At 72.5% G+C, this 110777-nt stretch carries 101 protein-coding genes, 1 tRNA gene, 1 pseudogene and 1 riboswitch (2 of these 104 running past the window's edge); of the genes and pseudogenes, 45 read left to right on the top strand and 58 right to left on the bottom strand.

The window, feature by feature from the left end; genetic code table 11:
* Both ACFC0Z_RS20360 and ACFC0Z_RS20355 read right to left on the bottom strand, forming a co-directional pair.
* Positions 1–452, bottom strand: partial view of an FHA domain-containing protein gene (locus ACFC0Z_RS20360; RefSeq protein WP_376439673.1) — the 5' portion only. It extends 76 nt beyond the left edge of the window; 452 of the gene's 528 nt are visible here — the first part of the coding sequence; its start codon is at positions 450–452; the stop codon falls past the left edge of the window.
* A 10-nt stretch (positions 453–462) separates the two neighbouring features.
* A complete protein-coding gene (locus tag ACFC0Z_RS20355) occupies positions 463–1308 on the bottom strand; it encodes an FhaA domain-containing protein (RefSeq protein ID WP_376439670.1) in 846 nt (281 codons plus the stop codon).
* Positions 1309–1665: 357 nt separating this feature from the next.
* On the opposite strand from ACFC0Z_RS20355, the gene ACFC0Z_RS20350 reads away from it, so the two are divergent.
* From ACFC0Z_RS20350 to ACFC0Z_RS20340, 3 genes are all read left to right on the top strand, one after another.
* A tRNA-Leu gene (locus ACFC0Z_RS20350) sits at positions 1666–1752 on the top strand.
* Between the two features lie 192 nt (positions 1753–1944).
* Positions 1945–3738 carry a sensor histidine kinase gene (locus tag ACFC0Z_RS20345; protein WP_376440316.1) on the top strand — a complete coding sequence of 598 codons (1794 nt, stop codon included), beginning with the start codon at positions 1945–1947 and terminating at the stop codon, positions 3736–3738.
* Between the two features lie 41 nt (positions 3739–3779).
* The gene (locus ACFC0Z_RS20340) at positions 3780–4439 is read left to right on the top strand and encodes a response regulator (RefSeq protein ID WP_376439667.1); all 660 of its coding nucleotides are present in this window, start codon (positions 3780–3782) and stop codon (positions 4437–4439) included.
* A gap of 108 nt (positions 4440–4547) precedes the next feature.
* Here the strand turns inward: ACFC0Z_RS20340 and ACFC0Z_RS20335 are convergent, their stop codons facing one another.
* Complete coding sequence (locus ACFC0Z_RS20335; RefSeq protein ID WP_376439665.1) at positions 4548–5015, bottom strand: MarR family winged helix-turn-helix transcriptional regulator; 468 nt, start codon at positions 5013–5015, stop codon at positions 4548–4550.
* Positions 5016–5096: 81 nt separating this feature from the next.
* Between ACFC0Z_RS20335 and ACFC0Z_RS20330 the strand changes: the two genes are divergently transcribed.
* The 4 genes from ACFC0Z_RS20330 to ACFC0Z_RS20315 all read left to right on the top strand — a co-directional run bounded on the left by ACFC0Z_RS20330 (position 5097) and on the right by ACFC0Z_RS20315 (position 9278).
* Positions 5097–6185, top strand: coding sequence for a hypothetical protein (locus tag ACFC0Z_RS20330; protein ID WP_376439662.1), 1089 nt, complete (start codon positions 5097–5099; stop codon positions 6183–6185).
* A gap of 134 nt (positions 6186–6319) precedes the next feature.
* Positions 6320–7783: a DUF2252 domain-containing protein gene (locus tag ACFC0Z_RS20325; protein WP_376439659.1), complete on the top strand. Its 1464-nt coding sequence runs from the start codon at positions 6320–6322 to the stop codon at positions 7781–7783.
* A 350-nt stretch (positions 7784–8133) separates the two neighbouring features.
* Complete coding sequence (locus tag ACFC0Z_RS20320) at positions 8134–8877, top strand: hypothetical protein (RefSeq protein WP_376440314.1); 744 nt, start codon at positions 8134–8136, stop codon at positions 8875–8877.
* Between the two features lie 56 nt (positions 8878–8933).
* Positions 8934–9278 carry a rhodanese-like domain-containing protein gene (locus ACFC0Z_RS20315; protein ID WP_376439656.1) on the top strand — a complete coding sequence of 115 codons (345 nt, stop codon included), beginning with the start codon at positions 8934–8936 and terminating at the stop codon, positions 9276–9278.
* A 27-nt stretch (positions 9279–9305) separates the two neighbouring features.
* Here the strand turns inward: ACFC0Z_RS20315 and ACFC0Z_RS20310 are convergent, their stop codons facing one another.
* The 6 genes from ACFC0Z_RS20310 to paaA all read right to left on the bottom strand — a co-directional run bounded on the left by ACFC0Z_RS20310 (position 9306) and on the right by paaA (position 14217).
* A complete protein-coding gene (locus ACFC0Z_RS20310; protein WP_376439653.1) occupies positions 9306–10439 on the bottom strand; it encodes an acyl-CoA dehydrogenase family protein in 1134 nt (377 codons plus the stop codon).
* A gap of 139 nt (positions 10440–10578) precedes the next feature.
* On the bottom strand, positions 10579–11667 hold the full coding sequence (locus ACFC0Z_RS20305) for a 2Fe-2S iron-sulfur cluster-binding protein (RefSeq protein ID WP_376439651.1): 1089 nt from the start codon (positions 11665–11667) through the stop codon (positions 10579–10581).
* The gene (gene paaD, locus ACFC0Z_RS20300; RefSeq protein ID WP_376439649.1) at positions 11668–12165 is read right to left on the bottom strand and encodes a 1,2-phenylacetyl-CoA epoxidase subunit PaaD; all 498 of its coding nucleotides are present in this window, start codon (positions 12163–12165) and stop codon (positions 11668–11670) included. It abuts the gene before it with no gap.
* Complete coding sequence (paaC, locus tag ACFC0Z_RS20295) at positions 12159–12902, bottom strand: 1,2-phenylacetyl-CoA epoxidase subunit PaaC (RefSeq protein WP_376439646.1); 744 nt, start codon at positions 12900–12902, stop codon at positions 12159–12161. Before paaC ends, paaD begins: the two co-directional genes overlap by 7 nt.
* Positions 12899–13186, bottom strand: coding sequence for a 1,2-phenylacetyl-CoA epoxidase subunit PaaB (gene paaB, locus ACFC0Z_RS20290; protein ID WP_376439643.1), 288 nt, complete (start codon positions 13184–13186; stop codon positions 12899–12901). Before paaB ends, paaC begins: the two co-directional genes overlap by 4 nt.
* Entirely contained in the window at positions 13183–14217 is a 1035-nt protein-coding gene (paaA, locus tag ACFC0Z_RS20285) for a 1,2-phenylacetyl-CoA epoxidase subunit PaaA (RefSeq protein WP_376439639.1), read from the bottom strand. The genes paaB and paaA overlap by 4 nt, the downstream gene beginning before the upstream one ends.
* Before the next feature lie 112 nt (positions 14218–14329).
* Between paaA and ACFC0Z_RS20280 the strand changes: the two genes are divergently transcribed.
* Genes ACFC0Z_RS20280 through ACFC0Z_RS20270 form a run of 3 tightly spaced genes read left to right on the top strand, consistent with a single transcriptional unit; the run spans position 14330 to position 17030 of the window.
* Positions 14330–15088, top strand: coding sequence for a DUF5819 family protein (locus ACFC0Z_RS20280; protein ID WP_376439636.1), 759 nt, complete (start codon positions 14330–14332; stop codon positions 15086–15088).
* Positions 15085–16371, top strand: a complete 1287-nt coding sequence (locus tag ACFC0Z_RS20275) for an HTTM domain-containing protein (RefSeq protein ID WP_376439633.1) — start codon at positions 15085–15087, stop codon at positions 16369–16371. Before ACFC0Z_RS20280 ends, ACFC0Z_RS20275 begins: the two co-directional genes overlap by 4 nt.
* Positions 16372–16376: 5 nt before the next feature.
* The gene (locus ACFC0Z_RS20270; RefSeq protein WP_376440312.1) at positions 16377–17030 is read left to right on the top strand and encodes a TrmH family RNA methyltransferase; all 654 of its coding nucleotides are present in this window, start codon (positions 16377–16379) and stop codon (positions 17028–17030) included.
* An 81-nt stretch (positions 17031–17111) separates the two neighbouring features.
* Here the strand turns inward: ACFC0Z_RS20270 and paaN are convergent, their stop codons facing one another.
* Positions 17112–18818, bottom strand: a complete 1707-nt coding sequence (gene paaN / locus ACFC0Z_RS20265; RefSeq protein WP_376439630.1) for a phenylacetic acid degradation protein PaaN — start codon at positions 18816–18818, stop codon at positions 17112–17114.
* A 124-nt stretch (positions 18819–18942) separates the two neighbouring features.
* On the opposite strand from paaN, the gene ACFC0Z_RS20260 reads away from it, so the two are divergent.
* A complete protein-coding gene (locus ACFC0Z_RS20260) occupies positions 18943–20520 on the top strand; it encodes a 3-hydroxyacyl-CoA dehydrogenase (protein ID WP_376439628.1) in 1578 nt (525 codons plus the stop codon).
* Positions 20517–21110: a TetR/AcrR family transcriptional regulator gene (locus tag ACFC0Z_RS20255; RefSeq protein WP_376439626.1), complete on the top strand. Its 594-nt coding sequence runs from the start codon at positions 20517–20519 to the stop codon at positions 21108–21110. Before ACFC0Z_RS20260 ends, ACFC0Z_RS20255 begins: the two co-directional genes overlap by 4 nt.
* Before the next feature lie 64 nt (positions 21111–21174).
* Here ACFC0Z_RS20255 and ACFC0Z_RS20250 read toward each other — a convergent pair whose 3' ends face one another.
* Positions 21175–21699 carry an Lrp/AsnC family transcriptional regulator gene (locus ACFC0Z_RS20250; protein WP_376439623.1) on the bottom strand — a complete coding sequence of 175 codons (525 nt, stop codon included), beginning with the start codon at positions 21697–21699 and terminating at the stop codon, positions 21175–21177.
* Between the two features lie 177 nt (positions 21700–21876).
* Between ACFC0Z_RS20250 and pdhA (ACFC0Z_RS20245) the strand changes: the two genes are divergently transcribed.
* From pdhA (ACFC0Z_RS20245) to ACFC0Z_RS20215, 7 genes are all read left to right on the top strand, one after another.
* Positions 21877–23037 (top strand): pyruvate dehydrogenase (acetyl-transferring) E1 component subunit alpha, encoded by a 1161-nt coding sequence (pdhA, locus tag ACFC0Z_RS20245; protein WP_376439620.1) that lies wholly within the window; start codon positions 21877–21879, stop codon positions 23035–23037.
* The gene (locus ACFC0Z_RS20240) at positions 23037–24104 is read left to right on the top strand and encodes an alpha-ketoacid dehydrogenase subunit beta (RefSeq protein ID WP_376439617.1); all 1068 of its coding nucleotides are present in this window, start codon (positions 23037–23039) and stop codon (positions 24102–24104) included. The genes pdhA (ACFC0Z_RS20245) and ACFC0Z_RS20240 overlap by 1 nt, the downstream gene beginning before the upstream one ends.
* The gene (locus tag ACFC0Z_RS20235) at positions 24104–25507 is read left to right on the top strand and encodes a dihydrolipoamide acetyltransferase family protein (RefSeq protein WP_376439614.1); all 1404 of its coding nucleotides are present in this window, start codon (positions 24104–24106) and stop codon (positions 25505–25507) included. The genes ACFC0Z_RS20240 and ACFC0Z_RS20235 overlap by 1 nt, the downstream gene beginning before the upstream one ends.
* Before the next feature lie 160 nt (positions 25508–25667).
* Positions 25668–26528, top strand: coding sequence for an NTP transferase domain-containing protein (locus ACFC0Z_RS20230; RefSeq protein WP_376440310.1), 861 nt, complete (start codon positions 25668–25670; stop codon positions 26526–26528).
* Positions 26414–27877, top strand: coding sequence for a molybdopterin molybdotransferase MoeA (locus ACFC0Z_RS20225; protein WP_376440308.1), 1464 nt, complete (start codon positions 26414–26416; stop codon positions 27875–27877). Before ACFC0Z_RS20230 ends, ACFC0Z_RS20225 begins: the two co-directional genes overlap by 115 nt.
* 20 nt (positions 27878–27897) lie before the next feature.
* Positions 27898–28959 (top strand): potassium channel family protein, encoded by a 1062-nt coding sequence (locus ACFC0Z_RS20220; RefSeq protein WP_376440307.1) that lies wholly within the window; start codon positions 27898–27900, stop codon positions 28957–28959.
* Between the two features lie 33 nt (positions 28960–28992).
* Positions 28993–29979: an NAD(P)H-quinone oxidoreductase gene (locus ACFC0Z_RS20215; RefSeq protein WP_376439611.1), complete on the top strand. Its 987-nt coding sequence runs from the start codon at positions 28993–28995 to the stop codon at positions 29977–29979.
* 90 nt (positions 29980–30069) lie between these two features.
* Here ACFC0Z_RS20215 and ACFC0Z_RS20210 read toward each other — a convergent pair whose 3' ends face one another.
* From ACFC0Z_RS20210 to ACFC0Z_RS20185, 6 genes are all read right to left on the bottom strand, one after another.
* Positions 30070–30618 (bottom strand): bacterial proteasome activator family protein, encoded by a 549-nt coding sequence (locus ACFC0Z_RS20210; protein ID WP_376439609.1) that lies wholly within the window; start codon positions 30616–30618, stop codon positions 30070–30072.
* A gap of 112 nt (positions 30619–30730) precedes the next feature.
* Positions 30731–33598 (bottom strand): FtsX-like permease family protein, encoded by a 2868-nt coding sequence (locus ACFC0Z_RS20205; protein WP_376439606.1) that lies wholly within the window; start codon positions 33596–33598, stop codon positions 30731–30733.
* Positions 33595–34329: an ABC transporter ATP-binding protein gene (locus ACFC0Z_RS20200; RefSeq protein ID WP_376439603.1), complete on the bottom strand. Its 735-nt coding sequence runs from the start codon at positions 34327–34329 to the stop codon at positions 33595–33597. Before ACFC0Z_RS20200 ends, ACFC0Z_RS20205 begins: the two co-directional genes overlap by 4 nt.
* A 79-nt stretch (positions 34330–34408) precedes the next feature.
* Entirely contained in the window at positions 34409–35035 is a 627-nt protein-coding gene (locus ACFC0Z_RS20195; RefSeq protein ID WP_376439600.1) for a PadR family transcriptional regulator, read from the bottom strand.
* Between the two features lie 95 nt (positions 35036–35130).
* Positions 35131–36024: a hypothetical protein gene (locus ACFC0Z_RS20190; protein ID WP_376439597.1), complete on the bottom strand. Its 894-nt coding sequence runs from the start codon at positions 36022–36024 to the stop codon at positions 35131–35133.
* Positions 36025–36124: 100 nt separating this feature from the next.
* Entirely contained in the window at positions 36125–37840 is a 1716-nt protein-coding gene (locus ACFC0Z_RS20185; RefSeq protein ID WP_376439595.1) for a protein kinase, read from the bottom strand.
* Between the two features lie 277 nt (positions 37841–38117).
* Here ACFC0Z_RS20185 and ACFC0Z_RS20180 point away from each other — a divergent pair, with 277 nt between their 5' ends.
* Positions 38118–39761: a protein kinase gene (locus ACFC0Z_RS20180; RefSeq protein WP_376439592.1), complete on the top strand. Its 1644-nt coding sequence runs from the start codon at positions 38118–38120 to the stop codon at positions 39759–39761.
* Positions 39762–39789: 28 nt separating this feature from the next.
* On the opposite strand, the gene ACFC0Z_RS20175 is transcribed toward ACFC0Z_RS20180, so the two are convergent.
* From ACFC0Z_RS20175 to ACFC0Z_RS20165, 3 genes are all read right to left on the bottom strand, one after another.
* A complete protein-coding gene (locus tag ACFC0Z_RS20175; RefSeq protein ID WP_376439589.1) occupies positions 39790–40806 on the bottom strand; it encodes a phosphotransferase in 1017 nt (338 codons plus the stop codon).
* A 15-nt stretch (positions 40807–40821) separates the two neighbouring features.
* Positions 40822–41328: a pyridoxamine 5'-phosphate oxidase family protein gene (locus ACFC0Z_RS20170; protein WP_376439587.1), complete on the bottom strand. Its 507-nt coding sequence runs from the start codon at positions 41326–41328 to the stop codon at positions 40822–40824.
* Between the two features lie 178 nt (positions 41329–41506).
* On the bottom strand, positions 41507–42166 hold the full coding sequence (locus ACFC0Z_RS20165) for a response regulator transcription factor (RefSeq protein ID WP_360798424.1): 660 nt from the start codon (positions 42164–42166) through the stop codon (positions 41507–41509).
* Between the two features lie 341 nt (positions 42167–42507).
* On the opposite strand from ACFC0Z_RS20165, the gene pdhA (ACFC0Z_RS20160) reads away from it, so the two are divergent.
* The 5 genes from pdhA (ACFC0Z_RS20160) (at position 42508) to ACFC0Z_RS20140 (ending at position 48250) form a co-directional block, all read left to right on the top strand.
* Positions 42508–43704, top strand: a complete 1197-nt coding sequence (pdhA, locus tag ACFC0Z_RS20160; protein WP_376439585.1) for a pyruvate dehydrogenase (acetyl-transferring) E1 component subunit alpha — start codon at positions 42508–42510, stop codon at positions 43702–43704.
* Positions 43705–43706: 2 nt separating this feature from the next.
* Positions 43707–44687: an alpha-ketoacid dehydrogenase subunit beta gene (locus ACFC0Z_RS20155; protein WP_376439584.1), complete on the top strand. Its 981-nt coding sequence runs from the start codon at positions 43707–43709 to the stop codon at positions 44685–44687.
* Positions 44688–44718: 31 nt separating this feature from the next.
* The gene (locus ACFC0Z_RS20150; protein WP_376440304.1) at positions 44719–46149 is read left to right on the top strand and encodes a dihydrolipoamide acetyltransferase family protein; all 1431 of its coding nucleotides are present in this window, start codon (positions 44719–44721) and stop codon (positions 46147–46149) included.
* 137 nt (positions 46150–46286) lie between these two features.
* Entirely contained in the window at positions 46287–46943 is a 657-nt protein-coding gene (locus ACFC0Z_RS20145) for a GntR family transcriptional regulator (protein WP_376439581.1), read from the top strand.
* A complete protein-coding gene (locus ACFC0Z_RS20140) occupies positions 46940–48250 on the top strand; it encodes a nitrate/nitrite transporter (protein ID WP_376439578.1) in 1311 nt (436 codons plus the stop codon). Before ACFC0Z_RS20145 ends, ACFC0Z_RS20140 begins: the two co-directional genes overlap by 4 nt.
* 27 nt (positions 48251–48277) lie before the next feature.
* Here the strand turns inward: ACFC0Z_RS20140 and ACFC0Z_RS20135 are convergent, their stop codons facing one another.
* Positions 48278–49102 (bottom strand): maleylpyruvate isomerase family mycothiol-dependent enzyme, encoded by an 825-nt coding sequence (locus tag ACFC0Z_RS20135; RefSeq protein ID WP_376439576.1) that lies wholly within the window; start codon positions 49100–49102, stop codon positions 48278–48280.
* A 173-nt stretch (positions 49103–49275) separates the two neighbouring features.
* On the opposite strand from ACFC0Z_RS20135, the gene ACFC0Z_RS20130 reads away from it, so the two are divergent.
* Positions 49276–50079: a carbon-nitrogen family hydrolase gene (locus ACFC0Z_RS20130; RefSeq protein ID WP_376439573.1), complete on the top strand. Its 804-nt coding sequence runs from the start codon at positions 49276–49278 to the stop codon at positions 50077–50079.
* A 35-nt stretch (positions 50080–50114) separates the two neighbouring features.
* Here ACFC0Z_RS20130 and ACFC0Z_RS20125 read toward each other — a convergent pair whose 3' ends face one another.
* Positions 50115–50723, bottom strand: coding sequence for a hypothetical protein (locus ACFC0Z_RS20125; protein WP_376439571.1), 609 nt, complete (start codon positions 50721–50723; stop codon positions 50115–50117).
* 58 nt (positions 50724–50781) lie between these two features.
* On the opposite strand from ACFC0Z_RS20125, the gene ACFC0Z_RS20120 reads away from it, so the two are divergent.
* Positions 50782–51966, top strand: a complete 1185-nt coding sequence (locus ACFC0Z_RS20120; protein WP_376439568.1) for a trans-sulfuration enzyme family protein — start codon at positions 50782–50784, stop codon at positions 51964–51966.
* A 7-nt stretch (positions 51967–51973) separates the two neighbouring features.
* Here ACFC0Z_RS20120 and ACFC0Z_RS20115 read toward each other — a convergent pair whose 3' ends face one another.
* From ACFC0Z_RS20115 to ACFC0Z_RS20105, 3 genes are read right to left on the bottom strand one after another with little or no spacing between them, the layout of a single operon-like run.
* On the bottom strand, positions 51974–52459 hold the full coding sequence (locus tag ACFC0Z_RS20115; RefSeq protein WP_376439565.1) for an LURP-one-related/scramblase family protein: 486 nt from the start codon (positions 52457–52459) through the stop codon (positions 51974–51976).
* Between the two features lie 42 nt (positions 52460–52501).
* The gene (locus ACFC0Z_RS20110; RefSeq protein WP_376439563.1) at positions 52502–53251 is read right to left on the bottom strand and encodes a hypothetical protein; all 750 of its coding nucleotides are present in this window, start codon (positions 53249–53251) and stop codon (positions 52502–52504) included.
* A gap of 2 nt (positions 53252–53253) precedes the next feature.
* Entirely contained in the window at positions 53254–54597 is a 1344-nt protein-coding gene (locus tag ACFC0Z_RS20105) for a hypothetical protein (protein ID WP_376439560.1), read from the bottom strand.
* A gap of 140 nt (positions 54598–54737) precedes the next feature.
* On the opposite strand from ACFC0Z_RS20105, the gene ACFC0Z_RS20100 reads away from it, so the two are divergent.
* A complete protein-coding gene (locus tag ACFC0Z_RS20100; protein WP_376439558.1) occupies positions 54738–56537 on the top strand; it encodes an NHL domain-containing thioredoxin family protein in 1800 nt (599 codons plus the stop codon).
* Positions 56538–56573: 36 nt separating this feature from the next.
* Here ACFC0Z_RS20100 and ACFC0Z_RS20095 read toward each other — a convergent pair whose 3' ends face one another.
* Both ACFC0Z_RS20095 and ACFC0Z_RS20090 read right to left on the bottom strand, forming a co-directional pair.
* Positions 56574–57881 carry a M18 family aminopeptidase gene (locus tag ACFC0Z_RS20095; RefSeq protein ID WP_376439555.1) on the bottom strand — a complete coding sequence of 436 codons (1308 nt, stop codon included), beginning with the start codon at positions 57879–57881 and terminating at the stop codon, positions 56574–56576.
* Positions 57882–58005: 124 nt separating this feature from the next.
* Positions 58006–59835: an acyl-CoA dehydrogenase gene (locus tag ACFC0Z_RS20090; protein WP_376439552.1), complete on the bottom strand. Its 1830-nt coding sequence runs from the start codon at positions 59833–59835 to the stop codon at positions 58006–58008.
* Between the two features lie 155 nt (positions 59836–59990).
* Here ACFC0Z_RS20090 and ACFC0Z_RS20085 point away from each other — a divergent pair, with 155 nt between their 5' ends.
* From ACFC0Z_RS20085 to ACFC0Z_RS20075, 3 genes are all read left to right on the top strand, one after another.
* Positions 59991–60518 carry an SseB family protein gene (locus ACFC0Z_RS20085; protein WP_376439550.1) on the top strand — a complete coding sequence of 176 codons (528 nt, stop codon included), beginning with the start codon at positions 59991–59993 and terminating at the stop codon, positions 60516–60518.
* Between the two features lie 149 nt (positions 60519–60667).
* Positions 60668–61630, top strand: a complete 963-nt coding sequence (locus ACFC0Z_RS20080) for a pirin family protein (RefSeq protein WP_376439547.1) — start codon at positions 60668–60670, stop codon at positions 61628–61630.
* Positions 61631–61794: 164 nt separating this feature from the next.
* Positions 61795–62838, top strand: coding sequence for an AI-2E family transporter (locus ACFC0Z_RS20075; protein ID WP_376440302.1), 1044 nt, complete (start codon positions 61795–61797; stop codon positions 62836–62838).
* Between the two features lie 15 nt (positions 62839–62853).
* Here the strand turns inward: ACFC0Z_RS20075 and ACFC0Z_RS20070 are convergent, their stop codons facing one another.
* Together ACFC0Z_RS20070 and ACFC0Z_RS20065 are read right to left on the bottom strand one after the other, a co-directional pair.
* Positions 62854–63672 carry an MBL fold metallo-hydrolase gene (locus ACFC0Z_RS20070; protein WP_376440299.1) on the bottom strand — a complete coding sequence of 273 codons (819 nt, stop codon included), beginning with the start codon at positions 63670–63672 and terminating at the stop codon, positions 62854–62856.
* A gap of 91 nt (positions 63673–63763) precedes the next feature.
* Positions 63764–65875 (bottom strand): SpoIIE family protein phosphatase, encoded by a 2112-nt coding sequence (locus ACFC0Z_RS20065; protein ID WP_376439544.1) that lies wholly within the window; start codon positions 65873–65875, stop codon positions 63764–63766.
* Positions 65876–66045: 170 nt separating this feature from the next.
* Between ACFC0Z_RS20065 and aspS the strand changes: the two genes are divergently transcribed.
* Positions 66046–67866, top strand: coding sequence for an aspartate--tRNA ligase (aspS, locus tag ACFC0Z_RS20060; RefSeq protein WP_376439541.1), 1821 nt, complete (start codon positions 66046–66048; stop codon positions 67864–67866).
* Between the two features lie 61 nt (positions 67867–67927).
* On the opposite strand, the gene ACFC0Z_RS20055 is transcribed toward aspS, so the two are convergent.
* The 8 genes from ACFC0Z_RS20055 to ACFC0Z_RS20020 form a co-directional block, all read right to left on the bottom strand.
* Positions 67928–68215 (bottom strand): hypothetical protein, encoded by a 288-nt coding sequence (locus tag ACFC0Z_RS20055; RefSeq protein WP_376439540.1) that lies wholly within the window; start codon positions 68213–68215, stop codon positions 67928–67930.
* 49 nt (positions 68216–68264) lie between these two features.
* Entirely contained in the window at positions 68265–72956 is a 4692-nt protein-coding gene (locus tag ACFC0Z_RS20050) for a putative T7SS-secreted protein (protein WP_376439537.1), read from the bottom strand.
* A complete protein-coding gene (locus ACFC0Z_RS20045; protein ID WP_376439534.1) occupies positions 72956–73603 on the bottom strand; it encodes a hypothetical protein in 648 nt (215 codons plus the stop codon). The genes ACFC0Z_RS20050 and ACFC0Z_RS20045 overlap by 1 nt, the downstream gene beginning before the upstream one ends.
* Positions 73600–74091, bottom strand: a complete 492-nt coding sequence (locus tag ACFC0Z_RS20040) for an SseB family protein (protein ID WP_376439532.1) — start codon at positions 74089–74091, stop codon at positions 73600–73602. Before ACFC0Z_RS20040 ends, ACFC0Z_RS20045 begins: the two co-directional genes overlap by 4 nt.
* Before the next feature lie 55 nt (positions 74092–74146).
* On the bottom strand, positions 74147–74770 hold the full coding sequence (locus tag ACFC0Z_RS20035; RefSeq protein ID WP_376439529.1) for a pyridoxamine 5'-phosphate oxidase family protein: 624 nt from the start codon (positions 74768–74770) through the stop codon (positions 74147–74149).
* A 60-nt stretch (positions 74771–74830) separates the two neighbouring features.
* Complete coding sequence (locus ACFC0Z_RS20030) at positions 74831–75145, bottom strand: hypothetical protein (RefSeq protein WP_376439526.1); 315 nt, start codon at positions 75143–75145, stop codon at positions 74831–74833.
* Positions 75146–75191: 46 nt separating this feature from the next.
* On the bottom strand, positions 75192–76850 hold the full coding sequence (locus ACFC0Z_RS20025) for a hypothetical protein (RefSeq protein WP_376439523.1): 1659 nt from the start codon (positions 76848–76850) through the stop codon (positions 75192–75194).
* A 241-nt stretch (positions 76851–77091) separates the two neighbouring features.
* Positions 77092–77526, bottom strand: coding sequence for an ATP-binding protein (locus tag ACFC0Z_RS20020; RefSeq protein ID WP_376439521.1), 435 nt, complete (start codon positions 77524–77526; stop codon positions 77092–77094).
* A gap of 155 nt (positions 77527–77681) precedes the next feature.
* Between ACFC0Z_RS20020 and ACFC0Z_RS20015 the strand changes: the two genes are divergently transcribed.
* Positions 77682–78557: a helix-turn-helix domain-containing protein gene (locus ACFC0Z_RS20015; RefSeq protein WP_376439518.1), complete on the top strand. Its 876-nt coding sequence runs from the start codon at positions 77682–77684 to the stop codon at positions 78555–78557.
* Positions 78554–78820, top strand: coding sequence for a DUF397 domain-containing protein (locus ACFC0Z_RS20010; RefSeq protein WP_376439515.1), 267 nt, complete (start codon positions 78554–78556; stop codon positions 78818–78820). The genes ACFC0Z_RS20015 and ACFC0Z_RS20010 overlap by 4 nt, the downstream gene beginning before the upstream one ends.
* On the opposite strand, the gene ACFC0Z_RS20005 is transcribed toward ACFC0Z_RS20010, so the two are convergent.
* Positions 78810–79121 carry a hypothetical protein gene (locus ACFC0Z_RS20005; protein WP_376439513.1) on the bottom strand — a complete coding sequence of 104 codons (312 nt, stop codon included), beginning with the start codon at positions 79119–79121 and terminating at the stop codon, positions 78810–78812. The two genes, ACFC0Z_RS20010 and ACFC0Z_RS20005, sit on opposite strands and share 11 nt — an antisense overlap.
* A gap of 71 nt (positions 79122–79192) precedes the next feature.
* Here ACFC0Z_RS20005 and ACFC0Z_RS20000 point away from each other — a divergent pair, with 71 nt between their 5' ends.
* Positions 79193–79558 carry a DoxX family protein gene (locus ACFC0Z_RS20000; protein WP_376439510.1) on the top strand — a complete coding sequence of 122 codons (366 nt, stop codon included), beginning with the start codon at positions 79193–79195 and terminating at the stop codon, positions 79556–79558.
* Positions 79559–79629: 71 nt separating this feature from the next.
* Here the strand turns inward: ACFC0Z_RS20000 and metG are convergent, their stop codons facing one another.
* Together metG and ACFC0Z_RS19990 are read right to left on the bottom strand one after the other, a co-directional pair.
* Entirely contained in the window at positions 79630–81237 is a 1608-nt protein-coding gene (metG, locus tag ACFC0Z_RS19995) for a methionine--tRNA ligase (protein WP_376439508.1), read from the bottom strand.
* 85 nt (positions 81238–81322) lie between these two features.
* Positions 81323–82870, bottom strand: a complete 1548-nt coding sequence (locus ACFC0Z_RS19990; protein WP_376439506.1) for a VWA domain-containing protein — start codon at positions 82868–82870, stop codon at positions 81323–81325.
* 287 nt (positions 82871–83157) lie between these two features.
* Here ACFC0Z_RS19990 and ACFC0Z_RS19985 point away from each other — a divergent pair, with 287 nt between their 5' ends.
* Positions 83158–85221 carry a PhoX family phosphatase gene (locus ACFC0Z_RS19985; protein WP_376439504.1) on the top strand — a complete coding sequence of 688 codons (2064 nt, stop codon included), beginning with the start codon at positions 83158–83160 and terminating at the stop codon, positions 85219–85221.
* Between the two features lie 55 nt (positions 85222–85276).
* Here ACFC0Z_RS19985 and ACFC0Z_RS19980 read toward each other — a convergent pair whose 3' ends face one another.
* From ACFC0Z_RS19980 to ACFC0Z_RS19950, 7 genes are all read right to left on the bottom strand, one after another.
* On the bottom strand, positions 85277–86266 hold the full coding sequence (locus tag ACFC0Z_RS19980) for a hypothetical protein (RefSeq protein WP_376439502.1): 990 nt from the start codon (positions 86264–86266) through the stop codon (positions 85277–85279).
* Positions 86267–86414: 148 nt separating this feature from the next.
* The gene (locus ACFC0Z_RS19975) at positions 86415–87890 is read right to left on the bottom strand and encodes an APC family permease (protein WP_376439500.1); all 1476 of its coding nucleotides are present in this window, start codon (positions 87888–87890) and stop codon (positions 86415–86417) included.
* 232 nt (positions 87891–88122) lie between these two features.
* On the bottom strand, positions 88123–90087 hold the full coding sequence (locus ACFC0Z_RS19970) for an FUSC family protein (RefSeq protein WP_376439497.1): 1965 nt from the start codon (positions 90085–90087) through the stop codon (positions 88123–88125).
* A 74-nt stretch (positions 90088–90161) separates the two neighbouring features.
* Positions 90162–90404: a DUF2630 family protein gene (locus ACFC0Z_RS19965; RefSeq protein WP_376439494.1), complete on the bottom strand. Its 243-nt coding sequence runs from the start codon at positions 90402–90404 to the stop codon at positions 90162–90164.
* 134 nt (positions 90405–90538) lie between these two features.
* A complete protein-coding gene (locus tag ACFC0Z_RS19960) occupies positions 90539–90979 on the bottom strand; it encodes a hypothetical protein (RefSeq protein WP_376439492.1) in 441 nt (146 codons plus the stop codon).
* 11 nt (positions 90980–90990) lie between these two features.
* Positions 90991–91416 (bottom strand): hypothetical protein, encoded by a 426-nt coding sequence (locus ACFC0Z_RS19955; RefSeq protein WP_376439489.1) that lies wholly within the window; start codon positions 91414–91416, stop codon positions 90991–90993.
* Positions 91417–91454: 38 nt separating this feature from the next.
* Complete coding sequence (locus tag ACFC0Z_RS19950) at positions 91455–92252, bottom strand: alpha/beta fold hydrolase (protein ID WP_376439487.1); 798 nt, start codon at positions 92250–92252, stop codon at positions 91455–91457.
* A 124-nt stretch (positions 92253–92376) separates the two neighbouring features.
* Here ACFC0Z_RS19950 and ACFC0Z_RS19945 point away from each other — a divergent pair, with 124 nt between their 5' ends.
* Positions 92377–93705: a PLP-dependent aminotransferase family protein gene (locus ACFC0Z_RS19945; RefSeq protein WP_376439484.1), complete on the top strand. Its 1329-nt coding sequence runs from the start codon at positions 92377–92379 to the stop codon at positions 93703–93705.
* Between the two features lie 128 nt (positions 93706–93833).
* Complete coding sequence (locus ACFC0Z_RS19940) at positions 93834–94250, top strand: hypothetical protein (protein WP_376439481.1); 417 nt, start codon at positions 93834–93836, stop codon at positions 94248–94250.
* On the opposite strand, the gene ACFC0Z_RS19935 is transcribed toward ACFC0Z_RS19940, so the two are convergent.
* From ACFC0Z_RS19935 to ACFC0Z_RS19920, 4 genes are all read right to left on the bottom strand, one after another.
* On the bottom strand, positions 94208–94765 hold the full coding sequence (locus tag ACFC0Z_RS19935; RefSeq protein WP_376439479.1) for a hypothetical protein: 558 nt from the start codon (positions 94763–94765) through the stop codon (positions 94208–94210). The genes ACFC0Z_RS19940 and ACFC0Z_RS19935 overlap by 43 nt on opposite strands.
* A gap of 96 nt (positions 94766–94861) precedes the next feature.
* Positions 94862–95338, bottom strand: coding sequence for a universal stress protein (locus tag ACFC0Z_RS19930; protein ID WP_376439476.1), 477 nt, complete (start codon positions 95336–95338; stop codon positions 94862–94864).
* 59 nt (positions 95339–95397) lie between these two features.
* Positions 95398–96021, bottom strand: coding sequence for an FMN reductase (locus ACFC0Z_RS19925; protein ID WP_376439473.1), 624 nt, complete (start codon positions 96019–96021; stop codon positions 95398–95400).
* A gap of 5 nt (positions 96022–96026) precedes the next feature.
* Positions 96027–97112, bottom strand: a complete 1086-nt coding sequence (locus tag ACFC0Z_RS19920) for an LLM class flavin-dependent oxidoreductase (protein ID WP_376440296.1) — start codon at positions 97110–97112, stop codon at positions 96027–96029.
* A 103-nt stretch (positions 97113–97215) separates the two neighbouring features.
* Here ACFC0Z_RS19920 and ACFC0Z_RS19915 point away from each other — a divergent pair, with 103 nt between their 5' ends.
* The 3 genes from ACFC0Z_RS19915 to cobM are packed head-to-tail and all read left to right on the top strand — an operon-like array spanning position 97216 to position 99404.
* The gene (locus ACFC0Z_RS19915; RefSeq protein WP_376439470.1) at positions 97216–97359 is read left to right on the top strand and encodes a DUF6126 family protein; all 144 of its coding nucleotides are present in this window, start codon (positions 97216–97218) and stop codon (positions 97357–97359) included.
* Positions 97360–97391: 32 nt separating this feature from the next.
* Complete coding sequence (gene cbiE, locus ACFC0Z_RS19910) at positions 97392–98618, top strand: precorrin-6y C5,15-methyltransferase (decarboxylating) subunit CbiE (protein WP_376439467.1); 1227 nt, start codon at positions 97392–97394, stop codon at positions 98616–98618.
* A gap of 36 nt (positions 98619–98654) precedes the next feature.
* Positions 98655–99404, top strand: a complete 750-nt coding sequence (gene cobM / locus ACFC0Z_RS19905) for a precorrin-4 C(11)-methyltransferase (RefSeq protein ID WP_376439465.1) — start codon at positions 98655–98657, stop codon at positions 99402–99404.
* A 77-nt stretch (positions 99405–99481) separates the two neighbouring features.
* Here the strand turns inward: cobM and ACFC0Z_RS19900 are convergent, their stop codons facing one another.
* Positions 99482–99556: a 50S ribosomal protein bL37 gene (locus ACFC0Z_RS19900; RefSeq protein WP_099895366.1), complete on the bottom strand. Its 75-nt coding sequence runs from the start codon at positions 99554–99556 to the stop codon at positions 99482–99484.
* A gap of 95 nt (positions 99557–99651) precedes the next feature.
* On the opposite strand from ACFC0Z_RS19900, the gene ACFC0Z_RS19895 reads away from it, so the two are divergent.
* Positions 99652–100329 (top strand): hypothetical protein, encoded by a 678-nt coding sequence (locus ACFC0Z_RS19895; RefSeq protein WP_376439462.1) that lies wholly within the window; start codon positions 99652–99654, stop codon positions 100327–100329.
* A 3-nt stretch (positions 100330–100332) separates the two neighbouring features.
* Here the strand turns inward: ACFC0Z_RS19895 and ACFC0Z_RS19890 are convergent.
* Positions 100333–100893, bottom strand: a pseudogene (locus ACFC0Z_RS19890) (GNAT family N-acetyltransferase); the annotation flags it as partial.
* 41 nt (positions 100894–100934) lie between these two features.
* The gene (locus ACFC0Z_RS19885; protein WP_376440292.1) at positions 100935–102092 is read right to left on the bottom strand and encodes a cobalt-precorrin-5B (C(1))-methyltransferase; all 1158 of its coding nucleotides are present in this window, start codon (positions 102090–102092) and stop codon (positions 100935–100937) included.
* A gap of 15 nt (positions 102093–102107) precedes the next feature.
* Between ACFC0Z_RS19885 and ACFC0Z_RS19880 the strand changes: the two genes are divergently transcribed.
* Complete coding sequence (locus tag ACFC0Z_RS19880) at positions 102108–102866, top strand: cobalt-precorrin-6A reductase (protein WP_376440289.1); 759 nt, start codon at positions 102108–102110, stop codon at positions 102864–102866.
* Here the strand turns inward: ACFC0Z_RS19880 and ACFC0Z_RS19875 are convergent.
* Positions 102829–104259, bottom strand: coding sequence for a fibronectin type III domain-containing protein (locus ACFC0Z_RS19875; protein WP_376439459.1), 1431 nt, complete (start codon positions 104257–104259; stop codon positions 102829–102831). The two genes, ACFC0Z_RS19880 and ACFC0Z_RS19875, sit on opposite strands and share 38 nt — an antisense overlap.
* A 185-nt stretch (positions 104260–104444) precedes the next feature.
* Between ACFC0Z_RS19875 and ACFC0Z_RS19870 the strand changes: the two genes are divergently transcribed.
* Complete coding sequence (locus ACFC0Z_RS19870; protein ID WP_376439457.1) at positions 104445–105992, top strand: serine hydrolase; 1548 nt, start codon at positions 104445–104447, stop codon at positions 105990–105992.
* On the opposite strand, the gene ACFC0Z_RS19865 is transcribed toward ACFC0Z_RS19870, so the two are convergent.
* The 3 genes from ACFC0Z_RS19865 to ACFC0Z_RS19855 are packed head-to-tail and all read right to left on the bottom strand — an operon-like array spanning position 105964 to position 109386.
* Positions 105964–107469, bottom strand: coding sequence for a precorrin-2 C(20)-methyltransferase (locus ACFC0Z_RS19865; protein ID WP_376439454.1), 1506 nt, complete (start codon positions 107467–107469; stop codon positions 105964–105966). The genes ACFC0Z_RS19870 and ACFC0Z_RS19865 overlap by 29 nt on opposite strands.
* Positions 107466–108119: a precorrin-8X methylmutase gene (locus ACFC0Z_RS19860; RefSeq protein WP_376439451.1), complete on the bottom strand. Its 654-nt coding sequence runs from the start codon at positions 108117–108119 to the stop codon at positions 107466–107468. The genes ACFC0Z_RS19865 and ACFC0Z_RS19860 overlap by 4 nt, the downstream gene beginning before the upstream one ends.
* 4 nt (positions 108120–108123) lie before the next feature.
* Positions 108124–109386 (bottom strand): cobalamin biosynthesis protein CobG, encoded by a 1263-nt coding sequence (locus ACFC0Z_RS19855; RefSeq protein WP_376440287.1) that lies wholly within the window; start codon positions 109384–109386, stop codon positions 108124–108126.
* A 237-nt stretch (positions 109387–109623) separates the two neighbouring features.
* A riboswitch (cobalamin riboswitch) is annotated at positions 109624–109760 on the top strand.
* A 39-nt stretch (positions 109761–109799) separates the two neighbouring features.
* On the opposite strand from ACFC0Z_RS19855, the gene cobN reads away from it, so the two are divergent.
* Positions 109800–110777, top strand: the beginning of a protein-coding gene (gene cobN / locus ACFC0Z_RS19850) for a cobaltochelatase subunit CobN (protein ID WP_376439448.1). 2658 nt of this gene lie beyond the right edge of the window; 978 of the gene's 3636 nt are visible here — the first part of the coding sequence; its start codon is at positions 109800–109802; its stop codon lies off the right edge, out of view.

Below are 110777 nucleotides of genomic sequence, written 5' to 3'. Positions count from 1 at the left end.
CGGGTCCGGTCGAGGTAGGTGCCGTTCGTGGACCCGAGATCCTCGACGATCCACTGGCCGTCCCGGTCCGGGAAGATCCTGGCGTGCCGGCTCGACGCGTAGTCGTCGTCGAGCACGATGGTGGAGTCGTGCGCCCGGCCCAGCGTGATCGTCTGGCCCTGGAGGGCGACGGTGGTGCCGGTGAGGGTGCCTTCGGAGACGACCAGCTTCGTCGGGGCGCCGCGGCGCTGCCGCCCACCGCCCGTCGGCTGCTGCTGGCCGCGCTGCTGCGGGGGCGCGGAGGCCGCCTGGCGCGCGTTCTGCTGCGGCCGGGCGTCCTGGCGCCGCGAACCGCGCTGCGTCACCCGTGTTCCGAACAGGTCGCTGCGAATGACCTGGACGGCCACGATGACGAACAGCCACAGAACGGCCAGGAAACCCAACCGCATGACCGTCAGGGTCAGCTCTGACATTGCCCCCGCTTCACCCTTCGGCTTGCCGGTAAACGATGGTGGTGCTGCCCACGACGATCCGCGAGCCGTCGCGGAGCGTAGCGCGGGTGGTGTGCTGCCCGTCCACCACGATGCCGTTGGTGGATCCGAGATCCTGGATCGTCGAGGGCGTGCCGGTCCGGATCTCGCAGTGCCGGCGGGAGACGCCGGGATCGTCGATCCTCACGTCCGCGTCGGTGCTGCGGCCGAGGACCAGGGTCGGGCGCGAGATCTGGTGGCGGGTGCCGTTGATCTCGATCCAGCGGCGGACCTGGGAGCCCTGTCCGGCGGCGGGCACGCCGACGGGACCGCCCGCGGGCGCCGTCGGCCGGTGGCCGGGCGGCGGGGACGCGGGCATGGGCGGGGCGCCGGCCGGGGGGTACCCGTAACCGCCGCGGCCCTGGGGCTGCTGCGGCTGGTGCTGCTGCTGGTGCGAGGCGGCGGGCGGCTGCGGCTGTGACGTACTCGACGCGAGGGTGCGGCTGCGCACCCGGTACAGACCGGTGTCGAGGTCGTCGGCCTTCTCCAGGTGGACCTTGATCGGTCCCATGAAGGTGTACCGCTGCTGCTTGGCGTAGTCCCTGACCAGGCCGGCGAGCTCGTCGCCGAGCTGGCCCGAGTAGGGGCTGAGACGCTCGTAGTCCGGCGTGCTCAGCTCCACGATGAAGTCGTTGGGGACGACGGTCCGCTCGCGGTTCCAGATCTGCGCGTTGTTGTCGCACTCGCGCTGGAGAGCGCCGGCGATCTCGACAGGCTGGACCTCGGACTTGAAGACCTTGGCGAAGGTGCCGTTGACCAGACCTTCGAGGCGCTGCTCGAATCGCTTCAGGACTCCCATGGGGCACCTCCTCCGTCGTTGTCGTCCTGGTACTGCTTACTGATCGTATCCACGCGTCGGGAAATCGGCTGGTTCCCCTTCTCTGCCCTGTGGACGAGTGTCACCTCTCACAGGCCGTTCCCCCGGATCGTAGAGGCGGCCTGTGGACAGTGTCCCGCACGCGGCGGCGGGACCGAAGGCTCGGTACCAAGAGGAAGGGTGCGGTCCGTCACCTTCCTCCCTCTTCTCCTCTCTCTCCTTGTTCTCCGGGAGCCGGGGCGAAACAACGGATGTGAATCCACGGCCTGCGACGTGCTAATCTTCAGATGTCGCCAGGCGCTCGCACCGAAAGGTGAGAGGGGCTGGAGGTCACCTAATGCGCGGGTGGCGGAATAGGCAGACGCGCTGGATTCAGGTTCCAGTGCCCGAAAGGGCGTGGGGGTTCAACTCCCCCCTCGCGCACCAGTCGAAACGGTCGGCATCGTCTTCACGATGCCGACCGTTTCGCGTTTCCCGCCGTTGCCAGCACTGGCCCTGCTAGACGGCGCGGGACGGCGCGGGCGGCGGTTTCGCGGCGCGACTTTCGTCGAGGGAGGGCGAGACGAAAGGCGGAAGCCGACGGGGGTGGGCGCTGCCTAGGGTGCGAGCGTGGACGTCATGTCGAAGTCGGGGGCCGGGGGCGCGAGCCTGACCGGGGTGAAGAGCAGGCTCGCCGCCTGGTGGGAGTGGTTCGTGGTGCCGGGGCAGTGGTCCCGCAGCCGGACCGTCGGCGAGCTCGCGCTGACCGTGGTCGTCGCCCTGCTCGCCGCGGGCACCGAAGAGCTCCTCGGCGGCGAGGGATGGCGGCTCGCCGGGGTCGCCGCCGGCGCCGGCGTGCTGTCGCTGCTCCGGCGCCGTCTGCCCGCGAGCACCCTTGTCGTCTCCGCCGCGCTCGCCCCCTTCCTCCCCGGCTTCGGTCCCCTGCTCGTCGTCGTCAGCTGGTCCGCCGGCCGGTACATCGCCGGGGCGGGGCAGGCGCTGGCCGCGTTCCTCGTCGCGTTCGCCCTGACCATCGGGGGGACCCTCCTGGAGACCTGGGAGCAGCAGCGGCTCCTCACCATGGCCTTCCTCGCCACGCTCTACTACCTGGGCACCACCCTCGCGCCCGCGCTCGGCCACCGGTACTGGACCCAGCGGCGGACCCTGCTGCACGCCCTCCAGGAGCGCAACGCCCAACTGCTCTGGGAGCGGAGCATGGTGGCCTGGCAGGCGCGGCTGCGTGAGCGGCAGCGGATCGCGCAGGACATGCACGACAGCCTCGGCCACCAGCTGGCGCTGATCGCCGTGCACACGGGCGCCCTCGAAGTGGACCGGGAACTGACCGAGCGCCAGCGCGAGGCCGTCGGTGTCCTGCGGAACGCCTCGGTGACCGCCATGCGCGAGCTGCGGGAGGTCGTCGGCATACTGCGCGACGGCGTCGAGGCGACGGCCGGAACGGCTTCCGCGCCCGCGCCGGCGGGAGACGAGACGGGGCGGGCGGCGCGGGGGACCGCCGGCATCGAGGGGCTGGTGACGGCGGCCCGAGCGGCCGGCACCACGGTCGACCTGCGACGGGTCGGCAAGGAACGCGCACTGGAACCGGCCGCCGACCACGCCGCGTACAGGATCGTGCAGGAGGCCCTCACGAACGCCTACAAGTACGCGCCGGGGGCGGCGATCGAGGTCGAGCTGCGGTACGAGCCGGACACCTTCGTCGTGGAGGTCACCAACGCGACGCCGGTGGCCGGGCCGGCGAAGGACGTGGTGAGCGGCGGACAGGGGCTCACCGGGCTCGTCGAGCGGGCCCGGCTGGTCGGCGGCATGTGCCACGCGGGCCCGGCCGACGGCGGTGGGTTCCGCGTGGCGGGGATGCTGCCGTACGGGGCCGCGCCCGTCGCCCAGGCCGCGCCTTTGGTCGATGCGGCCGACGACTTCCGGCAGCAGTCGACGAAGCGCCCGGTGCGCGATGGTCGTTCGGTCGGGGTCGGACCGACCGACTGGACGATCGCGGAACGGGAGCTGGCGATGACGCTGAGCGGGGGCGCGGGCACGGGTGCGCGCAGGAGCAGGGGCAGCGGGATCGCCCTGGGCTGCGGCATCGCGTTCGCCGTGGTCGTCCTGCTGGTGGTGGCGGCGGGCTTCGGCGTCTACTTCCTGGTGGGGACGCTCCAGGAAGGGATGATCGAGCCCCGGCAGTACGACGCGGTGAAGGTCGGCACGAGTGAGCGGAAGGTCCGGGACGCGCTGCCTTCCGGGGACACGATGGCCACCATCGGCCTGGACGTCGGAGGCCCCCCGAGACCCGAGGGGGCCGAGTGCCTGGTGCTGCTGTCCACGGAGACGGGTGACAACTTCGACGAGGAGCCCGTTTTCCGGTTCTGTTTCAAGGACGGCAAGCTGATCGAGAAGAAGTCGTACGTGGTCGAGCGGTAGGAGCGCTGCTCCGGCCCTACCGGAGTCATGGGGGAGTAGCTGTGGCAGGTCAACCCATCAGGGTCGTGATCGCCGACGACGAGCCGCTGATCCGGGCCGGGATCCGGATGATCCTCACCTCGGACCAGGACATCCTGGTGGTCGGGGAGGCGGCCGACGGCCGGGCGGCGGTCGAGGCGGCGCGTGCGCACGCCGCGGACGTCGTGCTGCTCGACATCCAGATGCCGGTCCTCGACGGGCTCTCGGCGCTGCCGGAGCTGCGCCGGGCCGCGCCCGCGGCCCGGGTGATCGTCCTGACGACCTTCGGGGAGCGGGAGAACGTGCTGCGGGCCCTGGAGCACGGGGGCGTCGGGTTCCTGCTCAAGGACACGGCCCCGGCCGAGCTGATCCTCGCGGTACGGGCTGCCGCCGCCGGGGACGCGTATCTGTCGCCCGCGGCCACCCGGCACGTGGTCGAGAGGCTCGCCGCGGGCCGGGAGGCGGAGCGGTCCGAGCAGGCGCGGGCGCGGGTGGCGGCGCTGAGCGAGAAGGAGCGCGAGGTGCTGTCGGTCCTGGGGGAGGGGCTGTCCAACGCGGACGCGGGGAGACGGCTGCACATGAGCGAGGCCACGGTGAAGACCTATGTGAGCCGGATCCTCGCCAAGTTGGACTGCGAGAACCGCGTGCAGGCGGCGCTGCTGGCCCGCGACGCCGGGATCTGACGCGACGCCGGGATGTGACCCGATGCCGGGGTTGACCCGACGCGACGCCGGGATCCGACCCGACGTGGTGGCCGCGGCCGGGACCGGGCCGTCTCGACCGGTGGTGGGTCAGCGGCCGGGGGACTCGGGCAGGCCGGTCGTGCTCGCGGAGTTGTAGCGGAGCAGGTAGTCGGCGAACCGGGCGAGGTCGTCGGCCGACCAGTCCTTGAGGCGCTCCTGATAGGCGGCGAGGCGGCTCGTCTGGGCCGAGGCGAGCAGCTTCGCTCCGGCCTCCGTGGGGTGCAGGACCTGCACGCGGTGGTCGTCGGGGGCCGGCCGGCGCTCGACGAGGCCGAGCTTCTCCAGGCTCGCCACCTGGCGGCTGACCGTGGACTTGTCCAGCAGGTAGTGGGACGCGAGGTCGGTGGCGCGGCAGCCCCGCTGCTCCTCGATGTGGGCGAGGAGCGTGTAGGAGACGAGCGGGAGCTCGGGGTGGACCCGGGCCGCGGCGGCGCGGGCCCGCCGGGCGAAGGCCGTCAGCTCGCGCTGGATGACGTCCACGGACGCCTCGCGCGGTACCTCTGCGGCGCCGGTCATGCGCATTCCCCTGTCCGTACGGTTTGCCGATCGACCTTTCAGTTGTATAGTACAACGGTTGTTTAGTTGTAAAAGCCAACCATGGAGGTCTCGGTGTCCGCCTCGGTGTCCGCAGGACCGAATACCCGCGTCGCGTTGCGGCATGTCCTCGGACATCTGCTCACCCCCCTGCTGATGTGCCTCGGCATGGGCCTCGCCTACCTCGGCGCCTTCCACGCCCCCGAGCCCCACGACCTGCGCGTCGACATCGTCGGCTCCGGCCCCAGCGCCCAGGTCCTCGCCCAGTCGCTCCAGAACAAGGGCGCCGGCGCCCTGGACGTCCGTACCGTCGCCGACCGGGACGCCGCCGTCACCTCCCTCCGCGAACAGGGCAGCTTCGGGGCCTACGTACCCGGCGAGAAGCCCGAACTGCTCGTCGCCTCCGCCTCCTCCGACACCAGCGCCATGGCCGTCGAGAAGGTCTTCACCAAGGTCGCCGCGGCGGAGGGCGCCCCGCTCAAGGTCACCGACGTCGCCCCCGTCGCCTCCGGCGACCCCACCGGCCAGGGCGTCTTCTTCCTCCTCGTCGCCCTCAGCATCGGCGCCTACGCCTCGGTCGCCGTCATCGGCGCCGCCGGAGCCGTCCTCCCCATGCGGATCAGGGCCCTCCTCGCCCTCGGGATGTCGCTGGTCGTCAGCCTCGTCGGCACCCTCTTCGCCGGCCCCGTCTTCCACCTCGTCGACCAGGGCCTCGCCGGAGTCTGGGCGATGTCCTGGCTGTACGCGGCGGGCATCCTCCTCGTCGGCGTCGGACTCCACACCTTCCTGCGCCGCTGGACCACGCTCGGCGTGATGGTCCTCTTCGTCATGCTCAACTTCACGAGCTCCGGCGGCATCTACCGCCCCGAGCTCCAGCCCGGCTTCTTCGGCTCCCTGCACGCCTTCTGGAACGGCGCGGGCTTCGTCGAGGGACTCCGCAGCCACGTCTACTTCGACGGCCACGCGCTCGGCGGGCACATCCTCGTCCTCACCCTGTGGTTCCTCGCCGGAGCCGCCCTCGTCGTGGCCGCCGGGACCTTCGAGTCGAGGAAGGCGAAGGCCGGGCTCGCGCCCGCGCCGAAGACGGCGGCACCCGCGAACACCCAGGAGGTGGAAGCGGAGGAGGAGATGGAGGAAGCCGTCGCGGTCTGACACCTCCGCCACCGCGAAACAACCTCCTCCGATGTTGTCCACAGGCGTTGTCCACAGGGGGAGACGGCCCGTCGGATGCGGCGGTACGGTCGGCACCGGATGATGTTGGACATCGCATCGGGGGAGGACGTCCCATGGACGAGATCCGGGCCGTGGTGCCGGGACAGCGCGGTACGGACGGAGCGGCGGACGCCGAGCGCGTCCCGCACGTGACGGGCTTCGCGCGCCGCGCGGCCGTCGGCGGCACGGGCATCTCGCCCAGGGCCGTCGGCAAGGACCTGCGCGTCCGGGTGCCGCGTATCGTCCACGAGATGCCCGCCCTCGCAGCCGACCGGCCGGACGCCGTCCGGGCCGTCGAGGAGTCGAGCAAGGGGCGCGTTCCCGAGCTCACACCGATACGGGTCGGCCGTATGGCCGCGAGCCCCTTCGCCTTCCTGCGCGGATCCGCCGGACTCATGGCCCAGGACCTCGCCACCACCCCCGTCACCGGGATAGCGGCCCAGCTGTGCGGCGACGCCCACGCCGCCAACTTCGGCCTCTACGGCGACGCCCGCGGCCGGCTCGTCATGGACCTCAACGACTTCGACGAGACGATCGTCGGCCCCTGGGAGTGGGACCTCAAACGACTCGCCACCTCCCTGGTGCTCGCCGGGCGCGAGGTCGGCGCGAGCGAGGACGAGTGCCGGGCGGCGGCGTTCGACACGGTCGGCGCCTACCGGCGCACGATGCGCCTCCTCGCCCGCCTCCCCGCGCTCGACGCCTGGAACGCCATCGCCGACGAGGAGCTGGTCTCGCACACCGACGCCCGCGACCTGCTCGGCACCCTGGAACGGGTCTCGGCCAAGGCCCGTAACAACACGAGCGCCCGGTTCGCCGCCCGATCCACCGAGGCGGTGGCGGACGCCGAGGGCGGCGGCCGCAGGTTCGTGGACGCGCCCCCGGTACTGCGGAGAGTCCCCGACACCGAGGCTGCGGCCGTCGCGGCCTCCCTCGGCCCCTACCTGGACACCGTCTCCGAGGACCGGCTGCCGCTCCTCGCGCGGTACGCCGTCCACGACGTGGCGTTCCGGGTCGTCGGCACCGGCAGCGTCGGCACCCGCTCCTACGTCGTGCTGCTCCTCGACCACCGGGGCGAGCCGCTCGTCCTCCAGGTCAAGGAGGCCAGACCCTCGGCCCTCCTGCCGTACCTGCCGGCCGCCGGCTTCACCGTGCCCGACCTCGGCCACGAGGGCAGGCGCGTGGTGCTCGGGCAGAAGAGGATGCAGGTCGTCAGCGACATCCTGCTCGGCTGGACCACGGTCGACGGGCGCCCCTTCCAGGTGCGCCAGTTCCGCAACCGCAAGGGCAGCGTCGACCCCGCCGCGCTCACCGTCGCGCAGGTCGACGACTACGGCCGCATGACCGGCGCCCTGCTGGCCCGCGCCCACGCCCACAGCGCGGACCCGCGTCTCATAGCCGGCTACTGCGGCAAGAACGAGGAACTGGACGAGGCCGTCGCGTCCTTCGCCGTCAGCTATGCCGACCGCACCACCGCGGACCACGCCGACCTGCTCGCGGCCGTCCGCGCGGGCCGCATAGCGGCGGAACTGGGCGTCTGACCGCACCTGAGCACGGCGCTGAATACGGCGTTGAACACGGAGCTGAGCACGGCGCTGGGCAGGGTGCTGAGCACGGCGACGGCAGGGGCCAGGTGTGGTGCTCGGCGTGCGGTCCGGCTTCGAGGCCGGGTGGGGTGGGGCAGGGAGGGGTGGGGTGGGGAGGGAGGGGGGAGGGGCCCCCTCCCTGGACCGTAGGCTTGGTGGGAACAGCCGGAACGAGGACGTGGGCGGTCGTGGACGTGAGCGTGGACCAGGGTGCGAACGAGGAGCCCGCGGGTACGGAGCCTCGGAGCGAGCGGGTTGGCGGCGCCGCGGACGAGGAGCGGCCCGAGGCGCGGCTTGAGCGGGCCGTGCGGGCTGCCGAGCAGGCGTTGATCGAGTTCGAGATCGCCGTCGAGACCTTCCGCGTCGAGGTGGAGAACTTCTCCCGGCTGCACCACCAGAAGCTCGGCCCCATGTACACGCGGCTCGACGAGCTGGAGGCACAGATCGCCGAGGCTCGGGCCGCGCGCAGCGGTGACCCCGAGGATCTGCGGCGGGCCCAGGAAGCGCGCGCGGCGGTCATGCCCATGCCCGGGGTGGAGGAGCTGTTCCACGACTGGCTCGACACCGACGGTCTCTCCCCGGAGGCCTCGGCGATGCTCACCGAGCGTCCGGTGCGGGCGCCGAAGCGGGTTCGCCCCAGCGAGGAGGCGCGCAGGCTCTACCGCGAGCTGGCCCGCAAGGCCCACCCCGACCTGGCCCGCGAGGAGGCCGAGCTCCGGCGGCGCGAGGAGTTCATCACGCGGGTGAACGCGGCCTACGCCCTCGGGGACGAGGAGCGGCTGCGCGAGCTGGCGGCGGAGTGGGAGGCCGGTCCCGTGCCGGCCGAGGAGCGGCTCAGCGAGAGCGAGGAGCTGTACGCGCGCCTGGAGTGGCTGGCGGAGCGCAAGGACATGCTGTCCGGTGTCGCGCGCGAGCTGGAGGAGTCGGCGATCGGCGCGATGCTGCGGATGGCCCCGGAGGATCCGGACCGGCTCCTGGAGGAGATCGCGGAGCAGCTGCTCGCCCAGGTGTCCGAGCGGGAGAGCGAGCTCGCCGGGCTCGTGCAGTAGTTTTTCGGTGCGCCCGAACCCGTCGGGCGCTTCTTCGACGAGAGAAGGCCTGCCCCATGAATTTCTCCCCTCTGCCCTCGGTGGACGCGGCGTCCGTGCCGGCCGATGCCCTGGTGCTGGACGTCAGGGAGGACGACGAGTGGGAGGCGGGCCACGTCGAGGGCGCGCTGCACGTGCCCATGAGCGGGTTCATGGCGCGCTTCGGTGAGGTGACGGAGGCGGTGGCCGAGCACGGTCGCGCCTACGTGATGTGCCGGGTGGGCGGCCGTTCGGCGCAGGTCACGCAGTACCTCGTGCAGCAGGGCTTCGACGCGGTGAACATCGAGGGCGGCATGCTCGCCTGGGACGGTGCCGGGCGTCCGATGGTGACGGGGAACGGGAGCCCGGCGTTCGTCCTGTGAGTCGGGGCTGACGTGATCCCCTCGCCGTCAGGCGAGGGGGTGGGTGGCCAGGAGGTCGCCCAGGGCGTCCTCGTGGGCCGAGGCGGGGCCGAGGGACAGTTCGAGCTGCTTGGCCCAGGCGTGGTAGCGGTGCAGGGGGTAGTCGGTGTCCGCGCCGAATCCGCCGTGCAGGTGTTGGGCGGTCTGGACGACGCGGCGTACGCCCTCGGAGGCCCAGATCTTCGCGACGGCGATGTCGCCGGCGGCGGGGAGTGCCCCGGCGGCGCCGGTGGAGACGCGCCAGGCGGCCTGCCAGAGGGTGGCTTCCATGGCGCGGAGGTCGATGTAGCGGTCGGCGGTCTGGACGGCGACGGCCTGGAACGTGGCCACGGGATGGCCGAACTGTTCGCGTTTTCCGGTGTACTGGCTGGTCATGGCGAGGACGGCTTCGCCGAGGCCGAGGGCGAGCGCGCAGGTGCCGGTGGTGAGGAGCTCGCGGAGGGTGTCCCAGGCGCCTTCGGCTTCGATGACCTGGTCGGCGTCGAGGCGTACGGCGTCGAGGCGGAGTTCGGCGAGGAGTTCGCCGCTGGTGGAGTACTGCTCGGCGAGGGTGACGCCTGGGTGGGTGCGGGGGACCAGGGCGAGGACGGTGCGGCCTTCGGCGGTGCGGGCGGGTACGGCGACGAGGTCGGCGGCGTACGCCCAGGGGACGGCGGTCTGGGTGCCGTCGAGGCGCCAGCTGGTGTCGTCGCTGTGGGCGGTGACGGCCTGGTCGGCGGGGTCGTGGCCGGTGCGTCCCTGGGAGGCGGCGGTGAGGACGAGTTCGCCGCGGGTGACCCGGGGGAGCAGCGCGGCGGCGGTGGCCGGGTCCGCGTACCGGTCGATGGTGGTGGCGACGGCGCCGGTTTCCAGGAGGGGTACGCGGGCGAGGACGCGGGCGGATTCGCGCAGGACGAGGCAGAGGGCGACGGGGTCGAGTCCGGCGCCTCCGTGCTCGGGGGAGAGGGTGAGTCCGAGCAGGTCGGAGGTGGCGAGGCGGGCCCAGAGGGGGCGGTCGAGGTCGTCGGCGACGGCGCCCGGGGTGAGGGCGGGGCTCGGTACGGCGTCGGGTGCCACGTCCGCGAAGACCGTCCTGGCCGCCTCGACGGCGGCTTGCTGTTCCTCGGTGAAGGTGAAGTCCACGGTCCTGCCCTCCCGTTGTCGCTCCTGGTCTCTCTGCCCTGACGAGCCGTCAAGATAGAACAGGTTCTAGCGGAAGGGAATGGCGAGGGAAGGGGGAGACCCGCCCTCTGGGGGAGGGCGGGACCCGTGGGGTGTTCGGTCAGCGGTCGAAGTCGAGTTCCACGTCCGGGGTGACGGGGTGGGACTGGCAGGCCAGGACGTATCCCGCCTCGGTCTCGTCCGGTTCCAGGGCGAAGTTGCGGTCCATCCGGACCTCTCCGCCGACGAGGAAGGCGCGGCAGGTGCCGCAGACGCCGCCCTTGCAGGCGTACGGGGCGTCCGCGCGGGCGCGGAGCACCGTGTCGAGGAGCGTTTCGCCGCGGTCGACGGGCCAGGTGCCGGAGCGGCCGTGGAGGGTCGCGGTCAGGGTGGCGTGCGCGGGGGTGTCGGCGGGGGCGACGGGCGCGGGGGCGGAGCCGTCGTCGACGTGGAAGATCTCCTGGTGGATGCTCGCGCGCCGTACGCCGAGGTCGCGCAGGGCCTGCTCCGCGCCCTGGACGAGGCCGAAGGGGCCGCAGAGGAACCAGCCGTCGATTTTGTCGACCGGCAGGAGCGCGGGCAGGAGCGCGGTGAGCCGCTCGCGGTCGAGGCGGCCGGAGGGGAGTCCGGCCTGCTGTTCCTCGCGGGAGAGGACGGTGACCAGCTGGAAGCGGTCGGGGTAGCGGTCCTTCAGGTCGGCGACCTCGTCGAGGAACATCGTGGACGCGGCGGTGCGGTCACTGCGGACGAGGCAGAACGTGGCGTCCGGTTCGCGGGCGAGAAGGGTGGCCGCGATCGACAGGACCGGGGTGATGCCGCTGCCGCCGACGACGGCGGCGAAGCGGCCGGGCCGGGGGGTGAGGGTGAAGCGGCCGGTGGGCTCCATGACCTCGACGAGGTCGCCTTCGGCCAGCTCCTTGAGCGCGTACGTGGAGAAGGCGCCGCCGTCGACGAGGCGGATGCCGACCCGCAGGACGGGGGTTTCGCCGGCGGGGGCGGCGGGCGCGCAGATCGAGTACGTGCGCCGGATCTCCTCGCCCTGTTCGGTGCTGCGGCGCAGCGCGAGGTGCTGGCCGGGGAGGTGGCGGTACGCCTCGTGGAGTTCGGGCGGTACGGCGAAGGTGACGGCGACGGAGTCGTCCGTGAGCCGTTCGATCGCGCTCACCCGGAGCGGATGGAACCCGGCCCGTCCGGAGCCTGCGGTCGTCATCTACAACTCCTTGAAGTGGTCGAACGGTTCGCGGCAGGCGATGCAGCGGCGCAGGGCCTTGCACGCGGTGGAGGAGAACCGGCTGAGGAGCTCGGTCTCGATGGAGCCGCAGTGGGGGCAGCGGATCGCGAGGTTCAGCGGGACGGGGCCGTCGGAGCCGGCCCCGTGGCGGGGCGGGGCGATGCCGAACTCGGCGAGTTTGCGGCGGCCTTCGGCGCTGATGTCGTCGGTGGACCAGGCGGGGGTGAGGACGGTGACGACGGAGACGTCCGGCATGCCGTGGGCGTGGAGGGCGCGCTCGATGTCCTCGGACATGGCCTCGATGGCGGGGCAGCCGGTGTAGGTCGGGGTGAGGGAGACCTCGACGCGGCCGCCTTCGGTGACGTGGACGCCGCGCATGACGCCGAGTTCTTCCAGGGTGAGGACGGGCAGCTCCGGGTCGGGAACGGCGCCGGCGACCCGGCTCAGTTCCTCCTCCAGGGCCGTCATGGTCACCATGTCGCGCCCGGGTGGCTGCGGTGCAGGTGCTGCATCTCGGCGATCATCCGGCCGAAGGACTCGGTGTGGAGGCCCTGGCGGCCGGCGCCCGCGCTCCAGGCGCCGGTGCGCGGTCCGGTGGGGACGGTGAGCGTGGCGCGGCCGAGGACGTCGGTGACCGAGGCGAGCCAGGCGCTTTCCATGGCGGCGTGGTCGACGTCGAGTCCGTCGACGGGCTGGAACAGTTCGCCGGTGTGACGCCAGAGGGCGTCGCAGGCGCGCTGCATGCGCAGGTGGCTCTCGGGGGTGCCGTCGCCGAGGCGGAGGGTCCAGTGCTCGGCGTGGTCCTGGTGGTAGGCGACTTCCTTGACGGCCTTCGCGGCCAGGCCGGTGAAGGGGCCGTCGCCGGTGGCCAGCTGCCCGTACAGCAGGCGCTGGTAGGTGGAGAAGTACAGCTGGCGGGCGATGGTGTGGGCGAAGTCGCCGTTGGGCTGCTCGACGAGCTGGGTGTTGCGGAAGGAGCGCTCCTCGCGGAGGTACGCCAGTTCGTCCTCGTCGCCGACGAGGGAGAGCAGCACGCGGGCCTGGCCGAGGAGGTCGAGGGCGATGTTGGCCAGGGCGACCTCCTCCTCCAGGACGGGGGCGGAGCCGGCCCATTCGCCGAGGCGGTGGGAGAGGACGAGGGCGTCGTCGCCGAGGGCGAGGGCGGCGGCCGTGGGCACGGCGGCCTCGGGTGCGGTGGTCTGCCGGGTGCTCACAGGTGCTTCACCCCCTCCGGGATCTCGTAGAACGTCGGGTGACGGTAGGGCTTGTCGGCGGCGGGCTCGAAGAAGGGGTCCTTCTCGTCGGGCGAGGAGGCGGTGATGGCCGTGGAGGGGACGACCCACAGGGAGACGCCTTCGCTCCTGCGGGTGTACAGGTCGCGGGCGTTGCGCAGGGCCATCTCCGCGTCGGGGGCGTGGAGGCTTCCCGCGTGGGTGTGGGACAGTCCGCGGCGGGAGCGCACGAACACCTCCCACAGCGGCCAGCTGTCGCTCGTCATGCCTGTGCCCCTTCGTGCTCTCCGTGCGTGCCGGGCTTTCCGGTGTGCTTCTCCGCGTAGGCCGCGGCGGCCTCGCGGACCCAGGCGCCGTCCTCGTGGGCCTGGCGGCGCTTGGTGATCCGCTGGTCGTTGCAGGGGCCGTTGCCCTTGAGGACGTCCCAGAACTCGGTCCAGTCGATCGCGCCGAAGTCGTAGTGCCCGCGCTCCTCGTTCCACCGGATGTCGGGGTCGGGGAGGGTGAGGCCGAGGGCCTCGGCCTGGGGCACGGCGATGTCGACGAAGCGCTGGCGCAGTTCGTCGTTGGAGTGGCGCTTGATCTTCCAGGCCATCGCCTGGGCGGTGTGGGTCGACTCGTCGTCGGGCGGGCCGAACATCATCAGCGAGGGCCACCACCAGCGGTCCACGGCGTCCTGGGCCATGGCGTGCTGGGCGTCGGTGCCCTTCGACAGGGCGAGGAGGGCCTCGTACCCCTGGCGCTGGTGGAAGGACTCCTCCTTGCAGACGCGGACCATCGCGCGGGCGTACGGCCCGTAGGAGCAGCGGCAGAGGGGGACCTGGTTGGTGATCGCCGCGCCGTCGACGAGCCAGCCGATGGCGCCGACGTCGGCCCAGGTCAGGGTGGGGTAGTTGAAGATCGAGGAGTACTTCTGGCGGCCGGAGTGGAGCTTGTCGAGGAGCTCGTCGCGGCTGGTGCCGAGGGTCTCCGCGGCGCTGTAGAGGTAGAGGCCGTGGCCGGCCTCGTCCTGGACCTTGGCCATGAGGATCGCCTTGCGGCGCAGCGAGGGCGCGCGGGTGATCCAGTTGGCTTCGGGCTGCATGCCGATGATCTCGGAGTGGGCGTGCTGCGCGATCTGCCGGACGAGTGAGGCGCGGTACGCCTCGGGCATCCAGTCGCGCGGCTCGATCCGCTCGTCGGCGGCCACGGCGGCGTCGAACACGGCCTCGAAGGCGGCCTGTGCGGCCGCCGCGCCCGCGTCCGACACGCCGGGCGCGTCCGTGGTTCCTGCCGTCCCTGCCGTCACTGCGGTCATCGGACTCCCTACCGACCGATCGTTCGGTTGAATGACTTCAATGGTGAGTCGAGGGCCCGTATGGTGTCAACCCTGTGGATAACCGAGGTGGGCTGATCGGGATCGGGGCGGGATGAGCGCGGACGTCGAACAGCACGCGGACGAGGTGGCGGACGACCCCCCGGCCCCGCCCCCGCCGGCCCCGCGGACGACCCCGTCCGGGACCGGGATCATGGCGCTTTCCCTGCCGTACCAGGTCGCCGCCGCCGTGGCGCTCGCCGTGGTCGCGGTCTTCGTCTGCGTCCACCTCGCGATGGTGTTCCTGCACGTCGCGCCCTCGAACACGGTCACCAAGCGGCACGGCCAGGCTGTGGACGACTGGGTCTATCCCGAGTTCGAACAGAACTGGAAGCTCTTCGCGCCCAACCCGCTCCAGCAGAACGTGTCCGTCGAGGCGCGGGCCGAGATCGTCCCGGAGGACGGCGGTGGCGTGTCCACCACCGGCTGGATCGACCTCACCGCCCAGGACGCCGCCGCGATCCGCCACAACCCGATGCCCAGCCACACCCAGCAGAACGAGCTCCGCAGGGCCGTGGACTTCTACCTCAACTCGCACGCCGACGACGACACCCCCCACGGGATGCGCGGCCGGCTCTCGGAGGAGTACATGCGCCGGATCGCCGTGCTCCGCCTCGACGGACTCCCCTCGCTCGACGGGTACGACCTGCGGCGCGTCCGGCTCCGTACCGTCACCCGGCCCGTGCCCGCCCCGCGCTGGAGCACCGAGAAGAACGAGACCGCGCCCTCGTACCGCGAGCTGCCCTGGTGGAAGGTGACCGGCGCCGACCTGCCGGACGCCGCCGCCCGGAGCCGTACGGAGGTCGGCCGATGAGCGGAACAGCCACCACCGCGCGCGTACGCGAGCCGTTCGACCAGCGGATCGCCCGCGCCGTCCAGGCGGTCACCGGCCGCGCCCTCGGCCCGTACCAGACCGCGATCGTGCGGATCGGGTTCTCGCTGACCTGGCTCGCCTTCCTGCTGCGCGAGCTGCCCCACCGGCACGAGATGTACGGCCCCGACGGCCCCTGGTCCTGGGAGATGGCGCGCCGCCTCGTCGCCGACAACCGGGCCTTCACGGTGCTGTTGTGGTCGGACGGACGGCTGTGGTTCGAGCTCGTCTACGGGCTCGCGGTGCTCTCCGCCCTGCTGCTCCTCCTCGGCTGGCACACCCGGGCCGTGTCGGTCGTCTTCATGGTCGGCGTCCTGTCCCTGCAGAACCGCTCCGTCTTCCTGGGCGACGGCGGCGACAACGTCCTCCACCTCGCCGCGATCTACCTCGCCCTGACCCGCTGCGGCCAGGTGTGGTCCCTCGACGCCCGCAAGGCCGCGCGTGAGGCCCGAGAGGAAGCCCGGGGAGAGGCCCAGGAAGCCCGTGAGGAAGCTGGTGGCGCGCGTGAGGGGCGGCGGGAGCTCGCCGGGCCGTTGCTGTGGATCGTGGGCGGTGGTTTCCTGCTCGCCACGACCTGGTTCGGTGACGTCACCGGCGAGTGGTGGGTCTCGGTGCTGCTCTGGGTGCTGTGGCTCGGCCACGGTCTCTGGTGGCTGGTCTGCCGGTACGCGCCCGGCGAGCCGCGCACCCTGCTCGACGTGCTCGCCAACCTCGCGCACAACGCCGCCCTCGTCGTGATCATGGCCGAGGTCTGTCTGATCTACGCCACCGCGGGCTGGTACAAGATCCAGGGCTCGCGCTGGCAGGAGGGCACGGCGCTGTACTACCCGCTCCACCTGGACTACTTCTCGCCCTGGCCCGCCCTCTCCGAGCTCCTCGGCTCCAGCGGGATCATGGTGCTGCTGCTGAGCTACGGCACGGTGATCGTGCAGGTCGCGTTCCCGTTCACGCTCTTCAACCGCAAGGTCAAGAACGTCCTGCTCGTCGCGATGATGCTGGAGCACGCCGGGATCGCGGTGCTCCTCGGCCTTCCCGTCTTCTCGCTCGCGATGATCTCCGCCGACGCGGTCTTCCTCCCGACGGTCTTCCTCGTGGCCCTCGGCGCGCGGGTCGCCCGGGGCCGGGACCGGCTGCTCGACCGGCTGCCCGGGCGGGCCGCGGCGGGGACACTGCCCGAGCAGCGCCGGACGGCCGAGGAACAGGGGCCCCGTACCCTCGTCGGGTGAGTGCCATGGAAGAACAGTCCGAGCCGGTCCAGTACGACGAGGGTTTCGGCCCCGAGATCGGTGTCGGGCCGCACCCGGAGCCGTGGCCGGAGGGCGAGCGGTACGACCCCGAGCTGCTCGCCGGGGGCGACCGGCGCAACGTCGTGGACCAGTACCGGTACTGGACGCGGGAGGCGATCGTCGAGGACCTCGACACCCGGCGGCACGACTTCCACGTGGCCGTCGAGAACTGGGGCCACGACTTCAACATCGGCTCGGTCGTACGGACCGCGAACGCCTTCCTCGCGAAGGAGGTCCACATCGTGGGCCGGCGGCGCTGGAACCGGCGCGGTGCCATGGTGACCGACCGCTACCAGCACGTCCGTCATCACCCGGACACCGCGTCGCTGACCTCGTGGGCGGCGGCCGAGGGCATTCCCGTCATCGGCATCGACAACCTGCCGGGCGCCGTGCCGCTGGAGCGGACCGTGCTGCCCCGCCGCTGTGTGCTGCTCTTCGGGCAGGAGGGCCCGGGCCTCACCGAGGAGGCCCGCGCCCACGTGGAGATGGTCTGCTCGATCGCCCAGTTCGGATCGACCCGGTCGATCAACGCGGGCGCGGCCGCCGCGATCGCGATGCACGCGTGGGTGCAGCGGTACGCGGAGATCGACACCCCGTAGACCATCGACACCCGTCAGACCGGTGTGTGGGGGGTCGTGGAGGCCCCGTGGGGAGGACCTCCACGACGGTCGTGACAGGGGTCAGGCCTGGCGGCGGACCTCCACCACCCGGAAGCGGTTGGAGACGAAGGCGCCGTCGCACAGCGCCGCGTTCGCCGCCGGGTTGCCGCCGGAGCCGTGGAAGTCGGAGAACGCCGCGGTCTGGTTGACGTACACCCCGCCCGTGAGGTTCAGCGAGAGCTGCGCCGACTCGTCGAGGCAGACCTCCTCCACCGCCCGCTCGGTCTCGGCCGAGGTCGTGTACGCGCCGACGGTCATCGCGCCCTTCTCGCGGACCGTGCGCCGCAGCAGCTCCAGGGCGTCGGCGGTGGAGTCCACCGAGACGGCGAAGGAGACCGGGCCGAAGCACTCGGAGAGGTACGCGGCCTCCGCGTCGGGCTTGGAACCGTCGAGCTTCACGATGACCGGCGTACGGACCACGGCGTCGGGGAAGTCCGGGTTGGTCACCTCACGGGAGGCGAGCGCCACCTCGCCGAGGCCGGCCGCGGCTTCGAGGCGCGCCTTCACGTCCGGGTTGACCAGGGCGCCGAGCAGGCCGTTGGCCCGGGCGTCGTCGCCGAGCAGGCCGCCGACGGAGGCCGCGAGGTCGGCGACGACCTCGTCGTACGTCTTCGGACCCTGGTCGGTGCCGATGCCGTCGCGGGGGATCAGCAGGTTCTGCGGGGTGGTGCACATCTGGCCGCTGTAGAGCGACAGGGAGAACGCCAGGTTGGCGAGCATGCCCTTGTAGTCGTCGGTGGAGTCGACCACGACCGTGTTGACGCCGGCCTTCTCGGTGTAGACCTGCGCCTGGCGGGCGTGGGTCTCCAGCCAGTCGCCGAACTCGGTGGAGCCGGTGTAGTCGATGATCCGGATCTCGGGGCGGACGGCGAGCGTCTTGGCGATGCCCTCGCCGGGCCGCTCGACGGCGAGCGCCACCAGGTTCGGGTCGAAGCCGTTCTCGGCGAGCACCTCGCGGGCGATGCGGACGGTGAGCGCCAGCGGCAGGACGGCGCGCGGGTGCGGCTTGACCAGCACGGGGTTGCCGGTGGCCAGGGAGGCGAACAGGCCCGGGTAGCCGTTCCACGTGGGGAAGGTGTTGCAGCCGATCATCAGGGCGATGCCGCGGCCGACCGGGGTGAACTCCTTCGAGAGCTCCAGGGGGTCGCGCTTGCCCTGGGGCTTGGACCAGGCGGCGCGGCCGGCGGGGGTGCGGGTCTGCTCCTCGTACGCGTACGCCACGGCTTCCAGGCCGCGGTCCTGGGCGTGCGGGCCGCCGGCCTGGAACGCCATCATGAACGCCTGTCCGCTGGTGTGCATGACGGCGTGGGCGAGCTCGTGGGTCCGGGCCGAGATCCGGGACAGGATCTCCAGGCAGACGAGGGCGCGGGTCTCGGCTCCGGCGTCGCGCCAGGCGGGCATGGCGGCGCGCATCGCGGGGAGCAGGACGTCCATGTCCGCGTGCGGGTACTCGATGCCGAGCGCGGGGCCGTACGGCGAGATCTCGCCACCGGTCCAGCCGTCCGTGCCGGGCTGGTCGAGCTCGAAGCGCGTGTTCAGCAGGGCCTGGTAGGCGGCGAGGCCGGCCGCCGCGTCGAGCGAGCCGTCCTCCCCGTACGCCTTGGGGTGCTCGGGGTGGGGCGACCAGTAGGCGCGGGTGCGGATCGTGGCGAGGGCCTGGTCGAGCGTGGACCGGTGCTTCTCGGCGAGACGGTCCGGACGGTCGGTGGTCGGCTGAGCGGTGGCCATGGATGGACCAACTCCTCGTCGAGCTGGGCAGGGAGACGCGTACGGAGTTAGAGTAACCGAACGATCGGTCGGGACAAGGGGGTCCATCGATCCTGTGGAAAACCCATCGGGGAGGATCACTCCTATGAGCGCCGACCCAAGCGCCACCGTGACCGTCAGGGGGAGCGACGACGTGACCGCCGCCAGTGAGACCGCCGCCGTGGGACAGGACCGCACCGTCGCCGTCGTCGGCACCGGGACCATGGGCCAGGGCATCGCCCAGGTCGCCCTGGTCGCCGGCCACCCCGTCCGCCTCTACGACAGCGCCCCCGGCCGGGCGAAGGAGGCCGTCGCCGCGCTCACCGCCCGCCTGGACCGGCTCGTCGAGAAGGGCCGCCTGGACGCCTCCGCGCGCGAGGCGGCCGTCGGCCGGCTGCACGCGACCGAGGAGCTCGCCGAGCTCGCCGACGCGGCCCTCGTCATCGAGGCGATCGTCGAACTCCTCCCGGTGAAGCAGCAGCTCTTCGCCGACCTGGAGAAGACCGTCGGCGACGACGCCGTCCTCGCCACCAACACCTCCTCCCTGTCCGTCACCGCCATCGCGGGCGGCCTGCGCCTGCCCGGCCGGTTCGTCGGACTCCACTTCTTCAACCCGGCGCCGCTGCTCCCGCTCGTCGAGGTCGTCAGCGGCTTCGCCACCGACGCGGACGTCGCCACGCGCGCGTACGAGACGATGAAGGCCTGGGGCAAGACGCCCGTGCGCTGCGCGGACACCCCCGGCTTCATCGTGAACCGGGTCGCCCGCCCCTTCTACGCCGAGGCGCTGCGGGTGTACGAGGAGGGCGCCGCCGACCCCGCGACCATCGACGCGGCGCTGCGCGAGTGCGGCGGCTTCCGGATGGGCCCCTTCGAGCTCACCGACCTCATCGGCCAGGACGTGAACGAGGCCGTGACCCGCTCGGTCTGGGACTCCTTCTACCAGGACCCCAAGTTCACCCCCTCGCTCGCGCAGCGCCGGCTCGTCGAGTCCGGGCGCCTCGGCCGCAAGTCGGGCCAGGGCTGGTTCTCGTACGCGGACGGGGCCGAGCGCCCCGAGCCGCACACGGCGCCGCCGGCGGAGGCCCCCGCGAAGATCGTCGTCCGGGGCGACCTGGGACCGGCGGAGCCGCTGGTGGCGCTCTTCGAGGAGGCCGGGATCAAGGTCCGGCGCAAGAGCGGGGAGGGGTTCATCGAGCTGCCCGGGGGCGGCCGGATGGGCCTCGCGGACGGCGAGAGCTCCTTCGAGTACGCCCCCGAGGAGATCGTCTACTTCGACCTCGCCCTCGACTACGCGCGCGCGAGCCGCATGGTGCTGTCCACGGGACGGCACACCCCGCCCGAGACCCTCGCCGAGGCCGTCGGCCTCTTCCAGGCGCTCGGCAAGAAGGTCTCCGTGATCGGCGACGTGCCCGGCATGATCGTGGCCCGCACGGTCGCCATGCTGGCGGACCTCGCGGCCGACGCCGTCGACCGTGGGGTCGCGACCGCCGAGGACGTGGACACGGCGATGCGGCTCGGGGTCAACTACCCGGCAGGCCCCCTGGAGTGGGCGGAGAAGCTGGGCCCCAAGCGCGTCTGTGACCTGCTCAGCGCCCTGCACGAGCGGTACCCGACGGGCAGGTACGGGCCGAGCCAGGCCACCGCCCGCCGGTGCGCCGAGGCCGAAGAGGAGGACTCCGCATGACCACGGCCAAGCGCGACACGTACACCCCCGAGACCCTGCTCTCGGTCGCCGTACGCGTCTTCAACGAGCGTGGTTACGACGGCACCTCGATGGAGCACCTGTCGAAGGCGGCGGGGATCTCCAAGTCCTCGATCTACCACCACGTCTCCGGCAAGGAGGAGCTGCTGCGGCGGGCGGTCAGCCGGGCGCTCGACGGGCTCTTCGCGGTGCTCGACGAGCCGGACGCGCAGCGCGGCAGGGCGGTCGAGCGGGTCGAGTACGTCACCCGGCGCACGGTGGAGGTGCTGATCGGGGAGCTGCCGTACGTGACGCTGCTGCTGCGCGTGCGGGGCAACACCGCGACCGAGCGGTGGGCGATGGAGCGGCGGCGCGAGTTCGACCACCAGGTGGCCGAGCTCCTGAAGGCGGCCGTCGCCGAGGGCGACCTGCGGGCGGACGTGGACATCCGGCTGGCGACCCGGCTCCTCTTCGGCATGATCAACTCGCTGGTCGAGTGGTACCGGCCGCATCCGGACGCGGTGGCGGAGCGCGAGCAGCTCGCCGAGACCGTCGCGCACCTCGCCTTCGACGGGCTGCGCACGGCTCGCTGACGGGCGGCTTCTGGACGGACGGCCCGGGCCCCAAGGGGTCCGGGCCGTCGTCCTTCCGGGCCCCTCAGAGGCCCGGGTCCAGGTCCGTTTCCTCGAAGACCAGCAGGGTCCGGGTGGAGAGCACCTCCGGGATCGACTGGAGCTTGGTGAGCACGAGCTCGCGCAGGGTCCTGTTGTCGGGGGTGTGGACGAGCAGCAGGACGTCGAAATCGCCGCTGACCAGCGCGATGTGTGTGGCGCCCGGCAGTGCCCCGAGCTGCTCGCGGACCGTGCGCCAGGAATTCTGGACGATCTTGAGCGTGATGTAGGCGGAGGCGCCCTGGCCCGCGCGCTCGTGGTTCACGCGCGCGCTGAAGCCGCGGATCACCCCGTCGTCGATGAGCCGGTTGATCCGTGCGTACGCGTTGGCCCGGGAGACGTGCACCCGCTCGGCCACCGAGCGGACCGAGGCCCGGCCGTCCTTCTGGAGTATCCGCAGGATGTCCCGGTCGACGGGGTCGAGGGGACGTGCGGGAACGCCCGGGACGGGCGGTGTCTGCGCTGGTGTGACGACCTGGTCCCAGTCCTCGGCCATTTGTTCATCCGCCATGTGCCCCCGCCTCTCTCCGGTGGACGACCTGCTTCTATCCCAGGCCGTGGAGAACCGTTTGTCCACAGGCTGGTGGCGCCTGTAGCCAAAATGCCTCCACGACCGAACAATCGGTAGGTGAGGCGCGACACACTCGCGCTGCCCGCCTGAGGGTCTTATGCCCGCCCCCACGAGGAGGTGGACTCGTTGCAACAGCGCAGTTCGACAGTCCAAGAGCCGCCCGCTGCCGCTGCCGCCTACCGGCCCACCCCGCCGCCGGCCTGGCAGCCCCGTACCGACCCCGCCCCGCTGCTGCCCGACGCCGAGCCGCTGCGCGTGCTCGGCACGGACGCCGTGGCCGACACCGACCCCGCGCTGCTGCTGCGGCTGTACGCGGAGCTGATCCGCGGCCGCCGGTACAACGCGCAGGCCACCGCCCTCACCAAGCAGGGCCGCCTCGCCGTGTACCCGTCCACCACCGGCCAGGAGGCGTGCGAGATCGGCGCCGCCCTCGCCCTGGAGGAGCGTGACTGGCTCTTCCCCTCGTACCGCGACACCCTGGCCGCCGTCGCCCGCGGCCTCGACCCCGTCCAGGCGCTGACGCTGCTGCGCGGCGACTGGCACACCGGGTACGACCCGCACGAGCACCGCATCGCGCCGCTCTGCACCCCGCTCGCCACCCAGCTTCCGCACGCCGTGGGCCTCGCCCACGCGGCCCGCCTCAAGGGCGACGACGTCGTCGCCCTCGCCATGATCGGCGACGGCGGCACCAGCGAGGGCGACTTCCACGAGGCGCTGAACTTCGCCGCCGTCTGGCAGGCCCCCGTGGTCTTCTTCGTGCAGAACAACGGCTTCGCGATCTCCGTCCCGCTCGCCAAGCAGACCGCCGCCCCCTCCCTCGCCCACAAGGCCGTCGGATACGGGATGCCGGGCCGGCTCGTCGACGGGAACGACGCGGTCGCCGTCCACCAGGTGCTGACCGAGGCCGTGGCCCGCGCGCGGCGCGGTGGCGGCCCGACCCTCGTCGAGGCCATCACCTACCGGATCGACGCCCACACCAACGCCGACGACGCCACCCGCTACCGCGCGGCAGGCGAGGTCGAGGCCTGGCGGGCGCACGACCCGATCCTGCTGCTCGAACGGGAACTGACGGAGCGTGGCCTGCTCGACGAGGACGGCAGGCGCGCCGCGGCCGAGGCCGCCGAGACGATGGCGGCCCAGTTGCGCGAGCGGATGAACGCCGACCCGGTGCTCGACCCGATGGACCTGTTCTCCCACGTGTACGCGGAGCAGACCGCACAGCTGCGCGAGCAGGCGGCGCAGCTGCGCGCCGAGCTCGACGCCGAGGGTGAGGCGTGATGACGACCGCGACGACCGGAAACCCGGCGACCACCACCGAGCCCGCCGCGGCGAAGGCCGCCGGCGGCACCGGCAGGACCAAGCCCGCGACGATGGCCCAGGCGCTCCAGCGCGCCATGCGCGACGCGATGGCCGAGGACCCGACCGTCCACGTGATGGGCGAGGACGTCGGCACCCTCGGCGGCGTCTTCCGCGTCACCGACGGGCTCGCCAAGGAGTTCGGCGAGGAACGCTGCACCGACACCCCGCTGGCCGAGGCGGGCATCCTCGGCGCGGCCGTCGGCATGGCGATGTACGGCCTGCGGCCGGTCGTCGAGATGCAGTTCGACGCCTTCGCCTACCCGGCGTTCGAGCAGCTGATCTCGCACGTGGCGAAGATGCGGAACCGCACGCGCGGGGCGATGCCGATGCCGATGGTGATCCGTGTGCCGTACGGCGGCGGGATCGGCGGAGTCGAGCACCACAGCGACTCCTCCGAGGCCTACTACATGGCCACCCCCGGCCTGCACGTCGTCACCCCGGCGACCGTCGAGGACGCCTACGGGCTGCTGCGCGCGGCCATCGCCTCCGACGACCCGGTGGTCTTCCTGGAGCCCAAGCGGCTCTACTGGTCCAAGGCCGACTGGTCCCCCGAGGCGCCCGCGCCCGTCGAGCCGATCGGCAAGGCGGTCGTACGGCGACGGGGCACCGGCGCCACCCTCATCACCTACGGTCCGTCCGTCCCGGTCTGCCTGGAGGCCGCGGAGGCCGCCCAGGCGGAGGGCTGGGACCTGGAGGTCGTCGACCTGCGCTCGCTCGTGCCGTTCGACGACGAGACCGTCTGCGCGTCGGTGCGGCGCACCGGCCGCGCGATCGTGGTCCACGAGTCGACCCGCTTCGCGGGACCGGGTGCGGAGATCGTCGCGCGCGTGACCGAGCGCTGCTTCCACCACCTGGAGGCGCCGGTGCTGCGGGTCGCGGGCTTCGACCTGCCGTACCCGCCGCCGATGCTGGAGCGGCACCACCTGCCCGGCGTGGACCGGGTCCTGGACGCGGTGGCGCGCCTGCAGTGGGAGGCGCAGAGCTGATGGCCCAGGTCCTCGAATTCAAGCTGCCCGACCTCGGTGAGGGGCTCACCGAGGCCGAGATCGTCCGCTGGCTCGTCGCCGTCGGCGACGTCGTCGCCATCGACCAGCCGGTCGTGGAGGTCGAGACGGCCAAGGCGATGGTCGAGGTGCCCTGTCCGTACGGCGGTGTCGTCACCGCGCGGTACGGCGAGGAGGGCACCGAACTGCCCGTCGGAGCGCCGCTCCTGACGGTCGCCGTCGGTGGCACGGGCGCGCCGGAGGAGCTCACCCAGGCGGCTCCCGAGGCGGCGCGGACGACCGCGGGCGACGCGGTCTCCTCGGAGTACTCGGGCAACGTCCTCGTCGGCTACGGCACGGCGGGCCCGGCGGCCCGGCGCCGTCGGGTGCGGCACGAGAACCCGGCGGCGGCCGCACCGGCACCGGTCGCGGCTCCCGCTCCCGCTCCTGCTCCTGCCCCTGCCCCTGCTCCCGCTCCCGTGGTCGCCGCGGCGTCCGTGGTGGCCGCGGTGGCCGAAGGGCCCGTGCCGGTCATCTCGCCGCTCGTGCGGAAGCTGGCCCGGGACCGGGGTCTCGACCTGCGGGAGGTCCGCGGGTCGGGTCCCGAGGGCCTGATCCTGCGCGGGGACGTGGAGCGGGCGCTCGCGGCCCTGGAGCGCCCGGTCGCCACCCCCGCGCCCGTCGCTGTTCCGGCGGCGGCTCCCGCCGCCGTACCGGCGGGCGAGCGGGTTCCGCTGCGCGGTCTGCGCGGCGCGGTGGCCGACAAGCTGTCCCGCAGCCGTACGGAGATCCCGGACGCGACCTGCTGGGTCGACGCCGACGCGACCGAACTGATGGCGGCCCGCGCGGCGATGAACGCGGCGGGCGGCCCGAAGATCTCGCTCCTCGCGCTGCTCGCCCGGATCTGCTCCCACGCCCTGGCCCGGTTCCCCGAGCTCAACTCCACGGTGGACACGGCGGCCCGGGAGATCGTCCGGCTGCCGGCCGTGCACCTCGGCTTCGCCGCCCAGACGCCGCGCGGTCTGGTCGTCCCGGTGGTCCGCGACGCGGGCACGAGGACGGCCGAGTCGCTCACCGAGGAGTTCGCCCGGCTCACCGAGTCCGCCCGGCAGGGCGCGCTCACGCCGGCCGACCTCACGGGCGGCACGTTCACCCTCAACAACTACGGGGTGTTCGGGGTCGACGGCTCCACGCCGATCATCAACCACCCCGAGGCCGCGATGCTCGGCGTCGGCCGGATCATCCCGAAACCCTGGGTCCACCAGGGCGAACTGGCCGTCCGTCAGGTGGTGCAGCTCTCGCTCACCTTCGACCACCGGGTCTGCGACGGCGGCACCGCGGGCGGCTTCCTGCGGTACGTCGCCGACTGCGTCGAACAGCCGGCGGTCCTGCTCCGTACGGTCTGACGCCGGTCTGACGCCCCGTCCGCCCCGTCCGCCCCGTCCGGCCCGTCTCGCCCAAGGAGACGGGTCGGACATCCGTGCGCCCCCGGCGGCCCATACTGCTGGGGTGACCACCGCAGACGAGCCCGCAGACGAGCCGGTAGCCGCGACTGTGCACGACGGTGTGGACGACGAGGCCGTGTACGACGTCGTCGTGCTCGCCGGGGGCGCCGCCAGGCGGCTCGGCGGCTCCGACAAGCCGGGAGTACGGATCGGGGGCCGCACCCTCCTCGACCGGGTCCTCGCCGCCTGCCCCGACGCCGGCCGGACCGTCGTCGTCGGCGATCCCCGCCCGACCGCCCGCCCCGTCCGCTGGACCCGGGAGGACCCGCCCGGTCAGGGCCCGGTGGCCGCCCTCGCCGCCGGCGCACGCGAGACCGGAGCGCCCGTCCTCCTCGTCCTCTCCGCCGACCTGCCCTTTCTCGACCGGGACACCGTCCGGCGGCTGCTCGCCGCGCTCGCGGAGACCCCCGACGCCGAGGCCGCCCTCCTCACCGACGCCGAGGGCCGGGACCAGCCGCTCGTCGCCGCGTACCGGACGCGGCCGCTGGAGCGCGAGCTGTCCGCGCTCACGCACGCCCACCGCGGCCTCGCCCACCTGCCGCTGCGGTACGTCACCGACGGCCTGCGTCTCACCCGGGTCGCCGCCGGGCCGCTCGCCTCCTTCGACTGCGACACCTGGGAGGACATCGCCGCGGCCCGGGCCCGCATCAGGGAGCATGGGGCTGTGCTGGACGAATGGATCACCGCAGTCAAGGACGAACTGGGCATCGAGCTGGACGTCGACACCGGCGTGCTGCTCGACCTCGCCCGCGACGCCGCCCACGGAGTGGCCCGGCCCGCCGCGCCCCTGACCACCTTCCTGGTCGGATACGCGGCGGCGCGCGCGGGCGCCGCGGGGGGCCCGGAGGCGGTCGCCGAGGCGGCCCGGAAGGCCTCGGAGCTCGCCAAGCGCTGGGCCGCCGAGCAGGACGAGGCCGGATGACCCTCCAGGAGACCGCCCCCGTGGCCCCCGACACCGCCCCCCGCTCGGGGCCCGTAGAGCCGCCGCACCGCGCCACCGCCTGGCCCGAGGCGCGCTCCCGCGCCGCCCGGGCCGGGGCCGAGGCCCACGCCGCACGGAAGGGCCGCGAGCCGCTGGGCCTGCCGCTCGGCGCCGCGCTCGGCCGGGTCCTCGCCGGGCCGCTCACGGCCCTCACCGACCTGCCCTCGTTCGACACCTCCGCCATGGACGGCTGGGCCGTCGCGGGGGAGGGGCCCTGGACGGTACGGGAGGAGGGCGCCGTCCTCGCGGGCCACGCGCCCGCCGCCGCCCTGACCGAGGGCGAGGCCGTACGGATCGCCACGGGCGCCCGGGTCCCCCCGGGGGCCACCGCCGTCGTCCGTACGGAACACTCCAGGACCGAACTCTCCCCGGCACCGCCGCTGCTGCACGCCCTGCGCGAGGTGCGGCACCGGCAGGACATCCGTCCCCGGGGCCAGGAGTGCCGTGCCGGGGACGCGCTGCTCCCCGCCGGAACCTCCGTCACCCCCGCCGTCCTCGGCCTCGCCGCCGCCGCCGGATACGACACGCTCCCCGTCCGGCCGCGCCCCCGCGTGGAGGTCCTCGTCCTCGGTGACGAGCTGCTCGCGGCCGGGCTGCCCCACGAGGGCCTCATCCGTGACGCGCTCGGCCCGATGCTCGGCCCCTGGTGCGAGGCGCTCGGCACCGAGCCCGTCACCACCCGCCGGATCGGTGACGACGCCGAGGAGCTGTACGCGGCCGTCGCCGGCTCCACCGCCGACCTGCTGATCACGACCGGCGGGACCGCGGCCGGGCCCGTGGACCACCTGCACCGCGTGCTCGACGCGGCGGGCGCCACCCTCCTCGTCGACGGCGTGAAGGTCCGCCCCGGCCACCCGATGCTCCTCGCCCGCCTCACGGGACCGGACGGCGCCGTCCGCCACCTCGTCGGGCTCCCCGGCAACCCGCTCGCGGCGGTCTCCGGGCTCCTCACGCTCGCCGAGCCGCTGCTCGCGGCCCTCCGGGGGACCCGTCACGCAACCGACGTAACCGGCGAGGCCCGTCACGTACCCGCCGGGGACGAGATCCAGGGGCACCCCCACGACACCCGGCTCGTCCCGGTCGTCCTCCGCGCCGGACAGGCCGTCCCGCTGCACTACAACGGACCCGCCATGCTCCGGGGCATCGCCGCCGCGGACGGCCTCGCCGTCGTCCCGCCGCACGGCGCCCGCACGGGCCGGCCACTGGAGATCCTCGGTCTCCCCTGGACGACCGCACGGACGACCACACGGCCAACCGGTCCGGCTGCCCAAGGAGCGTGTTTCACGTGAAACTTCCCAGTCGTGACGTCATGGCCCGCCAGGCCGACGAGAAGGTCGTGGGTCCCCAGATCCGGCTGCCCCGCCGCGTCATCGAGAAGCCGCTGCGCCAGGTCGGCAAGCGGCTGCTCATGGCGATGGGTGTGCTGATCCTGACGGTGCTCATCGTCTACGCCGACCGCGCGGGCTATCACGACAACGCCAACGAGACGCTCGACTTCCTCGACTGCGTCTACTACGCGACCGTGACGCTCTCCACCACCGGGTACGGCGACATCGTCCCGTACAGCGACTCGGCGCGGCTCGCCAACGTCCTGCTGGTCACGCCCCTGCGCGTGCTGTTCCTGATCATCCTGGTCGGCACCACTCTCGAGGTCCTCACGGAGCGGACCCGGGAGGAGTTCCGGCTGAACCGCTGGAGGTCCACCTTGCGCGACCACACCGTCATCGTCGGCTTCGGTACGAAGGGCCGGTCCGCGATCCAGACGCTCTGCGCGACCGGTCTCCGCAAGGACCAGATCGTCGTCGTCGACCCTTCCGGCAAGGTCATCGAGAGCGCGAACGCGAACGGCTTCGTCGGGGTCATCGGCGACGCCACCCGCAGCGACGTCCTGCTCCGCGCCGAGGTCCAGAGGGCCCGTCAGATCGTCATCGCCACCCAGCGCGACGACACGGCCGTCCTGGTCACCCTGACGGCCCGCCAGCTCAACCGGGGCGCGAAGATCGTTGCCGCGGTCCGCGAGGAGGAGAACGCGCCGCTGCTGCGCCAGTCCGGCGCGGACGCGGTCATCACCAGCGCCAGCGCCGCCGGCCGGCTCCTCGGCCTCTCCGTCCTGAGTCCCAGCGCGGGCACGGTGATGGAGGACCTCATCCAGCAGGGCTCCGGGCTCGACCTCGTCGAGCGCCCGGTGATCAAGAGCGAGGTCGGCAAGAGCGTGCGGGAGACCGAGGACCTGGTGGTGAGCGTGCTGCGCGGCCACCGGCTGCTCGGTTACGACGATCCGGGCGTCGGCCCGCTCCAGCCCACCGACCGGGTGATCACCATCGTGCGCGCCGCGCCGGTGGCGCCGCTCTCCGCACCGCAGGAAGACTGAGCGAACGGCGGTCACCGGAGTAGCCTCGCGGCCATGTACGCGATCACGATTCCGGAACCCGGTGGCCCCGAGTCGCTCGTGTGGACCGAGGTCCCCGAGCCCGTGCCCGGCGAGGGCGAGGTGCTCGTCGAGGTGGTGGCGAGTGCCGTCAACCGCGCCGACCTGCTCCAGCGCCAGGGCTTCTACGACCCGCCGCCGGGCACGTCCCCGTATCCCGGCCTCGAATGCTCCGGGCGGATCGCCGCCCTCGGCCCCGGGGTGTCGGGCTGGTCCGTCGGCGACGAGGTGTGCGCGCTGCTCGTCGGCGGCGGTTACGCCGAGAAGGTCGTCGTCCCGGTCGGCCAGCTCCTGCCGGTGCCGGAGGGCGTCGACCTGGTGACGGCCGCCGGGCTCCCCGAGGTGGCCTGCACCGTCTGGTCCAACATCTTCATGATCGCCCACCTGCGGCCCGGCGAGACACTGCTCGTGCACGGCGGGTCGAGCGGGATCGGCACGATGGCGATCCAGCTGGCGAAGGCGGTCGGGGCCCGGGTCGTGGTCACGGCCGGCAGCCCCGCGAAGCTCGCCCGCTGCGCGGAGCTGGGCGCGGACGTCCTCATCGACTACCGCGAGCAGGACTTCGTCGCCGAGCTGCACAAGGCGACCGACGGGGCCGGGGCGGACGTCATCCTCGACATCGTCGGCGCCAAGTACCTGGAGCGGAACATCGAGGCGCTGGCCGTCAACGGCCGCCTGGTGATCATCGGCCTCCAGGGCGGGGTGAAGGCGGAGGTGAACCTCCGGACGCTGCTCGCCAAGCGGGCCGCGGTGATGGCGACGACCCTGCGCACCCGCCCGGAGCACGAGAAGGCGGCGATCGTCGCCGCCGTACGGGAACACGTCTGGCCGCTGATCGGCGCGGGCACGGTCCGCCCGGTCGTCGACCGGACCGTGCCGATGCCGGACGCCGCCGAGGCCCACAGGGCCCTGGAGTCCGGCGACCACGTCGGCAAGGTGCTGCTGCGCGCGCCCGGCGCCTGACCCGTACCCGTACCCGTACCCGTACACAGGCAAGCGAAGGGCCCGGCACAGGAGTTGTGCCGGGCCCTTCCCCGTACCGCCGAGCGGGACCTACAGGTACGGCCCCGAGCGGACCGCGTGGCCGTGGCCGCGGTCGTCGTCGTCATCGTCGTGCGAGGCGCCGGGCGGGAGCGCGCGGCGCATCTGCTCCAACTGGGCGCGGGCCGCCATCTGCTGGGCGAACAGCGCCGTCTGGATCCCGTGGAAGAGGCCTTCGAGCCACCCCACCAACTGGGCCTGGGCGATCCGCAGTTCCGCCTCGGAGGGGATCGCCTCGTCCGTGAACGGCAGGGAGAGCCGCTCCAGTTCCTCGACGAGCTCGGGAGCGAGCCCGTCCTCCAGCTCCTTCACGGAGCTGGCGTGAATGTCCTTGAGCCGGACGCGGCTGGCCTCGTCGAGAGGCGCCGCCCTCACTTCCTCCAGGAGCTGCTTGATCATGCTGCCGATCCGCATGACCTTCGCGGGCTGTTCGACCATTTCCGTCACCGGGACCTCGCGGGGTTCGTCGCCACCCTGAGCGCCGCCGAGCGCCGTTCCGTCCTGTCCCACGATGAGGACCTGGGGGCTCTCCTGCGACCTGTCATTCCTCGGCATCTCCATGCCGCCATTCTCTCGCACACATGCCTCAACAGACGGTGTGCCCCTGTACGAGGATGATCCACCCTCGTACAGGGGCACGGGAAAACAACGAACCGCGCGGGTTCCGGATCCGTCAGGTCGCCTCGCGCCGGGAGAGCGCCCCGCGCGAGCGGGTGACGAGGGCGGCGAGGAGCGCGGCGCCCAGCGGGACGGCGATCAGGAGGCCGCCCAGGGTCTCCCAGGGGATGACGATCGGCGTGTCCGGCGGGCCCGACAGGCCGTTGTCCCAGCCCTGGGCGAGTGCCTGCTCGTAGTAGGCGAGGCGCTCGCGCCCCTCGGTGAGGCGGAGGCCGATCGCGGGGAGGACGCCGGCCGCCGCGCCGAGGACCACGCCCATCGCGGCGACCACACCGCACTGGAAGCCGCTGAGCGTCCGGCGGACCCGGGGCGGGGCACCGACCGCGGCGAGCGTCTTCAGGTCGGCCTCGGCGTCGGCCTGGGCGAGGCCCGTGGCGATACCGGCGGCGCCGATGGTGACGAGCCCGGCGAAGACGGCCAGGGCGATCAGGAAGAGGCCCTTGTCGTTGACGAAGCCCTCCTCCAGGTACAGGTCGACACCGCTGCCGAGCTTGGCGATCTCGGCGTCGAGCTTCTGGCGCTGCTCGCTGTCCGGCATCTGCTCGGTGCTGACGTACGAGCCGAGCGGCGCGGTCCCGAAACCGGCGGCCTTGGCCGTGGCCGGGGTCATCAGCAGCTCGACGCCGTAGGACTTCGGGTCGTCGCCGGGCACCAGGTAGGCCGGGACCGGGGTGACCTTCCCGGGCACGGGCTTGCCCTCCTCGGAGGCCTTCTCGACGGCCGCCATGTCGGTGACCTTCTTGATCCCGACCGTGCCGTCCTTCGCGAGCGGGGACCGCGAGAAGCTGACGACCTTCCCCTCGGCGAGGGCCTTCACGGCACCCGGGTCCTCGATACCGAGGGCCTGGAGGACCTTCGCGTCGCCGACGACGAGGCCGCCGTCGGTGACCTGCCAGCCCTCCGAGGAGTTCCGGCACCGCCAGTCCTCGGCGAGGAGCTTGCGGCGCTGCTCGGGCGAGAACTTCTCCGCGGGGTCGCTGCCGTCGGCCTGGAAGGCGTACAGCGGGCACTCGTTCGCCCGGGGGATCACGACCTCGTACCGGCCGCAGCCCGCCGCGCTGCTCCACGGCTCGCAGCCGGGCTTGCCGACCGCGATCCGCTCGACGTCGGCGCGGACGTCGACCGGGAAGGTGCGCTGGATCGCCTCGCGGACGGCGGGGACGTCCCGGCCGCCCTCCTCCGTGACGAAGGCGGAGACCACCCCGTACGGCAGCCGGGGCGTGTACTCGGCCCGCTGCTGGGCCTCCTCGCTGGCCATGAAGGTGGAGACGGCGACCGTGCCCGCGACGGCGGCGAGGACGGCGGCGACGGCCGGTGCCGTACGTCCCCGGTTGCGGACGGCGTCCCGCAGCGCGAGCCGCGGCGAGAGGGGCAGCCAGCGCCCGGTCCGGCCGAAGAGGCCGACCAGGGCCGGGGTCATCGCCACGATGCCCAGCTCGGCGAGGGCGGAGCCCGCCGCCACGAGCAGGAACTGCTCCGTGACGAGCGAGCCGAAGAGCGCGACGGCGGCGCCCCCGAGGACGGCCACGAGACCGATCACCGGCAGGACCCGGCTGCTGCGGCGGATGCCGCGCCGGCCCGTGAGGGAGGCGAGGACGGTCTGCCGGGAGGCGGTGATCGCCGGGACGATCGCGGCGAGCAGACCGGTCAGGACGGCGAGGAACGCGATGCCGAGGAGTTCGAGCGGCCGGATGTCGAAGGCGCCGAACCGCTGGTTCATCACGTCTTCGAGGACCGGCTGGAGCAGCAGGGTGAGGACCACGGCGAGAACCGTGCCGATGACGGCCGCGGCGACGCCGATGACGAGACCGCCGCTGAGCACGATGGCCCGGATGTGGCTGCGGGTACCGCCGTTGGCCCCGACCAGGCCCAGCTGGCGGCGCGAGCGGCGGGCGCCGACCGCGAACGCGGGACCGGCGAGCAGGCAGATCTCCAGCATCGCCAGGCCGACGACGGTTCCGATGACGGCGAGGGCGTAGGCGTCGGCACCCGAGCTGGTGTCCCAGCTGCCGTAGCTCTCTTTCGCGTACAGCGGGACCTCGGACTTGGCCGGCGGGTCGAGGAGGACGGCCCGCGAGGTCACCGAGACGCCCTTGGTGTTGATCTCCTGGACGTTGTTCCACGTGAAACCACCGGGCTTCTTCACCAGCCACACGGTGGAGAAGCCGGGTGACGGCATGCCCGCCTTCTCGACGGCCTTCGCGTACGGGGCGAGGAAGGCACCCGGCAGCGCGTTGACCTGGTCGGCGGCGAGCGTATCGGGAAGTTCGTAGGAGCCGACGATCCGATACGTACGGTCGAAGTTGCGGGCGGAAAGGGTCGAGCCGACCGACAGACCGCTGCTCTCCAGGAAGTGCGAGGTCGCCATGACCTCGTCGTCCTTCTCCGGGAAACGCCCGTCGAGGAGGGTCGTGATGCCCCGGGCCACCGGGTCGGAGGCCTTCAGCTCACGGACGTCGGCGGTGAGCAGACCGTGCACCGTCGTCAGCTTGGCCGAGCCGGAGCGGTCGGTGAGAACCGTGGAACCCGCCGGGATGGTCTTGGTGACGTCGGTCGGGCCGCTCGGCCACGGCTCGTCCTCGTAGTCCTTCGCCGGGATGTTCATCTCGCCCGGCGGGTCCTGGAAGATCGGGACGCCCTCGACGTCCGCGTCCCGGAAGATCGCGTCGGCCGTGCCCATCGACCGCTCCACCCGCTCGGCGGGGGACAGCTGGGAGCTGCGGTAGGTCAGGTCCAGGCCGCTGACGCCGAGGATGGGCAGGGCGATCATCGCGAGGACGAGCGCGCTGCGGCCCTTGGAACGCCAGGCGTCACGGCGGGCGATGCGGATCGCGGCCCGCCAGGAGTGGAGCCAGGTCTTCACGCCTCCGCCACCTGGCCCGTCAGGAGGGAGTCGGCCTCGCTGCGCACGGTCTGGTCGACGATCGCGCCGTCCCGCAGGAAGACGACCCGGTCCGCCCAGGCGGCGAACCGCGGCTCGTGGGTGACGAGGACACCGGCGGCTCCGGCGTCGCAGCGGGAGCGGAGCAGGGCGAGCACGGACTCGCCGGTCTCGGAGTCGAGGGCGCCGGTCGGCTCGTCGGCGAGCACGAGCCGGCGCTCGCCGACGAGCGCGCGGGCGACGGCCACGCGCTGCTGCTGGCCGCCGGACATCTCGTCGGGGAAGCGGTCGGCGAGGTGGCCGAGCCCCATCTCCTCCAGGGCGGCCAGGGCCTCGCCGCGCGCCTTGCGGGTGGAGACGCCGTCCAGCTCGCGGGGGAGGGCCACGTTCTCGGCGGCGGTGAGCGCCGGGATGAGGTTGTAGTCCTGGAAGACGTACCCGATGCTGCGGCGGCGCAGCGCGGCGAGCTGCTTGACGGTCGCGGTGGTGATGTCGGTGTCCTCGACGATCACCCGGCCCGAGCTCGGGGTGTCCAGACCGCCCGCGATGGTGAGCAGCGTGGACTTGCCGGAGCCGGACGGGCCCATGACGGCGACGAGCTCGCCGGGGTACACGGCGAGGTCGATCCCGCGCAGGGCGTGGACCTCGGTGGCGCCGGAGCCGTGGACACGGGTCAGGTTCTGGAGTTGCAGCACGGGCTGCTGTGCGGACATGAGGGGTCCCCCTTGGGCGTACGCGGCGGGTCGGCCGGTACGGATCGAGCGGTCGGAGCGGTCGAGTGTGTGGGTGCGATCAGCGCGCCGCACGGCTGCCGGTGGTCTCGGGAGTCACCGGGGCCGGGGCCGACGTCGGCGCGGCCGGGCCGTTCGGCGCCGTCGTCGACAGGCGGATCAGCCGGGACTCGCAGTGGTCGAGCCACCGCGCCTCGGCCTCCGTCTGGAAGATCAGCTGTTCCAGGACGAGCAGCCAGGCCACGTCGTCGCGTTCCCGCGAACCCCCGCCCTCGACGGCGGCGAGCGCCTGGGCCTTGAGGCGGGTGTAGTCCTGCATGGCCTTGACGGTGTGCCGCCGCTGGGACTGGATGACGTCGCGGATGTCGACGCAGGGCGCGCCCACGGCCATGGCGAGCTTGATGGCCAGCTCGTCTCGGGCCGGGCTGGTGCGGTCCACCGGTTTCTCGAACCAGCTCCTGAGCTCGGCGAGACCGGCGTCGGTGATCGTGTAGAGCGCGTGCCCGGCCTCGTCCTGGCCGCCCTGGGCGACCATCCCGTCGCGCTCCAGACGGTTCAGGGTCGTGTAGACCTGCCCGACGTTGAGCGGCCAGGTGGAGCCGGTGCGGGACTCGAACTCCGTACGGAGCTGGGAGCCGTACCGAGGCCCGCGTTCGAGGAGGGCGAGAAGCCCGTGACGGATCGACATACTCAGTATGTATACCGAGTATGCCGACGCGGACAACCGTCCTGAGTCGGAAGGGGAAGGTCCGTCTCAAGGGGGACGGAGCCGGGCCGGACGGCTCAGCGGCGGCGCATGCGGAGCCCGAGGAAGCCGATGCCGAGGCCCATCAGGGCCAGCCCCACACCCAGGGTGAGGACGGGAATCCGCTGGTCGGCGAAGGTGGGCGCGGCCTCGGCGGCCATGCCGGGGGCGGCGGCGGGCGGGCTCGGGGGCAGGGTCGAGGGCGCTGCACCGTCGAGGGCGGCGTCCTCCTCACGTACCGCCTCGGCCTCCTCCAGGATCCCGTGCGGCCGGGATTCTGTTGCCGTCCTGGTACGTGCGGACGCGGGCGACGGGGTGGTGTCGCCCGGTGTCGCGGCGGGCGTCTCGGGCCGCCCGGGGCGCGGCCGGCCCTCCGCGGCGGGGCGGCCGGCGAGGGAGGCGGAGCCGCTGGGAGTGGGGGCGTCGGTGGGCGGGACGGTGCTCGGCACGGCGGAGGAGGGGGACGGGGAGGCGGAGCCGGAGCCGGAGGGCGAGCCGCTGCCGCTGGGCGCGGGGGCGCCGGTCGTCGTGCCCTTGGGGCGGCCGGGTGTGGCCGAGGCCGGGGGAGCGGTGGTGGCGGGCGGCGTCGTGGCGGGGGCCGGGGGCGTCGTCGCGGGCGGTGGCGTGGTCCCCGGGGGGCGGGTGGACGGACGCGTGGACCCGGTGGGCCGCGGGGAGGGCTTGTCCGGCTTCGGGGGAGCGGTCGTGGCGGGCGGCGGGGCCGGAGGCGCGGACGGCTGGGCGGGCGGCTGCACGGCCGCGAGGGTGGTCGGCGCGTTCGCGTGCGTACCGGCCGCGGCGGCCGAGGGCGACTGTGCGGTGGCCGCCGCGCTCGCGGCGGGTGCGGCCCCGAGGGCGGCCGCGCAGGCGAACGTGCAGGCGAGCGCGGGGCCGAGAGTCCGCGCCCGTGCCCTTCGCAGTGCTGGAGTCACCGGGGGACCCCCTCCCGTGCCGAGCCGCCGAGGTGTCGACTCAGCGTCACATGTCGGGACAATTCCGGCATCCGGGCGGGAGGGGGAAGCCCGGGTCGGTCTACTGCGGCGGGTTGCCCGTCGAGATCTTGAGGGTGAACTCGGCGTCCGCGTCGGTGATGTCCTGACCGGCCGGCGGGTACTGCTCCAGGACCGTGCCGTCGCCGTACGTCGACTCGTCCACCGGGGTCTGGGTCATGATCTTCCACCCGGCCGCGCGGACGCAGTCCTTCACCGACTGGATGTTCTTGTAGGTGAAGTTCGGGACCTCGAACTTCTCCGGGTCGTCACTCGACTCCGAAGGCTCCGTGCACTTCTTCACGTCGATGGTCTTGGTCAGGTCCGGACCCTTGTACCCGGGGGCCGCGGTCGGGTCCGCGGGCTGGCTCGAGCCGCCCGTGGGGCCGGCGCTCGTGCCGCCGTCGCCATTCGCGTTGGGGTTCGGGTCGTCCTGCTGGGTGAGCGCCACGACCAGGCCGCCGATCGCGAGCAGGGCGACGACGATCGCGCCGACGAGCACCGGGGTGTTCCGCCGGGAGCCGCCGCCGGTCTGCGCGGGCAGCGAGGCGGGGGTGTGCATCGGCGCGGGCGTGTGGACCGGCGGGGGCGTGTGGACCGGGGGCTGCTGGGCGTACGGCGAAGGGGTCGGCGCGGACGGGAAGCCGGGCGCCTGCTGGTTCTGCGGGTAGCCGTAGGCCGGGCCGGGCGCCGGCGTCGCGGGCCCGTACGGGCCGGGCTGCGGGGTCGGCGGGAGGTACGGCTGCTGCACCCCGCCGTGCTGCGGACCGGGCTGGGGCGTCGGCGGCGGGGTCTGGCCGACCGGCGGGAAGACCGCCGAGCCGACGCCCGCGCCGCTGCTGACCGGACCGCCCTGGACGATCATCGGGGCGGCCGTCTGACCGGCCGCGAGGACCCGCAGGCACTCGTCGCGCATGGCGGCGGCGCTCGGGAACCGCTCGTTCGGGTTCTTCCGCAGGGCGCGCGCGACGAGCGCGTCCATCGCCGGCGTCACGGCCCGGTTGACGGAGGACGGGGCGACCGGCTCCTCCTGCACGTGCGCGTAGGCGATGGCGAGCGCCGAGTCGGCGTCGAAGGGGAGACGGCCCGTCAGCAGCTGGAACAGCATGATGCCGACCGAATAAAGGTCGGAGCGGGCGTCCACCGCGCGGCCCAGGGCCTGCTCGGGGGAGAGGTACTGAGGGGTGCCGACGACCATGCCGGTCTGCGTCATCGACGTGACCCCGGACTGCATGGCCCGCGCGATGCCGAAGTCCATGACCTTGACCACGCCGCGCTTGGTCGTCATCACGTTGCCCGGCTTGATGTCCCGGTGGACCAGGCCCATCTCGTGGCTGACTTCCAGGGCGGCGAGCACGTCGGCCGTGACCTTGAGCGCCTTGTCGGCGGGCATCGCCCCGTACTGCCGGACGTCGGCGGCGAGGACCGAGCCGAGCGGCTGCCCCTCGACGTACTCCATGACGATGTACGGCATGACGGCGCCGTCGAGGGTGTCCTCGCCGGTGTCGAAGACGGAGACGATGTTGGTGTGGGACAGCTTCGCGACGGCCTGCGCCTCGCGGCGGAACCGCTCGCGGAAGGACTGCTCGCGGCCGAGCTCGGTGTGGAGCGTCTTGATCGCGACCTGGCGGTCGAGGGCGGAGTCGTAGGCCAGGTACACCGACGCCATGCCGCCCTCGCCGAGGAGGTCGCGCAGCTGGTACCGGCCGCCCGCTACCGAACCGCCCGCATAGCGGCCCTGTGCGCCGTCCTGGCTCATCTGTGCTTCCCCCTACGCGCGCGTGGCGGCGTCGAATTCCGGAATTTCCTGGCCAAGTCTGCCCCAGGGCCCGGACACGTCAAGCCGCGTGCCCGTTCCGTGACCGTCCGTACGGGCCGTGTCCGCGAGCCGTTCCCGACGTGTCCGGGGAAACCGGCGGAATTTGCACAGGTGTATGGGGACGGGGTTGGATGGCCGGTCAATCGCGGACCGTGATGTCGTACAGAGCCTGTAGCGTGACGACTGGACACGGCACGACAGACGACGGCGAGGACTGATGGCACCCGAATCCGAAGCAGGTGGCGGTGTGCCGGAATCCGGCGGGGAGTGGGGCGTCGGTGGCGTCGTCGGCGACGGCCGTTACCGCCTGACGCACCGTCTGGGCCGCGGCGGCATGGCCGAGGTCTTCGCCGCCGAGGACGTCCGCCTCGGACGCACGGTCGCGGTGAAGCTGCTGCGCTCCGACCTCGCCGAGGACCCGGTCTCCAAGGCCCGCTTCACGCGCGAGGCGCAGTCGGTCGCCGGCCTCAACCACCACGCGATCGTCGCCGTGTACGACTCGGGCGAGGACATCGTCGCCGGCCGTCCCGTGCCGTACATCGTGATGGAGCTGGTCGAGGGCCGCACCATCCGCGACCTGCTGATCAGCGCCGACGCGCCCGGTCCCGAGCAGGCGCTCATCATCGTCTCCGGCGTCCTGGAGGCGCTGGCGTACTCGCACCAGCACGGCATCGTGCACCGCGACATCAAGCCGGCGAACGTGATCATCACGCACAGCGGCGCGGTCAAGGTGATGGACTTCGGCATCGCCCGTGCCCTGCACGGCGCGCAGTCGACGATGACCCAGACCGGCATGGTCATGGGCACGCCGCAGTACCTCTCGCCCGAGCAGGCGCTCGGCAAGGCCGTCGACCACCGCTCCGACCTGTACGCGACGGGCTGTCTGCTCTACGAGCTGCTCGCGCTGCGGCCCCCCTTCACCGGTGAGACGCCGCTCTCCGTCGTCTACCAGCACGTGCAGGACGCGCCGGTCCCGCCGTCCGAGGTCGCGCCGGGCGTGCCGCCGGAGCTCGACGGCCTGGTGATGCGCTCCCTCGCGAAGGACCCGGACGACCGGTTCCAGAGCGCGGAGGAGATGCGCGGGCTCGTCCAGTACGGCCTCCAGATGCTCCAGCAGGTCGGCGGTCACACGGGCGCGTGGAACACCGGACCGGTCGCCCTGCACGACGGCGGGCACACTCCGGTCGGCGGCATGGCCGCGACGTCCCCGATGGGCCACCCGATGCACGGCGAGACCGCGCAGGGCCCGATCCTCCCGCCGATGAACCCGCACGACGGGGCCGCCGCCGGCTACGGCGGGTACGACGGCGGGACGGGCGGCAACGGCGGCTACGGCCAGGACGGCGCCTACGGCCCGCAGGACGGTGGCAGGGGCGGCCGCGGCAAGGTGGTCCTCTTCGTGGCGCTCGCGCTGGTCGCGGTCGTCGCGGGTGTCGTCTTCGCCCTCGACAAGGCGGGCAACGACAACGGGAACAACAACCCGCCGGTGACGCCGACGGTCAGCGACTCGCCGTCGACGTCCGCCTCCGAGGAGACCTCGACGCCGTCGGAGGAGCCGACCCAGGAGCCGACGCGCGGCGAGACGGGCAGCTCGGACGGCGGTCAGACGCAGGCTCCGTGGACGCCGCCGCCGACGACGCAGGCGCCGACGACCCAGCCGCCGACGACCGAGGCACCGACCGAGGAGCCGACGACGGCACCGCCGACGACGGATACCCCGACGACGGCGCCGCCGACGACGGATACCCCGACCGAGGAGCCGACCACCGAGCCGCCGGTCGACCCGACCGAGGAGACCACCGGCGGCAGCGGCGAGCCGGGTGGCGAGCCGACCACGGAGGACCCGCCGGCGGGCGGCTGATCCGCGGAGTCCCGGGAGAAGACGCAGGTCAGCCCGCGAAAGCGTCGCGGACCGCCTCGTACTGCCGGGTCCACCAGACCGCCAGGGCCGACACCGCGGGAAACTGCGGGTCGGCCCTTCGGTCGTGCAGCTGGTACCGCCAGCGCAGCGTCCAGAAGTCGTTGAGCCGCTCCCACCAGACGCGGTGCGCCGCCGCGGCCAGCTCGCCGCCGTTCGCGCCCGTCGCCCGCCGGTACGCGCGCGCGTACGGCCGTACCTTCTCCAGGGCCAGCTCGCCCCCGGGCCGTACGAAGAAGATGGCGGCCGCCCTGACCGCCTCCTCGGCGCGGGGGCGCACCCCGAGGCGGTCCCAGTCGACGATCGCGACGGGCTTCGCGCCCTGGTAGAGCAGGTTGAACGGGTGGAAGTCGCCGTGCACCCAGCCGGAGGACGCGGCCGGCGGCGGCCGGTGGTGGGCGTGCTGGGCGAGGAGCCGGCGCCGTTCCCTGAGCCGGTGCTCGGCGAGCGCGTCGAAGCTGTCGTGGGGGCGGTGGGCGCGGGCGAGGCGGATGAGCTCCTCGATGGCCTCGAAGGTGTCCTCGGGGCGGGCGCTCGGGTGGTCGTCGCCGGGCGGCGGGGACTCCATGACCCGCTCCAGGCAGGTGTGGACGTGCCCGAGGAGCGCGCCGAGGCGGCGGGAGCAGCCGGCGGAGAGCTGGGCGCCGTCGCGGTGGCGGCCGTCGATCCAGGGGTGCAGGGCGTAGCAGAGGCCGTCGACGACCGCGACCGTACGGCCCCGGTTGTCGGCGAGGGGCGGGGCCACGGGCAGGCCGAGGGCGTGCAGGCGCTGGGTGGCGCGGTGCTGGCGGGTGATGGTGGCGCGGTCGGCGGTGGGGGCGTCGAGGTGCTGTTTGAGGAAGTACGAGCCGCGTGTGGTCGCGAGGCGGTAGCCCCGGTTGAGCAGGCCCTGCGTGACGGGTTCGCAGGAGAGGGGCTCGCCCGCCGCCCGGTAGCGGCTCAGGAGTAAACCGACGGGCGGGGCGAGGGTTGCAGATGAGCGCGGCACCCCGCAGATGTTAGATCACGCTACGTGGGGGAGGTGTCGCTCCACGGAATGGAGTTCGGTGGAAGTGAGTTCGGAGCCGCGCACGCCGGGGAGCTCGGCGGGCCGGGCGGGGACGTCCGACGAGTAGTCCAGCTCGTGCACGGTCACGAACTGCGGTTCGATCCGCAGGTAGACCGCCACGAACGGCTCGTCGTCCACGGTCCGGGGCTCGGGCCCGAAGGCGGCGAGCTCCGCCTCGGTCGGCTCGACGATCTCGGCGGTGCCGGTGAACTGCACCGACCAGATCCGCCCGGCACCGGAGCTGAAGTTGTCCGCTCCGTAGGCCACGACACTGCCGTTGCACGCCCGGTGGTAGCCGAGGCCTCTGTGCATCCGGATCACGACTCGTCCGTCGGACACGACATGCCGGGCGGGGGCGACGAAAGGCATGGCACGCATGCTCGTCGCCACCCGGCCGTACGACACTCGGCCGAGCAATTCGATGGCGCGGATCTCGTCGGCGCTGATCTCATCGGTGGACATGGCTACCACTCTCCGCCACCGGCAATGTGTCGGGAAAGGGGCCCCTGCCCCGGTTTTCCGGGGACGTAGGTCCCTAATCCGGGTTATCGGCCCGGACAGGGCCAATCGGGTGAGTCCGGGTGAGTCCGCAGATGACGACGGGCCGGAGCGGTCTCCCGCCCCGGCCCGGAGAACGGTCTCAGTGACGCTCGGCCTGGAGCCGGGCCACGTACGCCGCGGCCTGCGAGCGCCGCTCCATGCCCAGCTTCGACAGCAGGCTGGAGACGTAGTTCTTGATGGTCTTCTCCGCAAGGTGGAGCCGCTCGCCGATGACCCGGTTGGTCAGGCCCTCGCCGATCAGGTCCAGGATCTTGCGTTCCTGCTCGGTCAGGTTGGCGAGCTTGTCGTCACCCTTGGGGTTGTTGCCGTCGCGCAGCCGCTCCAGGACGCGCGCCGTGGCCACCGGGTCGAGCAGCGACTTGCCGGCCGCCACGTCGCGGACGGCGTTGAGCAGCTCGTTGCCGCGGATCGCCTTGAGGACGTACCCCGAGGCCCCGGCCATGATCGCGTCGAAGAGCGCCTCGTCGTCGGCGTACGAGGTCAGCATCAGGCACTTGATCGACTCGTCCTGCGAGCGGATCTCGCGGCACACCTCCACCCCGCTGCCGTCCGGCAGCCGCACGTCGAGCACGGCGACGTCGGGGCGGGTCGCGGGGATCCTGACCAGCGCGTCCGCCGCCGTCCCGGCCTCGCCGACCACCTCGATGTCGTCTTCCACGGAGAGCAGCTCGTGGACGCCGCGCCGGACGACTTCGTGGTCGTCCAGCAGAAATACCCGGATTTTTCCTTCTTCGCGCACGCAGCCAGTCTCACATATTGGCTCTTCCCGCGCCCGGGGTGCGCGGGATAACGTGCCGGATGTTCCGACGGCCCGCCCGGCCGTTGCCGACGCGCTGACCAGCCGCTGTTCCCGCTTTTCTCGATTTACTTGGAAATCCAAGCAAAATCGCAGGTCAAGTGGGGTTTCGCGGGAATGCCGCGCTGTGGGTAACGTGCCTATGACAGGGCGCTCGCCGGGGCACCTGTCACGCCTGACCCCGGCCGCGTCGCACCCACCCCGTGCGAAGGGTACGGACAAGGCGGAGAGCCGCACTGGCTTACCGGCGAACCCGGAGGCCGGACCGACGGAGGAGCACGCACGTGACCGTGGAGAGCACTGCTGCCGCGCGCAAGACGACGCGACGCAGCAGCGGCACCAAGCGCACCGCAAGCGCGAGCACCAGCACCACCAAGAAGACGAGCGCGCGCGCCGAGGCGGACGCCCTTGAGCCCGAGCTCGTCCAGCTGCTGACGCCCGAGGGAGAGCGCGTCCAGCACCCCGACTACGACATCGACCTGAGCGCCGAGGAACTGCGCGGTCTCTACCGCGACATGGTCCTCACGCGCCGCTTCGACGCCGAGGCGACCTCGCTCCAGCGCCAGGGCGAACTGGGCCTGTGGGCCTCGCTGCTGGGCCAGGAGGCCGCGCAGATCGGGTCCGGTCGCGCGCTGCGCGACGACGACTACGTCTTCCCGACCTACCGCGAGCACGGCGTGGCCTGGTGCCGTGGGGTCGACCCGACGAACCTGCTGGGAATGTTCCGCGGTGTGAACCACGGCGGGTGGGATCCCCACACCAACAATTTCCACCTGTACACGATCGTCCTCGGCTCGCAGACCCTGCACGCCACCGGCTACGCCATGGGCATCGCCAAGGACGGCGCGGACTCCGCCGTGCTCGCCTACTTCGGCGACGGCGCCTCCAGCCAGGGCGACGTGAACGAGTCGTTCGTCTTCTCCGCGGTCTACAACGCCCCGGTCGTCTTCTTCTGCCAGAACAACCAGTGGGCGATCTCCGAGCCCATCGAGAAGCAGACCCGCGTCCCGCTCTACCAGCGCGCCCGCGGCTTCGGCTTCCCCGGCGTCCGCGTGGACGGCAACGACGTCCTCGCCTGCCTGGCCGTGACCCGCTCCGCCCTGGAGCGCGCCCGCCGCGGCGAGGGCCCGACGCTCATCGAGGCGTTCACCTACCGCATGGCCGCCCACACCACCTCCGACGACCCGACGCGCTACCGCCGCGACGCGGAGCGCGAGGAGTGGGAGGCGAAGGACCCGATCGCGCGCCTCAAGGCGTACCTGGAGAACGAGGGCCACGCCGACGCGGCCTTCTTCGAGGCGCTGGAGGCGGAGAGCGAGACGCTCGGCAAGCAGGTCCGCGAGGTCGTGCGCGCCATGCCCGTCCCGGAGCACATGGCGATCTTCGACCACACGTACGCGGACGGGCACGCGCTCGTCGACGAGGAGCGCGCGCAGTTCGCCGCCTACGAGGCGTCCTTCGCGAACGGAGAGGCCGAGTAATCATGGCTGTTCAGAAGCTTCCCCTCGCGAAGGCCCTCAACGAGTCGCTGCGCCACGCCCTGGAGAACGACCCGAAGGTCGTCATCATGGGCCTCGACGTCGGCAAGCTCGGCGGCGTCTTCCGCATCACCGACGGCCTCCAGAAGGACTTCGGCGAGGACCGGGTCATCGACACCCCGCTCGCCGAGTCCGGCATCGTCGGCACCGCGATCGGCCTCGCGCTGCGCGGCTACCGGCCCGTCGTGGAGATCCAGTTCGACGGCTTCGTCTTCCCGGCGTACGACCAGATCGTCACCCAGCTGGCGAAGATCCACGCCCGGTCGCTCGGCACCGTGAAGATGCCGGTCGTCATCCGCATCCCGTACGGCGGCGGCATCGGCGCCGTCGAGCACCACTCCGAGTCCCCCGAGTCGCTCTTCGCGCACGTCGCGGGCCTCAAGGTGGTCACCCCGGCGAACTCCTCCGACGCCTACTGGATGCTCCAGCAGGCGATCCAGAGCGACGACCCGGTCATCTTCTTCGAGCCCAAGCGCCGCTACTGGGACAAGGGCGAGGTCGACACCGAGGCCATCCCGGGCGAGCTGCACAAGGCCCGTGTCGCCCGCGAGGGCACGGACCTCACCCTCGTCGCCTACGGCCCGATGGTGAAGACCTGCCTGGAGGCGGCCGAGGCCGCCGCCGAGGAGGGCAAGTCGATCGAGGTCGTCGACCTCCGCTCGATCTCCCCGCTCGACTTCGACACCATCCAGGCCTCGGTCGAGAAGACCCGCCGCCTGGTCGTCGTCCACGAGGCCCCGGTGTTCTTCGGCTCCGGCGCGGAGATCGCCGCCCGGATCACCGAGCGCTGCTTCTACCACCTGGAGGCCCCCGTCCTGCGGGTCGGCGGCTACCACGCGCCGTACCCGCCGGCGCGCCTGGAGGAGGAGTACCTGCCGGGTCTGGACCGCGTGCTCGACGCCGTCGACCGCTCGCTGGCGTACTGAGGAGAGCACCGTGACGATCCGCGAATTCAAGATGCCCGACGTGGGCGAGGGCCTCACCGAGGCCGAGATCCTCAAGTGGTACGTCCAGCCCGGTGACACCGTCACCGACGGCCAGGTCGTCATCGAGGTCGAGACGGCCAAGGCGGCCGTCGAGCTGCCGATCCCGTTCGACGGCACGGTCCACGAGCTGCTCTTCCCCGAGGGGACCACGGTCGACGTCGGCCAGGTCATCATCTCGGTGAACGTGGGCGGCGGAGACGCGCCCGTGGCCGCTCCGGCGGCCGTCGCCGCGCCGGCCGCCGCCGCTCCCGCCCCCGCCGCTCCCGTCGTCGAGGAGGCGGAGCCGCAGGGCCGCCAGCCGGTCCTCGTCGGGTACGGCGTGGCCGCCAGCTCCACCAAGCGCCGGCCGCGCAAGGACGTGCCCGCCGTGTCCGCGGCCCCTGCCGCCGCGCCCGTCGCCGCGCCGCCCGTCCCCGCGCCCGCCGTCGTCTCCGTACCGGAGCAGCTCAACGGCCACGGTCCGGCCGTGTCCCGGCCGCTGGCCAAGCCGCCGGTCCGGAAGCTCGCGAAGGACCTCGGCGTCGACCTGGCGTCGGTCACCCCGACCGGCCCGGACGGCGTCATCACCCGCGAGGACGTCCACGCGGCCGCCGCCCCGGCGCCCGCTCCGGTCGTGGAGGCCCCGGCCGCCGTGTCGGCGCCCGTGGCGGCCCCGGTCGCGGCCCCCGCCCCGGTCGCGGCGCCCGCCTTCGCGGCGGACGCGCGGGAGACCCGTGTCCCGATCAAGGGCGTACGGAAGGCCACGGCGGCGGCGATGGTCGGTTCGGCCTTCACCGCCCCGCACGTCACCGAGTTCGTGACCTTCGACATCACGCGCACGATGAAGCTGGTCGAGGAGCTCAAGTCCGACAAGGACATGGCGGGCCTGCGGGTCAACCCGCTCCTCCTCATCGCCAAGGCCGTGCTCGTCGCGGCCAAGCGCAACCCGGAGATCAACGCGGCCTGGGACGAGGCGGCGCAGGAGATCGTCCTCAAGCACTACGTGAACCTGGGCATCGCCGCGGCCACCCCGCGCGGTCTGATCGTGCCGAACATCAAGGACGCGCACGCCCAGACCCTGCCCGAGCTCTCGAAGTCCCTGAGCGAGCTCGTCGCCACCGCCCGCGAGGGCAAGACGACCCCGGCGGCGATGCAGGGCGGCACCTTCACCATCACCAACGTCGGCGTCTTCGGCGTCGACACCGGTACGCCCATCCTGAACCCCGGCGAGTCCGCGATCCTCGCGGTCGGCGCGATCAAGCTCCAGCCGTGGGTCCACAAGGGCAAGGTGAAGCCGCGTCAGGTCACCACGCTCGCGCTCTCCTTCGACCACCGCCTGGTCGACGGCGAGCTCGGCTCCAAGTTCCTCGCGGACATCGCCGCGATCCTGGAGCAGCCGAAGCGGCTCATCACCTGGAGCTGACGCCCCGGCGAAGGCCTTGGCCGATGCCCCGGCTTACGCCGTTTTCGCGTCGTTTCACGTGAAACAGGCGCAGACAGCCCCGTCCGTATCGCGGACGGGGCTGTCTGTTGCACCTCTGTTGTATCTAAGCTGTGCGCATGTCATCCGCTCCCCCCTTGAAGCAGCCACCCGCCGCCGACCGTGTCTACATGCACGTCAAGCAAGCCGTTCTCGACCGGCGCTACGAGGGAGGCACCCTCCTCACCGAGGGGGAGCTCGCGCAGGCCGTCGGGGTGTCGCGGACGCCCGTCCGCGAGGCGCTGCTCAAGCTGGAGATGGAAGGGCTGCTCAAGCTCTACCCGAAGAAGGGCGCCCTCGTCCTCGCCGTCTCCGCGCAGGAGATCGCCGACGTCGTCGAGACCCGGCTCCTCGTCGAGGAGTTCGCCGTCCGCCGGGCCGTGCCCGCGCCCGCCGCGCTCGTCGCGCGGCTCGAAGAGCTCCTGGAGGAGCAGAAGCGGCACGCCGAGACCGGGGACCTGGCCGAGGTCGCCGCCACCGACCGCTGCTTCCACGCCGAGATCGTCCGCCACGCCGGCAACCAGATCCTCTCCCGCCTCTACGACCAGCTCCGCGACCGCCAGCTCCGCATGGGCGTCGCCGTGATGCAGTCCCAGCCCGACCGGGTCGCCAAGAACATCGCCGAGCACGCCGAGATCCTCGACCGGATCCGCGCCGGCGACGTCGAGGGCGCGGCCCACTGCGTCCGCGCGCACCTCAGCTGGGTCAAGGTCCTGGTCCGGGGCGAGGCCCGGTGAACACCTCGTACGGCTCCGCCGTCACCCTCCCCTGCGACCCGCCCGGCGGCCGCCGCGCCGTCCTCGTCTGGGGCGTCGGCGTCGCCGTCTACTTCGTCGCCGTCATCTTCCGTACGTCCCTGGGCGTCGCCGGCCTCGACGCCGCCGAGCGCTTCGACGTCAACGCCTCGGCGCTGTCCACGTTCTCCATCCTCCAGCTGCTCGTCTACGCCGGCATGCAGATACCCGTCGGCCTCATGGTCGACCGGCTCGGCACCAAGAAGGTGCTCGCCCTCGGCGTCGTCCTCTTCACCATCGGCCAGCTCGGCTTCGCGCTCTCCCCGTCGTACGGCACCGCGCTCGCGTCCCGCGCGCTCCTCGGCTGCGGCGACGCGATGACCTTCATCAGCGTGCTCCGGCTCGGCACCCGCTGGTTCCCCGCCCGCCGCGGCCCGCTCATCGGCCAGGTCGCCGCCCTCTTCGGCATGGCCGGCAACCTCGTCTCGACCGTCTTCATCGCCCGCGCCCTGCACGGCCTCGGCTGGACGACCACCTTCGTCGGCAGCTCCCTCGCGGGCGTCCTCGTCCTCGTCCTGCTGCTGCTCTTCCTCAGGGACCACCCCGAGGGACACGAGCCCCAGCCCGTCGCGCACGCGGGCGCCGCGTCCGTCCGCCGCCAGATCGCCGAGTCCTGGCGCGAGCCCGGCACCCGCCTCGGCATGTGGGTCCACTTCACGACCCAGTTCCCCGCGATGGTGTTCCTGCTCCTCTGGGGACTGCCGTACCTCGTCGAGGCACAGGGCCTGTCCCGGGGCACCGCCGGCGAGCTGCTCACCCTGATCGTGCTCTCGAACATGGTCGTCGGCCTCGCGTACGGGCAGATCATCGCCCGCCACCACAAGGCCCGCGCGCCCCTCGCCCTCGGCACGGTCGCGGCCACCGCGCTGCTGTGGGCGGCCACCCTCGCGTACCCCGGCGACCACGCCCCGATATGGCTGCTGATCAGTCTGTGCGTCGTCCTCGGGGCCTGCGGACCGGCCTCGATGATCGGCTTCGACTTCGCCCGCCCGGCCAATCCGCCGGAGCGTCAGGGCACCGCGTCCGGGATCGTCAACATGGGCGGTTTCGTCGCCTCGATGACGACGCTCCTGGCCGTGGGCGTGCTGCTCGACGCGACCGGCGACAACTACCGGATCGCGTTCTCGTCCGTCTTCGTCCTGGAGGCGTTCGGCGTCGCGCAGATCCTCCGCCTCAAGTCCCGTACCCACCGCAGGGAACGGGAACGGCTCGTGGCGAGCCGCGTGGAGGCGGTGCACGTCCCGGCCTAGGCCCGGACGACGAGGTCGGTCAGGGCGTCACGGGGTCACGGCGAAGTGGTCGAGGATCGCGCGGGCCAGGGCCTCGTCGCCCTCGATCCGCACCCGGTCGGCCACGTCGGCCGGCCGGACCCGGCCGCACGCGAGCCGGACGTACGTCTCCCAGTCCGTCGCCAGCGACACCGCGGGACCCAGCGAGGGCGCGCCGTCGATCGAACCCCGGCCGTCCGCGTCGACCCGTACCGTCCGCAGGAACTCCACCGGGCCGGTCACGTCGAGCACGACCGCCGAGTTCGGGGGCGCTCCGGCGTCCTTGGCGACCACCTTCGGCAGCGCCGACAGGAGGACGTCGCGGGTGACGTGCGCCCCGGCCGAGTCCAGGTTGCCCGGGACGCCGAGCGCGGCCCGCAGGTCCTGCTCGTGCACCCACACGTCGAAGGCGCGCATCCGGTAGGCCAGTTCGAGGGTCTGCTCGGCGCCGAGGGGCGCGCGGATCACGTGCTCGGGGGAGCGGGTCTCGTTGCGGAGCTGCCGGGCCCGGCGGATGAGGATGTACTCCAGTTCCGAGGTCATCTCCGGCGCGGTGTGGTGCCGCCGCACATCGACCTGGACCTCCATGTAGCGCGCGAAGTCACCGCGTACGTGGTAGAGATCGCGCGGCAGGGAGTGGATCGGGCGAGGGTCGCCGAGTATCTCCGTCTCCATCCCGATGACGTGCGAGACGATGTCCCGCACCGACCAGCCGATGCACGGGGTCGGCCGGTTCCATTCGCCCTCCACGAGCGGCTGCACCAGCTCGGCTATCGCTTCGATGGAGTGGGTCCAGGCGTCGGCGTAGTTCTGGAGGCTGGGATGGACGGTCACGGGACCCCTCGGCGGTTCTTCGGTGCGCGGGCTGAAACACGACTGCGGGCTGAAAACACGACTGGGCGGGCGGCTCGAACGCTAAGTTACGCTGCCCGAAGGCACCCCGGCAGTGCTTTCGTGTGACGATCGTAGGCCGGAGTTGACGGCTCGAATGCCAGGACGGTGGTAGTGTGCGCGCCTCGCTGATCCAGATCGCGGTAGACCCGGACGAACCGGTCGACGCCCGTCGCGCCCGTGTGGCGGAGCTCGTACGGGCGGAATCCGGCCAGGCGGAGCTCGTCGTCCTGCCGGAGCTGTGGACGGTCGGCGCGTTCGCGTCCGACCTCTTCGCCGCCGAGTCCGAGCCGCTGAACGGGCCCACGCACGCGGCGATGGCGGCGGCCGCGCGCGACGCCGGGGTCTGGCTGCACGCCGGCTCCTTCGTCGAGGCCGAGGGCGGCGCGCTCTACAACACCTCGCTCGTCCTCTCGCCCGACGGCGAACTCGCCGCGTCCTACCGGAAGATCCACCGCTTCGGGTTCGACAAGGGCGAGGCGGTGATGATGGCCGCGGGCGAGGACCTCGTCACGGTCGATCTGCCGCACCTCACGCTCGGCGTCGGCACCTGCTACGACCTGCGCTTCCCCGAGCTCTTCCGGGGTCTCGTCGACGCGGGCGCCCAGGCCTTCGTCCTCCCGGCCGGCTGGCCGGCCGCCCGCCGGGGACACTGGACGCTCCTGGCGCGGGCCCGCGCGGTCGAGAACCAGGCGTACGTCCTCGCCTGCGGCACGGCGGGCACCCACGCGGGCGTCGAGCAGGCCGGTCACTCGATCGTCGTCGATCCGTGGGGCGAGGTGCTCGCGGAGGCGGGCCCGGGGGAGGAGATCCTGCGGGTCGTCCTCGACCCGGAGAAGGTCACGACGGTCCGCGACCAGTTCCCGGCCCTGAAGGACCGCGTCCTGGGCGTGGCGACCCCGCGCCGCGCCCGGGCCTGACCCGCGCCGCTCACGGGCCTACCCACCGCGGTTCTTCAGTACTGCGACTCGGTCCAGAAGTGGGTGGCGCGGGACAGGCCCGCCCGCACCGCCCCCAGCCGCGTCAGCGGGGAGCGGTCGACGCCCGCGAAGACGAGGGCGAGGGAGAGGTCCCCGGCCTCCGCGCGGCCGACGGCCCGCACGGAGAGCTTCCGGCCGCTGCCGCGCCCGGTCTCGCGGACGGTGATCGTGACGCCCGGGTCCTCGTCGTCGGCGGCACGCGTCAGCACGTAACCCCGCTTGTCGAGGGCGGCGAGCCGGTAGCGGTCGCCCGCGTACCGCATCTCCAGCGCGCGCTGGCCGAGCGTGGTGCCGAAGCGGTTCCGCGTCACGTACACCACGCGGTCGCCGACCCGCAGCGTCGACCGGTTCAGACCGGGCAGCCGCATCCCCTCGACGTGCGCCCCGCGCGCCTCGAAGGAGGCGGTGGGGAGCAGTCCGCCGCGTGTCTCGGAGACGAGGGACTCGGGAGCCGTACGGGGGAGGGGGCAGGTGAGCGTGATCTCGCCGAACTCCGGGGAGACGCCCCTCCATCCGGCGCGGTAGTCGTGCCGCCCGCCCTCTTTCCACGCGGTGAGGTCGAAGGGCGCGAGAGAGGTGTGCATCCGCCAATCCAACGAAATTGGCTCTGGGAAAAGCAAGGTCCTTTGCCAGACTCGGCTCATGAACTCTCCGCGTCCTGAAACCCTCGCTGTCCACCCGCCCGTCGTCGAGGTGGTCGGCAGCACGCCGATCGGCGTGCCGCTGCACCAGGCGCACGTCTTCTCCTTCGACTCGGCCGACGCCCTCGCCACCGCGTTCACGTCGGCGGACGCGTTCCTCTACAGCCGCACCGGCAACCCCACCGTCCGCACGCTGGAGGACGCCGTCGCGCGCCTCGAAGGCGGGGCCGCGGGGCTGTCGTTCGCCTCCGGGATGGGCGCGATCAACGGGGTGCTGCTCGCGATGCTCGGCAGCGGCGGGCACGTCGTCGCGCAGACCTGCCTGTACGGGGGGACGTACGCGGTGCTCAGCGACCTCGCCGCGCGCTGGGGCGTCGACGTGACCTACGTGTCGGGCACCGACCCGGAGGAGGTGCGGGCCGCGCTGCGGCCCGAGACCCGGATGCTCTACCTGGAGACCATCGCCAACCCGACGACCCGGGTCTCGGACATCCCCGCGCTCGCCGCCGTGGCCGCCGAGGCGGGGGTGCCGGTCGTCGTCGACAACACCTTCGCGTCGCCGCTGCTCTTCCGGCCGCTGGACCACGGCGCCGACGTCGTCGTCCACTCGGCCACCAAGTACCTCTCGGGCCACGGGGACGTCCTCGGCGGTGTCGCCGTCTTCAAGGACGCCGAACTGTTCCGCGAGGTCCGCCGCCACACGGTCGAACAGGGCGCGTCCACGGACCCGTTCGCCGCCTGGCTGACCCTGCGGGGGATGCAGACGCTGTCGCTGCGGGTCGCGCGCCAGTGCGCGAACGCGGCCGAGCTGGCGGCGCGGCTCGAAGCGCACCCGGCGGTCGAGGCCGCCCGCCACCCCGCCCTGGCCAGCCACCCGGACCGGGCGATCGCCGAGCGGCTGCTGCCGGACGGGGGCGGCGGCGTGATCTCGATCGACGTCGCGGGCGGCCGCGAGGGGGGCCGCGCGTTCGTCGAGGCGGTACGGGTGGCCTCGCTCAGCGTCTCGCTCGGCGACGTGAAGACCCTGGTCATGCACCCGGCGTCCACCTCGCACCACCAGCTGGACGCGGAGGCCCTCGCGGCGGCCGGCATCGGCCCGGGGACGGTCAGGATCTCGGTGGGCATCGAGCACGTCGAGGACCTGTGGGAGGACCTGGAGCAGGCCCTCACGAAGGCAGCCGGATAACCGCGGCTCAGTCCTCCCGCTCCGCCATCCGGATCACGCACACGGCCACCGCCACCAGCAGCGCCGCGTCCGCGTCCTCCCGGATCACGTCCACGGCGTACGTGTCGCGGACGCGGAGCCACTTCCGGGAGATGTGGGCCAGGAGTTCGCCCTCGTACTCGACGGTGAACTCCCGGTCCAGAATCCGCCCGCTGACGTCCAGTTCGGTGCCGTCGACCAGCGTCACGCGGTAGTGGTTGCGCAGGAGGGAGAGCCGCTTGCGGCGGATGGTCGCGAGCGGCCGGTCGTCGCGTTCGAGGGTCATGGCGTCGCGCAGGCTGAAGACCTTCTGGCGCAGGGTGATGAGCACCTGCCCGTCGGGGCCCTTCAGCTCCAGGGTGTCGCGCAGCCGCATGGCCTTGCCGTCGACGAGGAAGGCGTGGCGGCCGTCCTCGTCCTCGATCCAGTAGTCGTCACCGATCGCGAAAATCTTGTCCCGTACGAGATACTTCATGGTGGTATGCCTGCCCCCTGGGTCGATGTTTCATGTGAAACATCAGGCGAAATAGCGGACGAACGCGTCCGGTGTGGCGCCGAGCATCTCGCCGAAGGGCGCGTCCAGTTGGTGGATCAGGAGCACGGTGAAGGCGATGAAGCCGGAGAGGCCCATCACCATCACCACATGGGTGGTGCTCCGTTTGATCCCGAAGAGGAACATGAACGCGAGCGTCAGCGCACCGCCGATGAGCAGCCCGGTCCACAGCACGGGGGAGAGCCGCTCCTGCGCGGCCGCCTCCCGTCCGCGCCGGGCGTCGTCGACGTAGCCGAGCTGGGCGAGGACCTCCTGGGAGGCGATCTGCGCGGAGACGTTGTCGGGGTCGGTGACCGTGCTCGCCCGCCGGAGCTGTTCGAGCATGGTCCAGCCCTCCTGGCCGAGCGGTTCGCGCTCGGCCATGGCCGGCCACTCGACGTCGACGACGTGCCCGGCGTACGTCTTGGCCGCCTCGCGCAGCGACGTCCGCTGGTCGGCCGGGAAGGCGTCGGCGAGCAGGTACGTCTGGTGGAGGGCGCTGGCCTCGGCCTGGACGTGGTCGGAGGCCGAGGCGCGGGTGTCCCAGACGGAGACGAGGCAGAGGCCGAGGACGACGGCGTAGAGGACCGAGACCATCATGGCGATGTACTCGGCGACGTCCTCGCGGGGCTCCTCGTCCTCGGCGACGGGGAAGAGCTTCGTCTTGGCGAAGACCGAGACGGCGGCGACGAGCGAGACGCCGAGGACGACGACGAGCGTTTCGAGAAGGGCCACGGTCAGCTCCGCCGGTTGCCGAGAAGGGCAGCGGCGATGGCCGCGGGGATGAGGATGAGCAGCAGGATGACGACGACGCCGAGCTCCCGCCCCTCCTGGCTCCGCCGTCGCAGCCGTCCGAGGAACCCCTCGTCGTCGAGCGCGGCGGCCCGCCGCGCGGCCTCCCGTTCCCGGCCGACCGGCGGGGGCACGGTGGTCTCCCTCTTCTCCGGTACGGGAAGCGGCGCGGCCTGTACGGCGCTTGCGACGGGAGGCTCCATCGCCCCGGCCGCCCCGGGCCCCGCGACCACCGCCCCACCGGCGACACCCGCGACGCCGGGGACCGCCGGCGCACCCGCCACCCCGGCCGCCGGGGCCGCAGGGGCCGCAGGGGCGACCGCCCCGCCCCCGGGAACGGCCGTCCCCGCAGCGGCCGTCCCCGGAACGGCCGGCTGCCCGGGCACCGCCCGACCCCCGGGAGCACCGGGAAGCCCCGGCCTCGGGGGCCCGGGCCGTGCGGGGACGGGGGCGGGGGCCGGCCGGGGCGGCGGAGGCCCCACGAGGGTGAACACGGCCGAGGACCGGGCGGTCAGGGTGGGCGCGGGCAGCGCCTGCCCCCCGGCCCCGTACGTCCGGACGCGGTCGCTGCCGGAGGCGACCCCCGTGCTGCGATGGGTCCCGTAGGGCCGCCGCACGGTCGCGGTGCACCGGGCGGAGGCGCCGGGGGCGAGCAGCGGGACGACCCGGCCGGTGCCGCCGCAGGACGCGGCGACCTTCAGCGCGGCGTCCTCGACGCGGACGCGGTGCACGCCCCGGTTCCCGAGGTTGGTCACGGTGTAGGTGACGGTGGCGACCCCCGCGCTCCGGGCCCCCCGGCCCGACCCGCCGCTCCGGGCGCCTCCCGCCACCACGACCCGCTCGGAGAGCCGCAGCCCGCCGAGGACCCCCGCGTACCCGCTCGTGGTGGTCGCCTTGACCCGCCGCCGCAGCGAAGGGACCTCCCCCTCCGCCCGTACCGGGGCCCGGTGCTCCCCGCCCAGGGCCCGGAACCGGGCGACGCACACCAGGTCCCCGAGCGCGGCGAGCGTGCGTCCGGCGCAGCGCACGGCCCCCCGGGGCACCGCGGGATCGACGACCCGGACCCCGTACAGATGGGCCTCGCCGCGGTTGAGGAGCCGGTACCGCTTCACGACCTCCGCCCCGACCCGTACGGCGGGCGGCCGGGTGGCGCTGTCCGCGCGCCCGTTGACGGTGACGACGACCTTCAGGGCGGAGTCCCCGACCCCGCCCGCGACGGCGGACGGGGGCAGGACGGCGCCCCCGGCCGCGAGCCCGACGGCCGCGAGTCCCACGGCGACGGATGCCACTCCACGGGAGTAATAGTCGGAAGATCTGCCCGCAATCGTCATGCGGGCATGCTGACCACCCTCCTCCCCGCGGCCCCGCGCCAACACGCTCCCCCTCCCCACCCGGCCCACGCATTCCACCCGTACGGCACCCTTGACCCATGACCGACTCCGCATCCGCGCCCACTCCGCGCCGCGCCCGTGTCCGTGCCCCCGAACTGATCGGCAAGGGCGGCTGGCTGAACACGGGAGGAGACGACCTGACCCTCGCCGACCTGCGAGGGAAGATCGTCCTGCTCGACTTCTGGACCTTCTGCTGCGTGAACTGCCTGCACGTCCTCGACGAGCTGCGCGACCTGGAGGAGAAGCACCGGGACACGCTCGTCATCGTCGGCGTGCACTCGCCGAAGTTCGTGCACGAGGCGGAGCACCAGGCCGTCGTGGACGCCGTCGAGCGGTACGAGGTGCACCACCCCGTCCTCGACGACCCGGAGCTCGCGACCTGGAAGCAGTACGCGGTGCGGGCGTGGCCGACGCTGGTCGTGATCGACCCCGAGGGGTACGTCGTCGCGCAGCACGCCGGTGAGGGGCACGCCAACGCGATCCGGACGCTCGTCGAGGAGCTGGAGGCCGAGCACGAGGCCAAGGGGACGCTGCGGCGCGGGGACGGGCCGTACGTGCCGCCGGAGCCCGTCGCCACCGACCTCCGCTTCCCCGGCAAGGCGGTCCTGCTGCCCACCGGCAACTTCCTCGTCTCCGACACCACCCGCCACACGCTCGTCGAGCTGGCCGCCGACGGCGAGACCGTCGTGCGACGGATCGGCGAGGGCGTCTTCCGGGAGCCGCAGGGGCTCGCGCAGCTGCCCGACGGGCGGATCGTGGTCGCCGACACGGTGAACCACTCCCTGCGGACGTACGACCCGGAGACCGGGGAGATCACCCGCGTCGCCGGCACCGGGAAGCAGTGGTGGCAGGGGTCCCCGACCTCCGGCCCCGCCCTCGACGTGGACCTGTCCTCGCCGTGGGACGTGGCCTGGTGGCAGGGCAGGGTGTGGATCGCGATGGCCGGTGTCCACCAGCTGTGGACGTACGACCCCGGGAGCGGGACCGTCGAGGTCGCCGCCGGCACGACCAACGAGGGGCTCGTCGACGGGCCCGCCGCCGAGGCCTGGTTCGCGCAGCCCTCCGGGCTCGCCGCGACCGAGGACCGGCTGTGGATCGCCGACTCCGAGACCAGCGCCGTCCGCTGGATCGACACGGACGGCACCGTCCACACCGCCGTCGGCACCGGCCTCTTCGACTTCGGTCACCGCGACGGCGCGGCCGGTCAGGCCCTGCTCCAGCACCCGCTGGGCGTCACCGCCCTCCCGGACGGCTCGGTGGCGGTCTCCGACACGTACAACCACGCCCTGCGCCGCTACGACCCCGCCACCGGCGAGGTCACCACCCTCGCGACCGACCTGCGCGAGCCGAGCGACGCCGTGCTCGTCGGCGACGACATCGTGGTCGTCGAGTCGGCCCGCCACCGGCTGACCCGGCTCCGGCTTCCCGAGGAGGCCGTCCAGGTCGAGTCCGCCGCGTACCGCACCCAGCGCGAGGCCACCGAGGTCGCCCCCGGCCGCCTCCGCCTCGACGTCGTCTTCCAGGCCCCGACCGGGCAGAAGCTCGACGACCGGTACGGGCCCTCGACCCGGCTGCTCGTCTCCGCCACCCCGCCCGAGCTGCTCGTCGGCGGGGAGGGGACCGGGACGGACCTCTTCCGCGAGCTGGAGCTCAACCCCGAGCTCACCGAAGGCGTGCTGCACGTGTCGGCGATGGCCGCGTCCTGCGACGACGACCCCGCCAACGAGTACCCCGCCTGCCACGTCCACCAGCAGGACTGGGGCGTCCCGGTGAGGATCACGGAGACGGGCACGGCCCGCCTCCCGCTGATCCTCGCCGGAATGGACGCCACCCCGTAAGGGGCCGTTCCTGGAGAGGGTCGTTCCTGGAGGGGGTCAGCCCTCCAGGAACGCCACCAGGGCGTTCGCCAGGAGGTACGGGTCGTCGGAGCCGCAGAGCTCACGGGCGCTGTGCATCGAGAGGATCGCGACGCCGATGTCGACCGTCTGGATGCCGTGGCGGGCGGCCGTGATCGGGCCGATCGTGGTGCCGCAGGGCATGTCGTTGTTGGAGACGAACGACTGCCACGGCACGCCCGCCTTCTCGCAGGCGGCGGCGAAGACGGCCCGGCCGCTGCCGTCGGTGGCGTAGCGCTGGTTGACGTTGACCTTGAGGATCGGGCCGCCGTTGACGCGCGGGTGGTGCGTCGGGTCGTGGCGCTCCGCGTAGTTGGGGTGCACGGCGTGGCCCGTGTCGGAGGAGAGGCAGATCGTGCCGGCGTAGGCGCGGGCCCGGTCCTCGTACGAGCCGCCGCGGGCGTAGACCGAGCGCTCCAGGACGTTGCCGAGCAGCGGGCCCTGGGCGCCGGTGTCGGCCTCCGAGCCGTTCTCCTCGTGGTCGAAGGCGGCGAGGACCGGGATGTACGGGAGGTCGTCGCGGCCCGCGAGGGAGGCGAGCGCGGCGACACCGGCGTGGACGGAGAGCAGGTTGTCCATGCGCGGGCCCGCGAGGAGCTCGCGGTCGCGGCCCAGGTAGGCCGGGGCCTCGACGGCGTGGACCATCAGGTCCCAGCCGGAGACGTCCTCGGGGTCGACGCCCGCCTCGCCCGCGACGAACTCGATCAGGTCGCCCTCGTGGACGTCGCCGAGGCCCCACACGGGCTGCATGTGGCGCTGGCGCTCCAGCTTCAGGCCGTCGTTGGCGGACCGGTCCAGGTGGATCGCGAGCTGCGGGACGCGCAGCAGCGGCCGGTCGACGTTGACCAGGCGGTGGCTGCCGTCGCGGAGGGTCAGGCGGCCGGCGAGGCCGAGGTCGCGGTCGAGCCAGGTGTTGAGGAGGGTTCCGCCGTAGATCTCGACGGCGACCTGGCGCCAGCCCTGCGTGCCCATGTCGGGGCGGGGCTTCACGCGCAGGTTGGGGGAGTCGGTGTGCGCGCCGACGATGCGGTACGGGGTGTGGGCGCTCGCGCCCTCGGGGACGTACCAGGCGATGATCGCGCCGCCGCGCGTCAGGAACTTCCCGCCGGACGTCCCGTCCCAGGCCGCCGTCTCCTCGACGCGGCGGAATCCGGCCTTCTCCAGGCGCTCGGCGGCGTTCGCCACCGCGTGGTACGCCGACGGGGAAGCCGTCAGGAAGGACATCAGGTCATCGGTGTGACCTCGGTCGAAGGGGCCGGCCGTGGGGCGGGAAGCTGCGCTGCTCATGGGATCACCTTAATCAGAGGCGTACGAGGGCGGTCGGTGCGCCCGGACAGCGCAAACGGCCCGCCCCCCTCCCCGGGAGCGAGCCGTTCGTCTGGCGGATCGAGGCGCGTGCGTCCGTGGACGCTTAGAACGCGGCCTCGTCCAGGTCCATCACCGAGCCGTCGACGGCCTCGGCCAGGGCGCGCTCGGCGCCGACGCCGGGCAGGACGTTGGCGGCGAAGAACTTCGCGGCCGCGATCTTGCCCTGGTAGAAGGGGACGTCCTTGCCGGTGGCGCCCGCGGCCAGCTTCTCGGCGGCGACGGCCGCGCCGCGCAGCAGCAGGTAGCCGACGACGACGTCGCCGGAGGCGAGCAGCAGGCGGGTGGTGTTGAGGCCGACCTTGTAGATGTTGCGGACGTCCTCGCCGGTGGCGGTGAGGTCCGTGATCATCGTGCCGACGATCGCCTCCAGGTCGACGGCCGCCTTGGCGAGCGCGTCGCGGGCGACGGACAGCTCCTCGCCGCCGGTGCCGACCGCGAGGAACTTCTTGATCTCCTCGGACAGCGCGTTCAGGGAGGCGCCCTGGTCGCGGACGATCTTGCGGAAGAAGAAGTCCTGGCCCTGGATGGCCGTGGTGCCCTCGTAGAGGGTGTCGATCTTGGCGTCCCGGATGTACTGCTCGATCGGGTACTCCTGCAGGAAGCCGGAGCCGCCGAAGGTCTGGAGCGACTGCGCGAGCTGCTCGTAGCCCTTCTCGGAGCCGTAGCCCTTCACGATCGGGAGCAGCAGGTCGTTCAGGCCGTGCAGGGCCTTCACGTCCTCGCCGGCCGCTTCCTTGATCGCGATCTCGTCCTGCACGGAGGCCGTGTAGAGGACGAGGGAGCGCATGCCCTCGGCGTACGCCTTCTGCGTCATGAGCGAGCGGCGGACGTCGGGGTGGTGCGTGATGGTGACCTTCGGGGCGGCCTTGTCCATGAAGTTGGCCAGGTCGGTGCCCTGGACGCGCTCCTTGGCGTACTCCAGGGCGTTGAGGTAGCCCGTGGAGAGGGTGGAGATCGCCTTCGTGCCGACCATCATGCGGGCGAACTCGATGATGAGGAACATCTGACGGATGCCCTCGTGCTTGTCGCCGATGAGCCAGCCCTTGGCGGGGTGCTGGTCGCCGAAGGTCATCTCGCAGGTGTTGGAGGCCTTGAGGCCCATCTTGTGCTCGACGTTCGTCGCGTACACGCCGTTGCGCGCGCCCAGCTCGCCGGTCTCCCAGTCGAACTCGTACTTCGGGACCAGGAAGAGGGAGAGGCCCTTGGTGCCGGGGCCGGCGCCCTCGGGGCGGGCGAGGACGTAGTGGAGGATGTTCTCCTCCATGTCGTGCTCACCGGACGTGATGAAGCGCTTGACGCCCTCGATGTGCCAGGAGCCGTCCTCCTGCTGGACGGCCTTGGTGCGGCCGGCGCCGACGTCCGAGCCCGCGTCGGGCTCGGTGAGGACCATGGTGGAGCCCCAGCGCTTCTCGACGGCGATCTGGGCGATCTTCTTCTGCGCCTCGTTGCCCTCGTTGTAGAGGACGCCGGCGAAGGCCGGGCCGGAGGAGTACATCCAGATGGCCGGGTTCGAGCCGAGGAGGAGTTCCGCGTAGGCCCAGACGAGGGAGCGCGGGGAGGTCGTGCCGCCGATGCCCTCGGGGATGCCGAGACGCCAGTACTCCGAGTCCATGAAGGCCTTGTAGGACTTCTTGAAGGAGGCCGGGACCGGGGCGGTGTTGGTCTCGGGGTCGAAGACCGGCGGGTTGCGGTCGGCGTCGGCGAAGGACTCCGCGAGCTCGTTCTCGGCGAGTCGGCGGATCTCGTCGAGGATGCTCTTCGCGGTCTCGACGTCCATCTCCTCGAACGGACCGGTGCCGTACACCTTGTCGCGGCCGAGCACCTCGAAGAGGTTGAACTCGATGTCGCGGAGATTCGACTTGTAGTGCCCCATGGCGACGGCTCCGTAAGGCTCGGGGAGGCAGGTTCCTCGTACACGTACCAGCGAGTAGCAAAACGCTCTCTCCGATGATGCTACCCACCGGTAATAAGGGCAACCCCTTTCGGGTCATCTGTGACGCAGTCGGTGACCCAGTAGGCTCGTGGCCCATGTACGGCTACGAGCAGAATCCGGGTGCCCAGCAGCAGTACGCGCCGCCTCCGCAGGGGCAGTACGCGCCCCAGGGCGGCATGCAGGGCGGCATGCAGGGCGGGATGCCGGGGGGCATGCAAGGCGGGTACGGCCAGCCGCCGCAGCAGCCGCTCTACCCGGAGCCGTCCCCGCCGTCCCTCGCCGACGCCGTGCGCGCCTTCACGACCGGGACGCTCGCGCCCGAGGACTTCCAGCAGATCTTCGCGACCTCGAAGGTCTACTGCCCGCGCGGCGACAACCCCGGCTTCCTCGCGCTGCACAACACCCAGCAGCCGGTCATCCCGATGTTCACCTCGCTCAAGGAGCTGCGGCGGTACGCGGGCAAGGAGTCGAAGTACTTCGTCATCACCGGCGCCGAGGTGATCGACCTGCTCCCGACGGGCTACGGCTTCGTCCTCGACATGGAGGGCGACCACCGCATGGTCTTCGACGCGAAGGCCGTGGAGCAGATGGTCGACTACGCGATGCGGCGGATGTACGGCTGAGCGGAGCGGGTACGCATGAGGGCGCCCGGGAGGAATTCCTCCCGGGCGTTCCGCGTTCCAGGTGGCAGAAAGTTCAGCGTTCAACTAAAGTGGACGTACAAGGTCGTCAGACGAGGTCGTCGTCCCAGGTCGCACCAAGGAGGCCGGTCATGCCCGCCGTGACTGTCGAGAACCCGCTCACCCTGCCGCGCGTCGCCGCCCAGGCCGACGCCGTCGCCCGCCCCGTGCTGGCCGTCACCACGGCCCCCACCGGCTTCGAGGGCGAGGGCTTCCCGGTCCGCCGCGCGTTCGCCGGGGTCAACTACCAGTACCTCGACCCGTTCATCATGATGGACCAGATGGGAGAGGTGGAGTACGCCCCCGGGGAGCCCAAGGGCACGCCCTGGCACCCCCACCGCGGCTTCGAGACCGTCACCTACATCATCGACGGGATCTTCGACCACCAGGACTCCCAGGGCGGCGGCGGCACCATCACCAACGGCGACACCCAGTGGATGACCGCCGGCTCCGGCCTCCTCCACATCGAGGCCCCGCCGGAGTCCCTCGTCGTCAGCGGCGGACTCTTCCACGGCCTCCAGCTGTGGGTGAACCTCCCCGCCGCCGACAAGATGATGGCCCCCCGCTACCAGGACATCCGCGGCGGCCAGGTCCAGCTGCTCACCTCCCCCGACGGCGGCGCGCTGCTCCGCGTCATCGCGGGCGAGCTCGACGGCCACGAGGGCCCCGGCATCACCCACACGCCCATCACGATGATCCACGCCACCCTCCGCCCGGGCGCCGAGATCACCCTGCCCTGGCGCGAGGACTTCAACGGTCTCGCGTACGTCATGGCCGGCCGCGGCACCGTCGGCGCCGAGCGCCGGCCGATCCACCTCGGCCAGACCGCCGTCTTCGGCAAGGGCGGCTCGCTCACCGTCCGCGCCGACGAGAAGCAGGACGGCAACACGCCGGACCTGGAGGTCGTCCTCCTCGGCGGACAGCCGATCCGCGAGCCCATGGCCCACTACGGCCCGTTCGTCATGAACACCCAGGCCGAACTGCGCCAGGCCTTCGAGGACTTCCAGGCCGGCCGCCTCGGGACGATCCCGGCCGTGCACGGAATGGGCGAGTAGGAACCGCGCGGCGCGCGGCACGCTGACGGGCGCGGTGCGCGGCACGCCGACGGGCGTGTCGCGCACCGATAAACGCACCGGCGTGGTCGTCTGGTCGGGTGCAGACCACCAGCCAGCCGCTCCTCCCCGAACCCGCCCGCCGCTTCGCCGCCTGGTGCGTCGTCATGCTGCTCGCCGCGGGCGTCGCGGCGGTCGGCATCTGGCTGTGCATCATCTTCCAGACGGCGGTCACCCCCGTCCTCCTGGCGATCCTCGGCACCGCCCTCCTCGGGCCGCTCCACCGACGCCTGCTCCGCATGAAGGTGCGCCGCGGGCTCGCCGCCGCGCTCACCGTCGCCGCCGTCGTCGCGGTCGTCGGCGGAGCCGGGTACATCGTCACCGCCGCGCTCATCGACACGGGCGCGCAGATCGTCGACTCGCTGCGGCAGGCCGCCTCCGACATCGCCGAGCACTTCGGCGCGGCCGGTACCTCCCTCGACGACGTCGCCAAGAACGCCGAGAGCCTCCTCAAGCGCTTCGGCGGCACCGCCGCCTCCGGGGTGATCAGCGGACTGAGCGTCGTCGCCCAGATGGCGGCCACCGCCGTCCTCGCCCTGCTCCTCATCTTCTTCTTCCTCAAGGACTCCGACCGGGCCGCCGGCGCCCTGCGCTCCGTCGCCCCCCAGGCCATCGGCGACACCGCGGAGGCCATGGCCCGCCGGGCCTACGAGGCCGTCGAGGGGTACATGCGCGGGACGACCTTCGTCGCCCTCGTCGACGCCGTCATCATCGGCCTCGGCCTGCTCGTCCTGGAGGTGCCCGGCGCGGTCGGGCTCGCCGCGCTGGTCTTCGTCACCGCCTACATCCCGTACCTCGGCGCCTTCCTCTCCGGCGCCGTCGCCGTCCTCGTCGCCCTCGCCGACCGGGGCTTCGTCATCGCGCTGTGGGTGCTCGGCGTCGTCCTCGCCGTCCAGATGCTGGAGGGCAACGTCCTCCAGCCGCTCGTGCAGAGCAAGACCGTCCAGATGCACCCGGCCGCCGTCATGCTGGCGATCACGGCCGGCGCCTCGGTCGCGGGCATCCTCGGCATGCTCCTCGCCGTCCCGCTGACGGCCGCCGCCACGGGCATCCTCAGCGAGCTGCGGGCGCGGTTCAAGGCGCGCGCGGCGGAGGAGGCGGAGGCCGCGGGCGGGACCGGCGGCACCGGGGCCGTACCGGAAGCGGGCTGAGTCACCCCGTACGCGTCAGGCGGGCGCCATCCCGCCCGACGGCTCGAAGGACGCCAGGAGCTGTTCCAGGGCCGCCTGGTCGGGGCCGACGAACGGGTCGGCGTCCGGGGCCCCCGCGATCGTCTCCAGCATCCGGTCCGTCATCCGCACCGCCGGCGGCAGGTGCGTGCACAGCACGATCTCCGGGTTCATCTCCCTGAGCGGCGCGATCGTCGCGCGGTACTTCTCCGGGTCGACGACGTGCACCCACGGGCTGTCGATCGCCGCCCACAGCAGCTGTGCCTGCCGCAGCTCCTCCGGCTTGAGGTCGCTCGCGTGCCCGCTCTCCGCGATCTCGGCGCTCGGCATCGGACCGCCGAAGCAGTCGGAGCTGAAGCAGATCCGCGTGCGGTCGTCGTAGAAGCCGACGGTGGCCGGATTGTCGAAGAGCGGCGGCCGGAAGGCGTGCAGGGTGCGGTCGCCGACGTCGAGGGACTGCCCCGGGTTGAGGAAGTACACCCGGTCCATCGGCAGCGCGCGTTCCGTCGTCATGATGCCGAAGCCGAGGAACGTGGTGACCACGCGCGCGCGTGGCGCCGCGTCGAGCAGGTCGAAGATGCCGCCCGTGTGGTCGCGGTCCGGGTGGGTGAGCCAGATCCAGCGGACGTCCGCCGGGTCCATGACCTCGCCGAGCGAGGCGACGAAGTCGCGGTCCTCGACGGAGAGCCCGGTGTCGACGACCACGGGTTCGGCGGCGGTCAGGACGTAGGCGTTGACGGGGATGTGGCCGATCCCGGGGATCGGGAGGCTGTCGGCCAGGACGGTGGTGTCACTGCCGACCTTGTGGGTGTCCATGGCGTACCGCTCCGTGGTCCCCCCGGCGACCGTGCCCGTACCCGTGACGGCGTACCTCACCAGTCTCCTCCGGGTCGCGGGAGGCCGCCCGTCAGGCGGTGCCGAGGTTCTCGTTCAGCTCGAACCAGATCGACTTGCCCTCGCCCCGCGGGTCCACGCCCCACGCGTCCGCCAGCATCTCCATCAGCACGAGCCCGCGTCCGCTCGACGCCATCTCGCCCGGGTGCCGCTTGTGCGGCAGCTCGTCGCTCGTGTCGGAGACCTCCACGCGCAGCCGCCGCCGCCCCGGTGCCACGCAGGCGACCTCGGCGACGAGGAGCGCGTCGCCGTCGGTGTGGACGAGGACGTTCGTCGTCATCTCCGAGACCATGAGGACCGCCGAGTCGAGCTGGTCCTCGTCCACCCAGTCGTGCAGCAGCTGCCGCAGCTGCTCGCGCGCCTCGGCGATCCGCTCCGGCTCCGCCTGCGCGATGGTCATCAGCGTCCGCCGCGGGGCCTCCACCACGGGCCCGGCCGGGCGCCGGGAGAGCAGCAGGACGGCGATGTCGTCCTCGCGGCGGTCGGCGAGCGGGCCGGTCGTGTGGTGCGAGCCGGGGCCGTGGACGGCCTCGACGAGGGTGTCGGCGAGCGTCTCCAGGTCCTCGCCGTCATGGGACTCCAGGAGCTGCTTGACCCGCTCCCAGCCGCTGTCGAGGTCGTGCCCGCCGGTCTCCAGGAGGCCGTCGGTGCAGATCATGAGGGTGTCGCCGGGCTCCAGGGTGAGCCGGGTGGTCGGGTAGTCGCCCTCGGGGTCGATGCCGAGGGGCAGGCCGCCGGCCGTGGGCCTCAGGAGAACCGTTCCGTCGTTCATCCGCACCGCCGGATCGGGATGCCCCGCGCGCGCGATGTCGACCGTGCCCGTCTCCAGGTCGACCTCCAGGTACAGGCAGGTCGCGAACCGCGGGCCGCCGTAGGCCGTGCCGTCGTCCCCGTCGTCGCCGTCGGTGATCTCGTACAGGAAGCGGGAGGCGCGCGCGAGGACGGCGTCGGGCCGGTGGCCCTCGGAGGCGTACGCGCGCAGGGCGATCCGCAGCTGGCCCATGAGGCCCGCGGCACGGACGTCGTGGCCCTGCACGTCGCCGATGACGAGGGCGATACGGGACGGGGCACGCCCGCCGCCGCGGGAGGTCCCGCCGGGCAGCCGGATCATGTCGTACCAGTCGCCGCCGACCTGGAGACCGCCGCCGGTGGGCACGTACCGGGCGGCGACCTGGATGCCGGGGCCGAGGACCGGCATCATCGTCCGCTGGAGACCGAGGGACAGCTCGCGCTCCGACTCGGCCACGCCCGCGCGTGCGAGGGCCTGCGCGAGCATCCGCGCGACCGTCGTGAGCACCGAGCGCTCGTCGGGGGTGAAGGCGACCGGGTGCTTGAAGGCGGCCATCCAGGCGCCCATCGTGCGGCCGGCGACGACCAGCGGCACGAACGCCCAGGAGCGGCGGCCGAAGCGCTGGGCGAGCGGCCAGGTGGTGGGGAAGCGGCGGACGTACTCCTCCGGCGTCGGCAGGTAGATCGCGCGGCCGGTCCGCACGACCTCGGCGGCCGGGTAGTCCGTGTCGAGGGACATCGACGAGAACGGGCCCTCGTCGCCCTGGCTGTGGCCGTGGTGGCCGATGACGGTCAGCCGGTCGCCGGCGACGCCGAAGACGGCGAGCCCGTCGGGGGAGAAGCCGGGCATGGAGAGGGAGGCGGCGACCCGCAGGACCTCGGCCGTGGAGCGGGCCTCGGCGAGCGCGCGGCCCGCGTCGAGGAGGAACGCCTCGCGGGAGCGGCGCCAGTCGCCGGTGATGGGGGTGTGCGCGGCGGTGCCGGGCTGCTGCTCGGCGACCTCCTGGATGGTGCCGACGAGCTGGTAGTCGTCGCCCTCGATCAGCGGCTTGGACCTGCTCCGTACGGTACGGACGACCCGGCCCTGCTCGTCCATGATCCGCAGCCGGGCCTCGGCGAGAGTGTCCTCGGCGACGGCCAGATGGACGACGCCGTCGATCTCGTTCCAGTCGACGGGATGAAAACGGGACCTGACCTGGGCCTCCGTGACCTGCACGGCCTCCGCGGGCAGGCCGAGGAGCCGGGCCGCCTCCGCGTCGAGCGAGACGATTCCGGAGGCGTTGTCCCAGCGCCACAGGCCGGTCGCGATGGCGGCCAGGACGTCCTCGGTGCGCATTGCCCCACTTTATGAATATCGGATAAGCAGCCGCCACATCGGGTCGCCACTGAGCGTATGCGAAGAGGTGTCGGAGGAGGGATCGCAGAGGTATCAGAGGAGGGATCGGAAGGCGGCCGGTACCCTGGGTGACGACGTAAACCAAGCTCCCAAAGACTGGATGAACGACGATGCATCGGTACAGGTCCCACACCTGCGGCGAGCTCCGCTCCTCTGACGTCGGCACCGACGTCCGGCTGAGCGGCTGGCTGCACAATCGGCGCGACCTGGGCGGCATCCTCTTCATCGATCTGCGCGACCACTACGGCATCACGCAGCTCGTCGCCCGCCCCGGCACCGCCGCGGCCGAGGTCCTCGACAAGCTGACGAAGGAGACCGTCGTCCGCGTCGACGGCAAGGTCGTCTCGCGCGGCGCCGAGAACGTGAACCCCGAGCTCGCCACCGGCGAGATCGAGATCGAGGCCGTCGAGGTCGAGGTCCTGGGCGCGGCCAAGCAGATCCCCTTCACGGTCAACGCCGACGACGGCGTGAACGAGGAGCGCCGTCTGGAGTACCGCTTCCTCGACCTGCGCCGCGAGCGCATGCACCGCAACATCATGCTGCGCTCGGCGGTCATCGCCTCCATCCGCAGCAAGATGGTGGCCCTCGGCTTCAACGAGATGGCGACCCCGATCCTCGCCGCGACCTCCCCCGAGGGCGCCCGCGACTTCGTCGTCCCGTCCCGCCTGAACCCGGGCAAGTTCTACGCGCTGCCGCAGGCGCCGCAGCAGTTCAAGCAGCTGCTGATGATCTCCGGCTTCGACCGCTACTTCCAGATCGCGCCCTGCTTCCGCGACGAGGACGCGCGCGCCGACCGCTCGCCGGGCGAGTTCTACCAGCTCGACGTCGAGATGAGCTTCGTCGAGCAGGAAGACGTCTTCCAGCCCATCGAGAAGCTCATGACGGAGATCTTCACGGAGTTCGGCGGCGGCCGCCCGGTCACCTCGCCGTTCCCGCGGATCCCGTTCCGCGAGTCGATGCTGAAGTACGGCAACGACAAGCCCGACCTGCGCACCTCCCTCGAACTCGTCGACATCTCCGACGTCTTCGAGAACTCCGAGTTCAAGGCCTTCGCCGGCAAGCACGTCCGCGCGCTCGCCGTCCCGAACACCGGCGACCAGCCGCGCAAGTTCTTCGACGGCCTCGGCGACTTCGCGGTCTCCCTCGGCGCGAAGGGCCTGGCCTGGGTCCGCGTCGGCGAGGAGAACGCCCTCACCGGCCCCATCGCCAAGTTCCTCACCGAGGAGAACGTCAAGGTCCTCGCCGAGCGCCTCGGCCTGGAGCCCGGCCACGCGGTCTTCTTCGGCGCGGGCGAGTTCGACGAGGTCTCCAAGATCATGGGCCCGGTCCGGGTCGAGGCCGCCAAGCGCGCCGGCCAGTTCGAGGAGAACGTGTTCCGCTTCGCGTGGATCGTGGACTTCCCGATGTACGAGCGGGACGAGGAGACCGGCAAGCTGGACTTCTCCCACAACCCGTTCTCCATGCCGCAGGGCGGCCTGGAGGCCCTGGAGACCCAGGACCCGCTGGACGTCCTCGGCTGGCAGTACGACATCGTGTGCAACGGCATCGAGCTCTCCTCGGGCGCGATCCGGAACCACGAGCCCGAGATCATGTTCAAGGCGTTCGAGATCGCGGGCTACACCCGCGAGACCGTCGAGACCGAGTTCGCCGGCATGCTCCGCGCCTTCGAGTACGGCGCCCCGCCGCACGGCGGCATCGCCCCGGGCGTCGACCGCATCGTCATGCTCCTCGCGGACGAGCCGAACATCCGCGAGACGATCGCCTTCCCGCTCAACGGCAACGCCCAGGACCTCCTGATGGGCGCCCCGCACGAACTGGACGAGTCCCGCCTCCGCGAGCTCAACATCCAGCTCCGCAAGCCGGTCGAGAAGAAGACCGCCGAGCCGACGGCGGACGTCACGACGTCGGTCCACCCGGACGCGGCGCGGTAAGTCGTAGCCGTACGCCGAAGGGCCCGGGATCCACTCTGGATCCCGGGCCCTTTCGGTTGCTTCAGCCTTCGAGAATGTCCTCCACGTATTCGCCGAGTGCTCCGGGAAGGCTGTCTGCGTCAAGCGTTCGCAGGACCGCCACCATTTCCGGCTCGACCAGTGAACCCAGCTGGATGATTGCGTTCAGTTGGGCTTCCAGAGTGGCCGGATCCTTCTCGCACGCCGCACTGGAGGCGAGTACACCTGCGAGGATCCGGCCGTCAGCCAGGGAGTAGGCAGATACCAGGTCTGTCACCTGGTCTGCTGCCAGTCGGCGGATCTCTGTATCGGCGGCCGTGATGTCTCGCACGAGTTCGAGGAGTCGAGCAGGAGGAATAGGCATGAGGCCGCCTCGCGAATCAGTAGGGAAGTGGATATCTGCTCGGCCATGGAATATGGGTGTTGTTCGCGGCGTCCGCATCGTAGTGAGGGCTTGCCGGCTTGTGGACGTTGCGATGGTAGAGCGTGCCCTCCTCGTCTTGATAGCGGCCGCCGATGGAGATTCGGTACACGTCCCCGTTGGCTGCGTTCGATCCAGCAGGTGCCGTGCCGTCTGCATCGTGAACTCGCAGTCGGACCACATTTCCGGTGACTGGGTCGGTCCACTTGTACTCGACGCCCTTCTGTGCCCCGCCGTTGGAGTCCGGAGTCAGATGCCGCATCTCGGCGTCTGGTGGGACAACGTCGAGCGGGTTCCGGTCCCGAAGGTCCCATCCACCGTTTTCCTTCCGGGAGGGGCAGCCGTCCGGAGCCAGCCCCAGCGGATCGCTCCACGTGTGCGGATTGTGGACGTACGTCGACGGGTTCGGGGCCGGGGTCAGGCCCAAGGGGTCCTGGGTGAGGTAGCGGGCCGGTTCTGGGTCGTAGTAGCGGAAGTGGTTGTAGTGCAGGCCCGATTCCGGGTCGAAGTACTGGCCCGGGAAGCGCAGGGGGGTGTACGTCGTCGCGTCGCGGGTCCATGTCGTGGTGCCCCAGAGGGTCGTGCGGGTTCGCCAGGCCAACTCGCCCGACTCGTCGACCAGTTCCGTCGGAGTGCCGATCAGGTCCGTGACGATGGCGAAGAAGCGGTCGTCCGTGGAGTCGGCGGTGGTGCGGCGTTCCGTCTGGGCCAGGGGGCGCAGGCCCGCGTGGTCCCAGGTGAGGGTGACGGTGTCCGTCGTCTGTTCGCAGAGGGTCGTGCCGTCCCACGTGAAGTGGACGGTTTCGAGGGGCGATTGTTTGGAGACGCGCCGGCCCAGGGGGTCGTACGCGTACCGCCACCGCGTGCCGTCCGGTGTCGTCACCGACGTCAGGCGGTCTTCCGCGTCCCACTCGTACCGCCAGGTGTCCGGCTTGCGGGAGAGGCGGGTCTTCTGGCGCAGGATGGTCCGGCCCTGGGCGTCGTGTTCGTAGCGGACCGTGCCCGCGTGCGTGAGGCGGGTGCCCTGGTAGGCGCGTGCGCCTGTCGACGCGTGGGACGGGTGCGTGGCCGGCCAGGACGCCTCCGTCTGGTTGCCGGACGCGTCGTACGCGTACCGCTCCGTCCAGTCCCGCGCGTGGACGGCCGTCACCCGGCCCGCCCCGTCCAGGTCGAAGCGGCGGGCGCCGGTGAGCGCGTCGGTGATGCCGACGAGGCCGCCGTCGGCGCGGTAGGTGTACGCGCGGTGTTGCAGGCGGCGGCGGTCCGGACCGCCCGTGACCTCCTGGTCGGTGAGGCGGCCCAGCTCGTCGTACGCGGAGCTCAGGGCCGCGAATCCGGCTACCTCGCGGTCCGTCTCGCGGCCCAGCTCGTCGTACGCGAACGTCAGTGTCCGGCCCGAGGACGTCAGCTCCGTGCGGCGGCCCGCCGCGTCGTACGCCCACGTGCTCGTCGCTCCGCCCGGCGTGGTCCGGCCGGTCCGCCGCCCCACCGCGTCGTGCGTGAACGTCAGCGTCCGGCCGTTGACCGTCTCGGAGACGAGCCGGCCGTGGCGGTCCCGGAGGCGGGACAGCGTCGTGTCGGGCCCGGTCGCCGAGGACAGCTGGTCGAAGACGTCGTACTCGTACGTCGTGACCGCGCCCTCGGCGTCCTTGCGGACGATCCGGCCGAGGTCGTCGCGGTCGTAGCGGATCGTTTCGCCGATGCCGTTGGTACGGGAGCGGAGCCCGCCCGCCCCGTCGTACGCGTAGCTCAGCGTCCGGTCGTCGAAGTCCGTCTCGGTGACGAGCCGGCCCGCCGGGTCGTAGGCGTAGTCCCAGGTCAGGCCCCCCGGCGCCGTCACCCGGGTCAGGCGCAGGTCCGCGTCGTGGGCGAAGGCGTACCGGGCGCCGTCCGGACCCGTGCGCGAGGTCAGCAGGTCGAAGTCGGTGTACGTGAAGCGGGTCGTGGCTCCGCCCGCGTCCGTATGGCTGAGGCAGTTGCCCTCGCCGTCGTACGTCCAGGATTCCACCGTCCCGTCGGGGGCGGTGCGGCGCGACGGCCTGCCCTCGACGGTCCACTCCAGGCGGGTCTCCGCGCCGAGGGCGTCGGTGACCCGGATCGTTCGGCCGAAGGCGTCGTACGCGTACCGGGTCGTCGCCCCGAGCGGATCGGTCACCGACAGCGGCAGGCCGTGCGCGTCCAGGGTCAGGCGCGTCGTCGCCCCGAGCGGGTCCGTGACGGACGTGAGGCCGCCCCGCTCGTCGTACGCGAACTCCGTCCGCGCGCCCGAGGGGGCCGTCACCGACGTGCGGTTGCCGCGTTCGTCGAACGTCTGGTGGGTGACCGTGCCGTCGGTGCCGGTGATCCGTACCGGGAGGCCGTGCTCGGCGTCGTACGCGACACGGACCTGCCGCCCGTCCGGGCGCTCGAACACCGTCGGACGGCCGTCGTCGTCGTACGTGGTGCGGCTGACCCGGCCCAGGGGGTCGATCCGGGACAGCGGACGGTGGTCGCGGTCGTACGTGCGGCGGGTGACCGCGCCGAGCGCGTCGATCTCGGCGACGACCTGGGAGAGGTCGTTGATCAGGTGCCGTTCGGTGTGCCCGGCGCCCGTGGTGAGGGTGGTGACGCGGAGCCCGGTCGTGGGGTCGACGTCGTCCCAGGTGAAGGTCGAGGCGAGGTGGCCGTTCGCCCCCGACTGGTAGGTGCAGCGGTCCTGGTCGTCGTAGACGTAGTCGAAGCGGCTGCCGTTCGTGTCCGTCCACGAGGTGATACGGCCCTGCTCGTCGCAGCCGAAGCGGAGCGGGCGGCCGGAGGAGTTGGTGACCTCCGTCAGGTGGCCGTCGGTGTAGCCGTACCGCAGGATCTCCTGGTCCGATCCGTCCGCCGCCGCTCCCGCGAGGTGGAGCGCGGTGACCCGGCCCTCGCTCGTGGTGAGTTTCAGGTGGTAGCCGCCGTCGTGGACGATCGCCGTCGGCGCACCGGCCTCGTCGTACGCGAAAGTGATCCGGCGGCCGTTGCGGTCGTCGATCTGCGCGAGGAGCGCGAGGCCGTCGCCGTGGTCGACGAAGTGCCTGACCGTGCGGGTGCCGGGGTCGGTGACCGTGTAGCCGTCCTCGACCCGGTCCAGCGGCCACGGCCGCCCGTGGGCCGGCAGGACCGGGACGCCCGGCGCCGGGTGCGGATAGGCGAGCAGGCTGCCCTCGTCGCAGTTGAGGACGACGCCCTCGGAGTCGATCTCCAGACGCTGGTCCACCGTCGACGACCACGTCGGGCCGAACCAGCGGCCCGAGCGGCGCGAGGAGTCGTGCGTGCGGCGGAAGACGAGGGGAAGCGCGCCGGGCAGCGTGATGTCGGTCTGCGGCAGCAGCATGCGGCCGGTCGCGATGTCGACGGGGTCCTGCTTGCACGCCGTCTCGCCGCAGCGCTTGCCGTTGCTCGCGGGGTTCTTCTCCTGGTCGGCGCGGGTCCCGCCGGGCTTTCCCGTGCCCGGCTTTCCCGTACCGGGCTTTCCCGTACCGGGCTTCGTGCCCTCCGGCAGCTGCTTGGTGACGTCCCGGAGCGCGGTGCGGAGGCCCGTGCGCGCGAGCCCGGTGCCCTTCGTGCCGATCAGCTCCGGCACCAGCCGGCCGAGGAACTCCGCCGGGTCGCCCTTCGCCGCGTCCCAGGCGTTCTTCAGTGCCCGGTCCGGGTTCGCCACCGTCGACACCAGCCCGGCGAGCGTCATGTTGACGCCCTTGTAGTAGTCCACGGGGTGGGTCAGGTTGTACACGTCGGTCGGGTTGACCGAGCGGACGAAGTTGACCAGGCCGGCCGCTCCCTTGACGACGCCGCCGCCGAAGTGGACGAGTTCCACGCCCTGGCCGGCGGCCGAGTCGAGCATGTCCAGCTGGAGCCGCTCCCGGCCCGTGGGCTCCCGGGGAGCGTGCGCCAGCGCGGCGGCGACCGCCGCCTTCGCGGTCTCGGCGGCCTCGTCGCGCGCCCGGCGCGCGTCGCCCAGCATGTCGTGCGCGCGCTGCCGCCGCGCCAGGCCGGGGTCCGAGAACGTCCCCGGGTCGGGCAGGGGGTTCGCGCCGGTGCGCGCCGCGTTGTACGCGTCGACCTTCCGGTTGTACGTGTCGACCGCGTCCTTGGTGGCCTGGTCGCCCTCCTTGTACAGGGCGATCGCCTCGCGGGCCCTGCCCTGGGCGGTGACGACGGCCGAGGAGTACGTCTCCAGGGCCCTGGCGGCGGATTCCATCGCGTCGGCGGCGTGCAGCCAGTCGGTCGGCAGGGCGTGGAACTTCGCCCGGAAGGCGTCGGCCGCCTCGCCCTTCCAGTGACCGGCGTCCAGCTTTCTCAGCCCGGTGCCGACGAGGTCGAACGCGCGGTGGAAGTCCCGGAGGTTCGCCACCGCTTCGGCGATCTTCTCCGGCTTGCCGTGGACGAGCTCGTCGGCGTCCTCGGTCTGCCCGAGCTGCTTCTCGCCGATCTCCGCGCCGAGCGAGGACGCGGCCCCGTCCCCCCAGTCCTCGACCGCGTCCGCCCAGTCGTGCGCGCCGAGGCTGTCGAGGCCCTGGCCGGTCTTGTCCGTGAGGTAGTCGACGCCTTCGCCGACCGCCCGTTTGCCCGCGTCGACGCCTTCGCCGATCTTGTCGATCCCCTTGTCGACCAGCCCGCCCCAGTCCACCATCAGCCGTTCTCCCCCCAGCGCGGCTGCTCGGCCTGTTCGACGGTCTCCTGGTCGGGCCGGAACTCCTCGCGGAGGCGCTCGTCCATCAGCCGACGCTCCTCGGGGCTGATCTGCCCCGAGCTTTCCATCGCGTCCAGCGCCGAATCCGCCACGTCGTAACCGGTGTTGTTCCAGGTCTGCTCGACCTCGTTCCGGGCTTCGAGCAGATCGCGGGCGTCGAGGCCGGCGCCGTCCCAGGTGTGCTGGTCGCGGACGGTCTCCCAGCGCATCTCCTTCACCTCGTCCTCGGACAGGTGCGGGTTGCCGTTGACCGAGTTCACGCCGATCTTGATCGTGTCCTTGATGTACCGCTCCTGTTCCGCGAAGGAGCCCGCGGACAGGCCGACGTCCTGCGCGAATTGGTTCCCGCGCAACGTCAGCGACCGCACGCCCCACTCCCACCGGTCGCAGAAGGTCGTGAAGGCCTCGGTCAGACCCCCGTGGCCCAACTCGACTCCGGACAGGGCGAGGTCGGAGAAGCCCCGGCCCATCGACGCCTGGCCGATCAGGCCGAGATCCTTCAGTTCGGAGTGGGCCAGGTCCAGGCCCTTGGCTATCGCCGCGAGCGCGTCCGACGGGGCGGCGAGATCGGGATCGTTCCCGCTCATCGCCCCTCCCGGGCCTCGTCGGCGCCGAGGTCCACCGCCGCCGCGGCGGGCACGATCCCCGCGACGGGCGGGAAGAGCGCGCCGTCCGTGCTGCCCGCGTCGAGGGCGACCCCGCCCGGGCCGGGCAGCATCGGCACCATCACGTCGAGGAGGCGGGCGCCGAGGACGGTCCGGTACGTCCATTCCCGCCCGGCCTCCCCTCGCGCGCCCGCGAACCGGGCCAGCGCCGCCTCGTCCGAGAACGCGCAGATCCACCGGACTCCGCCGAAGTCGGTGGTCCAGAGGCTGCCGGTGTCGTCGAAGGGGACGAGGACGGCGGTACGCCGGAACTCACCGAGCAGACGGGCGAACGCGCGACGGGCACCGGCTGTGGGATCGGCGGATTCGGACGGCGGTGGCGGGGACGCTTCGGTCTCGGGAGGCCCGGCCAGGTCCTCTAACCGCAGCGGAGAGTGAGGCACCGTCGTGTCGTCCCGGGTCGCGTCCACCCCGGCATGCTGGCACGCGGTCGTACGCGTGAGCGACGCGCGCGGAGGGATTCCGTCAGGTCGCCGACGGGGCCGAGGGAGCCGAGGGAGCCGGCTCGGGGAGGGGCGGCAGGGGGAGGGGGAGGCCCGGGAGGCCGTCCATGCTCTGGGCTATGTGGTCCTTCTTCGCGAAGTAGGCGCTCAGGGAGGCGTCGTCCTCGCGGGCGAAGCGCTTGCCGTGGAGGTCGCGGTCCTCGTCGTACGACATGAAGGGGACGCCGTAGCCGCAGGAGTCGCGGACGAGGTCGGCGGTGACCACGATGATCGCGCGGAGGCCGTGGAGCGTGGGGTCGATGTCGGGGAAGTGCGCGAGCAGTTCGGCGAACCGCTCGTCGTCGCGGAAGACGGGCTCACCGCGACCGTGGACGCGCACGATGTTCGGCGGGCCCTGGAAGGCGCACCACATGACGGTGATGCGGCCGTTCTCCCGCAGGTGCGCGACGGTCTCCGAGGTGCTTCCCGCGAAGTCGAGGTAGGCGATGCGCTGTTCGTCGAGAACGGCGAAGGAGCCCTTGAGGCCCTTGGGGGAGAGGTTGACCGTTCCGTCGCCGTCCAGCGGCGCGGTCGCGGTGAAGAAGATCGGCTGCTGCTCGATGAAGGTCCGGAGACGGCCGTCGATGCGTTCGTAAGTCTTTCCCATGTCTAAGGATTATGCGGCTAAACCCTTCGCTTGTCTAAGGAGTGGCCGGGTCGGTGGCCGTCAGGCCTCGAGGTCGAAGGTCTCTTCGGCGGAGGCCGCGGTGACGGAGCGGGTGAGCCACGTGCGCAGGAGGTCGGCGTCGGTGCAGCTGGTGATGCGGTTCCGGACGTCGTCGGGGACGTCGAGCCCGCGCTGTTCGAGGACCAGCAGTATGGCTTCGGCGCCGGCCTGGGCGCGGCCTTCGACGCGGCCCTGGGCACGGCCCTCGGCGCGGCCCTCGTCCCGGAGTTCCTTGGAGAGGTAGGCCTTAGTGGTCAGGCCCTCGCCCTGGGATGGCGTCCCGGCGGGGGCTGACTTATGTCTGCGGTCGGTCATATGCCAACCGTTCTTAGCGATGTTGGCCACTGCTGGCCGACTCGCATCAAACCGGACTAATCCGGCGACCCCGCGAACGGTGTTCGGGATCGGGGAACAGCGCGAGTTGGTCACTGTGGCTCGGTCGAGTCTTGCCGCCCGTGGTGGGCGTGCTCGCTGTCCTGGGTGGGCTCGCGGTCCCACGGGCCCTGGGTATGGGTGCGGCCTGGCCGGTAGCTCTCCGCGCCACGATCCTCCGGTCGTGGGCGGTCACACCTGGCCGTCGCCGTGCCCGGTACCCGAGGGCGCGTCGTCCAATGGCCACCGAGGCACCGTGGTGCCGGGTGACGGTGGTCTGTCGGTTGGTCTGCTGGAGCGGGGTCTTCCAGTACCGCTCGCCCCAGGCGCTGGTGTAGGCGGGGTCGACCGCGATCACGAGCAGCCCGGCGTGGAAGGCCATCGAGCGCAGCCGCTCGCGGAACCGCCCGGTGGGAATGGCGGCGACGGTGCGGCGGAACGTCTTGCCGCGCTTGCCGCGTCCCATGGTCTCGCGGCCGGTGGCGCGGGCGTCGTCGAAGCCGAGGTTCTCGATCGCGATGCCCGCGCAGTGATGGTCGCGGGCGATGTGGATCAGTTCGGAGATCGCGGCGCGCAGGCGTCCGTCCCGCTGGGACGTGGGCCCGCTCGCCGCGATGGGGACGGTGCGCGGTTTACCGATGGGGTTGCCGTGCGGGTCGAGGACGTAGGCGGCGAGGTGGTCGGCGTTGAGGTCGACACCGAGCAGGCGTTGGCCGGCCTGTCGGAGTTCTTCCGGCGTGGGCAGTACAGCGGTCTCGGCGGACCAGGAGGCGTCGAGGTACCACCGGCCGCGCACCGGGTCGTGCACGATGTCGTAGCGGACGGCCCGGTTCACGGTGGTCCGGTCGAGCCACTCCTCCCGCCGGTGCGAGAAGGCGACCGCGCACGTGAGTCGGTACCGGCCCCTGGGGGCGTTCGCCAGATGCCGCAGCGGCTCGGGCAGGACGATCGACACCTCGCCCGTCTCCGGGGTGACGGTGATCGTGTAATTGCCGTACGGGGCCCCCGACTCGCCGTCAGCGGTCAGGAACAGGCGGGTAGCTTCCCACCGATGCCGCCACTCCACCTCGGTGAGTCCGGCGGCGGCGAGGTTGTGCCGCACCTTGGTCAGCCGTCTGCCACCGGCCACGATGGCCGGCCGGCCACCTTCCATGCGGGCCTTCACGTCGACCAGGCGAGTTCTGAGCATCGCGAGGCGGCGCTGCTTGGACCAGCGTTCGGCCTGGTCCGCATAGCCCCGGACCTTGCCGTTGCGCTGTCCGCACGGCACCGCGAGCCGCTTCTCGATGGCGCGGACAGCCCGGCGGAGAGAAGCACGCTCATCGGACAGGCACCGCAAGGACAGCTGGTACTGGTCCTCCGACGCGCGGGTCATCGCCCCCGCCCACCGCGACGACGACACGGCGGTGAGCTGTCTCTTTCGCTCCGCCCGCCGATTGTCCCTGGCCTTCACCCGCCCGATGCCGACACGCTTCGCGAGATCGGCCCGCTGATGGCGGCCCAACAGCTCGCCGACCAGCCGCAGCACCTCCGCCTCACCCGCTGTCACCCGCAGCCGGTCCCGGATACGAGCCCCGGTGGGCGCGGCAACCGTGAACGGGGCCGCGATGAACCGCAGTTCACGCCTCCTGCCACGCTTGCGCGCCACCGGACACCCCTCCCCTGATCGCATCGAACTCCACTGCCACCACCGATCATCCGTGCCGCAGAGCGCAATATCCCGACAACCGCCCCCGTTCACCCCATCGAGGGACACATTGGCCAACTACGGCCAATAGGGGAGGACCGGTGGGGTCTGGTGGGGTTTCTCTCTCGTCGTCCTTGGGGAGGTCGACCGGCCCACCGGAACGCAGAAAACCGAGATCCGGTGGGTGTGCCGTTCGTGCTGGTCAGGGGCGTGGGAAGGCGAGCTCCGCCCACACGGTCTTCCTCGGTACGGGGCCGGTCTCCACGCCCCACCTGTCCGCGAGCGCCCCCACCAGGAGCAGCCCCCTCCCGGACTCGCGTTCGGGCGAGGGAGGCGTGACGCGCGGGAGGTCCGCGCCCCTGGTGTCCGTCACCTCGACCCGCACCGTGTCGGCGTCCACGAGGAGCTCCAGCCGGAAGTCCCGTCCGGGGACCCGGCCGTGTGTCGTCGCGTTCAGGGCCAGCTCGGCGACCACTTGTTCGGTCGACTCGACGACTCCGCACGGCAGTTCCCGTGCCCTCAGCCATTCCCCCGCGAGCAGCCGGGCGAGACGCGCGCCTCGTGGCGTGGAGGAGAGCAGGACCATGAAGTGGTCTGAGTGCGGCGGTAGTTGGATGGTGGTGTTCTTCTCGTTCACGCCGCCGAGCCTGGCCGCGCCGCACTACCGTGAACAGTGACTTCGCCGTTGCGTAGGGCGACTGTCCGGCGCTTGTCCACTGCTGTCCGGGCTGTCCACACCCCCGCCACGGGTAGGGGTCTCGCGCCATCAGAGGGGCGAGGGAAGGGTGCGGTATGTCGGTGGACGGTGGGACCCAGCGGCTCAAGACGGAGGCGGACGAGCCGGGTTGGGAGGTCGATCCCGACGACGAATGGGGCGTCGCCGTCGTCGAGACGGTCGGGCGGCAGCTGCGGCTGCGACGGGAGGCGGTCGGGATGCGCGCCGCCGAGCTCGGTGAGGCCACCGGGTACGGCGAGGACATGATCTACAAGATGGAGAGCGGGAAGCGGATTCCCCGGCCCGAGTTCCTCGACAAGGTGGACGAGGTCCTGGGCGCGGGCGGGCTGATCGCGGCCATGAAGGAGGACGTGGCGAAGGTCCGGTACCCGAAGAAGGTTCGCGCCTTGGCCAAGATGGAGGCCCAGGCCGTGGAGCTTCAGCTGTACGACCCGCTCAACATCCATGGACTGTTGCAGACGTCGGAGTACGCCCGTGGGCTGCTTCTCATGCGACGCCCGGCGTACACGCCTGATGACGTGGATCGGATGGTGGCGGGCCGTGTGTCCCGTCAGGCCGTCTTCGCGAGGGACCCGGCGCCTGAGATCAGCTTCGTCCTGGAGGAGTGGACGCTTCGACGTCCGCTGGGTGGACGAGAACGGCTGCGTGCCCAGCTGGCGCATCTGTTGGAGATCGGGCGGCTGCGGAACGTCGAGCTGCAGGTCATGCCGATGGACCGGGAGGAACACGCCGGTGTGGACGGGGGAATCGAGGTGCTGAAGTTTGGTGACGGATCAGTGGTCGGTCGCTCCCCCGTGGTCGCCAACGGTCGGCCCGTGACCGAGCGCAAACAGCTCCATATCCTTGAGTTGCGGTATGGCATCATCCGGGCGCAGGCTCTCACTCCCCGTGAGTCGACTGCCCTCATCGAGCAACTGCTGGGAGAAACATGATCCGCAACACCTCGGCCGGGGACGCTTCCGAACTGGCCTGGTTCAAGAGCAGTTACAGCAGCGGTAGCGAGGGTGACTCCTGCATCGAGGTCGCCTGGCGCAAGAGCAGCTACAGCAGCAGCAGCGAGGGTGACTCCTGCGTCGAGATCGCCACCACCCCCGCCACCGTCCACGTCCGCGACTCCAAGAACATCGGCGGCCCCCAGCTCGCCCTGACCCCGACCGCGTGGGCCGGGTTCGTGTCGTACGCCGTCAGCGGCTGACGTCGAGCCGGTCGCCCTCGCCGAGGCGTTCGCACGGGCCGCCCGTCAGGTGGACCCGGCCGCTGTGGGGCGGGTCGAAGAACGGCACCGTCCTGCCGTAGCGCTCGATGCCGTCCACGACGTACCTCTCCCCGGTTCCCTCCTGGGAGAGGACGTCGCCGACGCGGATCACGCCGCCCAGGCAGCGGACCACGCACCAGGCCGACTCCCCGTGGTCCGACGGGTCGGGATCCACCCAGTAGATCTCGATCCGGCCGCGCGTCTCGTCCTCGGAAGAATTTTTTCCCGGGCTGTCACACATGCCGTCCCCGCTCCGTCAGTGCTGTGTCCGGCTCGGTCGAGGCGGACGCGGAGAGGCTGAAGGAGCCCGAGATGTTCGACCAGACGTTCGCCGAGATGTCCACCACCGTCGCCGTCCTCGCCGGTATCGGCGCCTTCATGGCCCTCTTCTCCGGTGGCGCGATCTTCGCCCGTGCCGCGTTCGTCGTCCAGCCGCTCGCCGAGTACGGCGTCCCGCGCTCCTGGTGGAACTGGCTCGGCGCCGCCAAGGTCGCCGGTGGGCTCGGACTCGTCCTCGGGTTCTCCGTCCCGGTGATCGGGGTCCTCGCCGCCGTCGGGATCGTCCTGTACTTCACCGGGGCCGTCGTCACGGTGCTCCGCGCCCGCGCCTACGGGCACGTCGCCTTTCCGGTGATCTACATGGCGCCCGCGCTCGCCGCGCTGGTCCTGGCCGTCTGAGGGCGTGCGCGTACGGCGAAGGCCGCCGCCCCTCACCAGGGGGACGGCGGCCTTCGTCGTGACGTGTGGTGTCAGTCCTTCTTCGGCTCCTCCAGGCGCGGGAACAGCACCGCGCCCTTCGTCACCGTCGCACCCGCCGGGAGCTTGCCCCAGACGCCCGCGTCCTGGACCGGCTGGTCGGCCAGCGCGCCCAGGGACGCCTCGGCGCCCAGCGAGTCCCAGAGGGCCTGCGAGGTCTCCGGCATGATCGAGTTCAGGAGGACGGCGACGGCGCGGAGCGACTCGGCGGCCGTGTAGAGGATCGTCGCGAGACGGGCCTGGCCCTCGGCCGACTCGTCCTTCGCGACCTTCCACGGCTCCTGCTCCGTGATGTAGCCGTTGACCTGCTTCACGAAGTCGAAGATCGCCAGGATGCCGGCCTGGAAGTCCAGCTCCTCGCCGATCTTCGCGTCCGCCGTCGCGACGGCCTTCGCCAGACCGTCGTGGATGGCCTTCTCCGCGTCGCCGTCGGCCGTCGAGGCCGGCAGCGCGCCGCCGAAGTACTTGCCGACCATCGCCGCCACGCGCGAGGCGAGGTTGCCGTAGTCGTTCGCCAGCTCGGACGTGTAGCGGGCGGTGAAGTCCTCCCACGAGAACGAACCGTCCTGGCCGAAGGCGATCGCCCGCAGGAAGTACCAGCGGTACGCGTCCACGCCGAAGTGCGAGGTCAGGTCCTGCGGCTTGATGCCCGTCAGGTTCGACTTCGACATCTTCTCGCCGCCGACCATCAGCCAGCCGTTCGCCGCGACCCGGCCCGGGACCGGCAGGCCCTGCGCCATCAGCATCGCGGGCCAGATGATCGCGTGGAAGCGGAGGATGTCCTTGCCGATGAGGTGGACGTCCGCCGGGAAGGTCTCGTCGAACTTCGCCTGGTCGGAGCCGTAGCCCACGGCCGTCGCGTAGTTCAGGAGCGCGTCGATCCACACGTAGATGACGTGCTTGTCGTCCCACGGGACCGGGATGCCCCAGTCGAACGTCGAGCGGGAGATCGACAGGTCCTCAAGGCCCTGCTTCACGAAGTTCAGGACCTCGTTGCGGGCCGACTCCGGCTGGATGAAGCCCGGGTTCGCCTCGTAGAACTCAAGGAGCTTCGGGCCGTACTCGCTCAGCTTGAAGAAGTAGTTCTCCTCCTTGAGGATCTCCACCGGCTTCTTGTGGACGGCGCAGAGCTTGGTGCCGTCCTCCGCCTCGATGAGATCGCCCGGGAGCTTGAACTCCTCACAGCCGACGCAGTACGGGCCCTCGTAGCCGCCCTTGTAGACCTCGCCCTTGTCGTACAGGTCCTGCACGAACTCCTGCACGCGGTCCGTGTGACGCTTCTGCGTGGTGCGGATGAAGTCGTCGTTCGCGATGTTCAGGTGCTCCCAGAGGGGCTTCCACGCCTCCTCGACGAGCTTGTCGCACCAGGCCTGGGGCGTGACGTTGTTCGCCTCGGCCGTGCGCATGATCTTCTGACCGTGCTCGTCCGTGCCGGTGAGGTACCACACCTTCTCGCCGCGCTGACGGTGCCAGCGCGTGAGCACGTCGCCTGCGACGGTCGTGTAGGCGTGGCCCAGGTGAGGAGCGTCGTTGACGTAGTAGATCGGGGTCGTGACGTAGAACGCCTTCGTCCCCTGCTTCTCGATTCCAGTGGCCGCCATGGTGCGAATTTTAACGGGCCCGGCGGGACCCGTTCACACCGTTAAACGTGGGGGGAGGCCTCCCCTCCCCCCACGTCCACCCGGATCAGAGCTCCAGGCCGGCCAGCAGGCCCCGGTAGAAGGCCGCGTGCGCCGTCTCCGAGGGGGTCGCGCCGGGGAAGTACGCGGCGGTGCGGGGAGCCGTGTCGAGCTTGCGGACGTAGTCGAACGCCTTGTTGTCCTCCTCGCCCCAGGCCACGAAACGCCAGTGCAGCGGGCGGTCCGCCGCCTCCGCGAGGGCCTGCGTGGCGGCCGTCTTCGACTCCGGCGCGCCGTCCGTCTGGAAGACGACCAGGGCGGTACGGGTCGGGTCGGCCTTCTCGTGGTGGGCGAGGACCTCCTCGACGGCCCGGTGGTAGTTCGTACGGCCCAGGCGGCCGAGGGTGCCGTTGATCTCCTCGACGCGGGTCGGCGTGAGGCCGGCGGGGGTCAGGTCGACCGTGCCGTCGATGTCCGTCGAGAAGAAGACGGTCGTGACGGTCGCGTCCTCGTCGAGGTGCGCGGCGAGCGCGACGATCTGCTCGGCGAGGCGCTGGACGGAGCCGTCCTTGAAGTAGCCGCGCATCGAGCCGGAGCGGTCGACGACCAGGTAGACGGAGGCGCGCGCCCCCGTCAGCCCCTGCTTCTTGAGCACGGCACCGGCGGCCTTGTAGGCGTCGGCAAGGTGGGGGGCGGCGGCCTTGACCGCGGCGAGGGAGACGGCCGGGACGCCGGTGGGCTCCTCCGCCGCCGCCGGGCTCGCCTCGGAGGCGACGACGACGGTCTCGGCGGAGGGTACGAGCTCCGCCTCGCCCCCGTCCCGCACCGGCGGAGCGGCCACGACCTCAGCCTCACCGCCCGCGCCCGCGTCGGCTCCGGTGGTGGCCTCCGCCTCCACCGGGGCGACGTCCGCCGTGGCCTCCGACTCCGCCGTGGCCTCCGACTCCGCCGTGGCCTCAGACTCCACCGGGGTGGCGTCTGCCGGGGTGGCGTCTGCGGGGGTGGCGTCCGCTGCGGCGACGTCCACCGGGGTGGCGTCTGCCGGGGCGACGTCTGCCGGGGTGGCGCCCGCCGGGGTGACGTCCGCCTCGGCGACGTCCGCCTCGGCGACGGCGGTCTCCGCTTCGTCCGCGGCGGCCGTCTCCGCTTCGTCCGCGGCGGCGGGCGCCTCCGGCTCCGCCGACTCGCTCGCGGCGGCGGTGGCCGCCTCGGTCTCGGCCTCGGTCTCCGTCTCGGCCTCGTCGGCGGTCGCCGTCGCCGTCGCCGTCGGCGCCGCCTCCGGCGCCTCGACGGCTTCGGCGTCGACCGCAGCCTCGACCTCGGCGGCGGCCTCGGCGGCGGCCTCGGCCTCGACCTTGTCCTCGGCCTTGTCCTCGGCCTCGACCTTCGCCTCGACCGGCTCCGCCGTCTCGGCGGTGGCCGTGCCCGTTCCCTCGACCCGTGCCCTCGGCACCTGCGGGTTGTCGAACGACGCCGATACCAGGTCGTCCGCCGCGCGGCGTGCCGCCGCTTCCGGGGTGTCGCCCGGCTCCGATGTGGTCTCACGCGTCTGGGGCGGGACGGAGGTTGCCGGGGTGGTGTCCTCGCGGTCCCGGCCGAATACCTTGCGCAGCATGCTCCGAATACCCATGGGCGAACCCTTTCGCATGAGTGAGGGGTGCAGTGTGAATGTCCGAACTGGGCGTTTCGGGACTTTCATCCCTGGCCAGGGCAGACACGTAAGGTTAGCGGCCACCCCCTCCGCTTCCCGTGACCCGGTCGCCTCCGGATGCCGTGCATTCATTCGGCGTTCATTTCGCTGCCGTCCCCGTGCAGATATGCCCCCATAGCGTCACCGCCGATGGGATCCGACGGGTCCCCGACGTATACATGGCGGCGCGGTCCGCGCCGGAGGAGGACGAAGTGCGCAAACTGCTGCCGCTGCTGAGCACCAACCCGCACGGAGGCGGCCGTTCGGCTCTCACCTGCCGGTACCGGTGTGGTGACGCCTGCTTCCACGAGGTGCCCAACACGAGCACCAACGAGTACGTCGGCGACGTCATAGCCGGCGCGCTCTCGCGCCGTTCCGCCCTGCGCGCCGCCGCTGTCGTGACCGTCGCCTCCGCCGCCGGTGGTGCCGTCGTGTTCGGCGGTACGCCGGAGGCCGTCGCCGCGCCCGAGCGGGACCGGGGCAACCGCCGTCCCGACGGCGCCCGCGGACTCCGCTTCACGCCCGTCGCGCCCAACACCGCCGACCAGGTCACCGTGCCCGCCGGGTACGAGCAGAACGTCGTCATCCGCTGGGGCGAGCCCATCCTCCGCGGCGCCCCCGCCTTCGACGCCGAGAACCAGACGGCGAAGGCCCAGGCCGGTCAGTTCGGCTACAACAACGACTTCCTCTCCCTGCTGCCGCTGCGCGGGGAGAACCACCGTCAGGTCCTCGTCGCCAACCACGAGTACACCGACGAGGTGCTGATGTTCCGGGGGTACGACCCCGAGAACCCGACCCGCGAGCAGGTCGAGGTCGCCTGGGCCGCGCACGGCCTCTCCGTCGTCGTCGTGCAGGAGTCGCACCGCTCCGGCAAGCTGACCCCGGTCACCCGGCACCAGCTCAACCGCCGCCTCCACACCAGCAGCGAGTTCGAGCTCACCGGCCCCGCCGCCGGCAGCGCCCTCGTGAAGACCTCGGTCGACCCCGAGGGCCGTACCGTCCTCGGCACGCTCAACAACTGCGCCGGCGGCACCACTCCGTGGGGGACCACGCTCCACGGCGAGGAGAACTTCAACCAGTACTTCGCCAACGGCAGCTCCGCCACCGACAAGCGGTACGGCATCGGCACCGGGGCCACCGAGCGCAAGTGGGAGCGGTTCGACAAGCGCTTCGACCTCAAGCAGGAGCCCAACGAGGTCCACCGCTTCGGCTGGGTCGTCGAGCTCGACCCGTACGACCCCGACTCCACGCCCCGCAAGCGCACCGCGCTCGGCCGCTTCAAGCACGAGGCCGCGCAGCCCCGCCTCACCGAGGACGGCCGTCCCGTCGTCTACATGGGCGACGACGAGCGGTTCGACTACTTCTACAAGTTCGTGTCGAGCAAGCGCGTGAAGAAGGGCGGTTCGCGGGCCGCCCGCGAGCACAACCTGACCCTGCTCGACGAGGGCACGCTCTACGTCGCCAAGCTCACCGGGGACTCGCCCGCCGCCGAGATCGACGGCACGGGCAAGCTCCCGAACGACGGCGAGTTCGACGGCTCCGGCCAGTGGATCCCGCTCGCCACCGCCGGTCCCGACGGTGCCGTCTCGCACGTGCCGGGCATGACCGCCGAGGAGGTGTACGTCTTCACCCGCCTCGCCGGTGACAAGGTCGGCGCCACCAAGATGGACCGCCCCGAGGACGTCGAGCCCTCCCCGCGCAGCGGCCGCGTCTACGTCGCGCTCACCAACAACTCCAACCGCGGCAAGGGCACCAACCCCGGCGCCGACGAGGCCAACCCGCGCAACCTCAACAAGCACGGGCAGATCCTCGAACTCGCCGAGCACTGGGACGACCCGTCCTCCGACGGCTTCGCCTGGCGCCTCTTCCTCGTCGCCGGCGACCCGAACGACCCGGCCACCTACTTCGCCGGCTTCCCGAAGGACCGGGTCTCCCCGATCTCCTGCCCGGACAACGTCGCGTTCGACCCGCACGGCAACCTGTGGATCTCCACCGACGGCAACCAGCTCGGCTCCCACGACGGCCTCTACGGCGTCGCGACCCACGGCGAGCGCCGCGGTGAGCTCAAGCAGTTCCTGACCGTGCCGCGCGGTGCCGAGACCTGCGGCCCGATCATCCAGGACCGCCGCGTCCTCGTCTCCGTCCAGCACCCGGGCGAGATCGACGGCGCGTCCGTCGAGAAGCCCGCCTCCGTCTGGCCCGACGGGCCCGGCAGGATCGTCCGCCCGGCGGTCGTCTCCGTCTGGCGCGCCGACGGCGAGGACATCGGCGTCTGAGACGCCGACGCCCGCGTCACCGGCTGAGCCTCAGGGGCCTGGGGGTGGAGTGTTCCTACTCCACTCCCAGGCCCTCTCTGAATCGCGTGAACTGCTCCTCCGGGTCCCCCGTGTACGCCCACGGCACCCATGCCGCCCGCGCTCCCAGCATCCGGAGCAGGTGCTTCGCCACCTCCACCTGGCCCGCGTAACACGCTGCGTGCGCCAGGAAATTGAGGTCCGCCACCTCCTCCGGCGCCACCGGGCAGGCCGGATCCCGCTCCCCGATCCAGCGCGCGTACGTACGGCGCAGCTCCGTCACCGCGAGTTCGTGCTTCCAGTGCTGGTCGAAGCCGCGCACCGGCCCCCGGCCGAGTGCCCCGTCCGCGATGTAGCGGTACTCCTCCACCCGCGCGACCTGCACCAGGACCGGCAGCGACGAGCCGGGCGGTGCCACGCCCGCCGCGTCGCGCGCGAAGTCGTACATGCTGCCGTGCGTGCCGTGCCACCGCGCCGACCAGTAGCGCAGCACCTGGATGTGGCCCTCCGTGTTGTACGGGTCCCGGCGCCGCAACTCGTCGAACCAGTGACGCAGTTCGCGGCGCGCCACCCCGCCGTCGTACAGCCGTGCCACGGAAAGCAGGGATATCCACGGCATGGGGTCCTCGGGGGCCGCTTCCGCCGCGCCCCTGCAGGCGTCCACCGCCGCGTCGATACGGCTCCGGTCCACGGAGGCGCCCCGGCCGGCCGCGATGGCCGCGTCGAAGACCCGGACGACCTCGGTCGCCGCGCGCAGCACCTCCGCGTCGGGGTTGCCCGGCTCGGCCGCCCGCCAGGTCTCGACCGTCGAGCTTCCGGCGGCCGCGTGCGAGAGCAGCCGGAGGCGGTGGGTGCGGCGCGCCCAGTCGTCGCCGGTGGCCGCGATCAGGTTCCGTACGCCCTGCCAGCGGCCGATGACGATGTCATGGCGCGCCTCCGTCAGGGCCCGGTCGCCGAAGTCCGGGTCGAAGTCGGGCGTGAAGCGCTCGGCTCGCGCCGCACGCGCGGAGCGGCGGTAGACCGCCATGGGGCCTCCTTCGTCATCGGCCTCGGACAGTGGGACATGCCGTCAGACGTCACAGCGTTTCCCGAGGACATGGTGTTTCACGTGAAACGGGACTTGGGGTGTTTCACGTGAAACACCCGCAACTGCGCCGGAAATCGCCGATAGTTCGTCAGAAGTCCGTCGCGTAGCCCTTGTCCCGGCTGCGCGGCCTGCGCGCGGTCGGGACCGATGCCTCGGTGGCCGCCAGCGCGCGCACGGCGTCCAGTCGGGCCGGTCGGTAGTAGTCGCTGCCCTTGCGCCAGTAGACGAGGAGCGGGACGACCCCGAAGAGCAGGCCGCCGAGGCCGATCGCGAGGGCGGTCGTGGAGAGCTCGCCGAGGGACTCGTAGAAGCACCAGAGCATGAACGCCGAGCCGAGCAGCGGCCACAGCCCGCCGAGGAGGAAGTTCCCCACGGAGCGCAGGAGAAGCGACTTGTAGGCGACGACGGCGGCGATGCCCGCGAGGCCGTAGTAGAAGGCGATCTGGAGGCCGATGGCGGCGACGGCGTCGCTGAGGATCCGCTGCACGGACTCGGCGGCGCCGGCGGCGAGGAACATCACGGCGGCCGCGACGCCGACGGTGGCGATGGCGACCCACGGGGTGTTCCAGCGGCGGTGCACCCTGCCGAGAGCGGCGGGAAGGGTCCGGTCGCGGCCCATCGCGAAGAGGGAGCGGGTCACCTGGAGGAGGGTGGTCTCCAGGGTGGCGACGGTCGACAGGACGACGGCCACGACGAGGAGTTTGCCGCCGACGCCCGGCCAGATCTCCTCGCCGAGGACGGCGAGGACGTTGGGTCCCGCCGTCCGGATCTCCTCCTCGCTCAGCAGGACGTTCACGGCGACCGTGAAGGCCTCGAAGAGCACGAAGACGAAGCCGACGCCGACGAGCGCGGCGAGTCCGGCGGTCCTGCGGCTGTTACGGGTCTCCTCGCTGAGGTTGCTGGTGACGTCCCAGCCCCAGTAGTAGAAGGCGGCGATCAGCGCGCCCGCCGCGAAGCCCTGCGGGCCGGCGAACCCGTCGAAGCCGAACCAGGACCAGTCGAAGGCGGTGGCGCTGCCCCGGTGCAGGACGGCGGCGAGGACGAAGCCGACGAGGACGGTCATCTCGACGCCGGACATCACGAGTTGGGCCCGTACGGTCAGCCGGGCGCCGCCCAGGACGACGAGCAGCATCATCAGGAACCACCCGGCGCCGACGGCGGCGGCGAGCGGGGTGTTCTCGGCGAGGTCCGGGTCGACGAGGGAGAGCGTCAGGGAGCCGGCGGGGAGGGAGCCCGCGACCATGAAGACCGTGGCGGCGAAGACGAGGGCCCAGCCGGAGAGGAAGCCGAGGAAGGGGTGGAGCGTGCGGCCCACCCAGGAGTAGCCGGCGCCGGCGTTGACGTCGATCCGGCCGAGGCGGGCGTAGGCGAGGACGATGCCGAGCATCGGTATCGCGCAGTAGAGCAGGGCGGCGGGGCCCGCGTAGCCGACGGCGCCGAAGAGGACGGCGGTGGTCGCGGTGAGCGAGTACGCGGGCGCGCTGCCGGCGACGGCCATGACGATCGTGTCGAAGGTGCCGAGGACGTTGGGCTGGAGACCTCTGCTGGGGGTGGTGGTGCGCATGGTGGCGGTGTCCGTCCTCGGAGCGCAGGGGAGGGCGTGGCAGGAGGCGGTGCGGTGGGGCGGGGTGTCGCTTCGTGGTCCGTCCGGCGGGCCGTGGGGTGGCGGCGGAGCGGGCGGATCACCGGGGAATGGAGCGCATCGTAGTCGCCCGGCTCCCCGTCGGTAACCAGGAAAGGGAGCCTTCCGTTCGGCGACCGCCGGTAACCCGTCCGGTATGCCCTTCCGGGGAGGGTTACCGCAGGTCGGGACCGGCGATGGCGCGGGCCGCGCGGACCTCCTGGCGCAGTGGTGCGAGGACTCCGTTCTCGTCGCCGGGCAGTTCCGCGTGGACCTCGAAGAGGTTCTCCGAGGAGCGCAGCCCGTCGGCGAGTTCGCGCAGTTCCCGTTCGACGGCGGTGACTTCGGCGGGGTCGGGGTGCGGGGCGCCGTGGTCGACGCGGATGCGGGCGGCGGTGGTGGCGTCGACGATCCGCTCGACGGCGACGAGGAGCGGCGACCAGGCGGCGGCCCGGGGACCCGTGGGCGGCGGCTCGGTCAGGGCGCGCTGGAACTCGGAGCGGACGGTGGACAGATCGCGGTAGAGCTTGCGGCGGGCGCGGTGGCGGGCCACGCGGTCGCCCTCCGCGGCGAACGCGCAGCGCACGTACGCGGCGGTGTCGGCGACCGCGTCGGCCAGCCGGTCGCCGATCCGGGTGTGCCAGGACTCGGGCCAGAGGAGATAGCCGGCGACGAGGGCGATGGCGCAGCCGATGAGCGAGTCGTAGAGGCGGGGCAGGACGAGGTCGAAGCCCTGGTGGTTGAGCATGTCGGAGAGGAGCAGGATGACCGGCGTGATGGCCGCGGTCTGGAAGGCGTACCCCTTCGCGAGGAACGCGGGGACCAGTGCCGCGAGGACGGCCATCACCGGCACGTCCCACCACCCGCGCGGGACCTCGGCGAGGACGAGGGCGGCGAGGACGAGCCCGGCGGCGGTGCCGAGGGCGCGGAGCACGGCCCGGGAGAAGACCGAGCCGAAGTCGGGCTTCAGGACGAAGGTGACGGTGAGCGCGACCCAGTACGAGCGGGGCACGGGGATCAGCGAGACGAAGGCCTGGGCGAGGCCGATGCAGAGCGCGAGCCGGAGGCCGTAACGCCAGGACGCCTCGGAGAGCAGGACCGCGCGGGCGGCCCTGCGGGCCCTGACGCGGAGGGCGGCGGGGCGGCCGAGGCGGTCGTCGACGTTGTACGGGTCGGGCTCGGCCTGGTGGACGACGGTGGCCGCGTGCCGCAGGGCGTGGTCCACGGCCTTCTCCGCCGGCCGTTCGGGGGCCGGCAGGTCCAGGACGGGGGTGCCGGTGCGGCCCTCCTCGACGGCGTCGGCCAGGTCGCGCACGGCCGCCGGGATCGCCGGGGACAGCGGGCCGAAGAGCCGGGCGCGGAGGTGGGCGGCCGGGGCGGCCTCCAGGAGCGGGACGAGGACGTTGAGCTGGGCGAGCAGCCGGACCAGTTGGGGCGCGCGGCCGTGCTGGCGGGTGCGGCGGGCGAGGACGAGGTCGTACGACTGGTTGAGGGAGGTGGTGACGGCCTGCCGCTTGGCGTCGTAGGCGACGGGGTCGCCGGTGGCCTCGTAGAGGTCGGCGAGGGCCCGGTAGGTCCCGGCGACGGCGGCGCGCTCGGGGGCGGCGCGGCGCAGGGGCCAGCCGAGGAGGGTGAGGAGGAGGACGAACAGGCCGCCGACGGTGAGCAGCAGCGGCGCCTTCCACCAGGGCCCCGGCATCGGCAGGCCCGCGCCGACGACGGCGTTGAGGAGCAGCAGCAGGCCCGACACGGAGGCCACGGCGCCGATCGACGAGATCATCCCGGAGACGAGCGCGACGAGCGTGAGCGCGCCGACGGCGAACCAGCCCTGCCCGTAGACCAGCGCCCCGAGGGTCACCCCGAGCGCGCCGAAGAGCTGCGGGACCGCGATGTTGAAGATCCGCATGCGGTAGGCGTCGGCGGTGTCGCCGATGACCCCGGACAGGGCGCCCATCGACACGAGCGCCCCGTACTGCGGCTGCCCCACGGCCAGCCCCACGGCGAGCGGCGCCGACATGGCGACGGACGCGCGGACCACGGCCGCCCACGGGACGGGCGTCGGCGCGGGCTTCAGCCCGGCGGTGAGCCAGGCGGGCGGGGAGAGGCGGGCGGGGCGTTCGGGTCGTGCGGGGCGTGGCATGCGTCCAACTTAGAAGGCGTCGGCCGACCGCGGCATGTCCGAAGGTCCCCGGTCAGGCCGCCTCGGTTGTCGCCTCAGTTGCGGTACGACTCGACCTCGGAGGCCGGGCGGAGGGCGGCGGTGTCGGGGTCCTCGCCGAACTCGGCCTTCGCGCGGCGCTGGCGGAGCAGGTCCCAGCACTGGTCGAGACGGACCTCCAGGTCGGCGAGGCGGGCGCGTTCCTCGGGGGAGAGGCCGCCGGTGCCCGCGCGCTCCCGCAGGGTGCGTTCCTCTTCGACGAGGACGCCGATGTCGTCCAGGATCTGCTCGTTGTCCATGCCTTCCAGCGTGGCCCCTGGGCGCGCGTCGCGCAGGTCGGGTTCGGCCGGGCGGGGGACCGGGAGCACGCGTGCGCGGGCAGACCGACGGCCCAGGCGGTGGTGCGTCGCCTGGGCCGTAAGAGGGAGTCCGCCTAGTGACGGACGGCCTGGCCGATCTCCGCCTTCGTGTCGCCCGAGAGCGAGCGATTGCTGCGTGCCGTACCCGTCTTGGAGCCGCCGGGCTCGACGCCGTCGATGTTCAGGACGACCGTGTCGAGGAAGTTGCCCTCCGCGTCACGGAAGTCCACCTTGATCGTGTAGTCGGCGTTCTTGTCCTTGGGGTTGGTCGCCGTGATCTCGGCGACCGTGCGGTCCCCGTCGACGCTGGTCGGCCCGGCGCTCACGTCGCCGGTGGCGTTCACCCCGTCCTTGACCTCGTTCAGCTTCTCCTGCGCCGCCGAGGCCGCGGCGGCCGTCGCCGAGGAGACGATGTCGCCGGCGGCCTCCTTCGCCTGGTCGCAGCCGGTGAGGGAGAGGGCCGCCGCGGCGGCGAGTGCGAGGGCTGCCGCCGTGGGGCGGAGACGTGTGCGCATGGCCGGACCGCCTAGTACTTCTCGCCGGAGCCGTAGCCCTCGTCCGTCGCGAGCGCCCAGATCACGAAGATCGAGATCGCCATGGAGAAGAGCGCCCACCAGGGCTGGTACGGCAGGAACAGGAACTGGAACAGGATGTTGAGCGAGGCCAGCGCGATACCGGCCACGCGGCCCCACTCGGCGCCCTTGAGGATGCCGTAGCCCGCGATGGCGATGATCACGCCGAGGATGAGGTGGATCCATCCCCAGGTGGTCAGGTCGAACTTGAAGACGTAGTCGCCGATGTGGGTGTAGACGTCGTCCTCGGCGATACCGACGATGCCCTGGAAGATGTCCAGGAATCCGGTGACCAGCATGAGGACACCGGCGAAGAGCGTGCCTCCGGTGGCCCAGGCCATGGCGTTTCCGCCCCGACGGGGCGCAGTGTTCTGACTCATGAAGCCCATCGTGGGAGGATTCGCACGATTTCGAACTTTCAAGTAAGCCGAACGAGTGACCGAAGGTATACGTCGAGTACGGAGTCGAACTCCTCGGGGCGCTCCAGGTTGGGCATGTGGGCCGCCCGCTCGACGACCGCGAGCGTGGAGTCCGGGAGCAGCGCGTGCATCTCCTCCGCGTCGCTGACCGGCGTGTACGTGTCGTCGCGGCCGACCACGACGAGCGCGGGGACGGCGACCCTGGTGAGCGACTCCCGGTAGTCGGGGCGCTCCGCGCGGCCGCGCAGCGCGGCGGCCGCCGCGACCGGGTCGGTCTCGCGCATCATGCGGTGGACGTGGGGTGCCGCGTGGGCGTTGTACGGGGCGACCATCCGGTCCAGCACCTCGTCGGCGTACCCCCGCATGCCCTCCTCCAGGAGCCGGTCGGCCATCGCGTTCCGTACGGCCTTGCCCTCCTCGGTCTCCGCCGCGGGGAAGGTGTCGACGAGGACGAGGCCCCGGACGCGCCCGGGGTGGCGGCGGTGGAGCTCCATGGCGATCTGGCCGCCCATGGAGAGGCCGACGACGACGGCCTCGTCGACGCGGAGGTGGTCGAGGACGGCGACGAGGTCCTCGGCGAACTCCCCGAGGCCGGTGGAGTCCGTCATGGCGCCGAGCGGGGTGCGGCCGTAGCCGCGCAGGTCGGGGGCGATGACGCGGTGGGTGCGGGAGAAACGCTCGATCTGCGGCTGCCACATGGTGTGGTCGAAGGGGTGGCCGTGGACCAGGAGGAGGGCGGGGCCGGTGCCCCGGTCCTCGTAGAAGACGTCGGTGGCGAGGGATGCGACGAAGGGCATGACGGCAGGCTAGGCAGCCCCAACAGCTCGGTGCAATAAGATCTTTGCTCTCGGTGCAATGCTCTGGGGAGGGCCCTGGGGAGGGCCCTGAGGAGGACCCTGGGCAGGGGTGGAAGGGGGAGCGGTGGAGGAGTACCGAAGGATCGCCGACCGTGTCGAGGCGGCCGTACGGGACGGGCGGCTGCGGCCCGGGGATCGGATGCCGCCGCAGCGGGTCTTCGCCCGCCGCCACCGGATCGCCAACTCGACGGCCATCCGCGTCTACGGGGAACTCGCGCGGCGCGGCCTCGTCGTCGGCGAGGTCGGGCGCGGGACGTTCGTCCGCGCCGCGCCGCCGCTGCCCGGGCCCGCGCTCATCGAAGCGACCGGGACCGCACCCGTCGACCTCCAGCTCAACTACCCTGTCGCCGAAGGCCAGTCGGAGCTGATGGCCCGGGCCCTCGCCGCCCTCGCCCGGCCCGACGTCCTCGCCGCATGCGTCTCCCGGCCCGCCGCCGCGACCGGCACGGCCGAGGCACGGGAGGCCGCCGCCGGCGTCCTCGCCCGGTCCGGCTGGGCGCCGGACCCCGAATCCGTGCTCTTCGCGGGCAACGGCCGCCAGGCCATCGCCGCCGCGCTCTCCGCGCTCGTCCCGCCCGGCGGCCGCGTGGGCGTCGAGGAACTCACGTACCCGGTGGTCAAGTCGGTCGCCGAGCGGCTCGGCGTCCGGCTCGTACCGCTGGCCATGGACGACAGGGGCGTACGGCCGGAGGCGCTCGCCGCGGCGCACCGGGCGGCCCCGCTCGCCGCCGTCTACCTCCAGCCGACCCTGCACAACCCGACCTCCGTCACCATGGACGGCGAGCGGCGGGCCGAACTCGCCGAACTGCTGCGCCGCCTGGACTTGACCGCCGTCGAGGACACCACCTGGGCGTTCCTGCACCCGCGCCCGCCCGCGCCCCTCGCCGCCCACGCCCCCGAGCGGGTCCTCCTCGTCGACAGCCTCTCCAAACGGCTCGCGCCCGGCCTGACCGTCGGCTACCTCGTGGTGCCTCCCCGGCTGCGGACGGACGCGGCGGCGGCGCTGCGCTCCGGCGCCTGGACGGCGGGCGGGCTCGCGCTCGCGGCGGCGACGCGCTGGGCCGGGGACGGCACGGTCGCCGAGGTGGTCGCGGCCAAACGCGCGGAGACGGAGGCCCGGCACGCCCTCGTCCTCCGCCACCTCGGCGGACACCCGATCCGGACCTCCCCGCACGCGTACTACTGCTGGTGGGAGCTGCCCCCGCCCTGGCGGGCCGAGACCTTCACGGCGGCGGCCGCCGAACGGGCGGGGGCCGCGGTCACCCCCGGCAGCGCCTTCGCCGTGGGCCGGGGCACGGCCCCGGACGCGATCCGCGTCGGCCTCGCGTCCCCGCCGCGCGAGGTCCTGGAGGAGGCGCTGCGCCGGCTCGCGACGCTCGCCGAGACCGGCTGAGCCCGGCTGCCGACCGAGCCCGGCTGCCGACGGGAGGTGATCCACTTGCGGGGCACCGGCCGCGGGTGTGCCCTGGAGGGTGCGAGACCTCAGGGGGCGAACGGGGCGAACGCGAAGGAGCTCCTGCCATGGCCGCACACGCAGCGATACCGGCCCGGGGCCGGACGAGCAGAACCGGCGCGACCCACGGCTGGGCCTTGCCCGCCACCCTCGGCGTGATCTACGGCTGGTGGACGGCCTTCGTCGCCAAGTCCGGCGCCCCCGTCAGCTGGGGACAGTTCTGGCTCGGCCTGATCTCGGCGATCGTGCTCGCCGGGGCGGTGTACGGGCTCCGCAGCGTCGGCCGCGCCCTGCCGCGCGAGCTCCACGCGGCGGCCTGGGGCGCGCTCGCCGGCATCGCGATCGGCTTCCTGTACAGCCTGTCCGACGTGAGCATCCTGTCGGCGACCCTGCTCGGCCTGATCGTGGGCGGCGCCGTCGCCGCCGCCGCGTTCTACCTCTACTACACCCACGAGGACGCCGCGGGCCGCCCGGCGCCGTACTGACGGCCGCCACCCTTCCCTGTACGCCTGCGGTAGTACGCGACCGCCACGACGGCCACCAGCGGCGGCCAGGCGAGGAGCGGCAGATAGCAGGCGGCGAGCAGGGCCTCCTGCGCCGGGGAGGCGGGGATGCCGGGCCCGAGGTCCGCGAGCGAGGCGTAGGCGCCCCACGCGGCGATCGCGCACAGCCCCGCCACCCCGGCGAACGCCGCGCCCGTCGCGGCCACCGGGTTCACCCGGCGCCCGCCGAGGAACGGCATCCAGCGCGGGAACACCTCGCCCCAGGAACGGACGAGCCCCAGCGTGAGGAAGGCGAAGAACTCCGAGACGAGACTGAGGGAGACCGCGTACGCGGACGTCCAGAACCCCATCGCCCCGAGCTCGGCGTCCTGCGTCACGGGAAGCCCGGCGACGAGCGCGACCCGCCACAGCCCCGAAGGGAGGGTGACGAGCGGGACGGCGTGCGCGGCGAGAACGGCCCAACGGGGCACATCGGGAAGAGCTTTGATCGTCATCATGCGACCAGCGTCCGCCCGGGCCCCGGCCCGGGACATCGCCCCACCGGCCGGTCCGCCTCCGCCGCGCGGGGGAGACGGACCAGTGCTTGGGGAGTCCTAGACAGCCACGTCCTCGATCTCGCCGTCCGCCGTCTCCTCGTCCGTGAGGTCGCCTCGGACGACCACCACCGGGCACGGGGCGTGCTGGGTGACGTGGGAGGAGACCGAGCCCAGGACCGCCGCCTTGAAGCCGCTGTAGCCGCGGTCGCCGACGACGAGGAGGTCCGCGCCCTTGGCCGCGTCGATCAGGGCCTGGGGCGCGTTGCCGCCGACGACCACGCGCTTGACCGAGGCGGCGGTGCCGGGGTCGAGGACCTTCTCCACGGAGGCGTTGAGGATCTCCTTGGCGAGCCGCTCGGGGTCGAACTCCGAGGGCACGCCCGGCATCATCGTCGACCACGAGGCCGGGTACTCCCAGCTGGTCAGCACCTCCAGGGAGTCCCCGGTCAGCGCGGCCTGCCGGGCCGCCCAGCGCAGTGCCCTCAGCGCGGGTGCCGATCCGTCGACTCCCACCACGATCCTGCCGCCGGCCATGTCGTCCTCCACTCGTCGGAAATCGGGGCCCCTGACTCCCTCACACCGTACATAACGGACTAATCGAGGCGCAGGTCGGCCAGCTGCTTCTCGAAGGGGACGACCTCGTCCTCGTCGGTCCCGCGGGCCGGGCGGCCCGCCACCGTGTCGGCCAGTTCCTGGCCGGCGCGGGTGATGCGGGAGGGGAGGTCGGAGGTGTACGCGTCGCCGCCCGTGCCCCAGTCCTCCGAGGCCGCGTAGACGGCGGTCGGGATCGTGAGGGCCCGCAGGTAGGAGAAGAGCGGGCGCAGCGCGTGGTCCAGGACGAGGGAGTGGCGGGCGGTGCCGCCGGTCGCGCCGATGAGGACCGGCGTACCGGCCAGCGCCGTCGGGTCGATCAGGTCGAAGAACGACTTGAACAGCCCGCTGTAGGAGGCGGTGAAGACGGGGGTGACGGCGATGACGCCGTCCGCGCCCGTCACCTTGTCGATCGCCTCCTGGAGCGCGTCCGACGGGAAGCCCGTGACGAAGTTCTTCGCGATGTCGACCGCGAGGTCGCGCAGCTCCACGACCTCGACATCGACCGCGTACTCCTGCTCCGCGAGCCGGTAGCGGGCCGCCTGGAGCAGGCGGTCGGCGAGCAGCCGGGTGGAGGACGGGGCGCTGAGTCCGGCGGACACGGCGACCAGCTTCAGCGTCTGCATGGCGGTCAGGCCTCCAGGTTCTTCGACGCGAGGACGGACGGGTGGAGCGGGGCGGTCTCCGGTACTCCGGCGGGCCGCAGGTTCGCGAACTCCTTGCGCAGCACCGGGACGACCTCCTCGCCGAGGATGTCGAGCTGCTCCAGGACCGTCTTGAGCGGCAGCCCGGCGTGGTCGACGAGGAACAGCTGGCGCTGGTAGTCGCCCACGTAGTCGCGGAAGGACAGGGTCCGCTCGATGACCTCCTGCGGCGAGCCGACGGTCAGCGGGGTCTGGCTGCTGAACTCCTCCAGGGAGGGGCCGTGGCCGTAGACCGGCGCGTTGTCGAAGTACGGGCGGAACTCCCGGACCGCGTCCTGCGAGTTCTTCCGCATGAAGACCTGGCCGCCGAGGCCGACGATGGCCTGCTCGGCGGTGCCGTGGCCGTAGTGCGCGTACCGCTGGCGGTAGAGGCGGACCATCTTCTCGGTGTGCTGCTTGGGCCAGAAGATGTGGTTCGCGAAGAAGCCGTCGCCGTAGTACGCGGCCTGCTCGGCGATCTCGGGGGAGCGGATGGAGCCGTGCCAGACGAACGGCGGGACGCCGTCGAGCGGGCGCGGGGTGGCGGTGAAGCCCTGGAGGGCCGTGCGGAACTTGCCCTCCCAGTCGACCACGTCCTCCCTCCACAGCTTGTGGAGGAGCGCGTAGTTCTCGATGGCGAGCGGGATGCCCTGGCGGATGTCCTGCCCGAACCACGGGTAGACCGGGCCGGTGTTGCCGCGGCCCATCATCAGGTCCACGCGGCCGTCGGCGAGGTGCTGGAGGGTCGCGTAGTCCTCGGCGATCTTCACCGGGTCGTTGGTGGTGATCAGGGTGGTCGAGGTGGAGAGGATCAGGTTCTCCGTGCGGGCCGCGATGTGCCCGAGGAGGGTCGTCGGGGAGGACGGCACGAACGGCGGGTTGTGGTGCTCGCCGGTGGCGAAGACGTCGAGTCCGACCTCCTCGGCCTTGAGCGCGATGGCGACGGTGTTCTTGATGCGCTCGTGCTCGGTGGGGGTGCGGCCGGTGGTGGGGTCGGTCGTCACGTCGCCGACGGTGAAGATCCCGAACTGCATCGTGCTCACCTCTCGCTTCTCGCTGGGCTAATGGTTGAACCTTAAATCATCTCGTCCAACGGCGCGACCCCTCTCCCTATTCCGCCGCCCGTACCCTGGATCCATGGCTGACGGGAAGACCTTCGACTACGAGCGCTGGAAGGAGCGGGGCGTGATGCTCCGCGTCTTCGTGTACGTCTTCGCCACGCACGCCTTCGCCGGGTTCGTCTGGCTCCTCTTCTACGTCGGGCAGAACGCCCAGAAGTAGGCCGCCGGGACCCCTCACGTAGAGTCCCGGACGTGAACGCTGCGATATCGGTCGTCGGGATCGGCGCTGACGGTTGGGACGGGCTTCCCGAGAGCTCTCGGCGCGCCCTGCGGGACGCCGAGGTCCTCGTCGGCGGGCCGCGTCAGCTCGGTCTCCTTCCCCCGGACCTGTGCCCCGGCGAGCGCGTCGCCTGGCCCTCGCCGCTGCGGCCCGCCGTCCCCGGACTGTTCGCCGGACTGTTCGCCGGCCATCAGGGACGTACCGTCGCCGTCCTCGCCAGCGGAGACCCCTCCTTCTACGGGATCGCCCGCACCCTCACCGAGGCCCTCGGCGACACGTACCGCCTCGACGTCCACCCGCACCCGTCCTCCGTCTCGTACGCCTGCGCCCGCCTCGGCTGGCCCCTGGAGGCCGTCGAGACGCTCTCCCTCGTCGCCCGCCCCCTCGCCGCGCTCTCCGCCGCCCTCCACCCCGGACGGCGCCTCCTCGTCCTCGGCGAAGGCGCCGGTACCCCCGCCGAGGTCGCCGCGCACCTGCGCGCCACCGGCTGGGGCGGCACCCGGATCCGGGTCCTGGAACAGCTCGGCGGACCCGCCGAGCGGCTCCTCGACGGAACCGCCGCCGACTGGCCGTACGAGCGGACCGACGCCCTCCACGTGCTCGCGCTCGACCCCGTACGCGACCCGGGCACGCTCCGGCTCGGCACCACGCCCGGACTGCCCGACGAGGCGTACGAGCACGACGGCCAGCTCACCAAGCGGTACGTGCGCGCCGCCACCCTCGCCGCCCTCGCGCCCGCCCCCGGCGAACTGCTCTGGGACATCGGCGGCGGCTCCGGCTCCATCGGCATCGAATGGATGCGGACCCACCGCGACTGCCGGGCGATCGCCGTCGAGAAGTCGCCCGAGCGGGCCGCCCGCATCACCCGCAACGCCGACGCCCTCGGTGTCCCCGCCCTGCGGGTCGTCACCGCGAAGGCGCCCGGCGGACTCGACGGGCTGCCCACACCCGACGCCGTCTTCATCGGCGGCGGCCTCACCGTCCCCGGCCTCCTCGACGCCTGCTGGGACGCCCTCCCGGCCGGCGGCCGGCTCGTCGCCAACACCGTGACCCTCGAATCCGAGGCGCTGCTCGCCGACCGCTACCGCCGCCACGGCGGCGAACTGGTCCGGCTGGCGGTCGCCGCCGCCGTGCCGGTGGGCGGGTTCACGGGCTGGCGCCAGGCGATGCCCGTCACGCAATGGTCCGTAACGAAGTAACGAAGTAACGAAGTAACCGAAGGGTTCCTCACCAACATGACCGTCTACTTCATCGGCGCGGGCCCCGGCGCGGCCGACCTCATCACCGTGCGCGGCGCGCGGACCCTCGCGCAGTGCGGCGTCTGCCTCTACGCGGGCTCCCTCGTCCCCACCGAGCTGCTCGCCGAGTGCCCGCCGGACGCGAAGCTGATCGACACCGCCCAGCTCGACCTGGACCGGATCGTCGCCGAGATCGCCGCCGCGCACGAGGCCGGGCAGGACGTGGCCCGCCTCCACTCCGGCGACCCGTCGGTCTTCAGCGCCGTCGCCGAGCAGATGCGGCGGCTCGACGCGCTCGACATCCCGTACGAGGTCGTGCCCGGCGTTCCGGCGTTCGCCGCGGCCGCGGCGGCGCTCAAGCGGGAACTGACGGTCCCGACCGTCGGCCAGACGGTCATCCTGACCCGCATCGCCCAGCAGGCCACCCCGATGCCGGAGGGCGAGGACCTCGCCACGCTCGGCCGGAGCGGCGCGCTGCTCGTGCTCCACCTGGGGGCCCGGTACGTCGACCGGATCGTCTCCGAGCTGGTCCCGCACTACGGCGTCGACTGCCCGGCGGCGGTCGTCGCGATGGCGAGCCGGCCGGACGAGCTGGTGCTGCGCGGCACCCTGGAGGACATCGCCGAGCAGGTGAAGACGGCCGGGATCACGAAGACGGCCGTCATCATCGTGGGCCGGACGCTGGCGGCCTCGGAGTTCCGGGACAGCCACCTGTACGACCCGGCGCGGGAGCGGCACGTCTGCTGACCCCCTGGCTCCCGGTCCCGATGACGACGACGGCCGGACCCCCACACGGGTCCGGCCTCCGTCGTACGGGCCACGGTTCAGGCGTTGGGCCGCTTGCCGTGGTTCGCCTTCTTCTTCTTGCGGGCCCGCTTCTTGTTGCCGCGCTTGGCCATGGGAACGCCTCCCTGTCGGTGGGGGATCCTGCGGTGTCGAGCCTAGGTTCGGGGCCGGGGACCCGCATGTCGGTGGCACCGTCTTCAATGGACCCGTGACCGTCTACGACGTCGCCCGGGCGCTGCCGGGCATCGAGGAACTGCGCGACCACAGCCGAGGGCTCGCGATGCTGGAAGCCGTGCTCAGCCCGGAGTGGGCGAACCGGTACTACTCCTTCGACGCGCACTGGTCGGAGACCGAGCAGCTGGCGTCCATGAAGGACGGCCAGGGCGACGAGTACACGATCGTGCTCTCGCCGGCCGGGGCGTTCGCCCGCGTCTTCGACCACGAGTCGCCGCTGAGCCCGTTCGGGGAGCTCGCGGACGGACAGACCTGGCCGGGGGTGCTCGACGGGGTGCCGGAGGCGTTCGGCGCGTACCTGACGGAGCCCGCGTTCCTGGACGAGGACGACGTGCACGTGACGACGGCCTGCCTGTGGCGCGAGCCGGCGGACACGGAGTGGCGCACGGGCACGGTCGCGTACCCGGAGGCCTCCGGGGAGGACCCGGACGGCTCCGTCCGCCTCCTCCGCCTCCTCGTGGACCGCTCGGCGGAGGCGTACGCGGAGTGGGCCTCGGACTACTACGACACCGAGGTCGACGTGGAAGCCGTACGGAAGGTCCTGGAGCTCACCCCGCTGACGGAGGAGCTGGTGGCGGCCCTCAACCCCGGGGTGAAGCTCGCGGACCTCGCGGAGGACATCGCGGAGATCGGCTACCCGGTCGGCCCGTGACCGGCTACCCGGTCGGCCCGTGACCGGCCACTCCGGCGCGAGCACCGACATCACCGTCGCGTCGACCCGCTCCCCCTCCCACAGGAGCGCCCCGCGCAGGACGCCCTCCGCCGTGAAGCCGGCCTTCTCGTAGGCGCGGCGGGCGCGCGGGTTGAAGGCGTAGACCTCCAGGGAGATCCGGTGGAGGCCGAGCGCCTCGAAGCCGTACCCGACGATCAGCCGGGTCGCCTCGGTCCCGAGGCCCCGGCCCGTCGCCTCCGGCGCCAGCATGATCCGGAACGAGCAGCTCTCGTTGTCGGCGTCCCACTCGTTGAGGACGGCCTCGCCGACAACCCGGCCCGTCGCGCGCTCGACGACGGCGAGGTCGAGCCGGTCGTCCCGGTCGTGCCGGGAGCCGTACCACCGTCGGAGGGCGGGTTCCCCGAAGGTGGTGTGGGAGCCGGTCAGCCGACGCACCTCGGCGTCCTCGAAGAGGGGGAGGAGCGCGGGGACGTCGGCCTCGGAGAGCGGGCGGAGGGTGACGAGGCCGCCGGTGAGGGTCGGCTTGCGGAGGAAGTCGGGCATGCGGGGATCCTCCATGGACCGTCGGCGATCTGTCGCCCGGATTACGCCCCGGACGACCGCTCGCCCGGCCCCGCCACCGACGACCGCCCCACCACCGTCCCCGCCCGGTCGATGCAGACCACGTCCACCGCGACCGGTGCGCCCCGGAGCACGTCGAGGGCCTCGTCGCGGGCGCGGGCCGCGACCAGGTCGCCGAGGGGGACCCCGGCGGCCTCGCAGAGGCGGAGGGCGGCGAGGCCGGTGTTCGCGGCGGCGATCTCGGCCGCCAGGGACTCGGACGCGCCGCCCGTACGGGCCAGGTCGGCGAGGAAACCCTTGTCGACCTGCGAACGGGCCGAATGGAGGTCGAGATGGCCCGCCGCCAGCTTGGACAGCTTGGCGAAACCGCCGCAGATCGTGAGCCGGTCGACGGGATGGCGGCGGATGTACTTGAGGACGGCGCCCGCGAAGTCGCCCATGTCGAGGAGGGCGATCTCCGGCAGGTCGTACAGCTCCCCGACCGTGCGCTCGGACGTGGAACCCGTACACCCGGCGACGTGCGTGAGACCGCCCGCGCGGGCCACGTCGACGCCCCGGCGGATCGAGTCGATCCAGGCCGAGCAGGAGTACGGGACGACGACACCGGTCGTCCCGAGGATGGACAGGCCGCCGAGGATGCCGATGCGCGGGTTCCACGTGGAACGGGCGATCTCGGCGCCGTTGTCGACGGAGACGGTGATCTCGACGTCGCCGCTCCCTCCGTGCCGGGCGGCGACCTCGGCCACGTGCTCGCGCATGAGCCGGCGCGGCACGGGGTTGATCGCCGGTTCGCCGACGTCCAGGGGGAGGCCGGGAAGGGTGATCGTGCCGACGCCCTCGCCCGCGCGGAAGACGACGCCGGAACCGGGCGGGAGGAGCCGTACGGTCGAACGGATGACGGCGCCGTGCGTGACGTCGGGATCGTCACCGGCGTCCTTCACGACGGCCGCCATGGCAAAGTCAGGGGACAGCTCCTCGGCCGTGAGGGCGAAGGCGGGCGTCTGCCCCTTCGGCAGCGTGATCGTCACCGGGTCGGGGAACTCGCCGGTGAGCAGCGCGGTGTACGCGGCGGTGGTCGCCGCCGTCGCACAGGCGCCGGTCGTCCAGCCGGGGCGCAGACCGGTGTGCTTGAGTTGGGCCTCGCGCCCGCCGCTACTCGGCTTTCCGTCGCCCGACTTCATGAAGAGGCTCCTGTGCTGCACGTACTCATTCTCGGCGGGACCACGGAGGCCCGCGCGCTCGCCGGGCTGCTCCACGGCGCGCCCGGAGTCCGCGTGACCAGCTCCCTCGCGGGACGGGTGGCGAGCCCCCGGCTGCCGGCCGGGGAGGTACGGATCGGGGGGTTCGGCGGGGCGGAGGGCCTCGCGGAGTGGCTGCGGGAACACGCGGTGGACGCGGTCATCGACGCCACCCATCCTTTCGCCGAGCGGATCAGCTTCAACGCGGCCGGGGCGGCCGCCACCGCCCATGTTCCCCTGCTGGCCCTGCGCCGCCCCGGCTGGGTCCCGGTCGAGGGCGACGACTGGCGCGACGTGGCGTCCCTGGAGGAGGCGGCCCGGACGCTCGACGGCCTCGGCGACCGCGTCTTCCTCACGACGGGCCGCCTCGGCCTCGCGACCTTCGCGGACTGCCCGCAGTGGTTCCTCGTCCGCTCGGTCGACGCCCCGGACACCCCGATGCCGGCCCGCACGGAACTCCTCCTGGCCCGGGGCCCCTTCACCCTGGACGACGAACGCGAACTGATACGCCGCCACCGCGTCGACGTCCTGGTGACGAAGGACAGCGGCGGCGCGGCCACCGCCCCCAAGCTGACGGCGGCCCGAGAGGCCGGCATCCCGGTCGTCGTCGTCCGCCGCCCCCCGGTCCCGGAGGGCGTACCCGTGGCGACGACCCCGGAGGGGGCCGCCGCCTGGGTGGCTACGGCTGCTCGACCGGGGGCGTCCCGAGTTCGGTGACCTCGACCCACTTCACGGCCGGGTCCGTGATGTCGAGCGAGTTGCGCCAGTCGTCGATGGCGATGACGCCGTAGAGCACGTGCTCGCCGTCCGCCTCGCTCTCGTGGAGGAACGAGTTCGCGTCCTCCGTGAGCCACGCGACCTCCTGGGCGAGCCAGCCCGCGGTGCCCTCGCCGTCGTCGTACCACTCGGCCTTGTAGACCTTGTAGTACTTGAGGTCCGGCTCCTTGTTGGGCGCCCATTCCACGAGGACGCCGTCCTGGCGGGGGGTCGCCTTCACGCCGGTGACCGGCGCCGGGGCGACGAGGTCGCCCTTCGTCGTGAGCGACACCGTCGCGGCCGGGGAGACGTTCCCCGACCGGTCCACGGCCCTGACCGTGAACTTGTACGTGGTGCCGTGGTCGATCCCCACCGTGTACTCCGTGTACTCGGTCTCGGTGATCGTCTTGTCGAGGACGCCGTCGATGTAGACGCGGTACGCCGCCAGGTCGGGGGCGGGGGAGGGGTTCCAGGTGACCTCGGCCTCCGTGTACATGCCCTCCACGGCCTTCAGGCCCGTCAGCGCGGGCGGGGCCGTGCGGTCCGGGGTCGTCGCGTACAGGTCGGCCGTGCCGGCGGACTCGTTGCCCGCCTTGTCGACGGCGCGGACCTCGTACGCGTACCCCTGGCCCGTGGGCGGGGGGCTGTTGGTGAACGTGGTGGTGGTCAGCGGGGTCGTCGTGCCGCCCACGCGGGACCAGGACGCGGAGCCGACGAGGCGGCGGTAGACGCGGTAACCCGCGAGGTCCATCTCCTTGTTGGGCGCCCACTTCAGGGTGGCCTTGTTCAGTGCCTTGTCGTACGCGGGCGTGAACCCGGCCGGCGCGAGCGGCTTCACCTTGTCGACCGTCGCCGAAGTCCGGGGCGCGTAGCCGGCCTTGACGTTTGCCGCGCCCGTCCACGTCACGTAGTAGACGGCGAGCGTGTGGCGGCCGGGCGGGATGGTGACGTTGACCGTCTTCTTCTGGGTGGTGGAGACGTTCTTCCAGAGGTCGATCTTGCGGACTCCGTCGAGGAGGACGCGTATGCCGTCCTGGGCCTCGGCGGTGAACGTGAAGGGGCCGCCCGAGCCGAAGTCGCGGCTGAGCGTCCAGCGGACGCCGAAGTTGTCCTTGGGGAGCGTCACGCCCGCCGGGTCGCCGTAGCCGTAGTTCTCGGAGATGGCCGAGTCACACGTCGTCAGCTTCGGCGTGCCGGTGAGCGTGGTGTTGGCGTAGTAGTCCGCCTTCCACAGCGGCGACGCGCAGGTGACGGCGGCGGAGGCGGGGGCGGCGGCCAGGAGGCCGCCGGAGGCGACGAGGGCGGCGGTGGTGACCGTGGTGGCCAGCGCGCCCAGTCGGGTACGAATGATCACGAGAGAGGGGCCCTTTCCGGACCTGCGGGGGTTGGGGACGAAACGTGGGGCGGCGCGGTTCGGGTGGGGCCGTTCATCCGCAGCGGACGCACTCTACCTGCGGCTTCTCTCCGCGCGACAGGGAGTTCCACCCGGCGTTCAATGGAGGGGTGGGTACCGTCCGGTGGGTGGCATCGGCGGGGCTCGTGGCGGCGCTTCTAGGTGTCGCGACCGGGCCCTCGCCCTCCCCTGAGCCGCCGCCCGCCCAGCCGCCTCCCGTCCTCGACCGGGCCGATGTCGACCGGGCCGTCGGGCGGCTCGACGGGACCGTCGCCGAGCTGATGCGGCGTACCGGTGTCCCCGGGGTCTCCGTCGCCGTCGTGTACGAGGACCAGGTCGTCCACCTCAAGGGGTACGGCGTCCGGGAGGTCGGGAAGGACGCGCGGATCGACGCCGACACGGTTTTCCAGCTTGCTTCCGTCTCCAAGCCGATCGCTTCGACCGTCGTCTCCGGGGCCGTCGGGGTGGAGGGGTGGCAGAAGCCGGTCGCGCCCGAGCTGCCGGAGTTCCGGCTGAAGGATCCCTGGGTCAGTTCGCACGTGACCGTCGCGGATCTGTTCTCGCATCGCAGCGGGCTGCCGGATCACGCCGGTGACCTGCTCGAAGACCTCGGGTACGACCAGGACTACATCCTGTCCCACCTGCGGTACGAGCCCCTCGCCCCCTTCCGCGCCAGCTACGCCTACACCAACTTCGGGCTCACCGCCGCCGCCGAGGCCGTCGCCGCCGAGAAGGGCGTGCCCTGGGAGAAGCTCGCCGAGGACACCCTGTACCGGCCCGCCGGGATGGACGACACCAGTTCCCGCTTCCAGGACTTCGCCGACAACCCCGACCGCGCCCTCGGGCACGTGAAGGAGCCGGACGGGACCTGGAAGGCCCGGTACGTGCGGGACCCTGACGCGCAGTCGCCCGCCGGGGGTGTCAGCTCCTCCGCCCGGGACATGGCGGTCTGGCTCCGGCTCCAGCTCGGCAACGGCGAGCTCGACGGGCGCCGGATCGTCGACGAGGACGCGCTCACCCTCACCCACCACCCCGAGGCCGTCGCCTCCCCGCCGCACGCCCCCGCCGGGCGCACCGGCTTCTACGGGCTCGGCTGGAACGTCTCGTACGACGACGCCGGCAGGCTCCGCCTCTCGCACACGGGCGCCTTCGCGCTCGGCGCGCACACCAACGTGACGATGCTGCCCGGCGAGGAGCTCGGGATCGTCGTCCTCACCAACGGCGCCCCCGCCGGTGTCGCCGACACCGTCGCCCTGGACTTCTTCGACGTCGCCGAGAAGGGGCAGCCCAGCCGGGACTGGCTGCCGCTCGTCGACGGGCTGTACCAGGCGCAGGCCGACGCCGACCGGTCCGAGACCGACTACGCGAAGTCCCCGGCCGATCCCGCCCCCGCCAAGGAGCCCGCCGCGTACGTGGGGACGTACAACAATGACTACTACGGGCCGCTCACCGTGGCCGAGGAGCGAGGCGGGCTCGTGCTGCGGATCGGGCCCGAGCCGCAGACGTACGCGCTCACGCACTACGACGGGAACACGTTCAGCTTCCCCACGCGCGGGGAGAACGCCGTCGGACTGACCGGCGTCACGTTCTCCCCGGATGGCAAGACGGTCAAGGTCGAGTACCTCGACCAGGAAGGTCTGGGGACCTTCACCCGTACCGGCCAGGTCACCCGTACCGGCGCGGCGTCCAGGTGATCGTGCGGCCGTCGCCGCGTTCGACCGCCCGCGTCTGCGAGGAGCCGATGAGGAGCAGCGTCCGCATGTCGACCTCGGACGGGTCCAGGCTCTTCAGGGTCAGGACGCGCACCGACTGCTCGGGGCCGCCGACGTCGCGGGCGACGACCACCGGGGTCTCCGGGTCGCGGAGTTCGAGCAGGAGGTCGCGGGCGGCGGCCACCTGGTGCGTACGGGACTTGGAGCCCGGGTTGTACAGGGCGATGACGAGGTCGGCGGAGGCCGCCGCGCGCAGCCGGCCCTCGATGACGTCCCAGGGCTTGAGTCGGTCCGAGAGGGAGATCGTGGCGTAGTCGTGGCCGAGCGGGGCGCCGGCCGCCGCCGCTGCCGCGTTCGCCGCCGTCACGCCGGGGAGGACCCGTACGGGCACGTCCGCGTACTCCGGCTCGCAGGCGACCTCCAGGACGGCCGTCGCCATGGCGAAGACGCCCGGGTCGCCGCCGGAGACGACCGCGACCTTCTTGCCGCGCCGGGCCAGGTCGAGCGCGAACTCGGCCCGCTCCGACTCGACCTTGTTGTCGGAGCCGTGCCGGACCTGGCCGGGGCGCAGGACGGGGACGCGGTCGAGGTAGGTGGTGTAGCCGACGAGGACGTCGGCGTTGACGAGCGCGCCGCGCGACTCGGGGGTCAGCCAGGGCGCCCCGGCGGGGCCGGTGCCGACGACGGTGACCTCGCCCCGCTCCCGTACCGGCGCCTCCTGGTCGATACGGGAGGGCAGCACGGCGACGGAGAAGTACGGGACGGTCGACGGGTCGACGTCCGCGAGCTGCTCGGTGCGCTCGCCGGCCATGAACGCCCGCTCCACGTACCGCGCGTCGTCGAGGCGGCCCGCGCGCTCCAGGGCGCGGCGGACGGTGGGGAAGGTGCGGCCGAGCTTCATCACGACCGCCGAGTCGGTGCCCGCGAGACGGGCCGTCAGCTCGTCCTCCGGCAGGGTGCCGGGGATGATCGTGAGGACCTCCTCCGCCTCGCACAGCGGCTCGCCGAGCCGCGCGGCGGCGGCGCTCACCGAGGTCACGCCGGGGATGACGGTCGTGTCGTAGCGGTCCGCGAGCCGCTTGTGCATGTGCTGGTACGAGCCGTAGAACAGCGGGTCGCCCTCGGCGAGGACGGCGACCGTGCGGCCCGCGTCGAGGTGGGCGGCGAGCCGGGCCGCGGCCTCCTCGTAGAAGTCGTCGAGGGCGCCCCGGTAGCCGCCGGGGTGGTCGGTGGTCTCGACGGTGAGCGGGTACATGAGCCGCTCCTCGACGTGGTCCTCGCGGAGGTGCTCGGCCGCGATGGAGCGGGCGATCGAGCGGCCGTGGCGGGCCGAGTGGTAGGCGACGACGTCGGCCTCGGCGATGGCCTTCACGGCCGCCACCGTCATGAGGTTGGGGTCGCCGGGGCCGAGCCCGACCCCGTACAGCTTGCCCTTCGGGGTGCTCATCGCGGTGCTCATGCCTGTATCTCCGCTTCGTGCGCGAGCGCGTTGAGGGCGGCGGCCGTCATGGCGCTGCCGCCGCGCCGGCCCCGTACGACGAGGTATTCGAGGCCGAGGTCGTTCTCGGCGAGGGCGTCCTTGGACTCGGCGGCGCCGATGAACCCGACGGGTATGCCGAGGACGGCGGCCGGCTTGCCCGCGCCCTTCGCGATCATCTCCAGGAGGTGGAAGAGCGCGGTGGGCGCGTTGCCGATGGCGACGACGGAGCCTTCGAGGCGGTCGCGCCAGAGTTCGAGCGCGGCGGCCGAGCGGGTGGTGCCGAGCTCGGCGGCGAGGGCCGGGACGGCCGGGTCGGAGAGCGCGCAGAGCACCTCGTTGTCGGCGGGCAGCCGCTTGCGGGTGACGCCACTGGCGACCATCTGGGCGTCGCAGAGGATCGGCGCACCGGCCTGGAGGGCGGCACGGGCGTCCGCCACGACCCGCGGCGAGTAGGCGATATCGCTGACGAGGTCGGTCATGCCGCAGGCGTGGATCATCCGGACCGCCACCTGGGCGACGTCGGCGGGCAGGCCGTCGAGGTCCGCCTCGGCGCGGATCGTGGCAAAGGACCGGCGGTAGATCTCCGTCCCGTCCTTCTCGTAGTCGAACATCCTGGTGTTCTCGCTCATCTCGTCAGCGGATGGTGGTCGTGCGGGCCGTGGTGACCGCTTCGTGCAGGGCTGTACGGGGGGTGGCGGCGCCGTCCACCAGGTAGGCGCCGTCGGCGGTGGCGACGACGTCGACCCAGGCGCCGTGCGGGTGGCCGCAGCGGCGCTCGCAGCCGGAGTAGTGGACGGGGAGGGCCCTTCCGGGGAGGCCGCGTGCGGGGAGGCCGCCGGCCGGCCCCGGGGTCGCGTCGGCGCGGACGTCCGCGAGGGACTTGGCGCAGCCGGGGCGGCCGGTGCACGCGGTGACGTCCACCCAGGGGGAGCCGGGGTCGGTGATCAGGCCGTGGGCGGCCAGGTCCTCGTTTCCCGTGGCGCCCACGACCACCGCGCCGCGCCACGGCGTCAGCCGGATCTCCTCGGCGGGCAGCAGCGCCCGCAGCTGGGCGGCGGTGAGGCGGCCGAGGGGCGCGAGGACGTAGCGGGAGGCGGGGCCGAGCGGGCCGGGGGAGGGCGGGGCGCCGTGGAGCAGGATCGATGCGGCCGCCGGTACGGGCTCCGCCGCGATCCCGGCCCCCGCGAGGGCGCCGGCCAGGTCGGGGGCGTACCCCTCGGGGAGTTCGCCGACCCGCCAGGCGCCGGTCCCGGCCGCGCGGGCCGCGTCGAGGAAGGCCCCGGCGGCGGCGAGCGCGGCGCGGGGGGCGTCGGCCCCGGCGACGCGGAACGCCCGCCCGCCGACGTACAGACGGGCCGCGCCGCCGTCCACTGCGACCAAGGTCACATCCCCGCCGAGCCCCGCCACGTCCCCGCGGCCGTCGTCGAGGACGAAGAGGAAACGGCCGGAAAGCGCCGCCGCCCAGGGCGCGGCGCAGAGGAGGGCGTCGAGCTCGCGGGCCCACAACTGGACCTCGGGGCCGCCGAGTCCGTCGAGACCGGCGGCGGGGGAGACGACGATGTTGCGGACGCGCTCGTGCGTGGAGGAGGGCAGCAGGCCGGCCTCCGCGAGCAGCGCCGCGAGCTCCGTCCCGCAGTCGTCCGCGAGGCCCCGGAGCTCCGCGTTGCCCCGGGAGGTGATGCTCACCGAGCCGTCGCCCAGGGTCTCCGCCGCGTGCGCCAGGGCCTCGGCCTGACGTGCGGTCAGTCGGCCTGCGGGGAGCCGGAGTCGGGCCAGTCTCCCGTCGTCGGCGGCGTGCAGGCGCAGCGCTCCGGGGCAGGCGTCGCCACGGTCCCTTGTGCGGGGTTCGTCCCGTTCGGGCGTCGGGGGTGGGGTGGGCGGCATGGCGGCGAGCATACCCACGGGGATCGGGCCCCTCACCGGTCGCGATCCGGCCGATCCGTGCCCGCTGCCCGCGGGTGGCCCGGGTGCGATCCGTGTACGGGTCCCCGTGTGCGGCCCGCGTCCGGTCCGGGTGCGGCCCGCGTCCGGTCCGGGTGCGGTCCGCGTGCGGTCCGCGTGCGGTCCGCGTGCGGTCACGAGTGTGATCCGGTCGATCCCCCGGCTCTCTTCGGCCCGCCCCCGCCACGATCTAGGATGCAGATCGGCATGGGGTCCCAGGACCCCGGGGAGGAAGCCCGGTGAGAATCCGGCGCGGTCCCGCCACTGTGAGCCCGTTCCGGACCGCCCGGCACGGGTGAGTCAGGAACTCCCGCCGTCCACACGACCACCCGGGGCGCGGACAACCCCGAGGAAGGGCCTGCGTCGCCATGCTCCTGCTGCTGTCGCACTCCGACACCGACCTGCTCAGCGCCCGCGCGGCGAACACGGCCGCGACGGAGGCCGAAGGGGACGGTCTCGCGTACCGCTTCGCCAACCCCTCCCGAGTCCCGCTCGCCGACCTCCCCGGCCTCCTCGACGGCGTCGAGCTCGTCGTCGTCCGCCTCCTCGGCGGCCTGCGCTCCTGGCAGGAGGGGCTGGACGCGATCCACGCCGCCGGAAAGCCGGTCGTCGTGCTCAGCGGCGAACAGGCCCCCGACGCCCAGCTGATGGAGGCCTCGACGGTTCCCGTCGGCGTCGCGACCGAGGCGCACGCCTACCTCGCGCACGGCGGCCCCGCGAACCTGACGCAGCTGGCCCGCTTCCTCTCCGACACCGTGCTCCTCACCGGTCACGGCTTCGAGGCCCCGGCCGCCGCCCCCACCTGGGGCCCCCTGGAGCGCACCCCCCGTGCCACCGACGGCCCGACGGTCGCCGTGCTCTACTACCGCGCCCACCACATGAGCGGGAACACCGCCTTCGTCGGCGCCCTCTGCGACGCGATCGAGGACGCCGGGGCCCAGGCCCTCCCGCTGTACGTGGCCTCGCTGCGCGCCCCCGAGGAGGAGCTCGTCGAGACGCTCCGCGGGGCGGACGCGATCGTCACGACCGTCCTCGCCGCCGGTGGCACCAAGCCCGCCGAGGCGCAGGCCGGCGGCGACGAGGAGGCCTGGGACGCGGGCGCGCTCGCCGCGCTCGACGTGCCGATCCTCCAGGCCCTGTGCCTGACCGGCTCGCGTTCGGCGTGGGAGGAGAACGACGAGGGCCTCTCGCCGCTCGACGCCGCCAGCCAGGTCGCCGTGCCCGAGTTCGACGGCCGCCTCATCACCGTCCCGTTCTCCTTCAAGGAGATCGACGCCGACGGCCTGCCCGCGTACGTCGCCGACGCCGAGCGCGCGGCCCGCGTCGCCGGGATCGCCGTCCGGCAC

Source organism: Streptomyces sp. NPDC056144 (assembly GCF_042264145.1).
In the GTDB taxonomy this organism is placed as follows: Bacteria; Actinomycetota; Actinomycetes; order Streptomycetales; family Streptomycetaceae; genus Streptomyces.
Note: the sequence above shows the minus strand (reverse complement) of the source record. Positions and strands in the feature narration are given on the sequence as shown.

What these genes read in the sequence shown, in the direction of transcription:
- ACFC0Z_RS19990 (WP_376439506.1), bottom strand. Translation starts at nt 82,870, where the DNA reads ATGCTGCGCAAGGTATTCGGCCGGGACCGCGAGGACACCACCCCGGCA.
- ACFC0Z_RS20305 (WP_376439651.1), bottom strand. Translation starts at nt 11,667, where the DNA reads ATGACGACCGCAGGCTCCGGACGGGCCGGGTTCCATCCGCTCCGGGTG.
- ACFC0Z_RS19915 (WP_376439470.1), top strand. Translation starts at nt 97,216, where the DNA reads ATGGCTGACGGGAAGACCTTCGACTACGAGCGCTGGAAGGAGCGGGGC.
- ACFC0Z_RS20325 (WP_376439659.1), top strand. Translation starts at nt 6,320, where the DNA reads ATGGACGAGATCCGGGCCGTGGTGCCGGGACAGCGCGGTACGGACGGA.
- ACFC0Z_RS20080 (WP_376439547.1), top strand. Translation starts at nt 60,668, where the DNA reads ATGCCCGCCGTGACTGTCGAGAACCCGCTCACCCTGCCGCGCGTCGCC.
- paaA (WP_376439639.1), bottom strand. Translation starts at nt 14,217, where the DNA reads ATGACCGCAGTGACGGCAGGGACGGCAGGAACCACGGACGCGCCCGGC.
- ACFC0Z_RS20260 (WP_376439628.1), top strand. Translation starts at nt 18,943, where the DNA reads ATGAGCGCCGACCCAAGCGCCACCGTGACCGTCAGGGGGAGCGACGAC.
- ACFC0Z_RS20045 (WP_376439534.1), bottom strand. Translation starts at nt 73,603, where the DNA reads ATGAGCGGGAACGATCCCGATCTCGCCGCCCCGTCGGACGCGCTCGCG.
- ACFC0Z_RS20215 (WP_376439611.1), top strand. Translation starts at nt 28,993, where the DNA reads ATGTACGCGATCACGATTCCGGAACCCGGTGGCCCCGAGTCGCTCGTG.
- ACFC0Z_RS20070 (WP_376440299.1), bottom strand. Translation starts at nt 63,672, where the DNA reads ATGGACACCCACAAGGTCGGCAGTGACACCACCGTCCTGGCCGACAGC.
- ACFC0Z_RS19935 (WP_376439479.1), bottom strand. Translation starts at nt 94,765, where the DNA reads ATGATGACGATCAAAGCTCTTCCCGATGTGCCCCGTTGGGCCGTTCTC.
- ACFC0Z_RS20355 (WP_376439670.1), bottom strand. Translation starts at nt 1,308, where the DNA reads ATGGGAGTCCTGAAGCGATTCGAGCAGCGCCTCGAAGGTCTGGTCAAC.
- ACFC0Z_RS19930 (WP_376439476.1), bottom strand. Translation starts at nt 95,338, where the DNA reads ATGGCCGGCGGCAGGATCGTGGTGGGAGTCGACGGATCGGCACCCGCG.
- ACFC0Z_RS20280 (WP_376439636.1), top strand. Translation starts at nt 14,330, where the DNA reads ATGAGCGCGGACGTCGAACAGCACGCGGACGAGGTGGCGGACGACCCC.
- ACFC0Z_RS20155 (WP_376439584.1), top strand. Translation starts at nt 43,707, where the DNA reads ATGGCTGTTCAGAAGCTTCCCCTCGCGAAGGCCCTCAACGAGTCGCTG.
- ACFC0Z_RS20255 (WP_376439626.1), top strand. Translation starts at nt 20,517, where the DNA reads ATGACCACGGCCAAGCGCGACACGTACACCCCCGAGACCCTGCTCTCG.
- paaD (WP_376439649.1), bottom strand. Translation starts at nt 12,165, where the DNA reads ATGGTGACCATGACGGCCCTGGAGGAGGAACTGAGCCGGGTCGCCGGC.
- ACFC0Z_RS20235 (WP_376439614.1), top strand. Translation starts at nt 24,104, where the DNA reads ATGGCCCAGGTCCTCGAATTCAAGCTGCCCGACCTCGGTGAGGGGCTC.
- ACFC0Z_RS20050 (WP_376439537.1), bottom strand. Translation starts at nt 72,956, where the DNA reads ATGGTGGACTGGGGCGGGCTGGTCGACAAGGGGATCGACAAGATCGGC.
- ACFC0Z_RS20035 (WP_376439529.1), bottom strand. Translation starts at nt 74,770, where the DNA reads ATGGGAAAGACTTACGAACGCATCGACGGCCGTCTCCGGACCTTCATC.
- ACFC0Z_RS20240 (WP_376439617.1), top strand. Translation starts at nt 23,037, where the DNA reads ATGACGACCGCGACGACCGGAAACCCGGCGACCACCACCGAGCCCGCC.
- aspS (WP_376439541.1), top strand. Translation starts at nt 66,046, where the DNA reads ATGCATCGGTACAGGTCCCACACCTGCGGCGAGCTCCGCTCCTCTGAC.
- ACFC0Z_RS20170 (WP_376439587.1), bottom strand. Translation starts at nt 41,328, where the DNA reads ATGTCCACCGATGAGATCAGCGCCGACGAGATCCGCGCCATCGAATTG.
- ACFC0Z_RS19980 (WP_376439502.1), bottom strand. Translation starts at nt 86,266, where the DNA reads ATGGCGGTCTACCGCCGCTCCGCGCGTGCGGCGCGAGCCGAGCGCTTC.
- ACFC0Z_RS20220 (WP_376440307.1), top strand. Translation starts at nt 27,898, where the DNA reads ATGGCCCGCCAGGCCGACGAGAAGGTCGTGGGTCCCCAGATCCGGCTG.
- ACFC0Z_RS19975 (WP_376439500.1), bottom strand. Translation starts at nt 87,890, where the DNA reads ATGCGCACCACCACCCCCAGCAGAGGTCTCCAGCCCAACGTCCTCGGC.
- ACFC0Z_RS20195 (WP_376439600.1), bottom strand. Translation starts at nt 35,035, where the DNA reads ATGTCGATCCGTCACGGGCTTCTCGCCCTCCTCGAACGCGGGCCTCGG.
- metG (WP_376439508.1), bottom strand. Translation starts at nt 81,237, where the DNA reads ATGGCGGCCACTGGAATCGAGAAGCAGGGGACGAAGGCGTTCTACGTC.
- ACFC0Z_RS19960 (WP_376439492.1), bottom strand. Translation starts at nt 90,979, where the DNA reads ATGCGCACACGTCTCCGCCCCACGGCGGCAGCCCTCGCACTCGCCGCC.
- ACFC0Z_RS19955 (WP_376439489.1), bottom strand. Translation starts at nt 91,416, where the DNA reads ATGAGTCAGAACACTGCGCCCCGTCGGGGCGGAAACGCCATGGCCTGG.
- ACFC0Z_RS20065 (WP_376439544.1), bottom strand. Translation starts at nt 65,875, where the DNA reads ATGCGCACCGAGGACGTCCTGGCCGCCATCGCGACCGGCCTGTGGCGC.
- ACFC0Z_RS19855 (WP_376440287.1), bottom strand. Translation starts at nt 109,386, where the DNA reads ATGCTCGCCGCCATGCCGCCCACCCCACCCCCGACGCCCGAACGGGAC.
- ACFC0Z_RS20030 (WP_376439526.1), bottom strand. Translation starts at nt 75,145, where the DNA reads ATGACCGACCGCAGACATAAGTCAGCCCCCGCCGGGACGCCATCCCAG.
- ACFC0Z_RS19940 (WP_376439481.1), top strand. Translation starts at nt 93,834, where the DNA reads ATGGCCGCACACGCAGCGATACCGGCCCGGGGCCGGACGAGCAGAACC.
- ACFC0Z_RS20250 (WP_376439623.1), bottom strand. Translation starts at nt 21,699, where the DNA reads ATGGCGGATGAACAAATGGCCGAGGACTGGGACCAGGTCGTCACACCA.
- cobM (WP_376439465.1), top strand. Translation starts at nt 98,655, where the DNA reads ATGACCGTCTACTTCATCGGCGCGGGCCCCGGCGCGGCCGACCTCATC.
- ACFC0Z_RS20345 (WP_376440316.1), top strand. Translation starts at nt 1,945, where the DNA reads ATGTCGAAGTCGGGGGCCGGGGGCGCGAGCCTGACCGGGGTGAAGAGC.
- ACFC0Z_RS20090 (WP_376439552.1), bottom strand. Translation starts at nt 59,835, where the DNA reads ATGGGGCACTACAAGTCGAATCTCCGCGACATCGAGTTCAACCTCTTC.
- ACFC0Z_RS20000 (WP_376439510.1), top strand. Translation starts at nt 79,193, where the DNA reads ATGTTCGACCAGACGTTCGCCGAGATGTCCACCACCGTCGCCGTCCTC.
- ACFC0Z_RS20210 (WP_376439609.1), bottom strand. Translation starts at nt 30,618, where the DNA reads ATGGAGATGCCGAGGAATGACAGGTCGCAGGAGAGCCCCCAGGTCCTC.
- ACFC0Z_RS19920 (WP_376440296.1), bottom strand. Translation starts at nt 97,112, where the DNA reads ATGCAGTTCGGGATCTTCACCGTCGGCGACGTGACGACCGACCCCACC.
- ACFC0Z_RS20150 (WP_376440304.1), top strand. Translation starts at nt 44,719, where the DNA reads ATGCCCGACGTGGGCGAGGGCCTCACCGAGGCCGAGATCCTCAAGTGG.
- ACFC0Z_RS20100 (WP_376439558.1), top strand. Translation starts at nt 54,738, where the DNA reads ATGACCGACTCCGCATCCGCGCCCACTCCGCGCCGCGCCCGTGTCCGT.
- paaB (WP_376439643.1), bottom strand. Translation starts at nt 13,186, where the DNA reads ATGACGAGCGACAGCTGGCCGCTGTGGGAGGTGTTCGTGCGCTCCCGC.
- ACFC0Z_RS19865 (WP_376439454.1), bottom strand. Translation starts at nt 107,469, where the DNA reads ATGAGCACCGCGATGAGCACCCCGAAGGGCAAGCTGTACGGGGTCGGG.
- ACFC0Z_RS19925 (WP_376439473.1), bottom strand. Translation starts at nt 96,021, where the DNA reads ATGCAGACGCTGAAGCTGGTCGCCGTGTCCGCCGGACTCAGCGCCCCG.
- ACFC0Z_RS19860 (WP_376439451.1), bottom strand. Translation starts at nt 108,119, where the DNA reads ATGAGCGAGAACACCAGGATGTTCGACTACGAGAAGGACGGGACGGAG.
- ACFC0Z_RS19950 (WP_376439487.1), bottom strand. Translation starts at nt 92,252, where the DNA reads ATGCCCTTCGTCGCATCCCTCGCCACCGACGTCTTCTACGAGGACCGG.
- ACFC0Z_RS20180 (WP_376439592.1), top strand. Translation starts at nt 38,118, where the DNA reads ATGGCACCCGAATCCGAAGCAGGTGGCGGTGTGCCGGAATCCGGCGGG.
- ACFC0Z_RS20275 (WP_376439633.1), top strand. Translation starts at nt 15,085, where the DNA reads ATGAGCGGAACAGCCACCACCGCGCGCGTACGCGAGCCGTTCGACCAG.
- paaN (WP_376439630.1), bottom strand. Translation starts at nt 18,818, where the DNA reads ATGGCCACCGCTCAGCCGACCACCGACCGTCCGGACCGTCTCGCCGAG.
- ACFC0Z_RS20185 (WP_376439595.1), bottom strand. Translation starts at nt 37,840, where the DNA reads ATGAGCCAGGACGGCGCACAGGGCCGCTATGCGGGCGGTTCGGTAGCG.
- ACFC0Z_RS20270 (WP_376440312.1), top strand. Translation starts at nt 16,377, where the DNA reads ATGGAAGAACAGTCCGAGCCGGTCCAGTACGACGAGGGTTTCGGCCCC.
- ACFC0Z_RS20315 (WP_376439656.1), top strand. Translation starts at nt 8,934, where the DNA reads ATGAATTTCTCCCCTCTGCCCTCGGTGGACGCGGCGTCCGTGCCGGCC.
- ACFC0Z_RS19965 (WP_376439494.1), bottom strand. Translation starts at nt 90,404, where the DNA reads ATGGACAACGAGCAGATCCTGGACGACATCGGCGTCCTCGTCGAAGAG.
- ACFC0Z_RS19885 (WP_376440292.1), bottom strand. Translation starts at nt 102,092, where the DNA reads ATGAAGTCGGGCGACGGAAAGCCGAGTAGCGGCGGGCGCGAGGCCCAA.
- ACFC0Z_RS20010 (WP_376439515.1), top strand. Translation starts at nt 78,554, where the DNA reads ATGATCCGCAACACCTCGGCCGGGGACGCTTCCGAACTGGCCTGGTTC.
- ACFC0Z_RS20330 (WP_376439662.1), top strand. Translation starts at nt 5,097, where the DNA reads ATGGAGGTCTCGGTGTCCGCCTCGGTGTCCGCAGGACCGAATACCCGC.
- ACFC0Z_RS20095 (WP_376439555.1), bottom strand. Translation starts at nt 57,881, where the DNA reads ATGAGCAGCGCAGCTTCCCGCCCCACGGCCGGCCCCTTCGACCGAGGT.
- ACFC0Z_RS20005 (WP_376439513.1), bottom strand. Translation starts at nt 79,121, where the DNA reads ATGTGTGACAGCCCGGGAAAAAATTCTTCCGAGGACGAGACGCGCGGC.
- ACFC0Z_RS20145 (WP_376439581.1), top strand. Translation starts at nt 46,287, where the DNA reads ATGTCATCCGCTCCCCCCTTGAAGCAGCCACCCGCCGCCGACCGTGTC.
- ACFC0Z_RS20085 (WP_376439550.1), top strand. Translation starts at nt 59,991, where the DNA reads ATGTACGGCTACGAGCAGAATCCGGGTGCCCAGCAGCAGTACGCGCCG.
- ACFC0Z_RS20115 (WP_376439565.1), bottom strand. Translation starts at nt 52,459, where the DNA reads ATGAAGTATCTCGTACGGGACAAGATTTTCGCGATCGGTGACGACTAC.
- ACFC0Z_RS20120 (WP_376439568.1), top strand. Translation starts at nt 50,782, where the DNA reads ATGAACTCTCCGCGTCCTGAAACCCTCGCTGTCCACCCGCCCGTCGTC.
- ACFC0Z_RS19970 (WP_376439497.1), bottom strand. Translation starts at nt 90,087, where the DNA reads ATGCCACGCCCCGCACGACCCGAACGCCCCGCCCGCCTCTCCCCGCCC.
- ACFC0Z_RS20015 (WP_376439518.1), top strand. Translation starts at nt 77,682, where the DNA reads ATGTCGGTGGACGGTGGGACCCAGCGGCTCAAGACGGAGGCGGACGAG.
- ACFC0Z_RS20125 (WP_376439571.1), bottom strand. Translation starts at nt 50,723, where the DNA reads ATGCACACCTCTCTCGCGCCCTTCGACCTCACCGCGTGGAAAGAGGGC.
- ACFC0Z_RS20335 (WP_376439665.1), bottom strand. Translation starts at nt 5,015, where the DNA reads ATGACCGGCGCCGCAGAGGTACCGCGCGAGGCGTCCGTGGACGTCATC.
- ACFC0Z_RS20075 (WP_376440302.1), top strand. Translation starts at nt 61,795, where the DNA reads ATGCTGCTCGCCGCGGGCGTCGCGGCGGTCGGCATCTGGCTGTGCATC.
- ACFC0Z_RS20200 (WP_376439603.1), bottom strand. Translation starts at nt 34,329, where the DNA reads ATGTCCGCACAGCAGCCCGTGCTGCAACTCCAGAACCTGACCCGTGTC.